This is a genomic window from Sulfurimonas sp., assembly GCF_026196735.1.
Lineage (GTDB): Bacteria > Campylobacterota > Campylobacteria > Campylobacterales > Sulfurimonadaceae > Sulfurimonas.
On record NZ_JAPHUF010000012.1, the window covers coordinates 57,672 to 173,014 of the forward strand.

Annotated in this window: 112 protein-coding genes and 4 tRNA genes (2 of these 116 cut by a window edge); 92 read left to right on the plus strand and 24 right to left on the minus strand. The window is 32.8% G+C overall.

What is annotated here, in order from left to right; all coding sequences use genetic code 11:
* The 15 genes from OQK60_RS06560 to OQK60_RS06630 all read left to right on the plus strand — a co-directional run.
* A protein-coding gene (locus tag OQK60_RS06560) for a MerR family transcriptional regulator (RefSeq protein ID WP_297685328.1) crosses the window boundary here: on the plus strand, positions 1 to 175 show its 3' portion. Its footprint begins 479 nt before the window's first position; 175 of the gene's 654 nt are visible here — the last part of the coding sequence; its start codon lies off the left edge, out of view; its stop codon occupies positions 173 to 175.
* Positions 175 to 3,609, plus strand: a complete 3,435-nt coding sequence (locus OQK60_RS06565) for an acyl-[ACP]--phospholipid O-acyltransferase (RefSeq protein WP_297685329.1) — start codon at positions 175 to 177, stop codon at positions 3,607 to 3,609. Before OQK60_RS06560 ends, OQK60_RS06565 begins: the two co-directional genes overlap by 1 nt.
* 9 nt (positions 3,610 to 3,618) lie before the next feature.
* Positions 3,619 to 4,599 (plus strand): amidohydrolase family protein, encoded by a 981-nt coding sequence (locus tag OQK60_RS06570; RefSeq protein WP_297685330.1) that lies wholly within the window; start codon positions 3,619 to 3,621, stop codon positions 4,597 to 4,599.
* A 12-nt stretch (positions 4,600 to 4,611) separates the two neighbouring features.
* The gene (locus OQK60_RS06575; RefSeq protein WP_297685331.1) at positions 4,612 to 5,595 is read left to right on the plus strand and encodes a 3-oxoacyl-[acyl-carrier-protein] synthase III C-terminal domain-containing protein; all 984 of its coding nucleotides are present in this window, start codon (positions 4,612 to 4,614) and stop codon (positions 5,593 to 5,595) included.
* A complete protein-coding gene (locus OQK60_RS06580; protein WP_297685332.1) occupies positions 5,595 to 6,551 on the plus strand; it encodes an SDR family NAD(P)-dependent oxidoreductase in 957 nt (318 codons plus the stop codon). The genes OQK60_RS06575 and OQK60_RS06580 overlap by 1 nt, the downstream gene beginning before the upstream one ends.
* Positions 6,529 to 7,332: an MBL fold metallo-hydrolase gene (locus tag OQK60_RS06585; RefSeq protein WP_297685333.1), complete on the plus strand. Its 804-nt coding sequence runs from the start codon at positions 6,529 to 6,531 to the stop codon at positions 7,330 to 7,332. Before OQK60_RS06580 ends, OQK60_RS06585 begins: the two co-directional genes overlap by 23 nt.
* A complete protein-coding gene (locus OQK60_RS06590; RefSeq protein ID WP_297685334.1) occupies positions 7,325 to 8,569 on the plus strand; it encodes a F390 synthetase-related protein in 1,245 nt (414 codons plus the stop codon). The genes OQK60_RS06585 and OQK60_RS06590 overlap by 8 nt, the downstream gene beginning before the upstream one ends.
* Entirely contained in the window at positions 8,566 to 9,669 is a 1,104-nt protein-coding gene (locus tag OQK60_RS06595; RefSeq protein ID WP_297685335.1) for an ATP-grasp domain-containing protein, read from the plus strand. Before OQK60_RS06590 ends, OQK60_RS06595 begins: the two co-directional genes overlap by 4 nt.
* A complete protein-coding gene (locus OQK60_RS06600; RefSeq protein ID WP_297685336.1) occupies positions 9,662 to 10,747 on the plus strand; it encodes a hypothetical protein in 1,086 nt (361 codons plus the stop codon). The genes OQK60_RS06595 and OQK60_RS06600 overlap by 8 nt, the downstream gene beginning before the upstream one ends.
* Positions 10,744 to 11,715: a Rieske 2Fe-2S domain-containing protein gene (locus tag OQK60_RS06605; RefSeq protein WP_297685337.1), complete on the plus strand. Its 972-nt coding sequence runs from the start codon at positions 10,744 to 10,746 to the stop codon at positions 11,713 to 11,715. The genes OQK60_RS06600 and OQK60_RS06605 overlap by 4 nt, the downstream gene beginning before the upstream one ends.
* A 497-nt stretch (positions 11,716 to 12,212) precedes the next feature.
* The gene (locus OQK60_RS06610) at positions 12,213 to 12,464 is read left to right on the plus strand and encodes a hypothetical protein (RefSeq protein WP_294933086.1); all 252 of its coding nucleotides are present in this window, start codon (positions 12,213 to 12,215) and stop codon (positions 12,462 to 12,464) included.
* 9 nt (positions 12,465 to 12,473) lie between these two features.
* Entirely contained in the window at positions 12,474 to 12,809 is a 336-nt protein-coding gene (locus tag OQK60_RS06615) for a hypothetical protein (RefSeq protein ID WP_297685338.1), read from the plus strand.
* A gap of 110 nt (positions 12,810 to 12,919) precedes the next feature.
* Entirely contained in the window at positions 12,920 to 13,264 is a 345-nt protein-coding gene (locus tag OQK60_RS06620; protein ID WP_297685339.1) for a hypothetical protein, read from the plus strand.
* Positions 13,261 to 13,869 (plus strand): hypothetical protein, encoded by a 609-nt coding sequence (locus tag OQK60_RS06625; protein ID WP_297685340.1) that lies wholly within the window; start codon positions 13,261 to 13,263, stop codon positions 13,867 to 13,869. Before OQK60_RS06620 ends, OQK60_RS06625 begins: the two co-directional genes overlap by 4 nt.
* A 147-nt stretch (positions 13,870 to 14,016) precedes the next feature.
* Entirely contained in the window at positions 14,017 to 15,363 is a 1,347-nt protein-coding gene (locus OQK60_RS06630) for an ATP-binding protein (protein WP_297685341.1), read from the plus strand.
* A gap of 200 nt (positions 15,364 to 15,563) precedes the next feature.
* Here OQK60_RS06630 and OQK60_RS06635 read toward each other — a convergent pair whose 3' ends face one another.
* Positions 15,564 to 15,812 (minus strand): helix-turn-helix transcriptional regulator, encoded by a 249-nt coding sequence (locus OQK60_RS06635; RefSeq protein ID WP_297685342.1) that lies wholly within the window; start codon positions 15,810 to 15,812, stop codon positions 15,564 to 15,566.
* Positions 15,813 to 15,939: 127 nt separating this feature from the next.
* Between OQK60_RS06635 and OQK60_RS06640 the strand changes: the two genes are divergently transcribed.
* The 16 genes from OQK60_RS06640 to OQK60_RS06715 all read left to right on the plus strand — a co-directional run bounded on the left by OQK60_RS06640 (position 15,940) and on the right by OQK60_RS06715 (position 34,331).
* Complete coding sequence (locus OQK60_RS06640; protein WP_297685343.1) at positions 15,940 to 16,224, plus strand: hypothetical protein; 285 nt, start codon at positions 15,940 to 15,942, stop codon at positions 16,222 to 16,224.
* A complete protein-coding gene (locus OQK60_RS06645) occupies positions 16,224 to 16,625 on the plus strand; it encodes a hypothetical protein (RefSeq protein ID WP_297685345.1) in 402 nt (133 codons plus the stop codon). The genes OQK60_RS06640 and OQK60_RS06645 overlap by 1 nt, the downstream gene beginning before the upstream one ends.
* Positions 16,626 to 16,685: 60 nt before the next feature.
* Positions 16,686 to 16,838, plus strand: coding sequence for a hypothetical protein (locus tag OQK60_RS06650; RefSeq protein ID WP_297685346.1), 153 nt, complete (start codon positions 16,686 to 16,688; stop codon positions 16,836 to 16,838).
* A gap of 125 nt (positions 16,839 to 16,963) precedes the next feature.
* Complete coding sequence (locus OQK60_RS06655) at positions 16,964 to 18,295, plus strand: hypothetical protein (RefSeq protein WP_297685347.1); 1,332 nt, start codon at positions 16,964 to 16,966, stop codon at positions 18,293 to 18,295.
* A 79-nt stretch (positions 18,296 to 18,374) separates the two neighbouring features.
* Complete coding sequence (locus OQK60_RS06660; RefSeq protein ID WP_297685348.1) at positions 18,375 to 18,524, plus strand: hypothetical protein; 150 nt, start codon at positions 18,375 to 18,377, stop codon at positions 18,522 to 18,524.
* A 1-nt stretch (position 18,525) separates the two neighbouring features.
* Complete coding sequence (locus OQK60_RS06665; RefSeq protein ID WP_297685350.1) at positions 18,526 to 18,660, plus strand: hypothetical protein; 135 nt, start codon at positions 18,526 to 18,528, stop codon at positions 18,658 to 18,660.
* A gap of 206 nt (positions 18,661 to 18,866) precedes the next feature.
* The gene (locus tag OQK60_RS06670; RefSeq protein ID WP_297685352.1) at positions 18,867 to 19,490 is read left to right on the plus strand and encodes a recombinase family protein; all 624 of its coding nucleotides are present in this window, start codon (positions 18,867 to 18,869) and stop codon (positions 19,488 to 19,490) included.
* A 2-nt stretch (positions 19,491 to 19,492) separates the two neighbouring features.
* The gene (locus OQK60_RS06675) at positions 19,493 to 19,720 is read left to right on the plus strand and encodes a hypothetical protein (protein WP_297685353.1); all 228 of its coding nucleotides are present in this window, start codon (positions 19,493 to 19,495) and stop codon (positions 19,718 to 19,720) included.
* 4 nt (positions 19,721 to 19,724) lie between these two features.
* Positions 19,725 to 20,843 (plus strand): hypothetical protein, encoded by a 1,119-nt coding sequence (locus OQK60_RS06680; RefSeq protein WP_297685355.1) that lies wholly within the window; start codon positions 19,725 to 19,727, stop codon positions 20,841 to 20,843.
* The gene (locus OQK60_RS06685) at positions 20,840 to 21,796 is read left to right on the plus strand and encodes a hypothetical protein (RefSeq protein WP_297685357.1); all 957 of its coding nucleotides are present in this window, start codon (positions 20,840 to 20,842) and stop codon (positions 21,794 to 21,796) included. The genes OQK60_RS06680 and OQK60_RS06685 overlap by 4 nt, the downstream gene beginning before the upstream one ends.
* Before the next feature lie 68 nt (positions 21,797 to 21,864).
* Positions 21,865 to 24,231: an EcoAI/FtnUII family type I restriction enzme subunit R gene (gene hsdR, locus OQK60_RS06690; RefSeq protein WP_297685359.1), complete on the plus strand. Its 2,367-nt coding sequence runs from the start codon at positions 21,865 to 21,867 to the stop codon at positions 24,229 to 24,231.
* Positions 24,232 to 24,253: 22 nt separating this feature from the next.
* Positions 24,254 to 25,720 (plus strand): class I SAM-dependent DNA methyltransferase, encoded by a 1,467-nt coding sequence (locus tag OQK60_RS06695; RefSeq protein WP_297685361.1) that lies wholly within the window; start codon positions 24,254 to 24,256, stop codon positions 25,718 to 25,720.
* Positions 25,720 to 27,381 carry a restriction endonuclease subunit S gene (locus OQK60_RS06700; protein ID WP_297685363.1) on the plus strand — a complete coding sequence of 554 codons (1,662 nt, stop codon included), beginning with the start codon at positions 25,720 to 25,722 and terminating at the stop codon, positions 27,379 to 27,381. The genes OQK60_RS06695 and OQK60_RS06700 overlap by 1 nt, the downstream gene beginning before the upstream one ends.
* Position 27,382: 1 nt before the next feature.
* The gene (locus tag OQK60_RS06705; protein WP_297685365.1) at positions 27,383 to 29,245 is read left to right on the plus strand and encodes an AAA family ATPase; all 1,863 of its coding nucleotides are present in this window, start codon (positions 27,383 to 27,385) and stop codon (positions 29,243 to 29,245) included.
* An 8-nt stretch (positions 29,246 to 29,253) separates the two neighbouring features.
* The gene (locus OQK60_RS06710; protein ID WP_297685367.1) at positions 29,254 to 30,648 is read left to right on the plus strand and encodes a hypothetical protein; all 1,395 of its coding nucleotides are present in this window, start codon (positions 29,254 to 29,256) and stop codon (positions 30,646 to 30,648) included.
* A gap of 2 nt (positions 30,649 to 30,650) precedes the next feature.
* Positions 30,651 to 34,331: a hypothetical protein gene (locus OQK60_RS06715; protein ID WP_297685369.1), complete on the plus strand. Its 3,681-nt coding sequence runs from the start codon at positions 30,651 to 30,653 to the stop codon at positions 34,329 to 34,331.
* A gap of 230 nt (positions 34,332 to 34,561) precedes the next feature.
* Here the strand turns inward: OQK60_RS06715 and OQK60_RS06720 are convergent, their stop codons facing one another.
* The 5 genes from OQK60_RS06720 to OQK60_RS06740 form a co-directional block, all read right to left on the minus strand.
* On the minus strand, positions 34,562 to 34,843 hold the full coding sequence (locus OQK60_RS06720) for a hypothetical protein (protein ID WP_297685371.1): 282 nt from the start codon (positions 34,841 to 34,843) through the stop codon (positions 34,562 to 34,564).
* A gap of 518 nt (positions 34,844 to 35,361) precedes the next feature.
* A tRNA-Ser gene (locus tag OQK60_RS06725) sits at positions 35,362 to 35,450 on the minus strand.
* Positions 35,451 to 35,487: 37 nt separating this feature from the next.
* Positions 35,488 to 35,561 (minus strand) — tRNA-Cys (locus OQK60_RS06730).
* A gap of 19 nt (positions 35,562 to 35,580) precedes the next feature.
* Positions 35,581 to 35,667 (minus strand) — tRNA-Leu (locus OQK60_RS06735).
* A gap of 33 nt (positions 35,668 to 35,700) precedes the next feature.
* Positions 35,701 to 35,775, minus strand: a tRNA-Gly gene (locus OQK60_RS06740).
* 143 nt (positions 35,776 to 35,918) lie between these two features.
* Here OQK60_RS06740 and ilvD point away from each other — a divergent pair.
* From ilvD to infC, 3 genes are read left to right on the plus strand one after another with little or no spacing between them, the layout of a single operon-like run.
* Positions 35,919 to 37,604: a dihydroxy-acid dehydratase gene (gene ilvD, locus OQK60_RS06745; RefSeq protein WP_297685373.1), complete on the plus strand. Its 1,686-nt coding sequence runs from the start codon at positions 35,919 to 35,921 to the stop codon at positions 37,602 to 37,604.
* Positions 37,605 to 37,634: 30 nt separating this feature from the next.
* Positions 37,635 to 39,428: a threonine--tRNA ligase gene (thrS, locus tag OQK60_RS06750; RefSeq protein ID WP_297686231.1), complete on the plus strand. Its 1,794-nt coding sequence runs from the start codon at positions 37,635 to 37,637 to the stop codon at positions 39,426 to 39,428.
* Positions 39,425 to 39,952 carry a translation initiation factor IF-3 gene (gene infC, locus OQK60_RS06755; protein ID WP_297685375.1) on the plus strand — a complete coding sequence of 176 codons (528 nt, stop codon included), beginning with the start codon at positions 39,425 to 39,427 and terminating at the stop codon, positions 39,950 to 39,952. The genes thrS and infC overlap by 4 nt, the downstream gene beginning before the upstream one ends.
* A gap of 51 nt (positions 39,953 to 40,003) precedes the next feature.
* On the opposite strand, the gene OQK60_RS06760 is transcribed toward infC, so the two are convergent.
* Positions 40,004 to 41,320: an MFS transporter gene (locus OQK60_RS06760; RefSeq protein WP_297685377.1), complete on the minus strand. Its 1,317-nt coding sequence runs from the start codon at positions 41,318 to 41,320 to the stop codon at positions 40,004 to 40,006.
* Positions 41,321 to 41,428: 108 nt separating this feature from the next.
* Between OQK60_RS06760 and rdgB the strand changes: the two genes are divergently transcribed.
* Complete coding sequence (rdgB, locus tag OQK60_RS06765; protein ID WP_297685379.1) at positions 41,429 to 42,034, plus strand: RdgB/HAM1 family non-canonical purine NTP pyrophosphatase; 606 nt, start codon at positions 41,429 to 41,431, stop codon at positions 42,032 to 42,034.
* Between the two features lie 259 nt (positions 42,035 to 42,293).
* Here rdgB and OQK60_RS06770 read toward each other — a convergent pair whose 3' ends face one another.
* A complete protein-coding gene (locus tag OQK60_RS06770; RefSeq protein WP_297685381.1) occupies positions 42,294 to 43,064 on the minus strand; it encodes an undecaprenyl-diphosphate phosphatase in 771 nt (256 codons plus the stop codon).
* 124 nt (positions 43,065 to 43,188) lie between these two features.
* On the opposite strand from OQK60_RS06770, the gene OQK60_RS06775 reads away from it, so the two are divergent.
* The 19 genes from OQK60_RS06775 to OQK60_RS06865 all read left to right on the plus strand — a co-directional run bounded on the left by OQK60_RS06775 (position 43,189) and on the right by OQK60_RS06865 (position 62,861).
* Positions 43,189 to 44,316, plus strand: coding sequence for an aminotransferase class V-fold PLP-dependent enzyme (locus OQK60_RS06775; RefSeq protein WP_297685383.1), 1,128 nt, complete (start codon positions 43,189 to 43,191; stop codon positions 44,314 to 44,316).
* Complete coding sequence (locus tag OQK60_RS06780; protein ID WP_297685385.1) at positions 44,317 to 45,165, plus strand: ATP phosphoribosyltransferase regulatory subunit; 849 nt, start codon at positions 44,317 to 44,319, stop codon at positions 45,163 to 45,165.
* A complete protein-coding gene (locus OQK60_RS06785) occupies positions 45,162 to 46,415 on the plus strand; it encodes an adenylosuccinate synthase (protein ID WP_297686233.1) in 1,254 nt (417 codons plus the stop codon). The genes OQK60_RS06780 and OQK60_RS06785 overlap by 4 nt, the downstream gene beginning before the upstream one ends.
* Positions 46,416 to 46,477: 62 nt before the next feature.
* On the plus strand, positions 46,478 to 46,897 hold the full coding sequence (locus tag OQK60_RS06790; RefSeq protein ID WP_297685388.1) for a flagellar export protein FliJ: 420 nt from the start codon (positions 46,478 to 46,480) through the stop codon (positions 46,895 to 46,897).
* Positions 46,894 to 47,406, plus strand: coding sequence for a PDP protein (locus OQK60_RS06795; protein ID WP_297685390.1), 513 nt, complete (start codon positions 46,894 to 46,896; stop codon positions 47,404 to 47,406). The genes OQK60_RS06790 and OQK60_RS06795 overlap by 4 nt, the downstream gene beginning before the upstream one ends.
* Positions 47,407 to 47,572: 166 nt before the next feature.
* On the plus strand, positions 47,573 to 48,124 hold the full coding sequence (locus OQK60_RS06800; RefSeq protein ID WP_297685392.1) for a DUF507 family protein: 552 nt from the start codon (positions 47,573 to 47,575) through the stop codon (positions 48,122 to 48,124).
* A gap of 6 nt (positions 48,125 to 48,130) precedes the next feature.
* A complete protein-coding gene (carA, locus tag OQK60_RS06805) occupies positions 48,131 to 49,258 on the plus strand; it encodes a glutamine-hydrolyzing carbamoyl-phosphate synthase small subunit (RefSeq protein WP_297685394.1) in 1,128 nt (375 codons plus the stop codon).
* 204 nt (positions 49,259 to 49,462) lie between these two features.
* A complete protein-coding gene (gene ccoN, locus OQK60_RS06810; RefSeq protein WP_297685397.1) occupies positions 49,463 to 50,956 on the plus strand; it encodes a cytochrome-c oxidase, cbb3-type subunit I in 1,494 nt (497 codons plus the stop codon).
* A 16-nt stretch (positions 50,957 to 50,972) separates the two neighbouring features.
* Positions 50,973 to 51,665: a cytochrome-c oxidase, cbb3-type subunit II gene (gene ccoO / locus OQK60_RS06815; RefSeq protein WP_297685399.1), complete on the plus strand. Its 693-nt coding sequence runs from the start codon at positions 50,973 to 50,975 to the stop codon at positions 51,663 to 51,665.
* Between the two features lie 9 nt (positions 51,666 to 51,674).
* Positions 51,675 to 51,911: a CcoQ/FixQ family Cbb3-type cytochrome c oxidase assembly chaperone gene (locus OQK60_RS06820; protein ID WP_297685400.1), complete on the plus strand. Its 237-nt coding sequence runs from the start codon at positions 51,675 to 51,677 to the stop codon at positions 51,909 to 51,911.
* On the plus strand, positions 51,908 to 52,834 hold the full coding sequence (locus OQK60_RS06825; RefSeq protein WP_297685402.1) for a c-type cytochrome: 927 nt from the start codon (positions 51,908 to 51,910) through the stop codon (positions 52,832 to 52,834). Before OQK60_RS06820 ends, OQK60_RS06825 begins: the two co-directional genes overlap by 4 nt.
* A gap of 10 nt (positions 52,835 to 52,844) precedes the next feature.
* Complete coding sequence (locus OQK60_RS06830) at positions 52,845 to 53,060, plus strand: DUF4006 family protein (RefSeq protein WP_297685404.1); 216 nt, start codon at positions 52,845 to 52,847, stop codon at positions 53,058 to 53,060.
* A 98-nt stretch (positions 53,061 to 53,158) separates the two neighbouring features.
* A complete protein-coding gene (locus OQK60_RS06835; protein WP_297685405.1) occupies positions 53,159 to 53,845 on the plus strand; it encodes a 3-dehydroquinate dehydratase in 687 nt (228 codons plus the stop codon).
* Entirely contained in the window at positions 53,832 to 54,338 is a 507-nt protein-coding gene (locus OQK60_RS06840; protein WP_297685407.1) for a FixH family protein, read from the plus strand. Before OQK60_RS06835 ends, OQK60_RS06840 begins: the two co-directional genes overlap by 14 nt.
* Before the next feature lie 26 nt (positions 54,339 to 54,364).
* Positions 54,365 to 56,725, plus strand: coding sequence for a PD-(D/E)XK nuclease family protein (locus OQK60_RS06845; RefSeq protein ID WP_297685409.1), 2,361 nt, complete (start codon positions 54,365 to 54,367; stop codon positions 56,723 to 56,725).
* 5 nt (positions 56,726 to 56,730) lie between these two features.
* On the plus strand, positions 56,731 to 57,864 hold the full coding sequence (locus OQK60_RS06850) for a restriction endonuclease (RefSeq protein ID WP_297685410.1): 1,134 nt from the start codon (positions 56,731 to 56,733) through the stop codon (positions 57,862 to 57,864).
* On the plus strand, positions 57,861 to 59,393 hold the full coding sequence (locus tag OQK60_RS06855) for an AAA family ATPase (RefSeq protein ID WP_297685412.1): 1,533 nt from the start codon (positions 57,861 to 57,863) through the stop codon (positions 59,391 to 59,393). The genes OQK60_RS06850 and OQK60_RS06855 overlap by 4 nt, the downstream gene beginning before the upstream one ends.
* Before the next feature lie 85 nt (positions 59,394 to 59,478).
* Positions 59,479 to 60,123, plus strand: a complete 645-nt coding sequence (locus OQK60_RS06860) for an ORF6N domain-containing protein (RefSeq protein WP_297685414.1) — start codon at positions 59,479 to 59,481, stop codon at positions 60,121 to 60,123.
* A complete protein-coding gene (locus tag OQK60_RS06865) occupies positions 60,117 to 62,861 on the plus strand; it encodes a RecB-like helicase (RefSeq protein WP_297685416.1) in 2,745 nt (914 codons plus the stop codon). Before OQK60_RS06860 ends, OQK60_RS06865 begins: the two co-directional genes overlap by 7 nt.
* On the opposite strand, the gene OQK60_RS06870 is transcribed toward OQK60_RS06865, so the two are convergent.
* A complete protein-coding gene (locus tag OQK60_RS06870) occupies positions 62,858 to 64,390 on the minus strand; it encodes a GGDEF domain-containing protein (RefSeq protein WP_297685418.1) in 1,533 nt (510 codons plus the stop codon). The two genes, OQK60_RS06865 and OQK60_RS06870, sit on opposite strands and share 4 nt — an antisense overlap.
* On the minus strand, positions 64,387 to 65,022 hold the full coding sequence (locus OQK60_RS06875) for a multiheme c-type cytochrome (RefSeq protein ID WP_297685420.1): 636 nt from the start codon (positions 65,020 to 65,022) through the stop codon (positions 64,387 to 64,389). Before OQK60_RS06875 ends, OQK60_RS06870 begins: the two co-directional genes overlap by 4 nt.
* A gap of 237 nt (positions 65,023 to 65,259) precedes the next feature.
* On the opposite strand from OQK60_RS06875, the gene rplM reads away from it, so the two are divergent.
* The 8 genes from rplM to OQK60_RS06915 all read left to right on the plus strand — a co-directional run bounded on the left by rplM (position 65,260) and on the right by OQK60_RS06915 (position 71,614).
* Entirely contained in the window at positions 65,260 to 65,682 is a 423-nt protein-coding gene (rplM, locus tag OQK60_RS06880; RefSeq protein WP_297685421.1) for a 50S ribosomal protein L13, read from the plus strand.
* An 11-nt stretch (positions 65,683 to 65,693) separates the two neighbouring features.
* Positions 65,694 to 66,083, plus strand: a complete 390-nt coding sequence (rpsI, locus tag OQK60_RS06885; protein ID WP_297685423.1) for a 30S ribosomal protein S9 — start codon at positions 65,694 to 65,696, stop codon at positions 66,081 to 66,083.
* Between the two features lie 118 nt (positions 66,084 to 66,201).
* On the plus strand, positions 66,202 to 67,701 hold the full coding sequence (locus OQK60_RS06890; RefSeq protein ID WP_297685425.1) for a peptide-binding protein: 1,500 nt from the start codon (positions 66,202 to 66,204) through the stop codon (positions 67,699 to 67,701).
* Positions 67,698 to 68,354, plus strand: coding sequence for an HAD family hydrolase (locus OQK60_RS06895; RefSeq protein WP_297685427.1), 657 nt, complete (start codon positions 67,698 to 67,700; stop codon positions 68,352 to 68,354). Before OQK60_RS06890 ends, OQK60_RS06895 begins: the two co-directional genes overlap by 4 nt.
* A gap of 103 nt (positions 68,355 to 68,457) precedes the next feature.
* The gene (locus OQK60_RS06900; RefSeq protein WP_297685429.1) at positions 68,458 to 69,015 is read left to right on the plus strand and encodes a pyruvate flavodoxin oxidoreductase subunit gamma; all 558 of its coding nucleotides are present in this window, start codon (positions 68,458 to 68,460) and stop codon (positions 69,013 to 69,015) included.
* A gap of 9 nt (positions 69,016 to 69,024) precedes the next feature.
* Positions 69,025 to 69,423, plus strand: coding sequence for a 4Fe-4S dicluster-binding protein (locus OQK60_RS06905; RefSeq protein WP_297685430.1), 399 nt, complete (start codon positions 69,025 to 69,027; stop codon positions 69,421 to 69,423).
* A complete protein-coding gene (locus OQK60_RS06910; protein ID WP_297685432.1) occupies positions 69,423 to 70,646 on the plus strand; it encodes a 2-oxoacid:ferredoxin oxidoreductase subunit alpha in 1,224 nt (407 codons plus the stop codon). The genes OQK60_RS06905 and OQK60_RS06910 overlap by 1 nt, the downstream gene beginning before the upstream one ends.
* Before the next feature lie 11 nt (positions 70,647 to 70,657).
* A complete protein-coding gene (locus OQK60_RS06915) occupies positions 70,658 to 71,614 on the plus strand; it encodes a thiamine pyrophosphate-dependent enzyme (RefSeq protein ID WP_297685434.1) in 957 nt (318 codons plus the stop codon).
* Between the two features lie 183 nt (positions 71,615 to 71,797).
* Here OQK60_RS06915 and OQK60_RS06920 read toward each other — a convergent pair whose 3' ends face one another.
* The 3 genes from OQK60_RS06920 to OQK60_RS06930 are packed head-to-tail and all read right to left on the minus strand — an operon-like array spanning position 71,798 to position 75,088.
* Positions 71,798 to 72,580: a CheR family methyltransferase gene (locus OQK60_RS06920; protein WP_297685436.1), complete on the minus strand. Its 783-nt coding sequence runs from the start codon at positions 72,578 to 72,580 to the stop codon at positions 71,798 to 71,800.
* A complete protein-coding gene (locus OQK60_RS06925) occupies positions 72,580 to 73,149 on the minus strand; it encodes a chemotaxis protein CheB (RefSeq protein ID WP_297685437.1) in 570 nt (189 codons plus the stop codon). The genes OQK60_RS06920 and OQK60_RS06925 overlap by 1 nt, the downstream gene beginning before the upstream one ends.
* Positions 73,130 to 75,088 (minus strand): methyl-accepting chemotaxis protein, encoded by a 1,959-nt coding sequence (locus tag OQK60_RS06930; protein WP_297685439.1) that lies wholly within the window; start codon positions 75,086 to 75,088, stop codon positions 73,130 to 73,132. The genes OQK60_RS06925 and OQK60_RS06930 overlap by 20 nt, the downstream gene beginning before the upstream one ends.
* A 158-nt stretch (positions 75,089 to 75,246) precedes the next feature.
* Between OQK60_RS06930 and luxS the strand changes: the two genes are divergently transcribed.
* The 7 genes from luxS (at position 75,247) to OQK60_RS06965 (ending at position 80,681) form a co-directional block, all read left to right on the plus strand.
* Positions 75,247 to 75,753 carry an S-ribosylhomocysteine lyase gene (gene luxS / locus OQK60_RS06935; RefSeq protein ID WP_297685441.1) on the plus strand — a complete coding sequence of 169 codons (507 nt, stop codon included), beginning with the start codon at positions 75,247 to 75,249 and terminating at the stop codon, positions 75,751 to 75,753.
* Position 75,754: 1 nt separating this feature from the next.
* Positions 75,755 to 76,057 carry a hypothetical protein gene (locus OQK60_RS06940; RefSeq protein WP_297685443.1) on the plus strand — a complete coding sequence of 101 codons (303 nt, stop codon included), beginning with the start codon at positions 75,755 to 75,757 and terminating at the stop codon, positions 76,055 to 76,057.
* A 12-nt stretch (positions 76,058 to 76,069) separates the two neighbouring features.
* The gene (locus tag OQK60_RS06945; protein ID WP_297685444.1) at positions 76,070 to 76,564 is read left to right on the plus strand and encodes a hypothetical protein; all 495 of its coding nucleotides are present in this window, start codon (positions 76,070 to 76,072) and stop codon (positions 76,562 to 76,564) included.
* 171 nt (positions 76,565 to 76,735) lie between these two features.
* On the plus strand, positions 76,736 to 77,833 hold the full coding sequence (locus tag OQK60_RS06950; protein WP_297685446.1) for a tyrosine-type recombinase/integrase: 1,098 nt from the start codon (positions 76,736 to 76,738) through the stop codon (positions 77,831 to 77,833).
* An 89-nt stretch (positions 77,834 to 77,922) separates the two neighbouring features.
* Positions 77,923 to 78,645, plus strand: a complete 723-nt coding sequence (locus tag OQK60_RS06955; protein WP_297685447.1) for a helix-turn-helix domain-containing protein — start codon at positions 77,923 to 77,925, stop codon at positions 78,643 to 78,645.
* 8 nt (positions 78,646 to 78,653) lie between these two features.
* A complete protein-coding gene (locus tag OQK60_RS06960) occupies positions 78,654 to 79,493 on the plus strand; it encodes a serine/threonine-protein kinase (RefSeq protein WP_297685449.1) in 840 nt (279 codons plus the stop codon).
* Positions 79,494 to 79,499: 6 nt separating this feature from the next.
* Positions 79,500 to 80,681 (plus strand): hypothetical protein, encoded by a 1,182-nt coding sequence (locus OQK60_RS06965; RefSeq protein WP_297685451.1) that lies wholly within the window; start codon positions 79,500 to 79,502, stop codon positions 80,679 to 80,681.
* Positions 80,682 to 80,683: 2 nt separating this feature from the next.
* Here the strand turns inward: OQK60_RS06965 and OQK60_RS06970 are convergent, their stop codons facing one another.
* The 6 genes from OQK60_RS06970 to OQK60_RS06995 all read right to left on the minus strand — a co-directional run bounded on the left by OQK60_RS06970 (position 80,684) and on the right by OQK60_RS06995 (position 84,920).
* Entirely contained in the window at positions 80,684 to 81,415 is a 732-nt protein-coding gene (locus OQK60_RS06970; RefSeq protein ID WP_297685453.1) for a PP2C family serine/threonine-protein phosphatase, read from the minus strand.
* 2 nt (positions 81,416 to 81,417) lie between these two features.
* Complete coding sequence (locus tag OQK60_RS06975) at positions 81,418 to 82,179, minus strand: DUF4145 domain-containing protein (RefSeq protein WP_297685454.1); 762 nt, start codon at positions 82,177 to 82,179, stop codon at positions 81,418 to 81,420.
* A 128-nt stretch (positions 82,180 to 82,307) separates the two neighbouring features.
* Entirely contained in the window at positions 82,308 to 83,078 is a 771-nt protein-coding gene (locus tag OQK60_RS06980) for a hypothetical protein (RefSeq protein WP_297685456.1), read from the minus strand.
* A gap of 48 nt (positions 83,079 to 83,126) precedes the next feature.
* Positions 83,127 to 83,522, minus strand: coding sequence for a hypothetical protein (locus OQK60_RS06985; protein WP_297685458.1), 396 nt, complete (start codon positions 83,520 to 83,522; stop codon positions 83,127 to 83,129).
* Between the two features lie 16 nt (positions 83,523 to 83,538).
* The gene (locus tag OQK60_RS06990) at positions 83,539 to 84,522 is read right to left on the minus strand and encodes a hypothetical protein (protein WP_297685460.1); all 984 of its coding nucleotides are present in this window, start codon (positions 84,520 to 84,522) and stop codon (positions 83,539 to 83,541) included.
* A 128-nt stretch (positions 84,523 to 84,650) separates the two neighbouring features.
* Positions 84,651 to 84,920 carry a hypothetical protein gene (locus OQK60_RS06995; protein ID WP_297685461.1) on the minus strand — a complete coding sequence of 90 codons (270 nt, stop codon included), beginning with the start codon at positions 84,918 to 84,920 and terminating at the stop codon, positions 84,651 to 84,653.
* 192 nt (positions 84,921 to 85,112) lie between these two features.
* On the opposite strand from OQK60_RS06995, the gene OQK60_RS07000 reads away from it, so the two are divergent.
* From OQK60_RS07000 to OQK60_RS07010, 3 genes are all read left to right on the plus strand, one after another.
* A complete protein-coding gene (locus OQK60_RS07000) occupies positions 85,113 to 85,454 on the plus strand; it encodes a helix-turn-helix domain-containing protein (protein ID WP_297685463.1) in 342 nt (113 codons plus the stop codon).
* 284 nt (positions 85,455 to 85,738) lie between these two features.
* On the plus strand, positions 85,739 to 87,091 hold the full coding sequence (gene gdhA / locus OQK60_RS07005; protein ID WP_297685465.1) for an NADP-specific glutamate dehydrogenase: 1,353 nt from the start codon (positions 85,739 to 85,741) through the stop codon (positions 87,089 to 87,091).
* A gap of 11 nt (positions 87,092 to 87,102) precedes the next feature.
* Positions 87,103 to 87,855 (plus strand): MnmC family methyltransferase, encoded by a 753-nt coding sequence (locus tag OQK60_RS07010; RefSeq protein WP_297685466.1) that lies wholly within the window; start codon positions 87,103 to 87,105, stop codon positions 87,853 to 87,855.
* A 6-nt stretch (positions 87,856 to 87,861) separates the two neighbouring features.
* Here OQK60_RS07010 and OQK60_RS07015 read toward each other — a convergent pair whose 3' ends face one another.
* The 3 genes from OQK60_RS07015 to OQK60_RS07025 all read right to left on the minus strand — a co-directional run bounded on the left by OQK60_RS07015 (position 87,862) and on the right by OQK60_RS07025 (position 91,477).
* Positions 87,862 to 90,078: a methyl-accepting chemotaxis protein gene (locus OQK60_RS07015; RefSeq protein ID WP_297685468.1), complete on the minus strand. Its 2,217-nt coding sequence runs from the start codon at positions 90,076 to 90,078 to the stop codon at positions 87,862 to 87,864.
* Between the two features lie 76 nt (positions 90,079 to 90,154).
* A complete protein-coding gene (ribE, locus tag OQK60_RS07020) occupies positions 90,155 to 90,766 on the minus strand; it encodes a riboflavin synthase (RefSeq protein WP_297686235.1) in 612 nt (203 codons plus the stop codon).
* Positions 90,767 to 90,790: 24 nt separating this feature from the next.
* On the minus strand, positions 90,791 to 91,477 hold the full coding sequence (locus tag OQK60_RS07025) for a tetratricopeptide repeat protein (RefSeq protein WP_297685469.1): 687 nt from the start codon (positions 91,475 to 91,477) through the stop codon (positions 90,791 to 90,793).
* A gap of 313 nt (positions 91,478 to 91,790) precedes the next feature.
* On the opposite strand from OQK60_RS07025, the gene mnmG reads away from it, so the two are divergent.
* The 5 genes from mnmG to OQK60_RS07050 are packed head-to-tail and all read left to right on the plus strand — an operon-like array spanning position 91,791 to position 97,239.
* Positions 91,791 to 93,668 (plus strand): tRNA uridine-5-carboxymethylaminomethyl(34) synthesis enzyme MnmG, encoded by a 1,878-nt coding sequence (mnmG, locus tag OQK60_RS07030; RefSeq protein WP_297685471.1) that lies wholly within the window; start codon positions 91,791 to 91,793, stop codon positions 93,666 to 93,668.
* Positions 93,665 to 94,462, plus strand: a complete 798-nt coding sequence (locus OQK60_RS07035) for a hypothetical protein (protein ID WP_297685472.1) — start codon at positions 93,665 to 93,667, stop codon at positions 94,460 to 94,462. The genes mnmG and OQK60_RS07035 overlap by 4 nt, the downstream gene beginning before the upstream one ends.
* Positions 94,463 to 94,522: 60 nt before the next feature.
* Positions 94,523 to 95,047: a ubiquinol-cytochrome c reductase iron-sulfur subunit gene (gene petA, locus OQK60_RS07040; RefSeq protein ID WP_297685474.1), complete on the plus strand. Its 525-nt coding sequence runs from the start codon at positions 94,523 to 94,525 to the stop codon at positions 95,045 to 95,047.
* A 14-nt stretch (positions 95,048 to 95,061) separates the two neighbouring features.
* A complete protein-coding gene (locus OQK60_RS07045) occupies positions 95,062 to 96,276 on the plus strand; it encodes a cytochrome bc complex cytochrome b subunit (RefSeq protein ID WP_297685476.1) in 1,215 nt (404 codons plus the stop codon).
* 9 nt (positions 96,277 to 96,285) lie between these two features.
* Positions 96,286 to 97,239, plus strand: coding sequence for a c-type cytochrome (locus OQK60_RS07050; RefSeq protein WP_297685478.1), 954 nt, complete (start codon positions 96,286 to 96,288; stop codon positions 97,237 to 97,239).
* Between the two features lie 251 nt (positions 97,240 to 97,490).
* Here the strand turns inward: OQK60_RS07050 and OQK60_RS07055 are convergent, their stop codons facing one another.
* Positions 97,491 to 97,958, minus strand: coding sequence for an RDD family protein (locus tag OQK60_RS07055; protein WP_297685480.1), 468 nt, complete (start codon positions 97,956 to 97,958; stop codon positions 97,491 to 97,493).
* Positions 97,959 to 98,224: 266 nt separating this feature from the next.
* On the opposite strand from OQK60_RS07055, the gene OQK60_RS07060 reads away from it, so the two are divergent.
* From OQK60_RS07060 to OQK60_RS07075, 4 genes are all read left to right on the plus strand, one after another.
* On the plus strand, positions 98,225 to 99,475 hold the full coding sequence (locus OQK60_RS07060) for an alginate export family protein (RefSeq protein WP_297685481.1): 1,251 nt from the start codon (positions 98,225 to 98,227) through the stop codon (positions 99,473 to 99,475).
* Positions 99,476 to 99,602: 127 nt separating this feature from the next.
* Positions 99,603 to 100,568, plus strand: coding sequence for a GTP 3',8-cyclase MoaA (moaA, locus tag OQK60_RS07065; RefSeq protein WP_297685483.1), 966 nt, complete (start codon positions 99,603 to 99,605; stop codon positions 100,566 to 100,568).
* Positions 100,569 to 100,571: 3 nt separating this feature from the next.
* On the plus strand, positions 100,572 to 101,330 hold the full coding sequence (locus OQK60_RS07070; protein WP_297685485.1) for a 7-carboxy-7-deazaguanine synthase QueE: 759 nt from the start codon (positions 100,572 to 100,574) through the stop codon (positions 101,328 to 101,330).
* Between the two features lie 2 nt (positions 101,331 to 101,332).
* Positions 101,333 to 101,914 carry a 6-carboxytetrahydropterin synthase gene (locus tag OQK60_RS07075; protein WP_297685486.1) on the plus strand — a complete coding sequence of 194 codons (582 nt, stop codon included), beginning with the start codon at positions 101,333 to 101,335 and terminating at the stop codon, positions 101,912 to 101,914.
* Here OQK60_RS07075 and OQK60_RS07080 read toward each other — a convergent pair.
* On the minus strand, positions 101,911 to 103,173 hold the full coding sequence (locus OQK60_RS07080; RefSeq protein WP_297685487.1) for a molybdopterin molybdotransferase MoeA: 1,263 nt from the start codon (positions 103,171 to 103,173) through the stop codon (positions 101,911 to 101,913). The genes OQK60_RS07075 and OQK60_RS07080 overlap by 4 nt on opposite strands.
* Positions 103,174 to 103,394: 221 nt before the next feature.
* On the opposite strand from OQK60_RS07080, the gene OQK60_RS07085 reads away from it, so the two are divergent.
* The 11 genes from OQK60_RS07085 to OQK60_RS07135 form a co-directional block, all read left to right on the plus strand.
* Positions 103,395 to 107,201: a PAS domain S-box protein gene (locus tag OQK60_RS07085; RefSeq protein WP_297685489.1), complete on the plus strand. Its 3,807-nt coding sequence runs from the start codon at positions 103,395 to 103,397 to the stop codon at positions 107,199 to 107,201.
* Positions 107,198 to 108,712 carry an HD domain-containing phosphohydrolase gene (locus OQK60_RS07090; protein WP_297685491.1) on the plus strand — a complete coding sequence of 505 codons (1,515 nt, stop codon included), beginning with the start codon at positions 107,198 to 107,200 and terminating at the stop codon, positions 108,710 to 108,712. Before OQK60_RS07085 ends, OQK60_RS07090 begins: the two co-directional genes overlap by 4 nt.
* Positions 108,713 to 108,838: 126 nt before the next feature.
* A complete protein-coding gene (locus tag OQK60_RS07095; RefSeq protein WP_297685493.1) occupies positions 108,839 to 109,240 on the plus strand; it encodes a hypothetical protein in 402 nt (133 codons plus the stop codon).
* A complete protein-coding gene (locus OQK60_RS07100; protein ID WP_297686237.1) occupies positions 109,231 to 109,908 on the plus strand; it encodes a 16S rRNA (uracil(1498)-N(3))-methyltransferase in 678 nt (225 codons plus the stop codon). The genes OQK60_RS07095 and OQK60_RS07100 overlap by 10 nt, the downstream gene beginning before the upstream one ends.
* A gap of 157 nt (positions 109,909 to 110,065) precedes the next feature.
* Positions 110,066 to 110,266 (plus strand): 50S ribosomal protein L31, encoded by a 201-nt coding sequence (gene rpmE / locus OQK60_RS07105; RefSeq protein WP_297685495.1) that lies wholly within the window; start codon positions 110,066 to 110,068, stop codon positions 110,264 to 110,266.
* Between the two features lie 11 nt (positions 110,267 to 110,277).
* Complete coding sequence (rsmI, locus tag OQK60_RS07110) at positions 110,278 to 111,093, plus strand: 16S rRNA (cytidine(1402)-2'-O)-methyltransferase (protein WP_297685497.1); 816 nt, start codon at positions 110,278 to 110,280, stop codon at positions 111,091 to 111,093.
* Positions 111,094 to 111,143: 50 nt separating this feature from the next.
* Positions 111,144 to 111,824: a 23S rRNA (guanosine(2251)-2'-O)-methyltransferase RlmB gene (gene rlmB / locus OQK60_RS07115; protein ID WP_297685498.1), complete on the plus strand. Its 681-nt coding sequence runs from the start codon at positions 111,144 to 111,146 to the stop codon at positions 111,822 to 111,824.
* Complete coding sequence (locus OQK60_RS07120; protein WP_297685500.1) at positions 111,821 to 112,639, plus strand: hypothetical protein; 819 nt, start codon at positions 111,821 to 111,823, stop codon at positions 112,637 to 112,639. Before rlmB ends, OQK60_RS07120 begins: the two co-directional genes overlap by 4 nt.
* On the plus strand, positions 112,633 to 113,520 hold the full coding sequence (locus tag OQK60_RS07125; RefSeq protein ID WP_297685502.1) for a hypothetical protein: 888 nt from the start codon (positions 112,633 to 112,635) through the stop codon (positions 113,518 to 113,520). The genes OQK60_RS07120 and OQK60_RS07125 overlap by 7 nt, the downstream gene beginning before the upstream one ends.
* A gap of 63 nt (positions 113,521 to 113,583) precedes the next feature.
* Positions 113,584 to 114,804 carry an LL-diaminopimelate aminotransferase gene (locus OQK60_RS07130; RefSeq protein WP_297685504.1) on the plus strand — a complete coding sequence of 407 codons (1,221 nt, stop codon included), beginning with the start codon at positions 113,584 to 113,586 and terminating at the stop codon, positions 114,802 to 114,804.
* Position 114,805: 1 nt separating this feature from the next.
* Positions 114,806 to 115,343, plus strand: the 5' portion of a protein-coding gene (locus tag OQK60_RS07135; RefSeq protein WP_297685505.1) for a homoserine dehydrogenase. The gene runs 725 nt beyond the window's last position; the window shows 538 of its 1,263 coding nt (coding positions 1-538); its start codon is at positions 114,806 to 114,808; its stop codon lies beyond the right edge, outside the window.

The window sequence follows — 115,343 nt, forward strand, 5'->3', positions numbered from 1 at the left end:
AAAACATGCAAGAGAGTTAGCTAAGTTTGAAGTTGAATTTAGTAAAAAGTTTTTAGAACAAACTCAAAATAAAAATGAAGCTCTTAAAACACTGTTTGATACTACTCTGATTTTAAAACCGTATCTATTTAATATGCATACACTTAAATCTTATCAAGAAAGTGAGAAAATATAATGAAAACATTATTAAATATTAAAGGCTTTATACCTTTTATAATTATCTTATTTATTAATGCGATGTTAGATATAGGTCATAAAATTACGATTCAAAATGTATTACTTAAAAGTTTTGAAGGGGATACTCTAATCATTCTTAGTGCACTTATAAACGCAATGATTCTTTTACCATTTATATTACTATTTTCACCATCAGGTTACATTAGTGATAGATTTTCAAAAACAAAAGTTATTCGCTATGCAGCAATAAGTGCTATATTTTTGACACTGCTGATTACATATAGTTATTATCAAGGGTGGTTTTACACATCATTTGCATTGACTTTTATTTTGGCAATTCAAAGTGCTATATATTCACCTTCAAAATATGGATTAATCAAAGAGTTAACAGGGGTTGAAAATCTAGCAACGGCTAACGGTGTAGTTCAAGCTGTTACTATCGTATCAATCCTTTTAGGTTCAGTTTTATTTTCTATTGTCTTTGAGAATTATTATGCAAATGTTACAGATACAAATGCAATTTTACAAAGTATCGCACCTATTGGATGGGTATTAGTTACTCTCAGTATTGTTGAATTTTTTTATGCTTACAAATTACCAGTTACTAAATCTAAAAAAGCTACAGAAAGTTTTGATATGAGTAACTATTTAGATTTGAGTTACCTAAAGAAAAATATTAAACTTATTAGATTTGATAAAAATATTTGGCTTAGTATAATCGGTCTTAGTATCTTTTGGGGTGTTGGACAAGTTATGGTCGCTGCTTTTCCTGCACACTATAAAGAGATGACTGGTGATGAAAATGCAATTATTATTCAGTCAATTTTAGCTGTTAGTGCGATTGGTCTTGTTATAGGTTCTATCACAGCAGGTCGTTTTTCAAAACTTCATATAGAACTAGGTATTGTTCCAGTTGGAGCAGTTGGAATTTTTGGCTCATTATTGTTATTTGCATTTTCTTCTAATCTTTACACTATGGGTATAGCAAGTTTTCTTTTTGGATTTTTCGGCGGGCTTTTTATTGTCCCTCTCAACGCATCTATCCAGTACTTTGCAAAGGATTCTGAACTAGGGACCATATTAGCTGGAAATAATTTTATTCAGAACATTGTAATGGTGGTTTTTTTAATCCTTACTATCCTTTTTGTAAAGATAGGGCTTACAAGCTCAATGCTTTTGATTTTTAGTGCTATTATCACACTTTTTGGTAGTTTATACAGTATCAAAAGACTACCACATCTTTTTGTTCGTATATTACTATTGCCAATTTTATGGACAAGATATAACTTAGAAGTAAGAGGTTTAAATAACCTACCTCAAAGTGGTGGTGTTTTACTTTTAGGTAATCATATCAGTTGGATTGATTGGATGTTAATTCAGGTAGCTTCTCCACGTGCTGTTAAATTTGTTATGGCAAAAAGTATTTACAGCAAATGGTATATAAAATGGTTTGTGGATTTGTTTAATGTTATTCCTATCTCAGGAACAGCCAGGGGTTCTTTTGAGCAAATAAAAGAGAGACTAGATAATGGTGAAGTTGTAGCATTGTTTCCAGAAGGGCGTATCAGCTATAACGGCCAACTTAACGAATTTAAAAAAGGCTATGAGATGGCATTAAAAGATACAAGCCATCCTATTATTCCTTTTTACATTCATGGATTATGGGGTTCAACATTCTCCCGTGCTGCAAATCATTTTAAGAAAATGACCAAAGAAGGTTCAAAACGTGATATTGGTGTTATATTTGGAGAAATTTTACCTTCAGATACAGATGCAGAGATACTAAAACAAAAAGTTACTGAGCTTTCCAATACAACATGGGAAAATCAAATCTCAGAATCAAAACCTCTTCAGTACAGTTGGTTAAAACGTGCAAAGTCTCAACTATTTAAACGCTCAATAGTTGATGCCTTAGGAACAGACCTGAATAATGCAAAAATGATTACGGCAGTTTTACTTTTTGTTAAATCTTTAACATCATTACAAGAAAAAAATGTAGGTGTATTATTACCATCATCTTCTATTGGTTCTATTATAAATATGGCACTGTTAATTCTTGGAAAACGCCCTGTAAACCTTAACTATACTTTGAGTTCTTTAGCAATGACAAGTGCAATACAAAAAGCAGATATTACTACAGTTATCAGCTCGGAGAAGTTCATAAAAAAACTATCTCTAAAAGGGTTTGATTTTTCACAAGCATTAGGTGAGCATTTAATGATGGTTGAGGATATTGGAAAAAGCTTTACAAAAACAAATAAAATAACAGCTTTACTACAAGCTTACCTAATGCCTGCATGGATGATAGAAAAACTTTATTTTGCAGATGTAAATATTGATGATACAGCTACGATTTTATTTAGTAGTGGTAGCGAGGGCACACCTAAAGGAATAGAGCTTACTCATAAAAACTTGATGGCAAATATTAAACAAGTATCTGCACTTTTAAATTTTCAAGATAGTGATGTTATTCTTAATTCATTGCCGATATTTCACTCTTTTGGTTTAACGGTGACTACTTTACTACCACTTTGTGAGGGAATCACAATGGTTAGTGCACCAGATCCAACAGATGCACCTGCCATAGGCAAACTAGCGGCTCGTTATCAAGCAACAATTATGTTTGGAACTTCAACATTTTTTAGACTATATAACCGTAATAAAAAACTACATCCGCTTATGTTAAAAAGTGTAAGGATGGTTGTAGCTGGTGCTGAAAAACTAAAACCAGAGATTAAGGGTGCATTTAAAGAAAAATTTGGTCTTGATATCTTTGAAGGATATGGAGCAACAGAAACTTCACCTGTTATATCAGTAAATATGCCGGACTCCCTTGATTTAGACTCAATGCGTCCTATAGTTGCAAATAAGATGGGGACAGTAGGTCAAGCTCTGCCAGGAACTATTGTTAAAATTGTTGACCCATCAACGCTTAATGAACTAGAAATTGGTGAAGATGGGCTTATTATTGTAGGAGGCCCGCAAGTTATGAAAGGCTATCTAAATGACACTGAAAAAACTGCTGAAGTTATTGTTGAGATAGATGGGATCCGTTATTATAAAACAGGGGACAAAGGTCATGTAGATGGTGATGGGTTTATTACTATTGTAGATCGTTATAGCAGATTTGCAAAAGTAGCCGGAGAGATGATTAGTTTAGGTAGTGTCGAAGAGCAATTAGAAAATATTTTTGCTGAAAGTGTAGAGTTGATTACCGTGAACCTCAGTGATGACAAAAAGGGTGAGAAAATTGTACTTCTTTATAACAGTGAGCTTACGGAGGATGAGATTCAACAAGCTATTAAGCAAAGTAGTATGATTTCTATTATGCATCCAAGTATTTTACTACATGTAGATGAGCTTCCTAAGTTAGCAAGTGGGAAAAGTGATTTTAAAGGTGCTAAAAGTTTAGCACAAGAACTTTGTAAATAGGAAATAATTATGCAAACAGTAGATATACATTCTCACCTGTTAAATAGTGAGGTTAGCTTCAATCGTTTTTACGACAAGTTAGCAATTAAATTTTTTGGTAAAAAAATGGGGTTTGATGCTAAAGCATTGATAGAAAATCCTTATGAGACATACACTAATTCATTTACAAAAATGATACGAGACTCTAAATATTTAAGTAAGACAGTACTCTTTGGTGTTGATGCAAGGGTTGATGATAAAGGTCATGTAATACATAAAGATATCACAGTGTGCGCAACCAATGAAGAGTTGCTAAAATTATATGAAAAAAACAAGGATATTATTATTCCATTTTTTTCTATAAACCCTATGCAACCAGATGCCCTAGACCTAATAGACAAATATACTGAGTTAGGTTTTAAGGGTGCAAAGTTTTTACAAAACTACTGGGGTGTAAATACAAAAGAAAAACGTTACAGAGCATACTTTGAAAAGTTAAAAGATAAAGATATTCCTCTTATTGTTCATATTGGTAGTGAGAGTAGTGTTCACTCATTTACAGAGTGTGAAACAATTGATATGCTCGATCATCCTTTGGAAATAGGTGTTAATGTTATCGCAGCACATATGGCATTAAGTTATGAACCAATGAAAATATTGAAAGCATTGTCATCAAATCCTAAAAACTTTAATAGTGAATATTTTAAACTATTAGAGATGCTTCAAACTCATGATAATTTATATGCAGATATCTCAGCACTTTTAACTCCAGTAAGAGCAAAAGTACTAAGACATCTAAGTGAACAAGAAAATATACATAATAAATTACTTTTTGGAACAGATTATCCTGTACCATTTAGTACAGTACTTAATAGTTATGATTTAGCATATAAAAAACGTTTTGAATTATCAGATATTGAAAATCCTTTTGATCGCTATACCCAAACTATGCTAGAATATTTTCCAGAAGACAATCCTATCTATAGTAACTATAAAAAAATATTGCTGTGAAAGAATAATAAAATGAGTAATCCTATAAATATTATTGGAATAGGTAAATCTTTACCTAATAATGAAGTAACATCATTAAGTATAGATAAAAAATTAGGTTTAGCTAGTGGTACAGTTTATCAATTAACAGGATTGCAAAAGCGTTATTTTCTAGATGACAAAAGTAATTCTTTAGACTTAGTATTTAATGCTGTAGCAGAAGCACTTAGGCATGCAAAGCTATGTATAGATGATATTGATTGCATTATTAATTCTAGTGCGACAATGGAACAAGCAATACCATATAATGGAGCTAGTACACATAGATTATTAAATCCATCAAGACCTATTCCAAGTTTTGATATTAATATGACATGTTTAAGTACATTAAGAGCATTTGATATTGCATCTAATTTATTTTCAAACTATAACAATATACTGATTGTATCTTGTGACATAGCATCAGTAGGACTTGATTGGAATAATATAAGAACAGCAGGTATATTCGGGGATGGTGCATGTGCAATGATAGTCACATCTAGTAACTCTGGTGGAATAATAGTATCTAATTTTGAAACTCATTCTAAGGGCTATGAATATTGTATGATTAAAGGTGGAGGTTCTAAATATAATCCAAATAATTATAAAGGAGATTATAAAGATATGAGCTACTTTGAAATGAATGGTAAAAATCTTTATAAATTAAGCTCTAAAATTTTACCATCATTCATAGATAAAACTTTAAAATCCAAAGGACTTAAATTAGATGATATAGATTGGATCGTTCCACATCAAGCAAGTCAGTCTTCATTAAATCATATAGTTAAAATGCTAAATATAGATAAAGAAAAATTCATAGATATATTCAAAACCCATGGTAACCAAGTTTCATCTTCAATACCTAGTGCATTACATACTTTAATGCATACAAAAGAACTTATTAGTGGACAAAAAGTAATGTTGGTAGGGACATCGGCAGGAGTTGGTTTAGGTCTTGTAGTTTGGGAAATACCTTAATGAAAGCAATAGTAACTGGAGCTACAGGTGGTCTTGGAAGAAACCTTGTAGAATTTTTATTACAAGAAGGATGGGAAGTAATAGCTTTGGGAAGGAATAAAGAGATTGGTGATAAATTAAAGGTTAAGTTTCATTCCTTTGATTTAAGTAATAAAGAGCTTACAATAAAGTATTTTGAAAATGCGGATATAGTTTTTCATTGTGCTGCATTCTCTTCTCCATGGGGTAATTATGATTTTTTTTATAATGCTAATGTGATTACTACTAAAAATGTTATTGATGTAATGAAATTATATTCTATAAAGAAACTTGTTCATGTATCTACTCCAAGTATTTATTTTGATTTTACCAATCAATATAATGTAAAAGAAAATTACATTTCAAAGAAATTTGTAAATAATTATGCTAAAACAAAGTATGAAGCAGAACAAGTTGTCTTAAATAGTGATATTGAATCTGTAATAATTCGACCACGTGGAATTTTTGGAGAGTATGATCAGGTCTTAGTTCCAAGGTTAGAAAAAATTGCTAATAAAGGTTCGCTGCCTTTAGTAAGAAATAGAAATGTGATTGTAGATGTAACCTATGTTGGGAATGTTGTGCATGCATTATTTTTAGCAGCTACTAAAGATATCCCAAATAAGTCAATTTTTAACATAACCAATGATGAACCAATGAATATAAAAGATATTTTTACACTTGTTATGAAGAGTATAAATATTGATGTAAAATTCAGATATATATCTTATACTTTATTAATTTGTGTAGCTGGATTTTTAGAAGGCATTTCAAAGCTTAAATTAATAAAAGAGCCTATAATAACTAAATATAGTATAGGGGTAATTAGTAATAGCCAAATACTAGATATATCTTCAGCAAAAAAAGTACTTGGGTATAAACCAGTATATACTATAGAGGAGGGATTAAAAAAATATGCAAAATATAGAAATTTATGAAATTGGATACTGTAAGCATCCTGAATTTATGGTACTTAGAGGTGGTAGTTTTAAAAGTGTTAAGTTTCCTGCAATGGTTGCATCTATAGAACATAAAAAAGGAAATCTACTCTTTGACACAGGGTATTCTATCCATTTTTTTGATGCTACAAAAAACTTCCCTGAGAAGTTTTATGCACTTACTACTCCTGTAACATTAGATAAACCATTGTGTGAAATACTAACTAAAAAGATAGATTATATATTTATTTCTCATTTTCATGCGGATCATATAGGAGGATTGAAAGATTTTCCTAATGCCCATATCTTTTGCTCAAAAGAAGCTTATGAGTTATCTCAAAGTAAAAAATTGTCTCGTTTTTCTAAGACTAAACAAGGCATATTACCTACTTTGTTGCCAGAAGATTTTGAGCAAAGAGTTACATTTATAGAAGATTTAAAAGAAATTGATTTGCCCTCATCGCTATATCCATTTATAAAAGGTTATAGCATTTTAGATGATATCTATATTATAGAACTACCTGGTCATGCCCATGGTCAATATGGAATGCTAGTTGATAACTACTTCTTTATTTCAGATGCTATATGGAATATCAGAGCGATTACTGAAAATGCTAAGCCAAATATCTTAACAAGTTTAATTATGAAAGATATGAAAGAATACTATTTAACTATAGAAAAATTGCAAATATTACATAAAAATAATTCAGAAATAGAGATTATTCCTACTCACTGTACAAAAACATTGGATAAGTATATCAAAAAGAGTAATGATGTTTAAAAAATTACAAATAATGAAGTACTATTTAGGTACAAAACTATTTTTCAATAGACGAGATGTAGAAGAGTACCAAAAGAAAAAACTTTCAAGATTACTAAAAAATTTAAAAAGTGATTTCTATCCAAAATCACAAAATTTAAAAGATTTTCCTATCATTAATAAAAAAACATTTATGGAAAACTTTGATAGAATCAATACACTAGACATAAGTCAAAAAGATGCTTTAAGTGTGGCTTTACAAGCGGAAGATAGTAGAGATTTTTCTTCTAAAATTGGAGATATAACAGTAGGTTTGTCATCAGGAACGAGTGGGAGTAGAGGAGTATTCTTAGTATCTGAGGAAGAGAGTGCTAGATGGGCAGGGTATATATTGAGAAGAATGCTTCCAAAACCGTTACTCCAAAAGCATAAAATAGCTTTTTTTTTAAGAGCAAATAGTAATCTTTATGAGAGCGTAGGTAGCTCTATAATCTCATTTACATTCTATGATTTACTGACTCCATTAAAAGAGCATATAGGAATACTAAATAAGACACAACCATCTATTTTAATAGCACCAGCACAAGTACTACGACTTCTTGCTCAAAGCGACACATTAACTATAAAACCAAAAAAGATTATTTCAGTGGCTGAAGTATTAGAAGAAGATGATAGAGAGATAATTGAGATACGATTTTCTCAACCTGTTCATCAAGTGTATCAATGTACAGAAGGCTTTTTAGCACACACATGTAAAGAAGGAAATTTACATTTAAATGAAGATATAGTGCTTGTAGAAAAAGAATGGATTGATAAAAAAAGTTTTCGATTCATACCGATAGTAACAGATTTAAATCGTACAACTCAACCTGTTATTCGATATAGACTTGATGACGTTTTGATTCTGGATGAAGAAGTTTGTTCTTGCGGTAGTGCATTTACTTGTATAAAAAGAATAGAGGGACGATGTGATGATATTTTGAAAATGTGTACAGTTGAAGATGAGGAGTACCTTCTTTTCCCTGATTTTATAAGACGAGCTATTATTTTCAATAATGCTAACATAAATGAGTATAAGGTTATAAAAGAGGGTGATACTTTACATATATACATTGACCCAATAAGTGTGAAAAATGAAGTTGAAGAGGCTCTAAGTAAATTATATATAACCCATAATCTTAAACCATTAAAACATATATTTCATATGCATAAAATAGAAGAATTAAATAAAAAAAGAAGAAGGGTACAACAGTTATGACAATTCTTCTAACCTGTCCAAGAGCACCAGTTACTATAGAATGGATTAAAATAGCTAATCGTGGATTACATCAGGTTATTTTAGTAGATTCTCTTGATTACCCTATTTCTAAATTTTATAAAAATACAACATATATAAAAATCCCTTCACCTAGAATCGATTTAACTGGCTATCAACGGGAAATGGAAAAGCTTTTTTTAGTTATCGATATGGTAATACCAAACTGTGAAGATATCTTTTTTCTCAGTAAATTAAAAGACACCACTTCTGCTGATGTTTTATTTTTTATGCCAGATACTGAACTACTATTTAAATTGCATCATAAACTTGAATTTTTCTCATTACTTAATTCGCATGTAAAAATACCAGAAAGTAAGTTAATAAGGTCAAAAAAAGATATAAAATTAAATGAAAAGACAGTTTTAAAACCTGTATATTCACGTTTTGGAAGAGATATAATCAGAGATGTTAATTTAAAAAGTATAGAAAATATAGTAATAACATTAGAAAATCCATGGGTACAGCAAAAGTATATACATGGAACTGCTATATGTAATTATGCAGTTTGTGAATATGGCAAAGTTATCTCACATGTCGTTTATAAACCTATGTATCTATTAAATCATGCAGCGTCAACATATTTTGAATATTATGAAGATACCCGTTGCGAAGCTTTTATAATTGAATTTGCTAAATTAAATAACTATCATGGACAAGTTGCTTTTGATTATATTGACGATGGAAATGATTTATATGTATTAGAGTGTAATCCACGAGCGACAAGTGGCTTACACCTTATCTCCAATAGTATAGAAATTAAATCTGACGGTAGATTAAATAAAAAATCTAAAATACTTAAGAAATCATATAGAGTTGGTGTAAGTCTCTATGTGCTTTTTGGCTTTAAAGCATTATTAGACGGTGAGTTTATGAAACTTCATCATAACCATAAAGGGGCAAAAGATGCACTTGATGGACTCCCTTTTTATAGTCAATTTCTATCATTATATGAAATAATTAAACGAGCTTTCATCTATAGAAAACATATAACATCTGCAAGTACATTTGATATTGAATATGATGGTGAAAAAGATGAATGATTTTTCTCATAAACTATATGATATATTAAAGAAATACCCATCTTTTAAACTTATGGGTAATGTTGATGCTAAAGTAGTTAAGTATGAGTTAAAAAATAAAAGTATATTAGTATCTATAGTCGATGATATAAAGCCAAACTGCTATACGGTTTCCCCTTATAATATGATGATATCCTATTCAAAAGATGAACTTGTAAAAGTAGACTCGAAAATACAAAAGTACTTTGCATCAGCTCTAATATATGGGTTTGAATTTATTTTAAAGATATTGAAAATAGACACTGTACAGACTTTAAATAATTACATGTTTTCTACTAATTTTTTTGATAAAGGTTTTAAAGATATAGATATAATAGAACTTGAAAAATTGGCACATGAAAATTATCCTAAGCATACTATGCTGGTTCGTTCAGTTAATAAAGTGCAAAATCCTAAACTATATGAAAAATTGCAAAATAGTGGTTGGATAGCTCTTACTTCTCGTCAAGTGTATATATTTAAAGATATTAACATATGTAAAAAGCGCCAGAATTATCTTCGGGATAAAAATCTTTTAAATAGTGACAGATATATATTTATAGAATTAGATATAAATGATTTTAAATTATTTGAAAAAGCTGAGGAGCTTTACAATCAATTATACTTAAAAAAATATTCGCAACATAATATTCATTTCAAAGCTTTGTATCTTAAAGAGTTACAACAACAGAAACTTATACATTTAAGATTACTCTATGATTGTATGGAAGATAAATATGTTGGTGTTGTAGGCTTAGTTGGAGAAGATGGAGTTATTACCGCCCCAATTATAGGATACGATAATAGTTATGATATTAAAGAGGCACTTTATCGTAGGCTAATAGCTTACGCTATGGAGTATGCAATGCAAAGAAAATATTTACTAAATCTTAGTTCTGGTGCTTCTAATTTTAAAGTTATGAGAGGTGCAGAAGCATGTTTAGAGTATATGTTTGTTAATGTAAAGCATCTCTCTTCTTTTAAAAAAATAATTTGGAAAATATTGAGTTTAATTGCAAACTACTTTTATGCTCCACTTCTAAAAAGGTTAAAGTTATGAATATAGAAAAATTAAAAAAAGAGTGGTTTCCATTATTTAATTCAAAGGAATTAAAGGGCAAACCATTAGCTAAAACATTACTTGGATTTAAATTAGTATTTGTAAGAATAGATAATGAAGTGACATGTTTTGAAGATAGGTGTCCGCATAGAAATGTACCATTATCTAAGGGTTCTATTGTAAATAGTCAACTTAGATGTAATTATCATGGATGGAGTTTTGATAAAACAGGAGAATTAAAAAATATTCCTGGATGTAAAAACTGTAATAGTATAAAGATACAAGCTATATCTACTAAAGAGATAGATAGAATTGTATGGGTAAGATTAGAGGGGGATAAGGAATTTTATAATAATTTTTTATTTTCTGAAATTTATAGCAGTACTACTAATTTTAAACATCTTAAAGCTGATTTTGTACATAGTATAGAAAACTTTTTGGATCCAACTCATACACCTTTTATACATAGAGGATTATTGCGAAGTGAAAATGGACAAAGCATGAGTGTGACTCAAGAGAGTGATGAACATGGGTTTAAAACTTATTATAAATTAAACAACATGCAAAACGGACTTATAAATAAACTTTTTGATAGTGGAATAGATGAAAATATTGCTTCATGTAATTTTCCAGGATTTGCTAAAATAGATTACTTAAAAAACAACAAACTTCTATTTAGAGTGTCTGTATTCTTTGTACCTATAAATAAAGGTGAAGTACAGATGGTTGTTAATGTTAGTTTGCTAAAGACCTTTGTGCCATCATTTTTAAAATTTATTCTCTTGCGACCTTTTTTAGAACTAGCATTTTATCAGGATAAAAAGATTTTAGAATCTCAATATAAGGAAAATATTTTCTTCAAAAAATCATATGAAATTGTAGATAGTGATTTAGTAATTAATCATTTACTTCATATGTTTTATGATAAGCCAACAGGGAAAAATAAAGTAATGGATATAGAACTTTAAAAGATAAAAATAAATTTAAGTGAAATGTCCCCTACAGAGTAGATAGTTTTATGCATTCAACAATCTCTAGGTTTTGAAACACGAAACACTCATATTAGTTTTCCGCGTTCCATAAAGCTTAAAGAATTATTGAACAAAATATCAATTCTAATGCCTTGTTTTATGAGTTCAAGTGCCTCGTCCATGTTGAACTATTGTTTCATAAGTCATTCCTTTAAAATTTAGTATTCTATCGGTCTGACACAAAGTTTTGAATAATCCCCTAAAAATATTACTAAAAGTAACACTTTTAGTAATGTATCCAGATTTGCTAAATTCAATGAAAAATTACGCCTAATTGCGTTTATTAGTTTCTAAATTACGTCTAAATCCACTAAATTTTGAATTGTTAATGTTGCTAAATACGCCTAAATACAGCTATTTACTTATTTAGATTTTTGCTATTTTGTAGCTCATTTTCTATACTTTTCTCATGTTAAACAAAAAGGAGAAAAGTTATGCAAAGTGATGAAGATTTACAAAAAGAGCGACTCTATGAGTATCTGTTAAAAAAATATAAAAGAGCTGTAATATCGAAAGTTGAGATGGCAAGTGAGCTAGGTATAAGCAGCTCAACATTAGATCTCTACATCGCTAAAGGTACAGGGTTGCCAAACTACAAAAAGCTTGGCAAGGCTAAAAATGCAAAAGTTGTATTTAATCTTTTAGATGTCGCCGACTTTTTAACAAAAACAATCAAAACATACTGAGAAATTTCGATGAAACAAAGGGAAAAGTTTGATGTGTTGTACACGACTATAATTCATAAATATCGTATAAAACATGGACTCAGTAACAACGATTACTGTATTGCCAATGCCATCTATAATCTTAGTAACAATCCAGAGAGTGAGTTTAGAGGTTGGTATTACGGCAAAATTGAAACGCTTGGCAAGATGTTTGATTTTTCACGAGCGACAGCATATAACAGTGTACAAAAACTGATAGATAGAGGCTTGGTAGAAAAGGATCTCACAAGCGGTTTTTTGCGAACAACGAAATTATGGTGGAGCGATTTTGTAAATAATGCGATTGTAGGCGAGTCTAAAAATTAGATAAGTGTCTAAAAAGTATATTCCAAAATCTAGATTTTAGATTTTTTAGTCTAAAAATTAGACATATATATAAATAATAATAACAATAACTCATAAAGAAGAGGAAGAAGATGAAACAAAAGTATGAAGATTTTGATGAGTTTATAGCATGGCTTAAAAAAGATGGTCTTAAGCCACTCAAGAGTGAAAGGATATGGAAAAAAAAGATTTTTGCTAATCTTTTAAATAATCATGCAAAATCCGTTGAAAATTATAAGGATTTTTTAGAAGATAAAAAAATGAGAGGTATTATAGAAAAAAAAACTACATATAAAGATTTCAATAAATTAGTTTACAGTGTCGATAAATCGCATAATTTTTATAAATTGATATTAGAAGATAGATCCATTTTAAAAGTAAGAATTGAGGATATAGATGAATTTATAAAAAACTACATAAGAGGAGGGGTAAAATGAAAAGTAGTGGTTCTCTGCTTGACATACATAAATATTCAAAAGATGCGTTTAGACATCTTTATTATAAGCTAAGCGATAGTGATTTTAACCGTTCCTACATAACAAAAGATGATCCGATTGCTTCTGTTACTGGAATTATATGGGATATTACACAAGGTGATGAGGAAGTTAAAAAAATTGTTAAAAAAATGGATAACATTGATGGTATAAAAGCTCAAAATAGTAAAAGCCCAAATGAAAAAAGAGTAGAAACTTGGCTCAAAAAAGCCTATTTTGAGCATCTGTATGGTGGGTATTCTATCTCAAGAAGCTATCTATTGTCATTTATGATAAGCATCATAAAGCCAAGTGGTGAAGAGGGGAAGAAAAAGTTAAAATATTCAACAACTCGTTATTTTGAACAATATAATGATAAGTTCAAAAAACGACTCAAGCGTTGTCGAACAAACGAAAGAGTGCTTGAGCTTCAAAAACAGTATCCAAAGCTCAATATTATTGATGCTTATGCCTATGGACTCATAATTGATAAGTTTAATACAACAAATGAAGATTTGGATTGGTTTGAGAAGATTATCAAAATTTTGACAAAGAAAAAAGAGATATAAATATTATATTTACATAAAAACTGCAATATTTACACTATATTGTATATTTGTCAGTTTTTATATTGTTCTTATTTTCTTTTAATAAATTTTAAAAGTTCGTTTTGATATTATTATAATTGAAAAACGATTAAATACTAAGGAATAAAAATGTTTGCAAATAGACATAAAGAATTACAGCTTCTAAATGATGAGTATGCTAGTGAGAAATTCTCTTTTTCTGTTTTATATGGTAGAAGAAGAGTAGGCAAAACAACACTTTTAAAAGAATTTATCAAAGATAAGCCATCTATCTATTTTTTAGTAACATTAGAAAACTTCAATATCGTTTTAAAAAGATTGCAAAATATAGTAGCTGATTTTTTTGGAGATAGTTTTTTAAAAAGTTTAGAAATAAAAGATATTAAACAACTTTTTGAGTATCTTTCACAAAAAGAATATGAAGAAAAACTCATTATCATCATTGATGAGTTCCAGTATTTGACAAAATTAGATAACTCTATTCCTTCGCAGTTTCAGTACATTGTTGATGAGCTACTTAAAAATAAAAATATTCACCTAACCCTTTGTGGTTCAATCATATCAATGATGTATGAGCAAACGCTTTCATATAATTCTCCACTTTATGGAAGAAGAACAAGTGCTATAAAGTTAGAAGCAATAGAGTTTAATTATCTAAAAGAGTTTTTCTCAAGCAAATCAAATGAAGAACTTATAGAATTATATAGCATACTTTACGGTGTACCAAAATATTTAGAGGTGTTCACTGATAGCGGCGACATTTTTAAAAATATAGAAAAAAATATTTTAAATCCTAGTGGCTATTTGTACAATGAACCTCAATTTATACTTCAAAATGAAGTGAATGAACCCATTACATATTTTTCTATTCTAGAGATCATTGCAAACGGTGAACACAAAATTGGAAATATTGCTTCAAAACTTGGTAAAAATGTGCAAAATATAACTTCATTTATCTCAAAACTAATAGAGCTTGATATTATCTATAAAGATGTGCCTGTTACAGAAAGCAATCCTCTAAAGAGTAAAAAAGGACTTTATTTTATTAAAGATAATTTCTTTAGATTTTGGTTTACATATGTGTTGCCTTATAAGAGTCAGCTGGAGATGGGAAATACAAATTTTGTACTTAAAAAAATCAAAGAGAATTTTAACGGTTTTGTATCACCAGTATATGAAAATTTGGCAATTTCATATTTGCTTAAAAACTATGAACTACTTAAATGCGGTAGATGGTGGGATAAAAATGAAGAGATAGATGCTGTTGGAATTAGTGAAGACTTTTTAATAGTTGCGGAATGTAAATACTCTAATAAAAAAGTGGGTATAGATATACTGCAAGATCTACAAGAAAAAGCAAAAAAAATTGTTACTAATCTTCCTGTAAAACAATATGTTCTTTTTAGTAAAAGTGGTTTTACAAACGAGCTAAAAGGGCTTCAAAGTGAAGAAATTATTTTAGTTGAGGCAATTTGATTTTAAGAAACACTTGAGTAACGATTTTTTCCAACACATATTCAGCTACTCCTTAATATAAGGATTATAGAGAGGTGCTTCTGTAAGCTTTTTTTCTAGCAGGGGACAAAATATAGTAATATATAAATACAAATAATTTGTCCCTTTCAGGGGACATAATCAGCCTATATATGAACGACAGTGAATAGTGTCGGACTAAATTATTTTTTTGGGTCTTGTATGTGAGGGATAAGATCAGTTACTTCGATGCCAAATTCGTAAGCAATTTTATACAGGTGGGAAAGGTTATAGCTTACATCATGTTTTCTGGTTTCAATCTTTGCTACATAGTTGGGAGATTTGTGTCCTAAAATTTCAGCAAGTGCCAATTGGCTTATATTTCTTTTTACTCTTTCCTCTTTTACTTTTAGAACAATTTCATCTAAAAATTTATCTATATTTTCTTCCAATAATAAACACCTATAAGTTTTCAAAGATGATAGCTATATGGCCAAAATCAAACAAACACTTATAAGTGTTTAATAAGCATTTTTGAGTTAATATTTATTATATGAATTTGTATCTCAGGAGCGAAAAATGGCAGAGTATGTTGCAAATGTAATAGAAAGACTGATTGTAAGCTATTTGACTTTATTGGTAATATCACTGGTTATTTTGGCAAGCTATTGGATCATCGAAGATTACAATGCAATGGTAGAGTTCATAAAAAGCATAAGTGACAATACTTTTGCACATATAGTTGTCTGGGTACCGTTTGTATTTGCTTGGTTCAAGCCAGATAAAAGAGGCAATGCTGCTGAAATGTTAAATGCTCGTATGTATTATTCTGGTATGTCCTGTTCGATGAGTGGAAAATGGTAGTGTCAAAAAGTAAACTATTTTCGCTATTGTTGATATGTTTTTTTGGAATCGATCAGTTGTCAGCTTACGAGTTAGGCGATACCATCGAGTGTGAAACATCAACTATGAATTTTGAATATGTAAAATGCAAGCCAGCAAATAAGATCTTTGAAGTTAAAGACATTTTACAAGATGGTTTGATAGCAGTTAATAATCATTCTTTTTATGTGACTTTTAAAAAGGTGAAAAAAACCCAAAAAGTAATGAGATGTCTTGAGTCAAATAGATTTCCAAATTATTTAGGAGCTTGCAGGGGTAATAATTTTGATCAGCCAAAAACTTGGTTAAAAGAAGAAGCTATTAAAAACGGTTGGAAATTTACATTGGCTATTGGCGATACTGTTTATTATGTTAAGGAATAGTGTTATAATATTTACTAATTCATATTTTGAGTATTAAATTACTTCGTTTAGGAAATTTGTATGCCATTTTTAGCTTTACTCTTTGCACTGTTTGCTTTTGCTTTGTATAAAGGAGAAAATAGTAGTGCTTTGACAATATTGATTATGATCGTTGCAGCACTTTTTGCAACATACCACAAACCATTTAGAGACTCTTTGAGAGAATTTTTTTAGGAGGTATTTATGTCGGCTTTAGAACTTGCACTCCTTCCCTTAGTACTTTTCACCATTGTAGTGGCCATAGGAAAATTTAGATACGAAAACGGCTATTCAAAATCCAGACCTTTTTATAAAAATAAATGACAGAAATTTTAAAAGAAAAAGATTTTAATTCAATTTTTTGGCGAGTCTTTGGTGTTAATCAAAGAGTTTATAAGCCACTAGATGTATTTAAAATAAAAAAAGATAAGCAAGCAGGTCATAAGGAATATCACAGGTTTATAAATAGCTCGGATGCATTGAGTAATAAAGCCTATTTTGAGTATTTATCTCTTGAAGTTACAAATTTTGACATAGTATTTCTTGATTATCTTTTGGGAAATACTGAACAGAACCTATTTTATATAAATCAACTTCAAAACATCACGCTGAATTACAAGATCTTCACATCTAATAATTTGCAAGGAATAAGGCTCGTAAATTTATTCTCATTTCAAATAGCTTTGATAATTGAAAATATGGCTTTTCAAGAAATTGATACAAAACTCTTTGATCAAGCATTGCAGACAAATTCTATAAAGCCATTTCTTGACAAATGCAAAGAGGTAGAAAAAGTAAAATCTTTTAAAGATTTATCTGTTCAATTTTCATATATTCATGCATCATTTCAAGAAAAAACTCCAGACAATATTATCCTTGATGAAATTCATCCTAATACTTTTCAAAAAGAATTGTCATTATGGAATAAAGGGAAAACACTTACATCTTTAATCAATATGTTTGTTATTGCTAATAGTGCAACAAAAAACGAAACTAAAGAGCAAAAAGCAGGAGTCTTTTTACAACTGTTGATAGTTCGAGGATTACTCCACATTCAAAAAGAGTTTAACCTAGACGCAGATATTAAAACCGACTTTACAGAACAACTTAAGAACTTTAGAACACAAATAAAAGAGTGCTATCTTAAAAATCAAGAAGATGAAATTTTTAAACTCCAAGCAATGTATCTAATAGATTTTTCTGATATTTTTGAAGTTGATGATCCCGAAAAAAAATATCAACTTCTAAAACCAAAAATAGATGAATTTTCAAAATACAATGATGAACAAATTACTATTGGTGAATTGATGCCAGATAGAAAATCGTTGATAAATGAGTTCAATCAGTGTAAGAACAAAGATGAGTATATACGACTCTTAAAAAATATAAGCTCTTCACCAGATAATATGCCTTTTAATAATTATACAAATAATGCGTACAGCTTTATAAAGTTTATTGTTTCAATAAAAACAGAAGATAAAAAGCTATTCAAAGTGCAACTAAAATTTTTAGATAGAAGTTTTGGAGGAGTACTTTCCCTTTATAAGATTGAGCATGATTTGGCTAAATATATAACTCTTCTTGAAAATAGATCTGATTTAGTTGAATGTATAGAGTGCATTGGAAATTATTTTAAAAGTTGTCAACAATAGGGAAATTTTTCTATAAATCTTTAATATAAAATTTTCTCATTCAACAGGAAGTTGGAAAATTTTTTATAAGGAGCCTATTATGGCTAAACAAACACAAATGACAACATCAGCGGCTGCAAGAATACAAGCAGCTACGGCAAAAGCAAATGGTGGGAGTACTCCTAAAGGAAGTTTCGGGGCAAGAGCACAAAGTACAGCTGCAAAAAATTCTTCACAAGGTGGAAAATAAGATGGATACTTCAAGTATGAGCCAAGAGGAGTTGGATCTTTGGTCAGATATCAACAATCCAAACAATGATGCAGATATGGACGATTGGGCAGATACACACAATCCAAATAATGATTCATATATTGATGAAGACTAAGAATTGGCAAGCATTTTATCAATCTTTTGAGGTTGTAAATTATTTTGCAGCCTCGCCACTTCAAATCATTCTATAATAGTGGCTTGTTTTTTACTTCTTAATGTTCATTAGATACTATTTTATTTTTACTAATAAAAGTATATATTAATCGTAAAAATATAAAACTATTTATGCTATAATTACCTTAAGAAGTAAATGAGGTAAAAATGGCAAAAACTATAGGATATATTCGAGTTAGTACAGACCAACAAGATTTACAAAATCAACAACACGCAATTTTAAACTATGTAAACAAAAACGCACTTGGTAAAGTTAAATTTATCGAAGTGAAGATGAGTAGCCGTAAAAAAGATGAAGATAGAAAGATAGATGAGCTTTTTGAGAGTTTACAAGCTGGAGATCATCTTATAGTATCTGAACTTAGTCGTATAGGAAGAAGCGTTGTAAATGTAGTTACTATTGTAAATCAACTCATAGCACTTGGTGTAAATCTTCATATCCTCAAAGAACAGCTTTTTATAAAACCAAACGAACAAAACCCATTTACAGATTTTCAGATAAATATATTCTCTGCTTTTGCACAGCTAGAAAGAGACCTAATCAGCAAAAGAACAAAAGAAGCACTTCAAGCCAGAAAAGCAAAAGGTATTAAACTCGGAAAGCCAGTAGGAACCATCCAAGGAAGCATCTACGATAAAGATAAAGAAAAAATCAAAGAGCTTCATGGACTTGGTGTAAGCCTTACAAATATTTCAAAAAAACACTTAGGCTATGGAACTATCAAAAGTTTAAGTGAATATGTAAAAAATAAACTAAACAAGGAGAAGTAACAATGGAGCAAAAAGTATTTAATGTAATGTCAGAAGAGTTTACAAAAAACTATGACTTTTACAAAGATTATGATGATATGGTTATTCACAAAGAGACAGAGCAAATCTTTAAAACCAATTTTATAAACGGTATGGTTCAGTTAGTGCCAGTAAGTAACCAAACAGCGATGCAAAAGATTGAGCAAGGGCTTAGTGAATTTGCTAAAGAACTCAAAAGACAAGGGTTCTAAATAGATGATGATTGTGAAAAATTTTGATAAATATGTAAGTGATAATCTTAGAGATTTTGGTGAAGTTAGAAAATTATTGGAAGAAGATAATATAAAAAAAATTTCTTTCAAAGATAACTGGAATATAGACAATCATACTAAATTGTTGATTGATTTTTTTAAAATTGACATGAATAATGAAGTTTCAAATTTAGAAGATATTTTTTTTCACACAACTGAAGAATATTCATTTTACACAACATTTTCATTAAGTGAAATCTTAAAAAAGCAAGAGTTAGAAGAAAGTAGTTTTGAAGAAAATGAACAAATTGAAATTTTATTACCATATCTTAAAGAATATAAATACTTCAGGGAAATGATAAAACCTTTGAAGAAAATTATTGGTGCTAAATACTCACCGTATATTCATTTAAATAATGCAAGAAATAAAATGTGCTTAACTATATATAATTATAGTAACAACAATAACAATTTAAAAATTATAAAAGCTGATCAAGTATCTAAAAATCCATTTTATGGACTATTACATTACATTAATTTGGATTCGTATCTATTTAGTGGGAAAGCACTTGCTTTGCAAAGATTAAAAACAGTTTCTTTAGATAAAGAAACTGTTAATATGTATCAAAAATTTTTTGATAGCATAAAAATAAATGGATATAAATTTAAATTAGAGGTTAAAGAGTCTTCTAATATTAATTTAGAGAAAAAAATTTTAGGTCTATTTTTTTATCATGAAGATAAGAACTTAACGGATAGCATTTTATCTTTTGAGAATTTTGATATTGAGTTTCTAATTACATTTTTTGAAAGATTTTATTATTTAGATACTACATTAGAGCAAATAAATCAGAACAATATGCAACTAAGATTTTATTTTGATGAACAAGATGTCATTAAACTTCAAATTCATAATGACCAAATTGAAATAGAAAAAGATGCAACATTATTGTCAAACTTATTAAGGGATGTTTTTCAAGAACAGGATTTAGGTATTATCGGTATTTTCAAGTTCGTCTTAAGTAATCAATATGACACAAGTAAACGGATCAGTAAAGAGAGTTATTATAATTTTGATGTACGAAAACAAATCATATATAAAATAAGAGGGCTTATGAAATGAAAAATAAACTAGCATCATTATTATTAAGTATCTTAATCATCATTCCTACAACAATGGGTTTAGTCGTTATCTCAAGCTTTATATTTATAGGATTTAATCATTATCAAGATTTTATTAATATATCAAGTCTTGGAGAATATGGGCAAGTTGGTGATTTTTTTTCTGGGCATATAAATGGCTTTATATTGTTGACAATAATTGTAAGTTTATATTTTCAAAGAGTTAGTATCAAACAAACTTGGGAAAGTATAAAACAGCAATCAGAAGCAAATCAAACAATTAGTGAAGAGTTAAAAAGAAGTATAGAATCTAATGAACTTCAAACAAGAGAGTTTATTACAACCAACCATAAAAACGATTTTAATGAAGAAATTAAATGTATTCAAAGGATTGAAAAAGATTTAAATTTAGAATATTTGTATGATAATGAATTTAAAAAAAGTCATAAGCTTAATAATCAAAAGCTATTTGAGTTATTTAGAAGAAAAGATTATTTGGCAAAATTGATAGATAATATAAAAGACATAGAATTACAAAGTTCTTTAAGACATAAATTTGAATCAGCAACCATGGGACGATACAATAATAAAAATCAAGAATTATTTGAAAATGTTTTTTCTTTTAATGAAATTTTAAAGATATTTAATGATTTTGTAGATTACATTCATAAAAATAAGATTGAAGAAAATCTATGCTCTTTTGAGTATATCTATGAATTTTTAATAACAAAAAATCAAAATAAAGTATATTCTGAAAATGTTAATAGGTTTGAATTATTTGAAGAAATATCATCAACTTATAACATAATAGAAAATAATATCATTGATGGTAAAAAAGTAGGATTTCAGGTCAACATGGAAGAGTTATGGGAAGTGATATTTAATCGTATTAGTCAATATCGTGTAAAGAATTATTTTAAAATTATTATTAAAGATTATCAATCATCTTTATAGAGCAAAAAATAACACCTTTATGCAAGATATGATAATATAAAAAACAATAATAATTTTAGGTTTGCGGTATGTCAAAGAAAAATTTAACAGAACGAGATATTTGTACCAAATTTATCACTCCAGCATTAGAAAGTGCAGGATGGGATATTCATACTCAAATATATGAAGAATTTCCTCTCACAAAAGGTCGAATCATAGTTCGTGGAAAAGTACACACAAGAGCACAACATAAAAGAGCGGATTATGTACTTTTTTACAAACCGAATATTCCAATAGCAATTATCGAAGCAAAAGACAATACACACACTATGAGCGATGGTATGCAACAAGGTCTTGGTTATGCGGAACTTCTTCAAGTTCCTTTCATATTTAGCTCAAATGGTGATGGATTTATTTTTCACAACAAAATAGCACAAGATGGTATTTTAGAAAAAGAGATAAGTTTAGATGAGTTTCCATCTCCCCAAACACTATGGAATATGTGGACAAACAATCAGGGATTAAACGAAGAGCAAAACACTTTAATCACTCAAGATTACTATAGTGACGGAAGTAAAAAAACACCAAGATATTATCAACTTTTAGCTATCAATAAAACGATAGAAGCTATAGCAAAAGGTCAAAATAGAATTCTTTTAGTAATGGCAACAGGTACAGGAAAAACTTTCACAGCTTTTCAGATTATTTGGAGATTATGGAAGTCAAGAGCCAAAAAGAGGATTTTATTTTTAGCAGATAGAAATATTTTAGTTGATCAAACTATGACTAATGACTTTAAGCCATTTGGCTCAGCGATGACAAAAATCCAAAAAAGACAAGCAAATAAATCTTATGAAGTCTATCTTTCTCTTTATCAAGCAGTAACAGGCAACGAAGAAGAAAAGAATATTTATAAACAATTCAGCCCTGACTTTTTTGATCTTATCGTGGTAGATGAGTGCCATAGAGGAAGTGCCGCAGAAGACTCAGCTTGGCATGAAATTTTGAGTTACTTTTCATCAGCGACACAAATAGGTCTTACAGCTACTCCAAAAGAGACAAAAGAGGTTTCAAATATAGACTATTTTGGTGACCCAATCTACACTTATTCGCTCAAGCAAGGGATTGAAGATGGATTTTTAGCCCCTTATAAAGTAGTCAGAATTGATATAGACAAAGATATCGCAGGTTGGCGACCAGACAAAGGTATGGTTGATAAATACGGAAATGAGATAGAAGATAGAATCTACAACCAAAAAGATTTTGATAAAACTTTAGTTTTAGAAAAAAGAACAGAACTTGTAGCCAAAAAAGTCAGTGATTTTTTAAGACAGACAAATCGTTTTGACAAAACAATCATCTTTTGTGACAATATTGACCATGCAGAGCGAATGAGACAAGCACTTGTAAATGAAAACAGTGACCTTGTAGCTCAAAACCACAAATATGTCATGAGAATCACAGGAGATAATGAAGAAGGAAAAGCAGAGCTTGATAATTTTATTTTTCCAGAGAGTAAATACCCGGTAATTGCTGTTACATCAAAGCTGATGACAACAGGAGTTGATGCTCAAACTTGTAAGCTTATAGTGCTTGACCAGAGAATCCAATCTATGACAGAATTTAAACAAATCATAGGTCGTGGAACTAGGATAAATGAGGATTTTAACAAATACTATTTCACTATCATAGATTTCAAAAAAGCGACAGAGTTGTTTGCAGACCCAGATTTTGATGGTGAACCAGTACAGATTTATACCCCTAAAAATCCTGATGATTCACCAGTACCGCCAGAAGAGTTTAGTGATACTGTAAATGAGCCAAACGAACCGTATGGTCAAACTCCTGATGATTTTACATTTGATGATATTGATAATAACGAAGAAGGCTCAAAGATACGAAAGTATGTAGTTTCAAATGTTGAAGTAAAAGTTGCAGCAGAGAGAGTACAATACTTTGATGCAAATGGAAAACTTATAACCGAATCACTAAAAGACTACACCAAAAAAACACTTTCAAAAGAGTTTGCATCTTTGGATGATTTTTTGACAAAATGGACTTCATCAGAGAAAAAACAAGCCATCATTGAAGAGCTATCAAATCAAGGAATATTTTTCGAAGCACTTGCTGATGAAGTTGGCAAAGATTGTGACCCTTTTGATTTACTTTGTCATGTGGCTTGGGATATGCCTCCACTTACAAGAAAAGAGCGAGCTGAGCAAGTAAAAAAACAAAACTACTTTACAAAGTACGGAGAGAAAGCAAGAATAGTTCTTGAAGCACTTCTTGATAAATATGCCGATGAGGGAATCGTACAAATCGAACAGACTCAGATTTTAACTGTTTCACCTTTTACAAACATAGGAACTCCTATAGAAATCATCAAAGCTTTTGGCGGATTAGAGCAGTACAATCAAGCAATACAAGACTTAGAACAAGCACTTTATTGTGCATAAAATTAAATTATTAGGATATTAAATGGCTATTGGAACTTTGATAAAAATCATACAAGATATTATGAGAAAGGATGTGGGTGTCGATGGAGATGCTCAAAGAATCAGCCAGATAGTATGGCTACTTTTTCTTAAAATATTTGATGACAAAGAGCAAGAGTGGGAGCTAACAGTACCAAACTACAAATCACCTCTTCAAAATCGCTTCCGTTGGTCAAACTGGGCAAAAAATCCAGAGGGTATCACAGGCGATGAGCTTATCGACTTTGTAAACAACGACCTTTTCCCATCTCTTAAAAAACTAGCAAACACCGCTGGAGTATCAGAGTACGGAAGAGTTATAGGTACAGTATTTGAAGATGCTTACAACTATATGAAATCAGGAACACTTCTAAGACAAGTTATAAACACTATCGAAGAGGATGTGGATTTTAACTCATCAACAGATAGACACCTCTTTAATGATATTTACGAAAAGATTTTAGCAGACCTTCAATCAGCAGGAAACGCTGGAGAATACTACACACCAAGAGCCGTAACACAGTTTATCGTAGATATGATAGACCCACAACTTGGTGAGTCGGTAATGGATCCAGCATGTGGTACAGGTGGATTTTTGACATGTGCGATAGATCATCTCAAAAAACAAGTGAAAACACCAGATGATACAAAAATATTGTCAAACTCTATTCATGGGATAGAGAAAAAACCACTTCCTCATATGCTTGCTATGACAAATATGATGCTTCACGGTATAGATGTACCTACAAACATAAGACACACAAACACTCTAGGCGATAGACCGTATAAAGACTATGGACCAAAAGACAGAGTAGATATCATCATCACAAATCCCCCATTTGGTGGTATGGAAGAAAACGGTATAGAGTCAAACTTCCTAAAAAAACACCAAACCAGAGAGACGGCAGACCTCTTTATGGCTCTTATTATGCACTTACTCAAACACGATGGTGGACGAGCGGCAGTGGTACTGCCTGATGGATTTTTATTTGGCGAAGGGGTAAAAACTACTCTAAAAAGAGAGCTGCTTGAAGAGTTTAATCTTCACACGATAGTAAGACTCCCCAAAGGTGTATTTAGCCCATATACAAGCATCAATACAAATATCTTGTTTTTTGAAAAAGGTGGACCGACAAAAGAGGTGTGGTTTTTTGAACATCCATATCCAGATGGGTACAAATCATACTCAAGATCAAATCCACTAACAATAGAAGAGTTTGACCTAGAAAAAGAGTGGTGGGGTGGAAGTAGCCGAAAGGGGAGAAAAGTTACAAAAAATGCTTGGAAAGTAAGTGTAAAAGAACTTGAAGAGAGAAACTATAACTTTGACTGTAAAAATCCTCACTTTGAAGAGATAATCCACCAAGACCCAGTGAAACTGATAAGTGAATATGAAGAGATAAACAAAAAGCTTTTACATGTACAACAAGAGCTAAAATCAGAGCTTTTAAAAGCACTTGGAACTAACTAATGCAAGTTTTAGAAAAATACTTCGATACAGCATTTGATGCACCAGATGGTATCAAAAAGTTAAGAGAACTAATACTCACTCTTGCTATGCAAGGTAAACTTGTACCACAAGACACAAATGACCAACCTGCTAGTGAGTTATTAAAAGAGATTGAAAAAGAGAAAGAAAAGTTAGTTAAAGATGGAAAAATCAAAAAATCAAAGCCATTAGGAGCAGTTCAACCAAATGAAATACCTTTTGAAGTTCCTAGTACTTGGGAATGGATATATCTCAATGAATTAGTATCATTATTGGGCGATGGTTTGCATGGAACTCCACAATATGATGACTATGGAGATTATTTTTTTATTAATGGAAATAACCTCAATGATGGCAGAATACAAATAAAAGAAAATACAAAACGTGTTTCAACAACTGAATATGAAAAATATAAAAAAAATTTAGATGATAGAACAGTATTAGTATCAATCAATGGGACTTTAGGTAATGTAGCATTTTTTAATAATGAAAATGTTGTCTTAGGTAAGAGTGCATGTTATTTTAATTTATTTTCTAGTATAGAAAAAACCTACATAAAAGCCTTGATTAATTCAAAATATTTTTTAGAATATGCTAATACTCAAGCAACTGGTTCAACAATAAAAAATGTTTCATTGAAATCAATGAGAGAACTGAAAATCCCCCTTCCTCCAGTAAATGAGCAAAAAAGAATCGTAGAAAAAATCAATCAGCTTATGGCTTTATGTGATGAGTTGGAAAAACTAAAAGAGCAAAAAGAAGCCAAAAAGCTCACTGTTCACAAATCAGCGATAAATCAACTCCTTGATAGCAAAGATGATAGCAATAGCCAAAATGGTTGGCGCTTTATCTCAAATCATTTCAATGACCTCTACACAGTTAAAAAAAATGTATTAGAACTAAGAAGTGCCATCTTACAACTTGTTATGCAAGGCAAACTTGTACCTCAAGATCCAAATGACCAACCTGCAAGTGAGCTGTTAAAAGAGATTGAAAAAGAGAAAAAAGCTAATAAGGTAAAATCTCTAGAACCTATAAAATTAGAGTCAATTCCTTACGACTTGCCAAATGGGTGGCAATGGGTTTATCTCAATGACTTTGGTATTTGGAAATCTGGCTCTACTCCAAGCCGTACAAATAGTGCTTATTATGGTGGAGATATTCCATGGGTAAAATCTGGAGAAGTAAAACAAGGACTTATCAAAAATACTGAAGAAACAATCACTCAAAAGGCATTAGATGAGTGCTCTCTTGGTCTTAATCCTGTTGGTTCTGTATTGGTGGCTATGTATGGGGCAAATATTGGAGAAGTTGGGATATTGGAAGTTGAAGCTACAACAAATCAAGCGATTTGTGCATGTCAAACATTTAGTAAAATCAATAACCAATTTTTAAAATTTTTAATAGATTCACTCAAAGGGTATTTTATCTCTCAAGGAGCTGGTGCGGCACAGCCAAATATTTCAAGAGTAAAAATTATCAATTCGATAGTACCTTTACCACCATTTAACGAACAACAAAGAATTGTAGAAAAAATAAATCAGCTTATGGCTTTATGTGATGACCTTGAAAAACAGATAGAAAATAGTTCATCAAAACAAACAGAACTATTAAATGCCATTATGTCAAATTTAGGAAAATAAGATGCGATTAAAATATGTCTTTATCAAAGAGTACAAGAATCTAAAAGAGTTTGAAATAACCTTTGATGGAAGCAGTTTTATCGATGTGTTTGTAGGTAAAAATGGCTCTGGAAAATCTAATTTCTTTGAGGCTTTAATAAAGATTTTTCATCATTTGCAAGATGATGAAGGTACTGGTTTTGATTATGAAATAGTTTATGAGATTGACGGAAAAGACATCAAAATAGAATGGAAAGAGGAAAAAAGATTTATCAATGATAAAGAGCAAAAAAGTTTGGGTAAAACTCTATTTCCTGATAATGTGATAGTTTATTATTCTGGACATAACAAGAAGGTGTCTAATCTCATCAAACAATATGAAGCATCTTTTAGTAAAAAAATCAAAGGTGCAAATCTTGAAGATAGTAGATTTTTTATAGGAGTTGGCTCAGAGTATAAAAATATATTATTGACTCTACTTTTGATACAAGATAGTAGTAACAAAGCCTCAAATCATCTAAAAACAAAGATGGAAATTAAAGCTATAAGTCCTAGTTTTAATCTCATACTCAAAAAACCAATTTTTGCAGATAGCAGGCTTAAAGCTCTTGGATTTGAGAATATTGATAATTTTGAAGAAAAGTCACACTATTGGGGTGCTGATGGTATTACTTTTGATTTATTGAAACGACTAGAAAAGTGCATCAAAGGCTCATTTACTCATGGGGATATTTATGATAGAGAAAAAGATGAATACAATTTGTCAATTAATATAGAACTTTTTCAAAAAGAGTTTGAATTATTAAGTATGATAGAAAAATTTAGAATGTTTGACAATCTAAAAACTCTTGATATGCTTAAAGGTATCTCAATCGAATTAGAGCTTGAAGATAAAACACACATAGGAATTGAAGAGTTTAGTGATGGACAATTTCAATCAATCTATATTTATGCAGTTACAGAGATTTTCAAAGAGCTAAATTGTCTTACTCTGCTTGATGAGCCAGATGCATTTTTACATCCTGAGTGGCAGTTCAGATTTTTGGAGCAAGTTTTTGATATAGCAGATAATCAAAATAGCAAAAACCATATTTTGATGAGTAGCCACAGTGCATCCACAATTACAAAAACAAAAGAAAGTATTATCTCTTTGTTTGAATTTGATGGTAGCAAAATCATTTCTACAAAAGCTAACAAATCAGATGTTATTAAATCATTATCAGCTGGGCTTATCTCTTTGACAGAGGGTGAAGCTGGTTTAAATATACAAAATATTCTGAAAAACACTACTGGTGCGGTGCTATTTACAGAAGGTATTACTGATGAGATGATTTTAGAAACAGCTTGGAATAAACTTTATCCTAGTGAAGAAAGAAAATTTGATATACAACAGGCATTTGATAGAATTTTTTTAAGAAATCTTTTTTCTCGTGATGATATACAGAAAAATTTTCCAAATAGAAATATGTTTGCTTTATTTGATTTTGATGAAGCTTTTGATGACTGGAATGGATTAAATCCAAAAGAGTGCACACATGTAGAATTAAATCCATTTAATGGCTTGACTAAACAGTTGAAATACCCATATCATTATGCAAGTCTACTGCCTGTACCTGTTATAGAGAAAATAAAAAAACAAGTTTTAGACCCAAACAACAATCATTGGGGGAAAGGTTCTGAAAGTCATTTATCAATTGAATTGTTATTTTATAAAGATGAATTGTTAGGAAGTTGGTTTACTGAAAAGCCTGTTTCATGCGGAGGAACTTTGCTTGAGTTTACTGGTGATAAAGTAAAATTTGCTGATGAAATAGTACCCAATCTAAACGAAGAAGATTTTTTAATATTAAAACCATTTTTTGAATTTATAAAATCAAAGTGTTAGGATAAAGTATGGCATCAAAAACAATTTTTACAGTCGGATTTCAATTACCTACAAAAGATATTTTTCAGTATCAAAGCTTTCATTCTAATGCTTCACTACTAGATGCAGATATTATTTTGTTTGAGCCGAATCTAGTATATCAAGCAGATTATATTAATCCTACATTTCAAGGCAAACCAAGTTTGTCTGAGTCAAGCTCAACTCAATGCATGGAAGCAATAATGCACTGGAGAGAAGAACTGAAAATGGCTTTTGAGAGTGGTAAAATTATTATTGTATTTATGAAAACTATAGAACAAGTTTTTTACAGTACTGGGCAAAAGCAATATTCAGGAACTGGTAAAAATACAAGAACGACAAATATTGTAGATATTGTCGAAAATTATAAAATGCTACCAATAGATTTCACCAATAAGAAAGTAGCAAATGGAAAAAATATTAAATTTACTCAAAATGCTAGTTTTCTAAAACCTTATTGGGAATTAGTAAAAGATTTCACTGAGTATCAGCTTTATTTTGAACATGAAAAAACAAAACCATTGATTCTTACAAAAAGTGGAGATAAAGTAGTTGGAGGGATGCTACAAAATGATAAAGGCGGAACTATTTTATTATTACCACCTTTAAAACTACCAGATAATTTTATAGAAATAACTAGATGGTCTAAAGAGGCTATACAATTTGGAAAATCACTTTTAGGTCAAATTATAGCGATTGACAAAGCATTAAAAACATCTATAGAGAGCACTCCAGCTCCACAATGGCTTGAGGGAAAAGAGTTTCAACTTGATATAGAGCAGAAATATTTTGATGAGATTAATACATTAAATCAGCAAATAGAAGAAATCAAATCTCAAATTGAGCAAAAACAAACCGAACTTTCTAAACACTCTTTGTCAAAAAAACTGTTGTATGAAAATGGGAAACCTTTAGAATATGCAATCATAGATGCATTACAAACCATAGGTTTCAAAGCAGAGAATTATGATGATGGAAAATCTGAATTTGATATTGTATTTGAATCAGATGAAGGAAGATTTATCGGTGAAGCTGAGGGAAAAGACAACTCAGCAATAAATGTAACTAAGTTTAGACAGTTGGAATCAAATATTCATGAAGATTTTGAAAGAGATGAAGTTACAGTACATGCAAAAGGTGTATTGTTTGGTAATCCATTTAGACTTATACATCCAAATGAGAGAAAAGATTTTTTTACTCAAAAAGCTATTGATTCAGCAAAAAGAACTGGAATCGTCCTTGTAAATACTTATGAATTATTTGAAGTAGTTAAATATATTAAAAATACAAATAATCAAGATTATGCAAAGTTAGTTAGAGAGTGTTTTAAAAATACAAGTGGTGATATTATTAAGTTTCCATTGTGTGAAATTAACAAAGAATAATAATGCTACAACACATCCAATACGAGTTGATACAGGATTTATATAAAAAAGTATCCTTGTACAAAAACGATACTTTTGAAAAAGATTACGTCTATGATTTTAAAAATAATGATGCTCAAATAGCATCGAAAATTTTAATCAAGAGTAAGTTAAATTTTCAATTAGATAAAGAGACAATAAACTCATTTTTGAGTGGCAAGAAAAAAGTAAAAAACTTATCAACAAATGATGAGATTAATATACAAAGTTCAGTAACTCTAGATGAATTAGAAAATTTTTCTTTAATATGGTTTGTTAACGATAAGGCTAGAGTGCCTTATAGCTACAAAAATGAAGACAACCTAACAATTCAAAAAACTGTTAATGATTTATCTTCGCTTATTTATGGGTTAAATGATTATGAGAGAAGCGAATTGCAAATCACCAAAGATGAGCTTTTACAAATTAGTAAAAACTTTGACTCTTTGGATTATTTAGAAAGTAGATATAACAATAAATTTACTTTCAAATTCTTATATGAAGATATTAAACCTATCGGTAGTGAACTATGGAAACTTTTATATCTACAAAATAAATCGAGAAAAGATGCCTTTGAAAAATGGCTTGATTTAATGTCTAATGCTTTTGATTACAGAGATATTATTAATTTAGATTTTGAAAATGAAAAATCAAAAAATGATTTTTTAGACGAAATTGTTGAATATATTCTATCTTCTAAAGAACTTCAAGAACCATGGACTGATACATATAAAAAGCTTTATTTGGAAGCAACGAGACATCACCATTCTGTATATGAACATAATCCAGCATTGCCAAATGAGTTAAAAGAACTCAATCCAAATAAAAATATATTGGATGCTTTTTTATGGTGGAATAGTAGGGCTATTACAGATAGACTTTTTCCAATGGGAATCAGTATATATGAAAATTTGATTTATTTTATAGTAAAAAATGATAGTAATTTACCTGATGAAAATTTCAGTTTTTATAGAACAAAGAAATTATTTGACAACTGTTTAAATAGACCTTTTTTAGCAGGTCAGCTTTTAACAAAATTTTTTAATGATTCTCTGATCCCTTTTTACCTAAATAATCGCAATACTTTAGTTATAGGTATGATGCATATTTTATCAAATAATAATACTCCCAATCTCAGAACAGATGCAAATGATTATATGATCCAATGGAAAAAAATAATTTGGAACCAGTCATTAGATATTTTCTTTTCATTTTTTAAAAACTTATCAAATAGAGAAGAAGCAGCAAGAATAATATCTGAATTGCTAATTTTACTTTCTCAGAATGAGTATAGCCAAAGTAATAGAACTATTTCTTACTTAACAATAACGCTCGAATATCTTGAAAAAGTGCAAACTAGATTAGTGACAAACCAACCCAAAGAATTTTTACTCAAGGTGATTCTTGATGAGCTTATTGATAAAGCTATAGAAAAAGATTTTGGTAATAATTTCAGCTTTAGTCTACCGTATGAAAAAATGAATTTATTATTATGGCTTTTATCAAAAGTTTATCAAGAGTCTTTAGCTGTCAACAATAATTACAAGACAACTGATTTAGCATCGAAGATAATAAACGAAGTATTGAGGCTCTATACAAGTTCTATAAACAGAGCTTTAGAATCTTCTAGTGGATTGCAAGAAGATGAAAGATTATCTGTATTTAATTGGGCTTTAGTTTTAGAGTTATCAACATATACTCAAAAGAAAGCTTTCTTGGATATAGGTAAGCAAATATTGAAAAATATTCAGATAGCAGATGATGAAATATACTCAAAACTTAAAACAATAAGAGTCCATTTAAAATTACTACTAAGTTTATATACAAGTGCTTCTATAGGCGATAAATCTGAAATTGAAAAAGCTATCTTAGAAACTATTAAATGTTTGACTGATACACAAAATTGGAAAAGTGATATTTTTCAAGCTTTTTTAGAACGAGATAAGAATATGATGTTTGAAACACTTACTCAAATTTCAAATCAATTTAGTGATAAAGGGAAAGAGGAATTTGATAGTCATATGTTAAACAATACTAGTATTGCAAATCTATTTAAACTGTTAAAACATACCAGTTCAAAAAAAAGAAAAAAAAAGGTTTTAGATGAACTTACAAAACGACAAATTTCTGAAGAAGATTTCACTTCTATTCCTGAAATAATTGATAGTTTAATACTTTCATTAAATGAAAATGATTTACAAGATTATTCAGAATCTCTTTTATATATTTTTGAAAAAAATCAAAGAGGAAATTATTATACAAAAACACTTCAAGAAATTAAATACAAATCGACTGTTGCAAAAATTTTTAATCAAAAATTTTTAAAAAGAGACGAAAGAATTAAGCAAATTAATCAAGTTGAGAATCCATTTAATGATAAGAAAAATTTTGGCAATCCTAATCAATCTATGCAAGCAGAAATCGATAGATATAGAAGATTTTTGATTGGACTACTTTATTTTGAAGATGAGCCACAAACTACATATAACTATCTCAAAGCTCTGTTAGATGAATCTGTACAGCCGTCATATGCTAGTAATATGCTTAATGCTAGATACAGAATTATTGAAAAAGAGTTTCAAAGTGATGATAAAAAATATTTTGAAGCCTATAAAAATGCTATTGAGGAGTGGGAAAGTTCCTCAAAATTATTTTTAAATCATATTTTAGATAAGTATGAATATTTATTATTGCTTGAGGGATATCAAATTATAAACAATAGTGAAAAGTTTTTGAAATATTGGAATCAAATACCTGAGTATTTGCAAAAAGACTTAGAAGTGGTGCCAATTAGATGTAAATTTTTAAAAAAAGAACATCTATCACATAAAGCACTAGAATACCTTGATGAAGTTATTCAATTACATGGTGAACTTGATATAAAAGAGCAAGAAAAGCTTGAAAATATTCGTAAAGAGTTAAATGAAAATCTTGAAGTACAATATTTGGCAAAGTTTGAGCCAAAAGAGAACTTTGAAAGTATAAGATTGTCTTTGGAGGATGCTCAAAATTATTGGTTAAAAATAAAAAATATGCTAGATGAGGATCATGCAAATATATTTTCACGTTCTCAAGATTCTACTTTAGATGATTTTATTTTAGAAATGATGCGTTTAATATCTTTAGAACTATTAGAGCGTAGAGAAAATATCAAAGAAAAAAATACGAAATTATATATCGAAGATATGATTAATGACTGGGTAACTTCATTAATAAATCAACGAATGGATTTTATTCAATGGAGTGCAAGAGATCAGTCAAGAGGTGGTAAGTCTGCGACTGGCAAAGGTTCAGGAGAAAGAGATATTATAGTATCCAATCAATCAAAAAATGATCTGTTTTTAATAGAAGCTTTTAGGCTATTTGGCCTTAGCAAGACTACAATAAAAAAACATATGGATAAATTAGATGGATACAATGCTAAAGGTTGTAGAGTATTAATTACTTTGGTTTACTGTAAAGTGAGTGATTTTCCAAAATTATGTAATGATTACAAAGGTTATTTAGAAAAACAACAGTATAAAAATTTTGATGTAATGAATTTATCTGGTCATTACTTTTCTGATATTGATTCAGGAAAAGCAAATCTGAAAATTTTTAAAGAAACTAGGAAAAAAAATAAAGATAATATAATTTTATATCATTTCTTATGTGATTTTAATTAAAAATTGTAGCTGTTTTTTTGATAAAAAGGCTAAGATAGCTAGTCCTAACCTTTTTATTAAATTGAAGTGTCTCTATTGTCATATTTTTATTTTTAGAGTTAAATTTTTTTCAGCTATCAAATAATGATCACTTTTTGATACTTATTAAAAATAAATTTTGCTTGTATATGAGCAAAACCTCTCCATTTCCATTCATTTGTTTTTTATCTAGTTCAAATGTAAACTATACTCTATATTAGCCCTTTTACAGATTTGAGGGCAACTTCACTGAAAGTATATTTTCCACTATCAGAAATTCTGTAATGTTTATCTATTTTCAATATGTCCCCTTTGTTTATTCTTTTTGTTAAAGTTTTTGTCGATAGATAACCTAATATTTTAGCGGCTTTTTCCAAGCCTTTAATATTAAACTCATCAAACAAATCAACTTTGCCAGTTCTTCGTAAAAGTAAATCAACTTTTTTGTGTAAGCTGATAATTTTACGATTTTGTTCTTCAAATGGATTATGCATAACCATCATAACCAAATTAAAGATAGTTCGGGTCTAAACTAGATTTTAATCACTAGAAAAACTTTAAAGCTCATAGTGCTTTTAAGCTTACTCAATATACATTTCAGCTCTCGTTTTTCTCTTAAATTCGTAGATAAAGCAAGATACGAATTAGTCTTTTTCCATTTAGAGCATGACGGCTACTTCTTGCATGAGTCGTACTTACTCTTCACTTTTTATTATATAATGCAGAAACAATCTGCTTTTTGTTTTGTGCTCAACTTAGCATCTTAATTTAATTCACTATGTATAATCCGAAAGTGTTAACTATGACTTCACTCTCTCTTTATGTTATACATTTCACATTTTTAAAGTAGAAACTTCAATTTTGTCAAACTACTTTGTTTGAACATAAAAATTTTAACCTAGAAAAGTAAATTTACAAAATATGGGTAGCAATAGGGTAACAATGGGTTTTATTTAAGAAGCTTAAAATGTGTTTTGAAGCCTATTTTATAGGGTTTTAAAGGTGTTTAAAGTGGTGGACCCTCAGAGATTCGAACTCTGGGAGGTGTGACCCTCGCCGGTTTTCAAGACCGGTGCATTCGACCAACTCTGCCAAAGATCCACATTTTGTATTGAAAAGGTTTTATAAATGATAAAACTGGAGGTGCCACCCAGATTTGAACTGGGGATAGCAGCTTTGCAGGCTGCGGCCTTACCACTTGGCGATGGCACCAGTCTATCTTTCATTTCAATGGTGCCCGGAGCCGGACTTGAACCGGCACAGTATTGCTACCGGGGGATTTTAAGTCCCCTGCGTCTACCAATTTCGCCATCCGGGCATAATGAATGAATTCACAGTTTACAATTATAAATGGAGCGGGAAACGAGGTTCGAACTCGCGACCCCAACCTTGGCAAGGTTGTGCTCTACCACTGAGCTATTCCCGCAATTTGTTTACACACTTAATTTTTAAGTGAGCGGAATTATAGCCATTTTATTTTTATTTGTAAAGAGTTTTCATGGGAAATATAAAAAAAAATGGTATAATCGCATTTATAATAAATATAACAATTATAGTATAAGGATTTTTATGAGAAGTGACATAATCAAGAAGGGGTTTGATAAGGCTCCTCACCGTTCACTACTTCGAGCAACCGGACTAAAAGACGAAGATTTTGATAAGCCGTTTATTGGTATAGCAAATAGCTATATTGACATCATTCCAGGACATTTTTTCTTGCACGAGTATGGTGAAATTGTAAAAGAAGCTATCCGTGAAGCTGGTGGTGTTCCGTTTGTTTTTAACACAATAGGTGTTGATGATGGGATTGCTATGGGGCATGAAGGTATGCTTTACTCCCTTCCTTCTCGTGAAATTATTGCTGACTCGATTGAAACTGTTATGAATGCACACCAACTTGATGCGATGATTTGTATTCCTAACTGCGACAAGATTGTACCAGGTATGGTTATGGGGGCACTTCGTGTTAATGTACCGACTGTATTTGTCTCCGGCGGTCCTATGGAAGCCGGTCATAAGGCAGATGGAACACCGATAGATTTATCAACTGCTTTTGAGGCGGTCGGCGAGCATGCTGAGGGTAAAATGACTGATGAAGAATTATATGAGATAGAGTGTAATGCTTGTCCATCTGGCGGTAGTTGTTCTGGTATGTTTACAGCAAACTCTATGAATACTCTTTGTGAAGCTATGGGAATTGCGCTTCCTGGAAATGGAACCGTTTTAGCAATGACCCCTGAGAGAATAGCGATGGTTAAAAAAGCTGCTAAGAGAATCGTTGAGTTAGCACTAGAAGATAATCCTAAAAACAACATGAAAAATATATTAAATGAAAAAGCTGTTCATAATGCATTTGTTGTAGATATGGCTATGGGTGGAAGCTCAAATACAGTTCTTCACATGTTAGCAATTGCCAAAGAAGCAGATGTTGATTTTAACATTCAAAAAATCAATGAAATAGCTGATAAAGTCGCTCATATCGCAAAAATCTCTCCATCATTAACAACTGTTCATATGAAAGATATTGATGATGCCGGTGGAGTTAATGCAGTTATGAAAGAGATAAGTCGCCGTGGTGGACTTTTGCACCTTGATGCTCAAATGATAACCGGTGAGACTCTTGGTGAGAGAATTGCTGATGCTAGAATTTTAAATGAAGATATCATTCATACAAATGAAAATGCATTCTCTCAAGTTGGCGGGCTTTCAATTTTATTTGGAAATTTAGCACTAGAAGGTGCTGTTGTAAAAACTGCCGGAATTGAAGCAGATATGAAACAGTTCAAAGGGACAGCTGTATGTTTTGATTCTCAGCCACAAGCTATTGCCGGGATTATGGGACATAAAGTTAAACCGGGCAATGTTGTAGTTATCCGTTATGAGGGTCCCAAAGGTGGTCCTGGTATGCAAGAGATGTTAGCTCCAACTGCACTTATTCAGGGAATGGGACTAGGTGATAGCGTTGCACTTATTACTGATGGCCGTTTTTCCGGTGCTACAAAAGGCGCATCTATCGGTCATGTTTCTCCTGAAGCAGCTGAGGGCGGACTTATCGCTTTTATAAAAGATGGTGATGAGATAGAACTAGATACCGACAAACATATTTTACAGCTCAATGTAAGCGAAGAAGAGATTGCAAAAAGAAAAGCAAATTGGAAACCTTACAAAAATGAAGTTAAATCTAAATGGCTTAAACGCTATCAACTGCTTGTTTCAAATGCTTCAAATGGTGCAGTTTTAAAAACAGAACTATAAAAAGGAAAATTATAAGTGAATGCAATTGCAATAAAACATAATGATGAGATTATTGACCTCCAAACTGCCAAAGAGCTTGGGTTTGAAGGTGAGCAGATTCACCTTGATAATTCTAAGGATTCTTTAGAGGTACTTCGTCATTCAACAGCCCACCTTATGGCACAAGCCGTAAAATCTCTTTATCCAGATGCAAAGTTTTATGTTGGACCTACTGTTAAAGAGGGTTTTTACTACGACTTTAAAACTGAATCAGAAGTTGGCGAGGGTGATTTAAAGAAAATTGAAAAGCAGATGCTTTCTTTTGCCAAGAAAAAGTATGAGATACAAAAATACGAAATTTCCATGGATGAAGCAAAAGAGAAATTTAAAGACGATCATCTAAAGTTAGCTGTAATGCAACGCATTCCTGGCGACAGTGTTTCTATATATAAGCAGGATGAGTTTGAAGACCTGTGTCGTGGGCCACATTTACCCAATATAGGCCTTATCAGATATTTTAAATTGACAAAAGTGTCCGGTGCTTATTTAGGCGGGGATTCTAAAAATGAGATGTTGACTAGGATTTATGGAATCGCATTCGCAGATAAAGAGTCACTAAAAGCTCACATGGAGATGTTAGCTGAGGCTGAAAAACGAGATCACAGAAAAGTAGGCGGCGAGATGAAGCTTTTTACTTTCCGTGAAGAAGTTGGAGCCGGTTTTCCTATTTGGCTTCCAGCTGGCGGAAGACTTCGTGCGAGGCTTGAAAGTCTTCTTTTTAAAGCACACAGAAAGCGTGGCTATGAGCCTGTTCGTGGACCAGAGATGCTAAAAAGCGAACTTTGGAAAACTTCAGGTCATTATCAAAATTATGGTGAGAACATGTACTTTACTTCGATTGATGAAGTAGAGTTTGGTGTTAAGCCGATGAACTGCGTTGGTCATATTAAAGTATATGAAGATGAACTGCACTCTTACCGTGACCTGCCGATAAAATACTTTGAGTATGGTGTAGTTCATCGCCATGAATTTACAGGCGCACTGCATGGTCTTTTTAGAGTTCGTGAATTTACTCAGGATGATGCACATATTTTTTGTACAGCAGATCAAATCGAAGAGCAAATCATTGAAGTTGTTGATTTTGTAGATAAAATAATGTCAACATTTGAGTTTGACTATAAGATGATGGTCTCAACTAAACCTGAAAAAGCTGTCGGAAGTGATGAAGTGTGGGAAGTTTCTACACAGGCACTAAAAAATGCAATGGATAAAAATAGCCTTCCTTATGAAATTGATGAGGGTGGTGGAGCTTTTTACGGTCCAAAAATTGACATCAAAATAACAGACGCAATTGGGCGTGAGTGGCAATGTGGCACGATACAGCTAGACTTCAATCTGCCTGAGCGTTTTGCGCTCCAATACAATGGTGAAGAAAATGACAAAATTCAGCCAGTAATGATACATAGAGCAATTTTAGGTTCGTTTGAGCGTTTTATTGGTATATTAACAGAACATTATGCTGGAGAGTTCCCGATGTTTATCGCTCCAACGCAAGTTGCGATAGTTCCAATCGCTGACACTCATAATGAGTATGCAAAAGAACTAGCAGATAAACTTATCGATATAAATGCCGATAGTGAGATATATTCTAAAAATGATTCTTTAAACAAAAGAATCAGAACAGCAGAAAAAACAAGAGTTCCTATGCTTGTTATCATAGGAGATGAAGAGGTTGAAGGTAAAACTGTTGCAATTCGCGATAGAAGAACTAGAGAGCAATATAATTTAAGTCAAGAAGATTTCTTGAAGCTTATACAAACTAAAATAAATGAGGTGAATTTTTGAGTAAAAAAGACCGTGTCATAATGAATGACGATATCCGTGTAGCAGAGTTGAGATGTAATGTAGATGGAGCGGAGTCTTTAGGAATTATTTCTACTGATGAAGCAATGGAAAAAGCAAATGAATTAGGTTTGGATTTAGTTCTAATAGCTCCAGATGCAAAACCACCGGTTGCTAAAATCATGGACTACGGTAAATACAGATACCAAGAAGAAAGAAAACAAAAAGAGCAACGAAAAAATCAAGTTAAAATCGTTGTTAAAGAGATTAAATTATCTGTAAAAATTGCTGATAATGACATAGCTTATAAAGTTAAGCATGCAAGAGAGTTCTTAGAAAAAGGTTTTCATGTAAAATTCCGTGTATTTCTAAGAGGTCGCGAAATGGCTAATCCTGAAGCCGGTAAAGAAGTTCTTTTAAGAGTTTGGCCGATGGTTGAGGATATTGCTGTTATGGATAAACCACCTAAGTTTGAAGGTCGTTATTTTAACATGTATGTTATTCCTCAAAAAACGGTAACGAAGTAGATTTTCTTTTTTTTAAAGATGAGATTTTTATAATCTCATCTTTTGGTAAACTTATTTAGAGATTTTACTTCTTAAATCTTCTTCTTCAATAGCATCAGTTACATATTTCACAACTACTATATTTTCACTGTCATTTATATACCACTCAGCTATATGCTCATTTTCAAGATTTCTAAGCTTTGCAGTATCCACATCGTCGTGTGAGATGTACAGGTGAGAGTGTTTTGTCGGGTTTTGAAGTCTTAGTGTCCACAAAAGCCAAATAACTGCTACAACTGCTACAGAGATGCCGATAGTTTCTCTATCGCTCATTCCATACATTAAACCTGCTGCTGTACCACCAACAAATGTAGCAAAATATGCAACTGAGTTAGAGATACCTAAAGCTGCACCTTTTTGATGTACTTTGGCAAATTTTGTAATCATAGACTGAACAAGAGGCTCCATCATATTAAATGCGATAAAAAACATAACAACACCAACTATAAAAACTGTACTAGAAGTTGTTAAGCCCATAATTAAAAATGAACCGACAAATAGAACAATTGAGAGTAAAAATATCTGTTTTGGTTTATTGTATTTTTCACCAAAGACTGCTGCAGGACCCATAGCAACTAAACCAAAAACCATAGCAGGTAAGTAAGCCATATATAAGTCACTTTTTTCCCAGGCAAATTCTGTACTTGTAAGTATGATAGGTATAAGCACAAAAGCGATAGTCATTAGACCTTTTTGCATAGCATTTATGATAATCATATTGAGAAGATTTGGGTCTCTTAAAATATCAGCAGTGCTTGTTGTTGCATGATATGTATGTTTGATTTTTGGAGGTGTTGGTACTTTTGTAAACAGAAGTACTATTGCAAGTACAGCTAAAACAGCTGTAAGAATAAATAGAGACTCTACTCCGTATTTTGCACCGATAACCGGTCCAAGACCCATAGCAAGAGCAAAACTCATAGCAATTGAAGCACCCATGATAGCCATAGCTTTGCCGCGTACTTCTTCAGGAACAAGGTCAGATATCATAGCTGTAATAACGGCACCGATTGCTCCAGCACCTTGAAGAAATCTACCAAGCATAAGGGTGTAAATATCAGTTGAGTATGCACATATTACAGAACCGACTAAAAATATAAGAAGACCGACTAAAAGAGTTGGTTTTCTACCTATTTTATCACTCATGGTTCCAAATGGAACTTGAAAGATTGCTTGAGTTAGTGCGTAACCACCAACAACTATACCAACTAAAAGAGGAGTTGAACCTTCGAGCTCAAGCGCGTAAATCGAAATGACCGGTAAAACTAAGAATAGACCTAAAAATCTAAGTGAAAGAATTGCTGATAGGGGAAAGACTTTTTTAAACATTATGTACCTTAAATATTATATAATAGCGGCATTATATTAAAAAGATTGTTTACTCAAACTTTATGAATCAATAATAGCTATGTTTAAAGTAAATTATAAGGAATACATGTGAAATTAGTTTTAGCTACATCAAACAAGGGAAAGGTCAGAGAAATAAAAGCACTTTGTGAAGATTATGAAGTTATTCCTTATAGTGAACTTATCCAAGAATTTGAAATCATAGAAGATGCCGACACTTTTAAAGAGAATGCACTTATAAAAGCTAGAGCCGTTTTTAAGGCTCTTAAAGAGCAGCTGCCGTCTGAATATGAAGATATTATAGTTTTAGCAGACGACAGCGGAATAAGTGTTGATGTTCTTGATGGAGCACCCGGGATATATAGTGCAAGGTATGGCGGTAAAAATGCAAACGATAAAGATAACCTATATAAGCTGATAGAAGATATTAAAGAAAAAGGTGTAGAATCTTCGCCTGCACACTATACTGCGGCAATAGCAATCGTTACCAAAAAAGGTGAATATAGTGTTCATGGCTGGATGCATGGAACAGCATTGACAAAGGCGATAGGTGATGGCGGTTTTGGATATGACCCTATGTTTATTCCGCTAGGATATGATAAAACTCTAGGTGAATTGGATGATGAGGTTAAAAAGAAACTATCTCATCGCTCTAAGGCACTGAGTTTAGCTAAGGTTATTATAGAAAATTTCTAAATTCCATCCCTTGAATTTATATGGAGTTAAAATCGATTTTACATCCGATGTAATCTTTATGATTTTAAACCATTGTTGATTAGTTACACTAATCTTTTCTATATGTTATAAAAACTTACGACTTAAATCATAAAAAGAGAATTCTAGCTTCTCTAAAATTAAATTTAGTTTCGTATTGTATTTACTAATAGTTCGCATGATTACTCCTTTAAACTATATGCTTTAACAAAAAGCAAGAAGTGTTCCAAAATATAATATATTAGTTAAAGAATGTCAGTAAAATGACTCCAAACAGTATGCGATAGATGCCAAAAGCCACAAAAGTAAAGTTTTCCAAAAATTTTAAAAATAGTTTGATTGTTATGTACGCCACAATGAAAGATACTACAAAACCAACCGCCAAAGTAATGAGATTTGCATCACTGAACTCATGATAGTGTTTTAGTAAATCATAAGCAGTAACCGCGCCCATAACGGGAAAAGCCAGTAAAAAACTAAACTCTGCACTTGCTTTTCTGCTCATTCCTACAAGGAGAGCACCGATAATTGTAGAGCCTGCTCGGCTTGTTCCTGGGATAAGTGCAAAAACCTGCGCAAAACCAATCACTAATGATTGTTTCAGAGTTACTTGTTCAATATCAATTGTAGTCTGTTTGTCCTCATGAATGAAAAACTTCTCGACTATTAAGAATATTATTCCGCCTACTATAAACATTGTTGCAACTATAGTAATACTAAAAAGCTCTTTTATCTGCGAAGAAAAAATAAATCCAATTACAGCAAGCGGAAGAAATGCTAAAAATACTTTAATCCACAAGTTGACATGTTTGATTGTAAATTTATCCTTATAGTTAAAGATAACAGCAAAAATAGCGGCAAATTGAATGATGACCGAATAAGCTTTTGTGACAGATGTTTGCTCAATTCCTAAAAATTGACTGGCTACTATAAGATGTCCGGTTGAAGAAATAGGAAGGAACTCTGTAAACCCCTCAATGACACCTAAAATAATCGAATCAAAAATAGTCATTAAAGCCCTTATATATTACATGTTAAAATCTCTGCTGAAATTCTAGCATAAAAATAAAGAGTCAATTTAAGTTATTTCGATATAATACGAGGTTTTAATTAATAACCTCATTAGGAATTTTTACATGTTACTTTTTACACCTGGTCCAACACCTGTACCTCAAAATGTTCGTAATGCGATGAGTGATGAGACTATGCATCACCGTACACCAGAATTTGAAGCTATTTTTGAACAAACTAGAAAACATCTTTTTAAGCTTTTTAATACAGATGAAGTTGTTATGCTTTCATCTAGCGGGACAGGTGCTATGGAGGCGGCTGTTATCAACCTATGCCACAACACACTTTTGAGTGTCAACTCTGGAAAATTCGGAGAGAGGTTTGGAAAAATTGCTATAGCTCATGGTCTGCAAAATGTAGAGATTAAGAATGAGTGGGATACGCCAGTTTCTGTAGAGGCTGTTGTTGAAGCTGTAAAAGCAAACAGTGATATCGACGCAATTGCTGTTCAGATAAGTGAATCTGCCGGCGGTCTTCGTCATCCTGTTGAAGAGCTTGCAAAGGCTGTAAAAGATATAAATCCAAATATTATGATTATTGCTGATGGTATCACTGCTGTTGGTGTAGAGAGAATCGATGTAACAAATATTGATTGTCTAATTGCAGGTAGTCAAAAAGCACTTATGCTTCCTCCTGGATTATCTATCCTTGGACTATCTAACTCTGCGATAGAAAAAATTGGAGCGGGCAAAGGTTACTACCTAAACTTGGCCTCAGAGATTAAATCTCAAAGAAAAAATACAACGGCTTATACTGCGGCTACTACTCTTATCATCGGTTTGTTAGAAGTTTTAGAGACTATAGAAAAGCAGGGCGGTATTGGAGTGCTTTACTGTAATACAGCTAGGCGTGCCAAAGCTACAAAAGCAGCACTTGAAACTATAGGTTTACATATCTATCCATCTGAGCCTGCAAAGAGCATGACAACTGTTGATGACGCTGATGCGTCAAAAATCCGTTCAGCTTTAAAAGATGAATATGGTGTAAATGTAGCTGGCGGGCAAGACCATTTAAAAGGTAAAATTTTTCGTATAAATCAGATGGGATTGATTGAACCGTATGAGTCTATCTGGGTTGTAAATGCAATAGAACTTATACTACACCGTATGGGGCGATTAGAATATGCAGGAATTGCCTCAAAAGTATATAATGAAACTTATTTTTTAACTGCATTAGAAAAAAAAGAGATATAAATGATATTAGAGCATGAAATTCCCAACGGCTCGAAACTTTACTTTGGCGAGAGTGCAAAAGTAAAAAGAGAGATAGAAAAAGTAGCTTCTGATATTTTAGATGCAAATGGTTTCCTTGAGATAGTTACTCCTGTTTTTTCGTATCATCAGCATCTTAGTATTGCAGATGAAAAAAAATTAGTCAAAGTAAATGATGAAAAAAACAACGCTATCTCTTTAAGAGCAGACTCAACGATTGATGTTGTTAGAATCATTGAAAAAAGACTAGGCAGCAATACTGAACATAAAAAATGGTTCTATGTTCAACCAGTTTTAACTTACCCAACAACAGAACAGTACCAAGTCGGTGTTGAGTATATGGATGAGAAAAGACTCTCATCAGTTTTAAATATTGCTATTAATATTTTTGACAAACTAGAAGTTGCTCCATTGATTCAAATCTCAAATATGAAAATACCTCATATTTTGGCTGATATGTTTGATGAGTTAACTCTAGATGATTTTAGACATGTAAACATAGAAAAGTTTTTAAACTTAAAAGTAGAGTGGTTGGAAAAACTTGTCTACCTTCAACATGCAGAGCAGGTTGAAGAACTTTTAGAGATAGTTCCAGATGAAATAAAGGCAGAACTTATCAAGATGAAAGAGTTGTGCGCAGAAATATCATGTAAGAGAAGTGTTTTGGCACCAATGTACTATGCAAAAATGCTCTATTATGATGAATTGTTCTTTAGAGCTATTTTAGGTAATGAAGTTTTTGCCCGTGGCGGAAGATATAAAAATAACGATGTAAGCTCTGTCGGGTTTGCTATATATACAGATACAATAATTGAAGAGAAAGTGAAATAATGAAAGCAGATTTAATAGTAGGAATCCAGTGGGGCGATGAAGGTAAAGGCAAGATAGTTGACAGATTGGCTAAAGAGTACGACATGGTTTGTAGAAGTCAAGGTGGTCATAATGCCGGCCATACTATCTGGGTTGATGGTGTGAAATATGCACTTCACCTTATCCCTTCAGGAGTATTAAATCCTAAAGCCATAAATGTTGTAGGTAATGGCGTTGTTTTATCTCCAGAGTCTATCATAAAAGAGATGGTTCAGTTTGAAGGCTTAGAGGGTCGTCTTTATATATCAGATAAAGCGCACTTAAATCTTCCATACCATGCATTAATCGATCAAGCCAGAGAGAGACTAAAAGGTGATAAAGCTATCGGTACTACCGGTAAAGGAATTGGACCTGCATACTCTGACAAAATCAATCGTACAGGTTTTAGAGTTGGCGAACTTTTAAATCCTTCAAAACTTTGTGCTGCCATTATAGGATACTTTGAGCAAAACAGAGCTATTTTTGATATTTATGAAATACCAACTCCTACTCAAGCTGAGTTGTTAGCTGAATTAGAAGGTTATAAAGCTAAGCTCGCTCCATTTATCACTGATACTACACAGATGGTATGGAAAGCTCTTGATGAAGAGAATAAAAGAGTTCTTTTAGAAGGTGCTCAAGGAACAATGTTAGATATAGATCACGGGACTTATCCATATGTTACTTCATCTGCAACCGTTAGTGCAGGTGCTTGTACAGGTCTTGGAATCAATGCTAAAGATATCGGTAAGGTTACGGGAATTGTAAAAGCTTACTGTACCCGTGTTGGTAATGGACCATTCCCAAGTGAAGACCACGGTGAAGACGGTAAAAGACTTGGTGAGCAGGGTCACGAGTTTGGAACTACAACGGGAAGAGCAAGAAGATGTGGTTGGTTTGACGCAGTTGCTACAAGATATGCAAGCCGTTTAAACGGTTGTGATGAGTTAGCACTTATGAAACTTGATGTTCTTGATGGATTTGATGAGGTAAAAGTTTGTGTTGCTTACGAACTTGATGGAAAAGAGATAGATTATCTTCCGGCAAACCTAGAAGATGTAAAACCAATTTATAAATCTTTTAAAGGCTGGACTAACTCTGTTGGTGTAAGAAAATTTGAGGATTTGCCAGCTTCTGCTCAAGATTATGTTAAAATAATTGAAGAGATTTCAAAAACAAAAGTAGGAATCATATCTACTTCTCCGGAAAGAGAAGACACTATAATACTTTAATTTGAGCGGTTATGGAAGTAGTTCCGTATCTTGCGCTTAGGATTTTATTGAAGGAGTAAGCTTTGAAGACACGCTTTAGCTCATTGGTAAAACTTAAAAAAAGTACTATGCAAAACAGTGAACGAGTTGTTCAAAAAGCTAATGCCGACTTAAACAGTGCTGCTACGGCACTTAAGCTCTCATATAATTCTTTAGAAGATGTAGAAGCTCCAAAAACTGGAGCTATGAGTGAATTTTTGGCATCAAGAACCCTGCTTGATTCTCAAAGAGGAATAATTCAGCACAATAAAGAGTGGGTTAGTTTTGCTAAAGAGCAAGTCAATAAAGCAAAAGAGGAACTAAAACTTAATATGATTGAACATGAAAAATTTAAATATTTAGAGCTTCAAGAGATAAAAAAAGAGATGAAAAAGAAAAAACTTCAAGAAGCAAAAGATTTAGATGAAGTTGCTTTAATGACTTATAATGGAAAATATAAATGATAAAATTATTTTTACTAACTATTTTTACTTTAGTATCATTAAACGCACTTGAGACTAATGATAAACTTTTTGAGTGTACGGAAATTTTTAAAGCCAGAAAAAGTGAACTTCTTATAGAACTTGAGCGCATTGATGAACAAAAGCAGGCTTTAAGCTCTTTAAAAACTGCAACAGAAGAGCTTCTTAAAAAAAGAGAGATTAAGCTTTCTCAAGAAGAGGAAGTTGTTGAGAGAAAACTTGCAGAAATTTCATCAAAAGAAGAGAATGTTAAAAAAATGCTTCAAAAAAATGAAGAGATTTTAGAAGAAATAAAAAATATAAAAATGAATAAAATCGCTCAAACTTTTGCAAAGATGAAAGCGGCATCTGCAGCAAATATTTTAGCAGAGATGAATCCAACGGAAGCTGCTTCAATACTCGAATCATTAAAACCTAAAACAGTGGGTAAAATTTTAACTAAAATGGATTCCCAAAAAGCATCAGCTCTAACTTTACTTCTAGCTAAATAATTTAACAATAGTTTACTCTTCTTATTTGCCAGAAATACCAATTGATAAAGAGTACTTTGAGCAATATCTAATCACTTCTTTAAAAAAATAGTTTAGCTCTAATCGTAAACTAACATTACTTATTGTAGAATACCAGAATTTATTTTAATACAAGTAAGGTCTATCGATGAAAATATCACTAAAAACAATACCTCACATATCCAATAAAATTGCAATTGACTTAAATAAGAGTGGTGTTGTTACGATGACAAAAGGCTTAGAGGCAGTTGCTAATGAAGCCCAAAAGATATTGATTGAAAATGTACATCAAGAGATGGCGCTTGAAGAAAAAGTTAATGAGATTTGTGAAGACAATGAAGAAGAGATAGAGTTTAATCTTGTTGATGAGAGACAACTTTTCTTTATGATTAAAAAGAAATTAGCACCTGAATTCGGTGTAATCTTAAATTATGAAGAGCGATATTCAGATGTTGCACATAAAATCTTAGATGAACTCTACGAAGAAGATTTAATTCACTTTGATGTGACGGAAAATCGCATAAAAAATATTATTTACAGTGCAATTACATCTTTTATAGCAGAAGCATCCGAGCTTGATGATGCCGTAATGAATAAAATAAGAACATATAAAAAGAGATATATTCCTGGAACTGATGAGTTTGATATTTTATATGAAAAACTCTACCATGAAGAGTTAACAAAAAGAGGTATGGAGTAGATGAGTATGAAAAGGGCTTTTTTATATCTGGAAAACGGAACTTTTTTAGAAGCAAATAGCTTTGGGGCAGAAGATACTGTGGTTGGTGAAATAGTTTTTAATACATCAATGAGCGGATATCAAGAGATAATGTCTGATCCATCTTATGCAGGTCAGTTTGTAACTTTTACAGCACCTGAGATTGGAAATGTTGGAGTTAACTCTCAAGATATGGAGAGCAAAGGTGCTCATGCCAAAGGAATGATAGTAAGAAAGTATCAAAAAAGATACTCCAACTTTAGAGCAGAGGCTTCACTAGAGAGCTTTTTAAAAGAGCATAATGTTATGGGTATTTGCGATATTGACACTAGATATTTGACTAAAATGCTAAGAAGTGAAGGTGCCATGATGATGGTTGCTTCTACTGAAATTAGTGACAAAGAAGAGCTTAAAAAGATTTTAGAGAATTCCCCAAGAATTGAAGATATTAACTATATAGAGCAGGTAAGCACGAAAAAAGCTTATAATCATACTCAGTCAACTTATTCTCAAGCAGGTTTTGAATATGAGCAAGCACCTGAGGCGCAAGCAAATATTGTTGCAATAGATTTTGGGGTTAAAACAAATATTTTAAATGAAATAGTAAGTGCCGGAATTGGTGTTGAAGTTAGTCCAAATGATTTTTCTGCAGATGTATTGATAGAGAAATACAATAAAAAAGAAATTGATGGTGTGTTTTTATCAAATGGTCCCGGTGATCCGCTTGTACTTAAAAAAGAACAAGAGCAGATCAAAAAACTAATAGCTGCAAAAGTTCCAATGTTTGGAATCTGCCTTGGGCATCAACTATTATCAATCTCACATGGATACGACACATATAAACTAAAGTTTGGACATCATGGCGGAAATCATCCCGTAAAAAATGAAAAAACAGGTTTAGTAGAAATAACAGCACAAAACCATAACTATAATGTTCCTGACAATATAGTAGAGATTGCAGAAGTTACACATACAAACTTATTTGACAATACAATCGAGGGTTTAAAATACAATGACTCTCCTATTTTCTCTGTACAACATCATCCAGAATCAAGTCCTGGTCCAAAAGAAAGCAGATATATCTTCAATGAGTTTTTATCTTTAATAAAAAGATAAAAACTACCTTCCCTCTTAACAATTTAGTGTTACTAGATTGTTAAATTAAAGTAAAATTTTAATAAAATATTCAAATTTGTCATAAAATAGTCAATTTTTAAGAAATATTGAACATTTATACTGTTAATATATCATTGTTAATTAGTCCATAAGCATTATAAATTTATTTGGACTTATTTGCTTTGAATTTTAGGGAGGCTATATATGGAAAATCGTCCATTAGAGTACGACTATACGGTTGCAAAGATGTTCATGCTAACAACAATTGTTTTAGGAATTGTTGGTATGCTCGTCGGTGTAATTTTAGCATTTCAACTTGCTTATCCAGAACTCAACTTAGTTCTAGGTGAGGGTTTAGCTGAATACACAAACTTCAGTCGTCTTCGTCCACTGCACACAGATGCAGTAATTTTTGGTTTTACGCTAAGTGGTGTTTTTGCTACTTGGTATTATGTTGGTCAGCGTGTTTTAAAAGTGTCAATGGCAGAATCAAAGCTGTTGATGTTTTTAGGTAAGCTGCACTTTTGGTTGTATCTAGTGGTAGTTGCAGCAGTTGTTGTTTCACTTTTAGCTGGAGTAACTACTTCAAAAGAGTACGCTGAGTTTGAATGGCCAATAGATATCGCAGTTGTAGTGGTGTGGGTAATATTTGGTATAAGCATGTTTGGTCTTATCGGTATTCGCCGTGAAAAATCACTATACATTTCAGTTTGGTATTATATTGCTACATTCTTAGGTATAGCTATGCTTTACCTTTTCAATAACATGGAAATTCCTACTATACTAGGTCAAAGTGCTGCCGGTGAGAGTGGAATCGGTGCTTGGTACCATTCTGTTTCTATGTATGCAGGTACAAATGACGCACTAGTACAGTGGTGGTACGGACATAATGCAGTTGCATTTGGTTTTACTGTTCCTATTGTTGCTATGATTTACTACTTTTTACCAAAAGAGTCAGGTCAAGCGATTTATTCATATAAATTGTCTTTACTTTCATTCTGGGGATTAATGTTTGTTTATTTATGGGCTGGTGGTCACCACCTTTTATATTCAACTGTTCCAGACTGGATGCAGACTATGGGCTCAATTTTCTCAGTAATCTTGATTCTTCCATCTTGGGGTTCTGCTATCAATATGCTTCTTACAATGAAGGGTGAGTGGCAACAAGTTGCAGCTTCACCATTGATCAAGTTTATGGTATTAGGTTCAACTTTCTACATGTTCTCAACTTTAGAAGGTCCGATTCAAGCAATTAAATCAGTTAACGCGATTGCACACTTTACAGACTGGATTGTTGGTCATGTGCATGACGGTGTTCTTGGTTGGGTTGGCTTTATGATTATGGCAGCTCTATACCATATGGCTCCTCGTGTGTTTAAAAGAGAGATTTATTCTAAATCTTTAATGGCTGCACAATTTTGGATCCAAACAGTAGGTGTTGTTTTATACTTCACTTCTATGTGGATTGCAGGTATTACTCAAGGTATGATGTGGCGTGCTCACGATGAATTTGGTAACTTAGCTTACTCTTTCATAGATACGGTAACTGTTCTTCATCCTTACTATGCTATTCGTGGTATTGGTGGATTATTATATTTAGTTGGTTTCTTAATGTTTGCATATAACATTTATAAAACTATGTCTGCTCGTAGAGTTGAAGAGTCCGAGCTACAAAATGCTTCGCCTATGGGCGCATAAAGAAAAGGATAATAATATGTTTCATTGGTTAGAAAAACATCCGTTCTTTTTTGCGGTAGGTGTGTTTTTAGTAATTTCGTTTGCTGGTTTAGTAGAGATTCTTCCGAACTTTGCACAGCAGTCTCGTCCTGTAATCGGTACAGCTCCATACTCAACTTTAGAGTTAGCTGGTCGCCATGTTTACATCAAAAATAGTTGTAATGCTTGTCATTCACAGCTTGTTCGTCCGTTTAAATCAGAAACTGACCGTTACGGTCACTACTCTTTAAGTGGTGAGTATGCTTATGATCGTCCATTCTTATGGGGTTCAAAAAGAACTGGTCCAGATTTAATGCGTGTTGGTAACTATAGAACTACTGACTGGCATGAAAATCATATGAAAGATCCAGCTGGTGTTGTTCCGGGTTCAATTATGCCTGCGTATCGCTGGATGTTCACAAATACTGCTGATATTGATACTGCTTTTGCAGAACAATTAACAGTAGCTCAGTTTTTCTCAGTTCCTTATAACCAACCGGTTCCTATGAAAGATGGGTCGACTAAAGTTGTTAAGATGGGTGGTAGTGTTGCAGAAGCAAACGCTTTAGCATTAGCTGAAGCAGAACTAATTGCAGCAGACATGAAAGATCAAGATGTCAAAGATGCAGTAGCAAACGGTCAGATTCCTGAAATAGTTGCACTTATTGCATATATGAATAGTCTTAAGTAGAGGTTTACAGTGGATATTGCACAGCTTCAGGCTTACGGGTACTTTACATTAATAACTATTTTAGTTATAGGTTTATATAGTTATATATATCACTTATATACAAAAAAGAAAGATGCTGATGGAGTAGACTATGAAAGTTATAGCAATATGGCACTTAAAGATGATATAGATGATACTCCGGTAGCACCTATATCAGAGGACGAGGTACCCGTAGAGGGTGTAAAGAGAAATAGGAGAGATATATGAATAAGCTTTATCTTTGGGGAATTATCATTACAGCAGTTATGCTCGCGGCAACTTACATTTCAGTAAGTATGTCTGAGGGTGGTTTAAATAATGATATCGTCAATATGCTTGCTATTACTGGTGCAGTCGCACTTGTAATAATAACAGTTTTTGTTGTAATCAAGTATGTTCGTCAAATGCAAGTAGACAGTGCAACTGGTGAGCTTACAGAAGACAATTGGGATGGTATCGGGGAATACCTAAACGATGTTCCAACTGGTTGGGCAGTTACATTCCTTTTACTTATGGTGTGGGGAATGTGGTATATGACAGTTGGTTATCCTGTACAGTCATATTCACAAATCGGTGAATACAATGAGGATACAGCAGCTCATAATGCTAAGTTCGCAGCACAGTATAAAGATATTACTGGCGATAGATTAGTAGAGATGGGAGAGTCAGTATTTTTGGCTGAGTGTAAGGTTTGTCACGGAATCAGTGCTGATGGTATTGACGGTAAGGCAGCTAACCTTAATAAAAGAATCGATGCTATAGCTGTTAAGCATGCAATCGAGTATGGTTCAAATAACCAACTTCTTGGTTTTATGATGCCAATGCCTGACCGTAACGGACTAATGAATGCAAATGCAGGTTATGCTCCGATTACTGATGCTGAGATAGATACAGTTTCCGCATATGTTGCTAACGGTATGACAGGTGACGGCGCTGATATATTTGCCGGAACATGTGCAATGTGTCACGGTGCTGATGGTACCGGTGTAGAGAGCATGGGTCCAAATATCAAAAAATTCGATATAGCTTTAGTTACTAATGTTCTTAATTATGGTAAAAAAGGCGGTATCGGTGCTATGCCTAAGTTTGAAAGACTAAATGCTAAGCAAAAAGAAGCTGTTGGTGCTTACATCACTAGCTTAAGCGAATAAGGAGTCAGGTATGAATGAAAATAGAAGCTTATTTGCCCTTGATGGTATAACAGGTATGCTAATAGCAACTGTACTACTTTTAGTAATCCTAGTTGGTTTATCAATTTGGAGTCTAAATGTACAAAATGCTAATATGGCAAACTTTTATGAAGTTAAAGATGAGCAATCAATAAAAATGTTTGGTTCTAAAGCTGAAGATCATATTGTAACAGTAGGGAGTAAGTAATGGAAAAAATAATTTCATGGGGCCTTGTTCTTATGGCTATTTACACTGCATATATGGTTTTAACACCAAATCATCTTTATATAGGTTAGGAAATTTCATTGAAATTTTCACGAGGGCTTGCGGCCCTCATGCTCGCACTGCTTTTTAAGACATCTCTTACAGCACAATATTTATATAAAGATGAAGTAATATTTAATCCGGCTTTTAATGCAGAAGTTGAAAAATTAGGTTCAGAGCTATATCAAAAAACAGGAATATCTTTAAGGCTTGTAATGCTTAAAGAGCTACCTCAAAATATGAGTATAGTTGAATATGAAAAAGAGTTGATGAAAGATTTTAGTGAACCTACAATCTTGCTGACTTTTTCAGAGATGAATTCTAAAGTAGATATTTTGGCTAGTGAGCCATCTTTATATGAATATTTTAACAAAAAACAGGTGCTTAGTCCTATATCATCGCCAGTTCAAGCTTTTGTAGTTGCTCTGCTTAGTTTTGATTTTAGTGACATGACAAGTGGCGGTACTATTTTGCCTCTACTTGCTCAAAAAGCTAAAAAAGGCGAGGTTCTGGGTAAGTATAGCGGTTCTATGTTTAACGGCTATGCTGATATTGCAGAGCAGGTTGCAAAAAGTAAAAATGTTGTACTTGAAAATGCGGTTGGAAGTGCAAACCAAACCAGTATTTTAATTGTAAAAGTATTGTTCTACGGTTTTATAGTTTACGGTATAGTCCTTTATATAAAACGAAAATTATATATAAGAAGGCAAAATTTTGAGCAAAAGTAACGGTAGAATCTGGCCATACGCGATTGGTGCATCAATAATATTTATCTTTGGTGCTTGTGTCGCAACTGTAATAGTTGCTAATACTCTGCCGGTTGAGAAGAGTGATACTTATATGATGGGTTATCATGAAGCAGATGCTAAGGTCAACGATATTATAAAAAAAGCTATAGCCTTTAATAAAAAGTATAAAATACAATATTTAACTGATGGTCTGGATACTCAAAAAAGTGTTATAAAATATAAAATTACAGATGTAAACTCCAATCCGGTAAATAATGCTCAGATAAAAGTTATTATCACAAGACCCAATAACCACAAACATGACCAAGAGCTTATAAATCCAATAGTTGAAAATGGAGTTTATACTTTTGAAGCTATAACACTTCCACAAGAGGGAAGATGGGATATCATGGCAAAAGTCAATGTTGATAGTCAAGAGAGATTTTATAACCTAAAAGCTGACACAAGATCTAAAGAGGCGCATGAGTATTAGACTTACTTTTAAGTTATAATACTATCATGAATGAAACCACAATAGTCCTGCCATCTGCTCGTGCGATAAGACACGAACAGTTGAGTATAGAAAAATCGACTCTTTTTCTCCCAAATCACATAACAATGAGTGATTTTATATCTAAGCTCTGTGTAGTAAAAGATTTTAAAACACTTGATGCTGACAGCAGGGTGCTACTTCTTTTGGAAGCTTCTGACTTTAACGCATTTTCAAAATTACAGATACAAAGAAACTTTTTCACATTCACCAAAAACTCATCATATATATTTAAATTTTTTCAAGAACTGAGTGCAGAGCTTTACGATATAAGCAGGCTTGATACTTCAGATATTTACGGGGAGTACGAAGAGCATATAACAATACTTCAAGAGCTATATAAAAGGTATGAGTTATTGTGCCAAGAGAGAAAAGTCCTTGATAAGATATTTCTGCCAAAACTTTACACTTTTAATGAGATGTACGCAAAAAGTCATAAAAATATACAACTACATGTAGATGGTCATCTGACAAATTTTGAGTTAGAGTTGCTTACTAAATGCTGTGAGTTTTGCAGTGTCAATATTATATTTAACACTACCAAATTCAACACTAAAATGCAGAGTAAATTTTTAGAGTTAGGCGTAGAGCTTGAAGCTGGGTATGAATATAAAATATCTTTTAATGAGAAAGAGATAATAAGTTCTCATAAGTTAGAGCAAAATAAAGAAGTGACATGTGAATCTTTTAGTGAGCCGATTTTGCAAGTGGCATTTGTGCAAAAAAAGATATATGACTTTGTAAACAAAGGTTACAAACCGGAGAATATAGCAGTAATTTTGCCGGATGAGAGTATGGCTGCAACACTAAAAGCATTTGATGAAAAATCAAATTTCAACTTTGCTATGGGCGAGCCGTATAGTAAAACAAAGATATATGAAAAATTAAACGCTTGCATTAAGTTTATCGAACAAGACTCAAAAGAGAATAAAGCGCGCTTAGATAGAGTAGGAGACGAACTCTATATGAATCTTCTTGGTATCTACACCAAGAAAAGCTCAGAGGTGGATATCTTAGAGTTTTTGAAAAATTATAAAGAGAGTTTTCTAAAAGAGAATGCAGGCGATAAAAAAGCTGTTAAAATCTTTGATGAAGAGTTGTATAGTTTCAAAAATATATTGCCGTATATGAAAGATATGACTGTTAAGTCTCTGCTGTCCGTTTTCTTACAAAGATTGTGTGCTAGAACACTTGATGATGTAAGAGGCGGGAAAGTTACTGTTATGGGTGTCTTAGAGACGCGCTCGGTCAGTTTTGATGCGGTTGTTATTGTAGACTTTTCTGATAGCAATGTTCCAAAGAAAAGCGATAAAGACATGTTTTTAAATACTAGCATTAGAGAGATGGCGAAACTTCCTACAATGAGTGACAGAGAGAACCTTCAAAAGCACTATTATGAGATGTTGATAAATAGAAGTAAAGAGGTGGCAATAGGGTTTGTAAAGTCTGGCGAGAGCAGCGGTTCTAGGTTTTTAAAACAGCTGGGTATTAAAGAAAATAATCTACATGTAGAGTCTGAGTACGCAAATATACTTTTTGAGAGAAAAGATATACATGTCAAAGAAGATAAGGATATAGTCTTAGAGTATAGCTTCAAAAACAAAAAGCTCTCTGCTACAAGACTCAAAACATTTCTTACATGTAAAAGACAATACTACTACAAATATATCAAACATATATATGGACATGAGATACCAAAAGATATGCCTAAAGAGCATGAGATAGGAAACCAAGTTCATAAAGCTCTTGAGGAGTTGTACACAAATCAAAGTAGTTTTGATAGTGTTGAGAGTTTAAAAAAAGCTCTACATGTAGAACTTGATAGTGCTTGCGGTAAGAGTGAGCTAGAGAAGTATCTAATAGCTATTCAAAAAAGAAATCTAGACAGGTTTTGTGAGAGAGAAGTTCAAAGATTTGGTGAGGGCTGGCAAGTTCACAGATGTGAAGAGAAGCTTGAGTGCAGTTTTGCAGGAATAACACTAGAAGGTACTATAGACAGAATTGACAAGCGCGCCAATGAGATATTTGTGCTTGATTATAAGACTGGTAAATACCCAATTTATACAGAGAAAAATTTTACTGAGGCAACGGACTTTCAGTTGGAGTTTTACTATCTGCTTGCAAGTGGCTTTGGCAATGTTGTTGGATGTGGATACTATGACCTAAAAGAGTCAAAGATAGTAGAAGAATCGTTTTTAAAAGAGAAGTTGGCTGTGCTTGAGTCAAACATAAAAGACTTGCAACGCATTGAAGATGTGAACTTTGAGAAATGTGAAGATGTAAAAAACTGTTTGTATTGTGACTATAAGATTATGTGTGGTAGAGAGTAGTTTAGATGGATAATGTCATCTATGAATATTGTGAAGTTAAAAATACTGCGCTAAAACAATATATTATAGATACTTCATCCCTTCACAAATATTTTAAATTAGATTGGAGTAAATTAAAATTAAAACACTATTGTGGGGTTTTGAATTTTGAAGATAAAGATTACTATTTGCTTCCTAAAATAAGCAAAAAAGATGAAGAGAGTAACTTAGATATTTTTATATACATGTTGATGAAAGCCTATGATATAAAAGTAGAAAATGAAGATATAGCATCTTGTAAAAACAATAGCCATAATATTTTAGAAGTTTTTATACAAATATTTGCCCATAAGCTATTTCGTGAGTTTCAAAGAGGTATTTATAAAGAGTATATAACCGAACAAGATAATCTTACAACACTAAGAGGAAAGTACCTCATAAACGAAAATCTAAAATACAACTTTACAAAAGAAAAAATCTACTGTGAATATGATGAGTTTAGCGAGGACAATAAACTAAATCAGTTTTTTTTATATGCCGTAAAAACTTTACTTAGCTACACAAAAAACAAAAAACTTTTAAAGCAGTGTGAACTTATACTTAATGATGTAGCGTTTAAAAACTTTGATATAAACAATCTACATGTAGACTTTAACAGACTAAATAACAGATTTAAAGATAGTTATGAATTTGCTATTTTGCTTCTTAGTAGATCCATCCCTCTTTTTGCAAAAGATAAAAAAAGTTTTGCTTTTCTTTTTAACATGAACGATTTGTTTGAAAATTTTATAGGTAAAATATATGAAGATATAGACAACTCAACTAAACTGCAAAATCAAAAAGATTTTGCAAATCTACGCTTAAAACCTGACATAATAACTGATGAGTGTATTATTGATACAAAGTACAAAAAAGTCAAAACAAAAGATGAATTGAGTGTGACAGATAAGTACCAAATGTTTGTGTATGGAACTAACTTTGACAAACGAAACACTATGCTTTTATACCCTCTACATGTAGAGAGAGTAAATGAAGATTTGCAACTAGGAAAAGATGATAAAATGGTGGGATTGAAAATGAGAAGTATTGATTTAGAGTTTAGCGGTAGTTATGGAGAGTTTTTAAGTGAAATTGAGAGTAGATTGGGGAGTATAAGATGACAGCAGGGCAAATAAATGAATATGATAATTTTGTAGCGGCATTATTTGATAAAGAAAATGAAAATTATCATGTTTTATATACTCAAACAGGACAAAAATTTAAAGTTATTAAAAGCGTACATAATAATATTGTAGTTATCCCATTTACTGATATAGCCACGCCAATGACAATATCAAAAGAAGAAATTGATAAAACTTTAAATAATGAAGGTAATTATGAGTCGTATTCAAAAGTTATAATTAAATACTTAAATAAAGAAAATAGAATTAACGATATAAAAATAGAAAATGATAAAGAAATTAAAAGCAATGCTAGTAAAGTTAATATACCTAAAGTTTCAACTATAGGTATAAAAAACATAATCCTATATGGTGCTCCCGGAGTTGGAAAAACTCACAATTATCAAAACCTAATATCTATGATAGAAAACAACACAAGTCAAAATGAGATATTTGACACTATCTCTAATAATATACATGTAGAACTAAATAACGATACATTTCAAAAGATAAAAGATGAAAAAAGAGTTGAGTTTGTGACTTTTCATCAAAGCTACTCTTATGAAGATTTTATAGAGGGTTTTCGTCCAAATGAGAGTGGAAATATTGAGCTAGAAGATGGGATATTTAAACAAATTTCTGATGAAGCAAGAAAAAATTTACAAAATAGTCAAAAGCAAATAGAAACGATACGAGAAGAAAAAAAGTTTGAAGAATTATTTGACTTATTTAAAGATTATATTGAAGATTCAATAGATAAAAATAAAAAATTTGATATTAACGAAACTGCATATATTACAAATATTGAACAAGATGCTTTTAGATATCAAGGCGATAATTGGGGAAATTCTCAAAGAATGAAATTTTCAGATATAGAATTATTGTATAACACAGGTATTTATGAAAGAAAAGAGATTAAAAAAGTTCATAATATAAGTGGATTAGCCAAACAACATGCTACTTATTTTTCATATTTTATGAAGCATTTTTTAGAGTTTAACAAGAAACAAAAAATTGAAATACGCAATATTGATAAAATAGAACAAAAAAACTTCTACATAGTAATAGACGAAATAAATCGCGGAAATATCTCTAAAATATTTGGTGAGTTAATCACACTCATAGAAGAAGACAAAAGAGATGAATACACTGTGACACTTCCTTATTCAAAAGAGCCTTTTAAAGTTCCTTCAAATCTTTACATAATAGCGACTATGAACTCCACAGATAAATCAATAGCGACAATTGACATAGCACTTAGAAGAAGATTTACATTTTTAAGGATGAAACCAAATCTTGCTTTAGTAGAAGATGATAATGCTAGAGAGATGATGGAAAAACTAAATATTTATATAACAAAGAATTTAGGTGAAGATTATCAACTTGGACATAGTTACTTTATGAAAGTTCAAAATGATGAAGAATTAGAGTTTGTTAAAGAGTATAAAATCAAACCATTATTAGAAGAATATTTTTACGCAGATGAAAAAAGTGCTGATAAGATTCTTGATGAAGCTTTTAAAAACTAAATAAAAAGAATTACAAAATGACATATTTTGCAATAAGATTTATTCTAACTGTTATGATATGTAAAAGTACACAAAGGATATGTTTATGAATGAAGTAACAAGCATTAATAAAGAAAATATTCAAAATAAAATTTTTACAGTTAGAGATTTGCAAGTGATGCTTGATGCAGATTTAGCAGAGCTTTATAGTGTTGAGACAAAAAGAATCAATGAAGCAGTAAAAAACAATCTCGATAAATTTCCTAACGATTTTTACTTTGAATTGAGCAAAGAGGAAGATGAAATCTTGAGGTCGAAAATTTCGACTTCAAGTTGGGGTGGTAGAAGAAAATCTACAAAAGTATTTACAGAGCAGGGTGTGTATATGCTTGCAACGGTACTTAAAAGTAAAATTGCAACAGAAGTTACACTCTCAATCATACGAACATTTGCACAAATGAGAAAACTGATAAATGATAATACTCTATTGCTATCACAATTCAAAGATTTAGAAAAACGCCAATTAAGTTATGAGCTAAAAACAGATGAGAAGCTTGATAAAATATTTGAAGCCATAGAAGCAAAGAAGATAAAACCAAAACAGGGTATTTTTTATGATGGGCAGATTTTTGATGCTTATGTGTTTGTGTCTGAACTTATTAAAAGTGCCAAAAAAAGTATTGTGCTTTTTGATAACTATGTAGATGAAAGTGTTTTAATGCTTTTAAGTAAGAGAGTGTCTACATGTTAATTAACAACTTAGCCTACGAAGCGAGTGCAGGAAGTGGTAAGACCTTTATGCTTGTTGTGCGTTACCTCAGCTTACTTTTTAGTGGAGCTGAACCATGTAAAATCTTGGCACTGACATTTACAAATAAAGCAGCTTCGGAAATGCAAGAGAGAATAGTCTCTACGCTTGAAGAGTTAGAGAGTCGTGGTGAGCTTGATGAGATAGTAAAAGTTACAGAGCTGTCTCGCAGTTATCTTTTAGAAAATCGCCAAAGAATTTTAAATGAGTTTTTAAACGCACATACAAAAATTATGACTATTGACAGTTTCTTTACTTCCATACTTAGAAAGTTTTCTCTGTATGCTTCGTTGATGCCGGACTTCTCTACATTTTCTTCTCAGCATGAGCTAAAACTTTTATCACGCTTTTTAAAAGAGGTGAGTGTAGCGGGTAAGAAAGATACACTTGTCACTCTTTCTCTGCAGTCAAAAAAAAGACTTACAGATATATTTTCACTTCTGGATGAGTTTTATATAAAGTTTCAAGAGCTTAAGCATATAGAATTTTCAAAACAGGATTATTTACAGTTTGAAAATGAAGCAATGTCTTACATGTCAGAGTTGCGTGCTATTGTAGAGTCTTGTGAAGCTGCTTCAAGTACGGCTATAAAAGGTGTTCAAGCCGAGAGTTTTGAAGATGTAGCTTCAAAGGTATGGTTATCTAGGCAAACCATGGAATACTCTACTTACAAAAAGTGTTTTACTCCTGCTATGGATGAGTTGTTAGTAAAGATACAAGAGGCTGTTAAAAATCAAAACCGAGCCAAAGAGCAAAACTTTTTCTTTGCTATAAAAGAGTTAGTGGATATCTATGCTAAAAGTAAAAAAGCTCTATACATGGATGACAGCGAACTTAGTTTTTCTGATGTTACGGCTTTAGTCTATGAGATTTTAAACCTGATAGATGATAGTGAATTTCTCTACTTTAGGTTAGATTCTTATATAGAACATATGCTGCTAGATGAGTTTCAAGATACAAGTATCTTACAGTATGAGATTTTAAAACCTCTAATCAATGAGATTACCTCAGGAAATGGTATCTTTGAAAATGGCAGTTTCTTTTTTGTAGGAGATGTAAAACAGTCTATATACAGATTTCGTGGCGGGGTTAGCTCTTTGTTTGGGGTTGTTCAAAAAGAGAACAATACACATGTAGAGAAGCTTCTGACAAACTACCGCTCACAAAAAGAGGTAATAGAGTTCGTGAACAGTGTTTTTATAGATAAGATAAAAGACTATTCGCCTCAATTATCTAGAGATGAAGCCAGTGGCGGATATGTAGAAGTAAAACAAAATGACGAACTTTTACAAGAGGTCACAGCTCAAGTGCAGAGGCTCTTAGCTAATGGTGCAAATATCAATGAGATAGCTATTCTTTGTGCTACAAACGGAGATGGTGAGCAGGTTAAAGGGACTCTTAATCATGAACAAATAGAAGTTGTCACCGAAACGACTACAAAGCTTATAAATCAAAAAAGCGTAAAAGCAATTTTAGAATATTTGAAGTATCAGTATTTTCATGAAGATATCTACATGTACAACTTTTTTGCTCTGATTTCACAAGAGCCAAGGGCTATAAAGAGAGTTGATTTCAATGAGGTAAATATTTTAGATGTTGTTAAAAGAGTTATTCAGGAGTATGGGCTTTTCAGCGATGATTTTCTCAAAGAGAACGGGAATATTATCAGATTTTTAAATACTCTTTCAAAACAGAGTGATATTGAAGCTCTTCTTTTTGAATATGAACGCCTTGATATCAGTGCGGCTGCTTCAGAGCTTAACGGTGTGAGAGTCCTTACAGTCCATAAATCAAAAGGTTTGGAGTATGAACATGTCATAGTTATGGACAGACTTAAAAAAGCCCCGCCCGCTAGAGATGCCATCATCTATGAGTATGACGATATAACTCTGACAAATGTTTATCTTCGCATAAAAGGACGAGATGCAATAGATGCTCAGTATGCGAATGCCTTGGCAAAAGAGAAAGCCTTAGTTAGAGAAGATTCACTCAACGCTTTGTATGTTGCTTTTACAAGAGCTAGAGACAATCTCTTTATAATTAAAAAGAGTAAAGACTCTATGTTTGATATTTTGGATTTGACTTGTGCAAGCAGTGGTAGTTTGAATGTAAATAGTAAAAGTTCACAAACTGACAAAACAATGCAAAAGCAACCACTAGAGTTTAAGCCTCTTTATTATGGAACACAAAGTGATATTTTAGTGCTTGAAAAAGAGCAGCAAGAGGATTTAAAATCTATCAACTTTGGTATTGCAATGCACTACATGTTGGAGATGTTAGGGGAGTTTCAAGAGCAAAATATCATCCATGCTAAAGATATGATGATAAATAAATATGGACATACTTTAGAAGTAGCAGAGATTGATGATATAGAAAGTAGAGTAAAGCTTCTTTTACAAAACAAAGAGTTTAAAGCTCTTATCAGCGGTGAGTGTTACAGAGAAAAAGCCATAAGATACAAAAATAATCTTCGCTATATAGATTTACTTGTTAAGAGTGATAAAGAGAGCCTGTTTGATAGTTGGAATATTATAGATTATAAAAGTGCCATCTCTTACACCGAGCATCATTTAAAGCAAGTTAGGTACTATGAAAAAGCTATAAAAGAGATAACCGGCGATGAGGTTAACGGGTATATCTGCTATCTACTGCAAGATGAGATAAAAATCGTAAAAGTTTAACTCTCTTGCGGGTTAAAGATTTCCACTCTGTTTCGTCCATTTTCTTTAGCTTTATAAAGTGCTTCATCAGCTTCAGCAAAAATCATTGGATAGGAACTATGCTCTTTTCTTAAGCAGCTGATACCAATACTTGTCGTAACAGGAATCGAGTCAGATTCAAATTTGACAGGTTTAGCAGCAATTGTTTTTAATATAGAATCTGCAATTTGTGCGGATGTCTCTAAATCAGTTTCAGGAAGTATAACTACAATCTCTTCCCCGCCGTATCGTCCTATAAAGTCTGTTTCGCGTTGACATTCTTTGATTCTGGTACTAATTTGTCGTAACACTTCATCTCCTGCCATATGACCGTAAGTATCATTAATGTTCTTAAAATGATCAAGATCAATCATCATAATACTCATATCATGGTTGTAGCGTCTAGCTCTTTTAAACTCGATATCAAGACTCTCTTCTAAATGACGCCTATTCCATAAACCTGTTAAGGCATCAGTTTGACTAAGTAGCTCTATCTCTTTTGTGCGAATGCTTACTAAGTGTTCAAGACGCTCTTTTTCTTTGCGAGATTGTTCAATAGCAGTGTAGTAAATCAATCTTGAAGTGAACAGCGCAAACAAAAGAGCGATTATGCTTGTGCTAGCGGCTGTTGTAAGCAATTTATTTTCATGATTGGCATAAGTTGACGCATCGGTCAAAAGCATTAGCTTCATATTTGAGCTGTCTTTATCTATAAAAGAGTCAATAATTGTTAGGTACTTCAACTCTCCATCGATCATATTCATTCCGAGTGACGGAGAATTGGCACCGGTTAATACTCTACCGAGAAATAACTTATCGCTACTGGCAACTACCTTTTGTTTGTTGTCAATAATTGAGATTTGTCTAACATGTCTTGATTTTTTAACATATGAATATAAAAAGTCATTTATATTGGTCTTAGTCAATATTTCAAGTGAGTTTGTTATAGAACCATTCATTGCTTTTAGTAGATTGAGTATATCATCTTGTCTTCTAAGCACGGGAGCATTGTTTTTTGAGTCTTTTTTGATGTTGTATTCAGATATGTCAACAGCCAAATCAATAATCCCTACCAGTTGACTGCCTTTATATATTGGATAGTAGATAGACATCACTTCAACATAATCTCGTACTTCAAAGAAGAATGTTTTTAGTTTGCGATCTTCTCGCATTGTTTCAACAAAACTTTTAGAGTTGAGTATTGTGCCTATCTCATTTTTAAACATAGAGTTTCTTATAGTGCCGTCTGACTCTAAATATCTAAACTCAAAAATCTCAAGACCAAAAGAGACATCATCAACGAGTTTTTGAAGGTTCATTGTTGATTTTATATCATGAAATCGCTCTATAGCCGAAGATATTGAACTTGCTATGTTAAGTGAGTTGTTATGCATCTGTTGAAGCAGAAGGTTTTTTTGTGTCTTATAATTGTAGTAAGACAGATATGAAATACCAAATACTAACGATATTAATATTATAGGTATAGCATGTTTTTTAATAAATGACATCATTTATATCTCGATGATTTTGGATCAGCTTTTTTATAAGTGTCATATGATTTGTCTAAGTCGTGGTATGATTTATTCCAGCGCTTAGTATGACAGCTAGTACACATCTTTTTTAATACCTTCGGAGAATCTTGCCCGGCAAGAAAGCCACCCTCTATAAACTCTTCCCTTTTTCTAGTTTTTGCTTTAGCCATGTCTATGTGAACATTTCCTGGGCCGTGACACCCTTCACATTGAACATTTGAAAGACGAGGAGTCCACTCTTCGTTAACATATCCAGTCTCTGTTCCGTGTCCGGTAGAGTGACAAGTCAAACAGTGCGAGTTTTTTTCGTATCCAGTTCTCACAAGGCTCTCCATTGAGTGATCATGAGGATCGTTTTTTCTTCCTATAAAAAACTTTCTGTGACATAGACGACATTTTGAATTGCCAACATAACGGTATCTGCCGGAATTTATAGCATCATTATATGCTTTTTCACCCATGGCATTTTTTAGAGGTATCTCTGGTTTTGGTGAGGCTAGCTCATCGACAATACGCTGATTGACTTCAGCAGAAAGATTTATAGATAACAATAATGACATAAATATTAGTATTTTAAAAATTGAGTAAATCATATTTTGTTTTTTAACCATATATTCTCTTTAATTATAGAAAAGTAATTTTATTATATCACAGTTATATCACAAATAAAAAATTAATTACTTGCATTTAATCAAGATAACAAGATTAAGTAGTATAATGCTAAATTAATTATCATATTATAACAGATTCCAGCACTCCAAATAAACCTTAACCTTTTTTTAAATTAAGCTTCCTGTAAGTAAATGAGGCTATAATTCCAACACTTAAATTAAACGAAAGGTTCATGAATGAAATTTACTAAAATTGCAACTCCTGAACAAATCGATACTAAATGGGTATTGATTGACGCTGAAGGTAAAACTTTTGGTCGTATGATCACTGAAGTAGCTACTATACTTCGTGGTAAGAACAAAGTTTGCTGGACTCCAAATCTTGACTGTGGTGACTATGTAGTTATCATCAACGCTTCTAAGGCTAAATTTAACGGTCTTGGTAAAGTAGCAAATAAAGAATATTTTTCACACTCTGGTTACTTCGGTTCTACCAAAAGTGTTAAAATGACTGAGCTTTTAGAGAAAAATCCTGAGAAACTATACAAATTAGCTACTCGCGGTATGCTTCCTAAGACTAAGCTTGGTGCTAAAATGCTTAAAAAATTAAAAATTTATGCAGGTGCAGAGCACCCTCACACTGCACAATTAGCTAAGTAAGGATAAGTACTATGGCAAAAATATATGCAACAGGTCGTCGTAAAGCGTCGATAGCAAAAGTATGGTTAACTCCAGGTACTGGTAACATAACAATCAATGGTCTTTCTTTAGACGCATGGTTAGGTGGACTAGAAGCTAAGAAACTTCGTGTTAAGCAACCACTTGCTTTAACTAAACAAAATACATCAGTTGATATCGTTGCTACTACTTTAGGTGGTGGTTTTGGTGGTCAAGCAGATGCGCTTCGTCACGGTATTTCTCGTGCATTAGTAGCATTTGACCCGGCATTAAAAGCGATTCTTAAACCTGAAGGTATGATGACTCGTGATTCACGCGTTGTTGAGCGTAAGAAGCCAGGTCGTCGTAAAGCTCGTCGTTCTCGTCAGTTCTCTAAGCGTTAATATCTCATTATCGTTTTTATCAACGCTGTTTGGCGTTGGTAAAACTTCTTTTTACATTTTTCATTAACAAACTACTACAACTAACTTTGGTATAATCTCTTTAAAAAAAAGAGCAATTTTGAAGTATCTACTATTTTTATTTTTATCAATAAACCTTTTTTCATCAACTCTTCATTTAGCTACATCTACCAATCCATCAAGACTTAACCCTATTTTAGCAACAGATTCTAGTTCATCTGAGATAACGGGATTTTTATTTAACGGACTGGTGAAATATGACAAAGACTCATCAACAATCATAGGCGATTTGGCAAAAGAGTTTTATTATGAAGACGACAAAACACTTATCTTCAAATTGCGTGAAAATATTAAGTGGCATGATGGAGAAAAATTTAGTGCAAAAGATGTTGTTTTTACTTACAATGTCTTAGTCTCACCAAAAATATCTTCACCGTATAGTGCAAGTTTCAGGTTTGTACAGAGTGTTGAAGCTGTTGATGAGCTTACAATAAAAGTAAAATATAAAGAGCCATACTTTAAAGCTTTAGAGACTTGGATGATGGGGATTCTGCCGGAGCATAAGCTCAAAGATGAAGAAAATTTAATGAGTGCATCTTTTAACACAGACCCGGTCGGAACAGGTCCGTATAAACTTTTTCAACTAGAGCACTCCAAAAATATTATCCTTAGTGCATTTGATGATTATTTTGAAGGCAGGGCAAAGATAGATAAAATATCCTTTCATGTTATAGCTGACCCAATGACACGATTTTTGATGTTAAAGTCATCCGCTTTGGATGTTGGAAGCATAGAACCGATGCAGTACGAGAGACAGTTGGATGAGGATTTTTTTAACAAGTTTAACATTCATGAAAACATCTCTCGTTCATATACATATCTTGGGTTTAATCTGCGACTTGATAAGTTTAAAAACCCAAAAGTAAGAGAAGCTATTTCACTGGCTATAGACAGACAAGAGATAGTGGAGATTTTGTTTTTTAATCATGCAAAGGTTTGTACAGGTCCATTTCTTCCTGCTACACAAGCATTCAACAAAGATATAAAAGCACCTATTCAAAACATAGAAAAAGCAAAAGAACTTTTAGCAGAGGCCGGTTATGATGAAAATAATCCATTTACTTTTGAGATAGTTACATCAAACTCAAGTGCCATAAGACCGTATGCTGCACAGATAATGCAGCATCAATTAAAAAAAGCGGGAGTTATTGTAAATTTGCGAGTCATGGAGTGGCAGGCATTTTTAAATATGGTAGTTTTTCCTCACGAATTTGATACAGTGCTACTTGGGTGGGGTCTTTCGCCAACACCTGATCCATATATGTTTTGGCACAGCGACAATGATAAGCAAGGCGGCTTTAATCTAGTTGGATATAAAAATGACAAAATAGACAGGATGATAGAAGAATCTCAAAGCATGATTGATAGAGAAAAATTATCTAAAATATGGAAAGAGATGTTTAAGATAATAACAGAGGATAATCCATATCTTTTCTTGTATATTCCAAACTCTATAGCAACTGTTAATAAAAATATAAAAAATGTAGAGCCGACTGTTAGCGGAATCTGGCACAACTATATAAAATGGGAAAAAGAATGATAATACTTTTTGATTTAGATGGTACACTTATAGACTCAACAGACGCCATCGTAAGTACTTTTCATCATTCATTTAGGGTTCATAACTTTGAACATGTAGAAGATGAAAAGATAAAAGCACTTATTGGCTACCCTCTGGATGTAATGTACAGCGAACTTGGCGTAAGTGATAATATGGTCTGGGATTTTGTTGCGACCTATAAAGAAGAATATAGAAAAATATCAACAATTAAAACATTGTTATTGCCTAATGCGATAGAGAGTATTAAAAAAGCAAGCGAGTTTGCAACACTTGGCATTGTAACTACCAAAACAGGCAAGTACTCTAAAATTTTGATGCAACATTTTGATTTAATGAAGTATTTTGAAGTCTTAATAGGCAGAGAAGATGTCCAAAATCCAAAACCACATGAAGAACCAATACTAAAAGCTTTGGAAGTTTTAGATACAAGCAATAAAGAAATTTGGATGATTGGAGACACAAAACTAGATCTCATTTCAGCCAAAAAAGCACAAGTAAACTCAATAGGCGTTTTATGCGGATATGGAGATAAAGAAACACTTAATGAGTTTTCAAATGTTATATTAAATGATGCTTTTGAAGCTGTGCTATACTTAGAAAATAGGAAGAAATCACACACTTTGATTAGTTAATTATAAACTGTATAAGTTCAAGCTATTTTTAAGAGTAAGTTGTCTAAAATGTGTGGTAATTTAGAGTCAAATGTTGACTATATAAAAAATTGAAGGAGAGTTAATGCTAGAAATTAGATGGCATAGTCGCGCTGGTCAAGGTGCTGTTACAGGTGCAAAAGGTTTAGCAGATGTTATTTCTACAACCGGTAAGCATGTACAGGCGTTTGCATTTTACGGATCAGCTAAGCGTGGAGCTGCAATGACGGCATATAATCGTGTTGATGATAAAGTCATTATGAATCATGAAAAATACATGATACCAGATTATGTTTTTGTTATTGACCCTGCATTAGCTATAACAACGGATGTTACGCTTAATCATAAAGACACAACAAAATATATTATTACTACTCATTTGAGTACCGATGAACTAGTGAAGGCTCAGCCAAAACTAGAAGGCAAGGAAGTTTACACTGTAGATTGTATTAGGATTGCACAAGAAACTATTGGTCGTCCTATACCAAATACGCCAATGCTTGGTGCATTTATGAAAATATCTGGAATGTATGAAATTGATTTCTTTAAAGAGAGTATGAAAAGGGTTCTTGGAAAATTACCACAAAAAATTATCGACGCGAATATGATTGCAATTCAACGCGCTTATGATGAAGTGAAATAGGAGGCTATGATGGCAAACAAAGGATGGGATGAATTTGAAATCGGAGCTATGCTTCGTTCATTTGACGGTGTTGCAGCAACTGAAATAGCTACAACACATGCAGAGGATCGTAAATATTCACCAAGTAACTCTTTTACAGCAAGTGTAGCTGACTGGAGAATCGAAAAACCGATATTTAATAAAGATTTTTGTATTGATTGTCAGTTTTGTTGGATTTACTGTCCAGATATCTCTATCATTTCAAGAGATAAAAAACTGATCGGTGTAGATATGGATCATTGTAAAGGTTGTGGTATCTGTGTAGAGGTTTGTCCTACAAACCCTAAATCACTTTTAATGTTCCCCGAACAAGCAGAAGAAGAAGCAGAGTTAGCAAATTGGCCTGCAAAAGATGAAGAGGAAAAATAATGGCATTTGATAAAATGGAATTAAAAGATATAGAAGTGTGGGATGGTAATCACGCTGCAGCACAAGCACTAAGACAGTGTCAAGTTGATGTTGTTGCTGCTTACCCTATTACTCCCTCAACTCCGATTGTTGAAGGTTATGCAAAATTTCAAGCCGACAATTATATTGAAGGTGAGTATGTAATGGTTGAATCTGAGCATGCTGCAATGTCTGCATGTATCGGTGCTGCTGCTGCCGGTGGGCGTGTTGCGACTGCAACTTCGTCTCAAGGTTTTGCTTTAATGGTAGAGACTCTTTATCAATCATCAGGTATGCGTTTACCAATCGTTTTAAATGTTGTAAACCGTGCACTTGCTGCTCCACTTAATGTTAATGGTGACCATTCAGATATGTATCTTGGTCGTGACAGCGGTTGGATTCAACTTGATTCTTACTGTCCACAAGATGCTTATGATTTAAACTTTATTGCATTTAAAGTTTGTGAAGATCATGATGTAAGACTTCCATGTATGGTTCACCAAGATGGTTTCATGACCTCTCATACTGCTCAAGGTGTGCATACGCTTACTGATGATGAAGGTTATGGTTTTGTTGGTGAATATAAACCGATGAATGACATGTTAGACTTTGATCATCCTGTAACTCATGGTGTTCAAACAGAAGAAGACTGGCATTTTGAGCATAAAGCTCGTCAGCACAATGACCTTATGACTAAAGTTTTACCAAAAATTCAAACAGCGTTTGATGATTTTGAAAAATTAAGCGGTCGTAAATATAATATAGTTGAAAAGTACGATATGGATGATGCTGATGTAGCAGTTGTTTGTATGGGTACATCAGTTGAAACTGCTCGTGAAGTTGCAACTGAGATGAGAGCTAAAGGAATTAAGGCTGGTGTTGTTGGTATTCGTGTTATTCGCCCATTCCCATTCTTCCAAGTTCAAGAAGCTCTTAAAAATGTAAAAGCTATCGCTACTCTTGATCGTTCAGCTCCTGGTGGAACAGTTGGTATGCTATTTAATGAAATGGCAGGCGCAATGTACAATTTAGATACAAGACCTATGATTAGCGGTAAGATTTACGGTCTTGGTGGTCGTGATTTAACTAAAGCACATTTAGTAGATTTATATACTGAGCTTCAAGCTAATGTTGACGCTGGTAAAATAACTACTCCATTACAACAGTTTATTGGTGTTCGCGGACCGAAACTGTCATTTTTATAAGGGAGAAAACTATGAGTGAAATGAAAAAAATAAAAAACTTAAAAGAGTTTTCAACATCGGCTGACCGTTTTGAGGGTGCCAACCTATTATGTCCTGGTTGTGCTCACTCTATTATTGTTCGTGAAGTTTTAAACGCAACTAACGATGATATGGTACTTTCTGCATCTACTGGATGTCTTGAGGTTTGTACTGCTGTATATCCATATACTTCGTGGGATGCTTCTTGGATTCATATCGGTTTTGAAAATGGTTCAACAGCAGTTGCGGGTGCTGAGTCAATGTACAATGCGCTTAAAAGAAAAGGTCGCCTAAAGCAACCTGAGCGTAACCCTAAGTTTGTCTCTTTTGCAGGTGACGGTGCGTCTTATGATATCGGATTCCAATGGATTTCTGGTTGTATGGAACGCGGACACAATATTATGCATGTTGTTTTAGATAATGAAGTATATGCAAATACCGGTGGACAGCGTTCATCTTCTACGCCAATTGGTGGTAGTAATACTACAACTCCAGCTGGTACACATAGTTATGGTGAGAAGAAAAATAAAAAAGATATGATTTCTATCATGGCAGCTCACCATATTCCATATGCTGCACAAGTTGCTCCAAATAAATGGAAAGATATGGTTAAGAAAATCCAACACGGTTTTTCAGTTGATGGACCGGTATTTATTAATGCTGTATCACCATGTACAACTGAGTGGAAATTTGACCCTAAAGATACAATGATGTTAACTGACTTATCAACTGACTCATTAGTATTTCCATTATATGAGGTTATAGATGGCAGAGAGTTAAATATTACTTATCGCCCTAAAAATGTTGTTCCTGTAGAGGAGTATTTAGCTGCACAAGGTCGTTTTAAGCACTTGTTTAAAGATCAATATAAGCATATGATCAAAGAGTGGCAAGATAGAGTAGATGATAATTGGGCATATTTACAACGCCGTGAAGAAGCTCGCGTATAAAAAAAGCTTCTAGCTTCGGCACATCTTGCGTCCAACTCAGTTACGGCAGGCTATTAGCCTAGCCTTTAACTGAGTTAAACTCAATCTATACCAAATCTAAAACTTTTATATACTTTAGTAACTTATTGTTTTTTCCTAAAACCTTTCATCTATTTCATTAAAACTTTTAAATATATATCATTTTTAAAACAAATCTGCATGACCAAAAAATATCTCTTGTTCTTCATTTTTACGCATGCTCTCTAAAATCTCTTTTGCTTTTATTTTAGTCTCTCTATCAAAATAGATAAGCATATTTCTTGAAAATATAAAGTCAAATTTACCGAGTGATTTAAAAGATGGATCAAACAGATTTGCAAGTTTATATGTTACTTGAGATTTTACAATAGGTTTTAAAATATAATGTTTTTCATCTTCAACAAAGTATTTATCTAAAATAGAGTCTGAAAGATTACGAATATTTCGTACTTTATATACAGCTGTTTTTGCATCTAAGATTGCAAGTGCATTGATGTCAATGCCCAATATTTTAAAATTATCAGGTGTAACTCCAGCTTCTAAAAGTGCGATTGCAATGCTATATGGCTCTTCACCAGTTGCAGAAGGTGCACAAAGAATGTCTACTTTTTTATTGGATTTTTTAACTAACTCGACAAGTTTTTGAATTTGACTGAACTCTCTGTAAAAAAATGTCTCATTAGTAGTAAGGTAGTCAATTAATTCTTGTTTTATATCTTTATCTGCTTTTACGGTTTCTAAAAGTTTTGTAAAAGAGTATATGTCTCTATGTCTACAAAATGTTGTTAGTTTACTTTTCAATATACTGGTTTGTTTCTCAAAAGTAACACCTGTTTCATTTTTAAAATAATCAGAAATTATCTCAATATTTGTAAAGTCTTCAACATGAACTTCTTTTTGCTCAGCTTCACTTGTATCTTGTATTTTCTTTTTAAAAAAACTAAACATTAGTCGCAAAATTCCTTTATTTTATTGATTATTGTGTTTATATCAGATATTTCTATATTTGGCACTTCTTTTCTGGCTCGACAAGGCATACCGTCTACAATGGCACTTTCTTCACTCTCCGTGAGTGTTCTTGCTCCGTTTAAGCTTAAGTTCTTGCATCCACTTACTCCATCTTCTCCAATGCCGGTAAGTATTACAGCAAGTATCTCTATCTTATTTGTAAATTGTACAAATGAATTAAATATAATATTTATATCAGGATTATACTGAGTATTTAATGATGATTTTTTATTAAAGTAAAATTGAGAGTTAACAGTGGTCAATCCTTCACAAAGATATATTTGAGCTGCATTAACTGCATATCCGTCTTGTGCCATGCAGAGTGGGTTAATATTGTTTTCTCTTAAACGAGAAGCAAAGCTTGGTACAAAACCCTCAACCATATGTTGCGCAATAATTATAGTTGTATTTGTTAGAATAGGTAGCGACTTTACAATTTTTTCTATTCGTCCAGGGCCTCCGGTGGAGGCGCCAATTAGAACTATTTTCTTAGGTACGGAAAGTTTCAAGTTTAGCGTGCAGGTCATCAGTCATAGAGTTTAAGTGATCAGCTGCAGCAGCAATCTCTTCAACATTACGAGCATTTTGTGAAGATATTTCATTTATCTCAGCAACTTGAGTCACAATAGACTCAACATTAGTTCCGGTTTTTTCAAAGTCAGTAACAGTTCTGTCACTCGCATTAACTGCTTCATCTACAATTGCAACGGTAAGATTGATTTTTGTTTCAACATCAGTTGCAGTTATTGCAAGTGCCTGTATTTCTTCAGAGTTAGAACTCATCTGTCCACTTACATCACCTATTGATTGAACTATGACATTGATAGTTGCATTGATTTCTGTAAGAGATTTCTGAGTTCTCTCTGCCAGTTTTCTTACTTCATCAGCAACAACTGCAAATCCACGGCCATGTTCACCGGCTCTTGCTGCTTCAATGGCTGCATTTAGTGCAAGCAGGTTTGTCTGGTCTGCAATGTCTGAGATAACCTCAAGAACTTGCTTAACTTCATTTGCATCAACTGAGAGTGTGCTCATTCTCTGAGATAGCGCAGTTTCCAATTCGGCGCTATGTTGAATCTTAGATGTAAGGGCTACAACATCATTGCGAGCCTCACCAAGATTTTCATTTGCTTTCATAATATCTTTTTTAGATGTTTGAGCATCAGCAATAGAAGTTGTAATCTCATTTTGAATCTCGTTTGCTTTTGCAGTTGCTGCATCAATAACTAGTACAGAGTCTTCAACATTTTTTCCAACACCAATTGCAGTAGTGGAGAGTTCATGGGATATAGAAGCATTTTCAGAAGAACCTAGTTTAGAAATTTCTATAATATTTTTAAGCTCTTTTATTAAGGAGTTGAAGCTTTTAGCCATCTGAGAGATTTCTAGCGGTGCATTTTCATCAACAGTTAGAGTAAGGTTTTTGTTCTTTTCTATATCTAAAAGTGTTTCTTTAAATCGGTCTATCGGCTTAGAGATAGAATTTTTTATAAAGTAGAGATTAAAAGAAACAATAAAAATTAAAAGAAATACCAGTAAAGAAGAAATTAGCAATATAACACTTCTTGCTTCTTCTGTCTCTTCAATGTTTATGGCGATAACATATTTAAAAACTTCCTTTTCAACTTCTCTAAGCAGATCTATAGAGTCAGTTACATTTTTAAACCATACAGACGGTTCAATATTAAAGTTTCCATCCATTCCTTTGTGCATCGCTACATCTATCATCTCTAAAGTCTTAGTTACAGACTCGCCTTTATATGTGTTTTTATGAAACTTTCTTACCTCACTTGGGGCAAGTGTGATAAATCTTTGCAAGTTGATTTTATATGCCCCTATATTGCCAGCAAAAGAGAAGTAGGTATTCCCTGCAAATGTATTTTTAGTAAAAGCACCGTTTAGATTTGCTCTTATCTGCCCAAGTTGCTCTTTTACGGAAGCTAAGTGAGTATATGCCTGAATAGCGTTTCTTTCGTTTTTTATATCCATATTTGATGGAATTATTGTGGCAGTACTAATTGTTGCTACAATTATTTTTGAGAAGTAAGCTCCTACCTCAGGTCCTTTAAGGGCAAGTGAATCCACGGAAGTTCTTTTTTGGTTTAGTTCGTTAAAGTTTTGCATAACAGAGATGTCTCCATTTGTAGAAGCATAAACTTTTTTTATATCTTCTATTGCACTATCAGCTTTTTGTCTTATTGCTGGAATCTTATCTTTGTTTTTTTCTCCGTCGTTTGCAGCATATCCGACACTTAAGCCTCTTTCTATCTGCAAGTAGTGGATAGCTTTTGCTAAAGCTTGTGTTTCTAAGATACGATTTTTTGTCGTTTCAAGATTATTTAGTTTTTCAAGATGCTCGTTTATCTTGATGATTGAAAGCGCTAGTATTACCATTATCGGGATTAATGATAAAAGGAGCAACCTTGCTTTTATACTTAATTTATTCATTAATTTATACCTTTATTTTTTTTTTAAACTAATACTAACACAATTGTCTTTACTTTATAACAATTAATTATACTTTCACGCCATGGCAATGTGTTTGTTACCTTTTGTAAAATAAAAAGATGCTAAAATACAACAATTTTAAAATATAGGAATTTTATATGCCATTATTAGACAGTTTTACAGTTGACCACACAATTATGCCTGCTCCGGCAGTTCGCCGTGCAAAGGGGATGAAAACTCCAAGTGGAGATGACATTACAGTATTTGATCTAAGATTTGTTAAGCCAAACGAAGAGACTCTTTCATCTGAGGGTATTCATACACTAGAACATCTGTTTGCCGGTTTTATGAGAGATCATTTAAACAGCGATAAGGTAGAGATTATCGACCTCTCTCCGATGGGTTGTCGTACAGGTTTTTACATGTCACTGCTTGGTGCTCCGGATGAGAAAACTGTTGCAGATGCTTGGGAAGCTTCAATGAAAGATGTTTTAGAGGTTAAAGAGCAAAAAGATATTCCAGAACTCAATCTTTACCAGTGCGGAACTTATAAAATGCACTCTCTTGCAGATGCAAAAGATATTGCCAAAGTGGTTTTAAGTAAGCATATAGGCATTATGGACAATGATGCATTAGCACTTGATTTATCTAAAGTGGAGCAGTAAGATGTATGTTTTACTTCCAATGGACAGCGAGGATGTTCAAGAAGCAAGTCTGACTAAAATAGACGATGCAAAAGTTTGGGCACAGTTGCTTATAGAGAGTGGTGAGCTTGTAGAGGTTAACCATAACACAGATAAAGATGCATTTGAGAATTTTTCTGAAGCAGCAGTAGTTATAAATGACAATGAATATGTATGGCCCTTTATGGAAAAATCTATGATGGTGCTTGTTGCTCATACTCAAAGAAGTATAGATGATATTGTTGAGGCATATCTTTTTAAAGAGCTTCACGATTTAGCATACTGACACAATAAAGTTATGGCAAATTTAAATCAATTTTTGGATCTCTTTAATCCACTTCCGGGCAATCACTACCTTCAGGTAACGACCTCTCCTGATGAGACGACTCATGCAATGTGCAAAATGTTGAATGATGTCTCCGGAGAGTTGGCTTTGGTTGTTTACTCCGAAGAAGAAGTTGATTACAGCGATGAATTTCCAGATGCTAAACTTCAATATGTAAAAGACTTTAAAGAGCCATTTCGTGCAATTCCCAGAAATCATGATATTGTAGTGTTTAAAGATATTTTTCATCTACATGAAAACAAAAATATGATACTAAAAATCGCATATACAACCCTTGCAAATACAGCAAATATAATCATAATGCAAAAAAAAGGCACTATGGATATCGAAGCTATAAAAGAGATGTTAGAAGAGTTTGAGTTTCGAGCTCCAAATGAGATTGATGTTTTGCCTGAGTATGATTTGGTAATCGCAAAAAAAATGCACATGTGGGGTAATGGGTTATAGCTATTTTTTAAAAGTCAAACAATTGGCTTTTAATCCCAAAAATATGAGCTTTTTGAATAATTTGTAATTTAATTTTGAACCAATTTAGACCTATTTTATACAAAATAGGTTGTATAAAAAGTTGTATAATTTTTTATATGATGATATACTGCCATTTTTAGGAGTTTAAAAATGGCAGAAAAAGGTATCTCAACTAAGACATTAAAAGATGGTTCTAAACATTACTATGTAAGATTTATGCACCAAGGTAAAAACTACCCTCCAAAAAATTTCACTAAATTGTATGGTTGCAGAACTGAGAAGCAAACTTTCGCTAAGCTTCAAGAGATTAAGTTATTGATTTCTCAAGGTAAAGACCCTTTTTCTTCAAGTGGAAGCACATTAAATGATATTTTTGATACACGATTAAAACAAAAGGTGGAAAACGGAGATTGGACTCATAGTACACCAAAAAATTATTCTTATTTTTACAATGCATATATACGAAAATCTATTGGTCATAAAAAAATAGAAAAAATTACATATGATGATTTACTGAAAATACAAAATGGAATGACGCATGTTGCAAACTCAACAAAAAATACTCTTAAAATGATACTTCGTCCAATTTTTGTTGAGTCAATAAAAAAAGGTGTAATTCATAAGAATGTAGTTGATATGTTAGAGACATACAATATGCCTGTCCGTGAAAGTTTAGAAGTTCGCACAGATGAAAAGCACCTCGATATAGTTAGGAAGTTATATAATGCAATTCCAAAATATAAAGCTCTTCAAAAAACACAGCAAGAAGAGGTCCGAATGTTTCTGTATTTAACTTTGCTTACTGCACATAGATATGGAGAATTGTTGAAGTTACGAATTGAAGATTGTTATATTGACAAGCGAATGATTATTTCGCCTAAGAGTATTACAAAAACAAAAGAAGATTATAAATTTCCTATACCACAAGAGTTATTGGAATATCTGAAAAAAATTGAAAGTGGTCTCATTTTTCCTACAATTAAACGAGGTGGTATATATGCTATTTTTCAAAGGTTGGTTAAATTAGCTGGTATTGAGTTGTACAATAATAAAAGAATATCATTGCATGATACCAGAAGATTTATGCTTACCATCATGATAAGAGACTTAGATATTGACAGTATGCTGGCAGACACTTGTTTGAATCATAAGCAAAGAGGGACTATAAATCACTACCTTTCATTTGTGTATAAAGATATTGAAAAAGCTTATCATCAGTATTGGGAATTAATTAGGAATGATGAATAGTTCTGTTTAATCGCTTAGCTATTTATTTTGATATAATAGTAAAAAATAATTTTTATTCAATATATCAATAAAATTTATAAAGGAATAAAATGCAAGATATGCTTATCATTAAAGATGATTATATTGATATTGGATTAAAAAGCAGAACAGGAAGGGAAGGTCCTGAATTAGAATTAGTTGAAGAATTTATTCATGAGATACCTAAAATTTTTAAGCCTAAAAAAAATAAATTAGCACTTTTTATAGAACCTCTAATTGAGGGAGCATACCCTGATATAGTTGTAACGGAATACAATCCAAAAATAATTGACACATGGCAAAAAGAACGTAATATACTGAATAATATTGATTTTAAAATTTTTGAAAACCTTAGACAACACAGTGGTTTAACATCTACGGAGCTTTTTAAAAATACAAATCATAACTATAAAGTGCTATTGCAATCAATAGAAAAACTATATGATGCAGGCTTAGTGGAGCGAAAACAAGGGAAATGGAAACCTAAACCATTAAGTGAAACTTATAGTGTCAAAAGATTAGTATCCATTGAAGCCAAAATGAAAGAATGGAAAACTCTTTTAAATCAAGCTGATGCAAATCAATGGTTTGCGTCAGAATCGTATGCTTTATCCTCTGTTAAAAATCCGAGAGAAAGCACGATTAATAAATTTAAAGACTATGGTGTTGGTTTATATAGCCTATCAAATCAAAAACTTGTAAAGCTAAACGAAGCAAAAAAACAGTCCCTTCCAAAAAGTTATATGTCTTGGATGTTTAATGAGTGGGTAGGTCGATATGTATCTCAAAGTTAGGTTCAAGAATGATTGATAACAGTTGCTTAGAAGAGATAGGTTTAAGTGAATGCCAAAAGCTTAAAGAAGCAGGGCAGAAAGTAGTTTATAAAGCTAATTCGAAAGAGTTTGGAACTGTTATCGTTAAAGTTATGAAACCAAATCAAGACTTGAGAAGAGTTTTGCGAGAAATTGATATTGTTAAAAATATTGAAGAACTCAATACATCTAAAATATTCAAGAATGATTCTTTAACATGCAATGGTGTTGATTATCTTTATGTAATTGAAGAATTTATATCTGGGGAAAATTTAAAAGATTACATTAGCCGTGTTGGCACTATAGATTTTGATGAAGTATGCAAGTTTTTAAATACTATGTTAGATGAACTTGTTATATTAGAAAAAAACAACTTTGTACACAGAGATATAAAACCAGACAATATTATGAGAGATGAGGAAGGCAACTTTATTCTCATTGATTATGGAATAGCACGAGATTTATCAGGAACCTCTTACACTGATACAGAATCGGCAACTGGTCCTGCGACAATTGCCTATGCTCCAATGGAACAAATAGACAATGAAAAAGAAAATATTAGTAGTCAAGTAGATTTATATTCCTTGTCATTGGTTGCCTATGAAATGATAAGTGGTATAAACCCATTTTCAGATGGATGTAGCACAATATCACAAGTTATTCGAAAAATAGACAAAGGAAATTTTGAGTTTTTAAAAAATGAACACTTTAATGAAATGCTCGAATTTATTCATACCAATATGAATAGATATAGAACAAAAAGAGCAGAGAGTGCAAGTTATGCCAGAGAGTGGTTTGATGATATATATACTAACTTATGTAGGGAGTAATAACTGATGGATTTATATTTACAACTTGGTCATGGAATGATGGGCTATTGCAAGGAACTCATAACTAAATGGGGGGAAGGTACAGTTATACTAAGCCCAAGAGATTTAACAGAAGCACAAACAAAAAAATTTTCCAATGAACTTCTTAAACTTAACGGTAAAACTTTATTTGACCCTCAATACTATAATCCAAGGGCAGACCATCATAAATTAACAGAATGGACTCATTGGTTCGATGATTTTGATACATCATTACTTTCTGATAATGCATTTTTGGAAAGTAAGTTTCAAGAGATTAAGCATATCAATGATTATTGTCATACGTCAGCTTACATAATTCCCTCACGTATTTGTGAAGAACCTGATAAACGATGGAAGCAAGAACAAGAGTCATCTATTGAAAGAGCTATTCATGTTTTTGATGATAAAGAAAAATATTTAACAATAGCATTGTCATTTGATGTTCTTACGAACGAGAAAAGCATTGAAAAAATTATTGACATGTCTTCAAGTTGGGATATTGATGGTTATTATGTAGTGCCTGGAGGCGATTATTTAGAAGAAGATTCTTACTGGTTAATGAATCTTGCCCAACTTGTAGCAGGTTTAAAACTTCAAGATAAAAAAGTTATTGTTGGCTATAGCAATCATCAAATGTTATCATTGGCTTGTGCAAATGTAGATGCTATTGCTTCTGGAACATTTTTAAATATTAGAAGTTTTAGTGCAGGTAAATTTGACAATCCTGATTCTGATGCGGTTAGCAGAAGGTCAGTTTGGTATTATTGCCCTCAAACATTATCTGAGTATGGAAAAAGAGCTTTAGACAGGGCTTATGACTATGATGTATTAGATGATTTAAAGCCATTTGGAAAGATTAATAAATATGTAAAAATATTATTTAGCGGAGCAAAGCCATCTACTGTAGAATTTGGTGACTCATTAGCTTTTAAACATTATCTTTTAACACTAAAAGAACAATGTCTTTTGGCGAAGAGAGACACTTTTGAAAAAACAATAGATTATCATCAAACATTATCGGATAATGCTTCTGACCTAATACGAAAATTAGAAAAAAATGGCGTTAGAGATGCAAAGAGAAGCTTTAGCAATATAGTAGAAGTCTATCAAGATACACTTTTTAAGCTCAAAAAAGAAAGAGGGGCTTTACTTAAAAGAAAATGGTAATATCATTCATTATCAATGATAATAACACTAATATCATCTTTTGAGTTATTTGCCTTTGCCTGTTCTATAAGTTTATCAATATTAGTCTGCATATTTTTAGAATCAATCAAGACTTCTTTTATGTTATTCTCTTTCATATAGTCATGAATACCATCTGATGTAAGCAATAATTTTTCCCCTGACTCAAAGCTATTTTTATACACATCTATACGAATTTCATCATTAGCACCAAGTGACTGCAAAATAATATTCTTTTTAGGATGACTGAACCTCATATCTTCACTTATAACACCATCATCTATAAGTTTTTGAGTATAAGTATGGTCATTAGTAAGTTGAACAAGATTGTTCTGGGATGTAAGTTTGTAAACTCTTGTATCTCCTATATGATATATTGTGATTTTTTCATCTATTGCGAAAACAATAGAGAACACTGTTGAAGCTTTACCATTATATTTTTTTAAAAGTTCTTGATTAGTGTTTTTGATGATATTTAAAATAATTTGATGGGATAAAATATTTGAATTCTTACTTAGATTTTCCAGTAATACTCTTGAGGCAATATCTCCAAACTCACTACTTCCAACACCGTCAGCTATGGCAACAATAAAATGATTTTTTGATAATTGTTGCTTCTTTTCTTCATTTTGAGACACAAAGGAGTTAATTAAAAAACAATCATCATTTTTCGTTTTATATTTTCCATGTTGTGTTTTTCCGTAAAATTTAAACATTATTATACCCCCTTCTTAGTATTGATTTTTTTAGCCAACTTTTTAACATGTACATGCTTATTATCAAATAATTCTTCTAAAACAAAAGAAAGCATATCATAGCCATCAAAAACATCATCAATTTTCATATCTTCATCACAATGACTACCTGCATTACCAAGCCATTTTATGGCTAAACATATATCTTTAATTTTTTTATATTTTACAGGTAATAATTCAATTCTTTGATGAAGATTTAGTCGTTGTCTACGTCTGCCAATTCTAACATTAAATTGTTTAATTTTTAAATGAGTTAGTAGACATTCTACTGCAATCCTAACCTGATTAGCTGAAGCAGATTTATTTATTAAAACTGTGGAAAAAGAATTCTCAATAGCTTTTTTTACACTCTCTGGTGCTTCATTAGGTATTTTAAAAATTTGTAATGTTGGATGAAAAAACAATGGTCTATAGTATGCAACATATTCATAATCATGTTGTCCTTCTTGATTATAAAAGTATTCCTGTTCAAGATATCCATAACCAGAGCTTGCAACAGATTCTTGGCATTTTGAGTTTGTACATGTAAACATCGCTGTATAGGTTAACATAGCCATCTCTGGGTCAAACCATTCTTCATTCCATCCTCTTTTAGTTCCGCCCGTATCCTCTGAAATAAAATGCTTCTCACTACTGTGCAATACACCATTTAAACAACTTGGACATATCCAGTTTGGAATGTTGTCTTTTGTAAATTTTTTTTTATATGGAGTTCTGTCAATCATTATTTTAAGTGCCTTATTCAATACCGCAATCTATCTAAATCTTAATTATTATTTAGTAAATTATAGCTAAAACAATTAACATTAGGTTGTTTCATACTTTAACTCTCTTATTAAAGTAATAGTATTCTTTATTGTGTAGTTATGCACGGTTTTTGAATATTTACATATATAGCCATATTTTTTACAGTTATATATTTGTCTGATGGTCTATCCATATTTCTTACTATTTTTATATTGCCTTCTTTAATTTGTTCTAAGATGTAATCATATCTTTCGTATGTTTCTAAAGCATTCCATATAGAATAGTATCTACTTGATAAATATTGATATAAAAACTTTATTACATAGTTGGGAATAATCTTTCGTGAGCAACTATATAGAGGCTGTTTATAATAGAGCTGTTTTTTGTTTAGTTCATATTTAACATTAAAATTTGCAAGCTTATATTCTTTGACTGCATAATCATAATTTGTGTCTTCTTTTTCAGGAATTGTCACATCACTATTTGTTGTCTTCATCTTTAAATCCATATATTTGACTGCTTCTTCAATTGGTGCAATATCATCGTAAAAGAATTGAATGTGCAGATGAGGGTTAAAAAGCTTAGTTAATGCTCCTTGGTCTCGTCCAAGTTCAATATTTGCAAAATACTGTACTTTTTGATTTGCATATACTTTTCTCCGAAGGATAGAGTTTAGTTTTTTCATCAATCCTTGACGGTACTCTTTTAACGTACTAATACGCTCATCACCTATAGTAACTGTAACAAGTGCTTTTTGTCTATGTCTATTCTCTGCATATAAAGCATAATATGTTGCCAAGATAGTTCTATGCTTCTTTTTAATATCTTTAATATTAATTGAGTTTTGTCTGTTTTTCTTTATAATAGTTGTGTTCATGTAATATTTTGCTCAGAAGGTTAGAAGTCTGAGCAATCTCCCTTTTATCTATTTATCAATTTTTAAATTTCCACTTTTAGATTTTAAATCTTTGATTATTGTTTCATTCTTGTTATTCTGTTCTTGTTTAGCTATTCTCTCCTGTTCAGCAAGAAAATATTTTTTATCTCTATATTCTTCATCTATTTCTTGAAGCTCCTGTTGTCGTTGTTGAATCTGAGCCATAACTTTTATATTGCTGTCTTTTAACTGTTCCTTATGCTCCGTCATATTATAAATTTGATAAGCATTTGAAAGCTGGGTCTTATGATGTTTCATTAAGTTTTTAATCTCTTCTAAAACCTGTTTTGTATTAAACTCAAGATGATTATTTTTAGAAATCCATCCTGCAAAAAATGATGTTATAGCTATAGTTAGTATTATTAATAGTGTTGTTGTTTCCATATTTATGTCTCCAGAATTAAATTAATTTGTTATTTATAAGCGTTTTTTGCTTGTTTTTAGCCCTTTTGGCTACTTGTTCGTCCTGAATGTGCTGTGCAATATTTAAGACTTCTAAAACCTCGTTTTTTAGCATAATTTCAATTTCATCAGCTAATGGGTGATTATTTTCTGTGATACTCTTTATTCGTTCTTTCTCAAGCTCTCTTATAAGTAAGACCTTGTTTTGTGCATTGGAATCAAAGCTATGCCAAATATAGTTGGGGAATTGCAATAAGCTCGTAAATTTTTTCTTGTGTGAATACCTAAAATTATTATCTTTGAGATATGTACCCCATTTATCTTGAAGCTTCTGTACACCATTTTCTCGTATCATCTCATACTTAATTTGCTTATTTCCATGCTCATCAAGTAGATACTTGCTTTTTTGCTTTCCTCGGTTATGTTTTAAAAAAACTGGATTACCATCAGAAGTTAAAAAAGGCTCACCTTTTTTCTTTGGATTAAACTCATCATTAAAATTAAAAGATTGTTCTTCTTGATTCCAGCCTGAAAAAACTAAGTGAAAGTGAGGGTTCTTTTCATCTCCATGATACACATAAGATAAAAGCTCGAACTTCTTTTCAAGAGGCTGCTCTTCTAAAAACTCATCAATGAGTGCTTTATGCTGTAATACATCAAAGCTATTTATTTCATCTTCTGTTAAATCCTGAAAATCAAAAACAAGTTCAAATGCTCCAACACTATTCGAACGATGTGGCTTCTCTTTTATTTTCTTGATTTGCTCAAAACTCATTCTTTTAAAATATACATTCTTATATGAATTCTCTTCGTTGATGTTTGTTCTTTGCTTTGATTTCATCTCATAACGATGATTGATTTCTAATCGCTCATTATGTTTTTTTGTCGCCGCCAAAGAATTATTATCGACACCTCGAACTAAGCCGTTCTTAGTTTTAGTATCAGCAAAATTTCTTTTTTCTATCCGTAAAACTGCTGTCATTTTTATACCTCCAATCATAGATGAGTATAATTGGGATTTAAAAAAAATGCTTTTATTTCACATGTGAAAGTAAAACCAGTTACACCTTTTCGCAAAATGACGAAAGTACTGGCACTTGAGCAGTGGGCTTATTTATTTTGAAGTTGCGACTTATTATCCAACAATTGGCAGGCAATTTTATTCAATACTGATATATCATAAACTCTTGCAGTACGAAGGACATCTTCAAATAGTTCATAATGTTCTGTATCTAATTGGCGAGTAATACCTAAGAGGTTTACATCTTTATAATCTTTATGATTAAAAATGTTTAATATAACAGCTCTAATATAACTAATAGCCGAATAGCCTTGTTTTACATCTAATATAAGTTCTAATCCACCATTATCTAATTTCATAACAATTCCTTTAATCTTAAGTAAATCTTAATAAAATATTAACAGAAACTTAAACTTATGTCAAGCTTAAATAAAGAAAGTTTTGTAGTTATATTTTATGAATCAATTTTAGAGATATGGGAATACTCTTATTAAATATGATAAAATTTGCTTATGGGAAAATGAATAAATTGTGAAATATAGGATTTTTATATGATAGAGTCAAAAGAAGTAAGTTCATTGGACAGTGACAAAATTAAATTAATTAGACAACAGTCAAAAGTATCATCATTGATAAAAGCACTTAACGAGCAAAAAAGCAAAAGTGAGAGTTTAGAAAAAAAATCTCAAGAAGTTAATATGACAAAAATACAATCAAAAAATAATATTACAGTAAAAGAGTTTGCAGAAATATATAATATATCTAAGACTTCGCAACAAAACTATAGAGCAAGATTGCATGACCCTTTACCTTTTCATCAAAAAGTTGAAGGTGGAAAGATTGTATATGTTGTTAAAGAAGTGGAGCAGTGGCTTGAAAATCAACATAAATAATAAAGAAAGGAATTCAATTTTGAACCATTTTGAATTAATAAGTATCATTCTAACTTGTATAAAAAATTGTATAATAAATTTATTAACACTCGAAAAATCCCTAAATAAAGGCATATATTTTAATAAAATACATATGTGGGGTAACGGCTTATAGATATTTCTCTAATGTAGAGTATATATTAACTTAATACTTCCTTATACAATAAGATTATATTAATTAAAATTAAGATATTATTAAAAATAGAGTTTTTACAACACTCAAAATTTATAATTAGGAAGTATATATGCCATATGTAAAAGAAGTTTTTGAATATTTAAAGAGATCTAGCCCATCTCAAAAAGAGTTTTATCAGGCTGCTGAAGAGGTACTTGAATCACTTAGACCTTTAATGATTAAATACCCAAAATATAGAGATCATAAAATTATAGAGAGAATTGTTGAACCTGAGAGACAGATACTGTTTCGTGTAAACTGGGTTGATGACAATGGTGAAATTCAAGTAAATAAAGGTTACAGAATAGAGTTTAATTCTGCGTTAGGACCATATAAAGGTGGTTTAAGATTTCATCCAAGCGTAAATGCAGGTGTTATTAAGTTCTTAGGTTTTGAGCAAATTTTCAAAAATGCCTTATCTGGTCTTCAAATCGGTGGTGGTAAAGGTGGAAGTGACTTTGACCCTAAAGGAAAATCTGACAATGAAGTTATGAGATTTTGTCAAGCATTTATGAGTGAATTATACAGACATATTGGTGCAAATACTGATGTTCCTGCCGGAGATATCGGTGTTGGTGCGAGAGAAATTGGCTATATGTTTGGAATGTATAAAAAACTTGCAAACAGATATGAAGGTGTTTTAACTGGAAAATCACTTAAGTGGGGTGGCTCGCTAGTAAGAACTGAGGCTACAGGTTATGGTGCGGTTTACTTTGCTAAGTACATGCTTGAAGGTAGAGGCGAAACTCTTGAAGGCAAGAAATGTGTAGTTTCTGGAAGTGGAAATGTTTCTATCTATACTATAGAAAAACTTTACCATCTTGGAGCTATACCTGTTACATGTAGTGACTCAAATGGTATGATTTATGACGAAGAGGGAATCGACTTAACACTTCTAAAAGAGTTAAAAGAAGCAAGCAGACAGAGACTTACTGAGTATGTAAAACACAGACCAAATGCAAAATATACTCCTATTGAAGAGTATCCTGAGGGTTGTAACGGTGTTTACACTGTTCCTTGTTATGCAGCATTTCCAAGTGCAACTCAAAATGAGTTAAATCTAAAAGATGCTAAAAACCTTCTTGACAACAATTGTTTTTGTATAAGTGAAGGTGCAAACATGCCTTCAACTCCTGAAGCTGTAGATCTTTTTGTCGAGTCAAAAATCTGTTATGGTCCAGGTAAAGCTGCAAATGCTGGTGGTGTTTCAGTTAGTCAACTTGAGATGGCACAAAACGCTTCAATGGTGAACTGGACTTTTGAAGAAGTAGATGCAAAACTAGACCAAATTATGAAAAACATTTATGATAGTGCTAGTGAGACTGCAGCTGAATTTGGAGAGCCTACAAACTTAGTTTTAGGTGCAAATATAGCAGGTTTCAAAAAAGTAGCAGATGCTATGATAGAGCAAGGTTTAGTTTAAAAACCAAAATAATGAGTAATTTTGATGATGAATTTCACAAGATTACTCTGAGTGGGGATGGTTCGTACACGGCTTATTCAAAAGAGTATGACGAACATTATCACTCAACAAAAGATGGTGCACTTAGTGAGTCTCTTTATAAACATGTGTATCCAGCCTTTAAAATCAAACAAAACAAAGAGAGTATAAACATACTAGACATCTGTTTTGGTCTTGGTTTTAACACCTTGGCAACTGTCTATCATCATAAAAAAAATAATCTTACATGTAAACTAAATATCTTTTCCCCTGAACTTGATGCCTCTTTAGTAAAAGCACTCGTTGACTTCACTTATCCAAAAGAGTTTGATGAGTTTGGGCATATTATTTTAGAGTTAGTAAATCACGGTAGTTACACGGATGAGTATCTACATGTAGAACTCTTTTTGGGTGACGCAAGAGAGTATGTAAAAAAATTTGAAAATAAATTTGACATAGTGTATCAAGACGCATTTTCCCCATCAACAAATCAGACTCTTTGGACAAAAGAGTATTTTAACGATATAAAAAATTCTATGAAGCAAGATGGAGTTTTAACTACATATTCGACGGCACTTGCCACACGGCTCGCTCTTTATGAGAATGGTTTTAATGTTTATGTAAACAGCGGTAAAGATTTTAGGAATGCAACGGTTGCGTCTTTGAAAGAACTCGATGAGTTTGTACATGTAGATATGAAACATAAAATTTCATGCAATCCACATGTTAAACCTTTAATGGACTAAAAAGGACTAAGTATTAAACTTGTCAAGCTGAGTTTTAAGAGTTTGACTGATGCTGTAGAGTTCATTTGAACTTGTTGATATATTCATAGCATTCTCTCTATTTTGATTAACAATTTTATCAATTGACTCAATATTATCTAAAACCTGTTTTGCTTTTTCTTGAACTTCTTGTGTGTTTTGCAGGGATGAAGAAGCCAAATCAGCAGTTGTTGTAATGATATCTTTTGTACTTTGAAGTTTCTCTCTCATCATCTCTGAGTCATCGCTAAGTGCTCTTGTTTTTTCTACATTGTGATTCATCTGATTGCTCGCATCCGTGATAGATTGAATGATGACACTAATATTTGCATGAATCTCACCTATTGCTTTTTGAGTACTCTCTGCTAGTTTTCTAACTTCATCAGCAACAACTGCGAAGCCTCTTCCATGTTCACCGGCTCTTGCTGCTTCGATTGCGGCATTTAAGGCGAGTAAGTTCGTTTTATCTGCAATGTCTTCTATGATTCCAAGAACATCACTAATCTTTTGGGCATCGTTTGTCAGCTGGTTCAGATGAGAAGCAATATCCTCTTCAATTTGAGCATTAAGTTGAATCTTGTCGACTATATCTAAAACATTTTCTTGTAGGTTTTGTAAATTATCTTCTGCTTGAGTTGTAACTTCTTGAGTTTTGTGAACATTTTGTGCAGTAGTTGAGAGTTGAGTTTCCATCTCATCGCTCATCCCTTTTGTTGCATGTACAAGGTCAAATTCTTTTTGAGCTCCATCACTAATAGAGGCTGCGCTGTTTTTCATATTTTCTGTATGTTCATTGTTCTTTTTGGATGAAGCCTTAGCTTCATTTAGCACCTCTTGCACCTCTTGCAATAGCCTTGTGAAGGCTGTAGCTACCTCACCAAGTTCGTCTCTGTGTTTATGCTGTAAATTTGCATGTGATAAGTCAAGAGAGTTTAATGTTTGCACCATATTGTCTTTGATAGTGTTGATAGATTCTTTTATAAATGCATATAGACGAAGATTTAACTGTGTTGATACAAGTATGAAAAATACAATCAAAATAAGTATATCGTAGAAGCTTTTTAGTAAGTCGTATGAAGTTTCATTGTAGATAAATTTGATTTTAGCATTTACTTTTTGCTTAATCATGTTAAATTCTCTATTTATTATGCCACTAGTAAGAGCCCAGTCATTTGAGGCTAAAGTATGCAATGTGTTTATATTTTCATTCATATAGGCTTGTTCTAGTTTATTTAAAAGAGGTTTTGCATTTTGGTATTCAGCTATTATTTTTTCAAAAGAGGTTTTGATGTCTTCATCAGTGTAAAAAGAGCTTTTTCGTATATCTGCAATAACCCTTTGCAAATTTTTCTTAGTCTCCACTAAAGATAATCTAGCTCCTTCAAAAGCAACTAATCCTGTTATAGAGTTTGAGAGATTATTTTGGATGGAATTAAAATCATTTATAGCAAGAAGCAGCTCGTTTTGCGGCTGAAAATAATCTTCATAAATTGTTTTTATAGAATTATTGGCATTGTTAGAAGCGTTTAGGGAGAAGTAGCCAATTACAACCATACTTATAGACACGACAAATATGTTGCTCAGTAATTTTTTAGCAATAAGTAAGTTTTCTCTGTTTATTAAAAATTTAAATATAAAATACAGGAGAACAAACATAACAAGAGCAAGTGCTACTCTAATGCTAATATGAGTGTAAATATCAGTTTGAAACTCTTCTACTTTTTTTTCTGAAATACTGTTAATACTGTCAACAAAAAAACCATCTTTTTTCCATTGCGATATGCCGTCTTGCATCCAGTAGACATTTGTGTAACCATCTTTAACGCTTGTAACAGCTGCTTTATACGATTTCCAGCATTTTTTACCGTTGCAGTAGAAAATAAGTTGAGATGATTTGTCACTAGGCAGTCTTGAAGTGTTATAAAGATCATTTGAAGTATCAAAATTTACAATTTTATTGTCATCTCCGCCTTTTTCATCATAGTAAGCAGAGATAGCTCCAAGAATATGCTCAGCAGCATATTCCGGTACTTTTCGAGTATCGACAAAGATTGCACCGCTTTTTTGCATTTGTAAGGCTTTTTGTGGTGATACTACGGTTACGCCATATTGTTTTGCAATTTCAGCATCAGGAGTAAGAGGTTTGGCATAAGCGCCAATATACAAGATAGTCAATAGGAGAAAAATATTTTTAATAGTCTTCATAAAGTGTTACCTATTTGATTGAATTTAATAGTAGTATATCAAAAAATAATCACATTTTATAAATTGTTTTTAAATTTTAATATCTTGCTGTTATTGATTCAACTTCATCCCAAGACAGAGCCTGTTTTTGATGAGAAATAATATGTGAGACATACCTGGCAAACATGTCTGTTTCAATATTTACCTTAGAGCCTTTGCGGTAGTTTTTAAAGAGTGTCTCTTTCATGGTGTGCGGGATGATAGTCAGTCTAAAGCTGTCAGGGTTTACATCATTTACAGTCAAGCTGACACCATCTACGGTAATAGAGCCTTTTGGAATAATAAAAGGAATAAATTTTTTCTCTACACTGATAAAAACATCAAAAGAGTTGCCGTTGTTTTTTATCTCTTTTATAGTCCCTATACAATCTACATGTCCTTGAACTACATGCCCCTCAAATCTGTCACCCATCATCATAGCAGGCTCAATATGAACTTCGTTTTTGTAGTTCTCCATTGCCAAGAGTTTTTGACTCTCAGGGGATAGTTCAACACTAAAGCCATCGTTTAAAACTTTTATAACAGTAAGACAGGCTCCGTTTATGGCAATAGAATCACCAAGTTTTGCCTTGTGTTTTGCTTTTATACTCAAAGTGCTGCCGGACAGGCTTTTAACATGGGCGATTTCTCTAATTAGTCCTGTAAAAATGTTGTCCCCTTTAAAAAACTTTTGTTAAAATACAATTTTGCCTTCATCTTGAAGACCTTTGATAATCTCTTTAGCTTTGGCATGCCCTTTATAAGCAGCTTGTCTACATAAGTCGAGCGCTTTTTCATGGTCTTGTTCGCAACCGTAACCTTGATCGTAAAGTTGACCAAGGTTGTAAAGTCCTTGGGCTAAACCACCCTCGGCAGCCTTGCTAAAACATAAAAAACATCTTGCTCTGTCTTGCTGTACACCATGACCATCTTTATATAAAACACCAAGGTTGTTAAAAGATTCCAAGTGTCCGCGTTTTGCTCCCTCTTCATACCAAAAAGCAGCTTCTGAATAGTTTTGAATACAGCCTAGACCACGCTCTAACATAAGTGCGACTTCATACATTGCAGGCGGCACTTCTCTGATGGCTGCTTCCATATGTAAGTCATGCGCTTTAAACTGGTCATGCTCTACACCGCCGATACCATTCATATAAAGGATTGCTAAGTTAAAGAGAGCGTAGGGTTGTTTAGCCTCAGCTGCTTTTTCGTATAACTCAAGTGCTTTTTTTTCATCTTTTTGGCAGCCCTGAGCATTTTGATACATAAACCCAAGTGAAGTTTGAGCATCTGCGTTGCCATCTTCGGCTAGTTTTGTGTACATGTCAAACGCAGTTTTAAAATCGCCGCTGTTATAAGCTTCATGTGCTTTTTCTATCATAATTATTAAAAACCTTGTTTAATTTTTCTATTCTCTGTCAAATTATACTTAAAAATGATAAAATTCGATTTAATAAAAAAGTTGCTATGACTAAATAGCTCTTTAAGCTCATTCTCATAATCACATCCTGTGATTCTTCCGAGGATAAAAATCAAAATTCATCCTTGAATTTTTGATGATTTTTATAACCGCTGAAAGAGCTATATAGTCTTCATAAATATATAAATATTTTCTCGCCAAAGGCGAAGCTTTAGTGACTGAATAAAAACTGGACGAGTTCAGTTTTTATGAGATTTGATAGTAGGAATTATATATGAACTATGATGTAATTATTGTTGGTGGTGGTCACGCCGGAGTTGAAGCTGCCCTCTCAAGTGCTAGAATGGGTAACAAAACTTTGATGATTTCAATGCTTGCAGAAAATGTTGGAGCAACTTCTTGTAACCCTGCAATAGGCGGTTTGGCAAAGGGACATTTAGTTCGTGAAATTGATGCACTTGGCGGAGAGATGGGGCTTATAACTGACGCGGCAGGGATTCAGTTTCGCATCCTTAATCAGACAAAAGGTCCGGCTGTTCGTGGAAGTCGTGCGCAAATTGACATGGACAAGTATCGTATAATTGCTAGAAATACTATATTAAACACACCAAATTTAAATCTTGCTCAAGAAACAGTTGAGTCTTTGATTATTGAAAATGATGTAGTTTTGGGTGTAAAAACCGACCTTTTAAATGAATATTTTGCATCTAAAGTTATCGTGACTTCTGGTACTTTTTTAAATGGTATTATTCATGTAGGCGAAGTGCAAAAAAAAGGTGGCAGGTACGGTGAAGAACGAAGTGAAGGCTTAAGTGCTTCACTAAAAAATGATGCAAAACTCAATATTGCTAGATTAAAAACAGGTACTTGTGCTCGTCTTGACAGCTCAACTATTGATTTTTCAGTGATGGAAGAACAAGGTGGAGATGAACTGCCAAGCCCTTTTTCTTTTAGAACTGACCGCGAAATTTTTCGCCAAACTAAAAAACAACTTCCATGTTACATAGCTTACACGAATGAGCAAACTCATGAGATAATCTCTTCAAATTTTTACCGTGCACCACTTTTTACGGGTCAAATAGAGGGGAAATCTCCAAGATATTGTCCATCTATTGAAGATAAGGTAAGTAAATTTGCAGATAAAGATCGACATCATCTTTTCATAGAACCACAAACTATGGATAATACAGAGTGTTATATAAATGGACTCTCAACTTCATTGCCGCCAGAAGTTCAACGAGAGATGATTAAGTCGGTAAAAGGCTTAGAAAATGCAAAAATTGTTCGTTATGGATATGCGATTGAGTATGATTTTGTAGACCCTCGTGAGCTTAAGCACTCGCTTGAGACTAAAAAAATCAGCGGACTTTATTGTGCCGGTCAAATTAACGGAACCACAGGTTATGAAGAAGCGGCAGCTCAAGGACTTATGGCTGGGATAAACGCAAGTTTATCTTTGCAAGGTAAAGAGCCGCTTGTGCTTCGTCGTGATGAAGCTTATATAGGTGTTTTGATAGATGATCTTGTTACTAAAGGAACTAACGAGCCTTACCGTATGTTTACAAGTAGGGCTGAGTATAGACTTTTACTTCGTGAAGAGAGTGCTGATACCAGACTTTCTCATTATGGTTATGAGCTTGGACTTCTGAGTGATGACATGTATGAAAAGGTAAAATTAAAAAATCAGCAGATTCAAGATGGTGCAAAACTTCTTTTAGATACCGTATATACGCCAAATAAAGAGTTTAATTCATTTTTACAAAGTATCGGTGAAGAGAAGATAAAAGATATTATCACAGCTCAGCAGCTAGTAGCTAGAAAAACTTTTGATGTTGCTAAGATGGTGGCACTTCTTCCTGAGTTAAACAAGTATGATGATTATATTAAAGAAGAGATTCTTGTAGAGGGAAAATATCATCGATATATCATTATGCAAAGCCAAGAGATACAGAAGATGAAAAAATATCTCAAAATTCAAATTCCCCAAAATTTTGACTTTGTATCTGTAAGTGGATTATCAAAAGAAATTGTTGAGAAGTTAGAGACTTTTAATCCGCCAACACTTCAAGCAGCGTCAATGATAAGCGGAATAACTCCGGCTGCAATAGAGATACTACATATATACATAAAAATAGCAGGAAGAAATAAATGAAAAATTACTACTATGTTCATACAGGTCACAGAATAGGACTGGATAGATTTAGAAGAGCTTGCACAACTATTCGAGCACTCGGTGATGCAGACATAACGCTTTTGTGTTCAGATTTTCGTATAGCACAGGTTGCAAGAGATTTTGGAGTGGAGAAAAGTGTTGGGATTGATGTCGTTAGAAACATTCCCCATATTGCTAATCATGGAGATAAGCTTATATTTGACTCAGATGAAGCAAACCCTGTAATGTTAGAAGATATGAAACAATTTTTCTCTACATTTATACATGTAAAGAGTAATGAAGTAGTTGTAGATGATAAATATTGTGAGCAAAAAGACAAAACTATAAAAATCGCTTATTTTTTCGGTGATGATGATTATGAAAAAGATTTAGAAAAAAATCTTTCATTTGTTGAAGATTTAAATCCAGACTTACTTTTAGGTTTTTACTATTTTTTAGATTATGAAGACATGCTAAAAGAAAAGTTTAAAAATTATCATGAGTTTGAAGATTATGATGAAGTGATACAAAAATCAGAAATTCTTATTACTGCATCTCCTCAAGCTGTTTTGGAAAATCTTGCATCTGGCGGGAAGCCGATATATATCCAAAGAGATGACTATATAACGGAGTTTCAGGAGATTTTTGAGAATCTAAACATCCCAATTATAAAAAAATACAATAAAGCTGAGTTTATTGAAGTTATAAGTTCAATAAATAGTCATAATTATGTAAAATTGAAACAGAATAATTATAATTTAGTAGATTTGATAAAAGAAAACTTAACTTTATAGTTAATTAAAACATATTTGGTATATAATCAGTCTTTAAAAAATATGTGAAAGAGGGCAAACATGCATAACAGTAGCCGTAGAGGGTTTATGGGTAAAGCATTTGGCGCCGTAGCAGGTGTTGGTGCAGTCGGTTCATTGGTAGCAATGAAAAAAACTTGGGATCCGCTTCCAAGTGTTAAGGCAGCTGGTTTTACTACACTTGATATGTCAATATATAAAGAAAATCAGTTAGTAACAGAAAAATGGAGAGGTAAGCCAATCTTTGTTTTGAAAAAAACTGCAGCAATGGTTGCTTCGCAGACAGATGAACAAAAAGAGCGTGATATTGTTGTTGACGGCTCTCACTTTATGCTAGCAATCGGTTTATGTACACACTTAGGTTGTATTCCTGCATATAAAGGTGAAGCAGAAGGTTTCTTATGTGCATGTCATGGTGGAAAGTTTGATTGGGCTGGTGTTGTAACACAAGTACCGCCACCGCGTGGTTTTGATATACCTCCGTTTAAGATTGATGGAAACAAAGTTATACTCGGTGAAGTTGGACCAGAATATAAACAGATGAAAGAAACTGGCATTACGCTATAGAAAGGGGAAAGTAAATGGCACATTTTACAAAAGCAACTAGTGTTAAAGATTGGTTAAACCAGCGATTAGCAGTTGAGAAAATAGAAAAAGTAATGGCATCTGAGTACTGGATTCCAAAAAATATTAACTTCTTATGGGCAATGGGTATGGTTCTTGTAATCACTTTTGCACTACTTGTAGTTTCAGGTATATTTTTATTAATGTACTATGTACCTACTGTTGATGAAGCATTTTATAGTGTAAACTATACTATTATGAGAGAAGTTGACTTTGGTTGGCTCTGGAGACATATACACGGTGTCGCGGCATCAGTAGTTTTCTTGGTTATCTATATTCACATGTTTACAGGTATATATTATGGTTCTTACAAAAAGGGCCGTGAGTTAATTTGGGTTTCGGGTATGCTTCTTTTTGTAGCATTTTCAGCTGAAGCATTCTCTGGTTATATGTTACCATGGGGACAAATGTCTTATTGGGCTGGTATGGTTATTACTAACCTATTTGCCGGTGGTTCACTACATGCTGATGGTTTAGTTGAGTGGATTCGTGGGGATTATGTTCCTGCTCAAGCATTCTTAGGCCGTTTCTTTATGCTACATGTTTTCTTATTACCATTAGCAATTATGGCACTAATAGGTCTTCATTTTGCTGCTCTTCGTATACCGCATGTTAACAACCAAGATGGTGAAGAGATTGATTTTGATGCAGAATCTAAAAAATATTTAGATGGCGACAAAGCTGGTTCAAAAGTTATGAGATTTGCTAATGACTTTATGTCTAAAGATATGATGGTTGTTGGAATTTTCTTAATCTTCTTTTTCTATCTAGTATTTTGGAATTATAGTTTTGCAATGGATCCGGTAAACTTTGACCCTGCAGATGGTCTTAAGACTCCTGCACACATCTACCCTGAGTGGTATTTTTTATGGTCTTATGAGATTCTTCGTCCATTTAATATTGACTTAGGTCTTATACTATTTGGCTTTGCTCAAGTTATTTTTGTTCTTTTACCATGGTTAGACAGAAGTCCAAATGCTGTTCCTGCAAACCGTCGTGGATTATTTGCAATCTGGTTCTGGGTAATGCTCTCTAATATGATAATTTTAACAGCTATGGGTAAGTTACCGCCGGAAGGTGTATTTAGTCAAATTGGTCTTGTTTCGGCAGTTCTGTTTGTCGTTCAATGGATAGCACTTCCATTTATAACAGCACGCGAAAAAAAAGTATAGGGAGATAGGATGAAAAATAAAGAACCAATTATATTAGCAGTTGTAGTATTCTTCTCGCTAGCAACTTATTATCTTGTTGAGCCTTTTGCTCACCATGTATTACATAAGAAAGTAATAGAAGCAAAAAATGAAGGTTTTGCATATAACGATTTACCGGCGATAACAAAAACCGGAAATGCTGCAAGCGGTAAAGATTTAGTTGTAAATGGCGGTTGTACCGGCTGTCACTCAATAGAAGTAGCTGGTATGCCTGCCCCAATGGACGCAGTTACAGCTGCTGGCGCTTACGGTGTTAATCCACCGGACTTAAGTAATGCTGGAGCTATTTATGATGCTAAATTCTTAGCAGACTTGATTAAAAACCCTGCACATGCTCTAAAAGTTGAGCATAAATTTGATGCTGCAAAAGGTGAAATGCACCCGATGGTTTCATATTATGGAATGGGCGGCGATATAGATCAAGAAGTTGCTGACATGGTTGCATATATGCAATCTATTGCTGTAAAACCTGAAGATGTTACACCTGCAATGGCGTATGAAGACGCTTGTGGTAGATGTCATTCAGTTGAGTATGAAAAATGGACTCAAATCGGTGAAAAACCAAAATTCAAGCATGAGAAAGACTCTTTAGCGTTTGATATTAAAGTTATAGAGTATCAAGAATCTCTTATTAAATATATGGGTAAATTACCACCGGATTTAAGTATGTATATCCGTTCTCGTGGAGATGACTTCCTTAGTAAACTGATTGAAAATCCTCAAAATATTCTTGAAGGAACTGCTATGCCTCGTGTAGGTGTAACCGCAGATGCTGCTGAGAAAATTATTGAGCACATGAAAGATGCCGGTGATACTAAGCGTCATGAAAGAGAAGAAATAGGTAGAAATGTAATGATTTACATTATTATCTTCGCTATCTTTGCTTTCTTGTGGAAAAAACAAGTGTGGAGAGACTTACACTAATTTAAAATATCTAAGGAAGTATACCCGCAAGGGGGCACGCTGATTCCTTAGATTTCGCTGGCGCCGCTATGGCAACTCAGCGTGGAGAATCCCATGTGTTAGCATTCCTAAAAGCTTGCCTCTTTCGAGGCAGATTTTACTCTTACTTCAACAATTCGTTAACACAATTCTAAAACTATCTTAATTGTTCAATTTCGGCAATTATATTAAAGTATTAATTTATTACATGTAAAGTTTTTTTCGCTCTCATGCTATGCTTTCTTCTCAACCACAACAAGTGTTTTACATATAAGATCATGAAGAGCTTTGTTATCTTTTCTATAAAATGGAAGAAAAAGTCCCAAAAGAGTTGTTGCAGTAAATAAAAATGCTAAAAATCTCAATAAAGCTCTAAAGAAACTGATAGTCTCTCCGGTTCTGTCATCAACTACTTTCATGTCATATGCTCTTTTACCTGGGGTATGTCCAAAGTTACTAAGTAGCAGCGCATAGATGAGCCCGTAGATACTCACCGCTATCAACGGTGCAAGCTCTGATGATTGAAAATCATCTTTTCCACTCATAACTACATAAGCGATTATGTATAGTATCGGAGCATAAATCATAAACATGTCAGTTATAAATGCTTTTATTCTATAGCTGTATCTAGCATGCATATATTTAGGTTTATTTATTGTTGGAGTTGTTTTATTTTGTTTTTTTAGTTTTCTAAATCTCATAGCGCCATTATAACAGATAAACAGGGTATTATCAAAGTTGATTTATCACATAAAAAAGTGCTTAATATATACAGTTAATGGTAAAAAGTAAATAAATTGACAATTTTACTATAATTTAAACTTAATTTAAAAATTAGAGATGTAGAATGTGTCAAGTCGTAATAAATCACATAATTAGAAGTGATACTTGAATGACACCTTTTTTGCTAGGGGTTGAGGTATCACTTCTTTAATTAAGTGACAAACAGACAAAACAGGAGATATAAATGAGAAAAATGTTAAAAATGTCAATAGCTGCAGCTATGGTAATGGGGATTGGTTCAGTTTCAGCACAGGCAGATGGAATTGATATCGTTAGTAATGTTAAAGTGAAAGGTGAAATCAGAGCTCGCTTTGAGAATGTTGAAGATTCTGGAACAGTTGCGACAGATGCTACTGGGGATGCGAATGCATTCACAAATCGTTTAACTATCGGTGCTAGTGGTGATTTATTTGGTACTGATTGGTTATCTGCTTATGTAGAGATGACTAATGTATCTGCTTTAAACAATAATTATAACGATGGTGTTACTAATCCAAATAATAAGAGTACAGTAGTTGATCCAAAGCAAACTCGCCTTACTCAAGCATACATAGATGCTAAGTATGGTAAGACTAATGTAAGAATTGGTCGTCAAATGATTAATCTTGACAATCAAAGATTTGTTGGAGCTGTTGGCTGGAGACAAATGTTTCAAACATTTAATGCTGTTACTGTTACAAACAGCGATGTTGAAAACTTAAATCTATTTGCTTCATATATAACTGATAGAAATACAGTTGCATACGAGGGAACTGCAGACTCAAGAGATTTACTTTTAAATGCAAAATATAAAGTAATGCCAGAGTTAACTGCTACTGCTTATGCTTATATGATAGGTACTCAACATGATACTTATGGTATCGCACTTACTGGTGATGTTGCTGTTTCTGATGGTGTTAAAGTAAGTTACCGTGCAGAGTATGCTACACAAACTGACCCTTCTATGGAGAAATCAGGTACTGATAATAGTGCTGTAGATGTTGATGCTGATTACTACAGACTTGGTCTTGGTGTGAATGCAAACGGTATTTTAGCTGGTGTTTGTTATGAGTCATTAAGTGGTGAAGATGGTGTTGCCGGTGGTGATACTGCATTTAAAACACCGTATGCTACACTACATGGTCAAAATGGATGGGCTGATGTATTCTTAGGTAATGGTGGTTCACCAACTGCTGGTTTAGAAGATATGAGCGCTTATGTTGGATATAAAGCTAAAGATTTTGGTACTTTAAAAGTTGTTTACCATGATTTCCAAAGCGAATATGGAAGTACTGATTACGGTACAGAAATCGATGCTGTTTATTCAAACAAAATTCCTGGTGTTAATAACTTAACAGGTTCAATCAAAGTTGCTGACTTTGACAGTGACAATGTTAATTATGCTGATGTTACAAAATTCTGGGCAATGCTAACTTACAAATTCGCTAGCAACTAGAACTTTCTTATTTTCAAGTCACATTTGTGGCTTGAAAACACTTCTTTAAAATAACTTCAAAAAATTTAACTTCACTTTTACTTCCAAAAGATATAATACCTGCATATAAAATAGTTTAGGAATTATTATGCTAATTGATAGCTATGATAGAGTAGTTGATTATCTTCGTGTCTCTGTAACTGAGCGCTGTAACTTTAGATGTCAATACTGTATGCCGGAAAAACCTTTTTCATGGGTTCCAAAAGAGAATCTGCTTAGCTTTGAAGAACTGTTTTTGTTTATGAAAATAGCTATAGATGAGGGCGTAAACAAAATCCGAATAACCGGTGGAGAACCGCTACTTCGAGAAGATTTAGATAAATTCATCAAGATGATTTATGACTATAAACCGTCTGTAGATTTAGCAATGACTACAAATGCATATTTGCTTAAAGGTACGGCGCAAAGGCTTAAAGATGCAGGACTTAAACGCATCAATGTAAGCATAGATACACTCAAGCCTGAAGTCGCTCAAGCTATTGCCGGAAAAGATGTTTTAAAAAATGTTTTAGAGGGTGTTGAAGAAGCACGCAAAGTCGGCCTTAAAGTAAAAGTAAACATGGTGCCTATGAAGAACATGAACGCCAATGAGATTGTAGATGTTTTAGAGTACTGCAAAGAGCGTGACATGTCAATAAGATTTATAGAGTATATGGAAAATCAATTTGCAGCTAAAGAGATAAGCGGGCTAAAATCTGATGAACTTTTAAGTCTTTTACGAGAGCATTATGAGTTTGAAGATGAGGGCTTTGACGGCTCATCTCCTTCACACTACTTTCGTATGAAAGACGGGTACAGATTTGGTTTGATTGAGCCCTATGAAGATGACTTTTGTAAAAAATGCAACCGCATCAGGCTAACTGCTGAGGGCAACCTCATACCGTGTCTGTATTTTGATGAGGCACTAAGTATCGGCAAGGCCATCAAGGCTGGCGACATCCAAGCTGCTGCTGAAGTTTTAAGAGAAGTGGTAAGGACTAAGCCTGAAAAAAACAGATGGGGCGGCGAGGACTCGGAGACTTCATCTCGTGCTTTTTATGAGACTGGTGGATGACAAATGCTCTATCTAGTTGAGCATTTTTATAGCATCCAAGGTGAAGGCAGATATACAGGTGTGCCTTCACTTTTCTTTCGTTTTGGCGGATGCAATATGAAATGTGAAGGTTTCGGTTGTGAAGAACTCTCTCCTGATGGTGTTAAAGTCTTAGGATGTGACACTGCATATGCAGTGAACAAAGAACACTTCTCAAAAAACTGGATACCTATAAACAGTGCTAAAGAGCTTTTACTTGTTTTAAAGCAGTATGACTTACCTCGACATGTAGATATAGTTTTAACCGGTGGAGAGCCTCTGATATATGCTAATGACCCTGTATTTGTTGAGTTTTTAGAGGCTCTTCACGCAAGCGGGCACAAGATTACATTTGAGACAAACGCTTCTTTACATGTAGACTTTGAAAAATACCCTGTATACAAAGAGTGTATATTTGCTCTGTCGGTAAAACTATCAAACTCTGATGAGCCTTTAAACAAAAGAGTCAGAGGTGATGTTATCTACTCTATAGCTTCAAATGCTAAAGAGGCATTTTTTAAGTTTTCTATTGATGCGGAGTCTATTACTTTGGGATTAGAAGAGGAAATAGAGAGTATAATAGTGCACTCACCAAAGACTTTGGTTTACTGTATGCCTCTTGGCGGAAGCAAAGAAGAAGTTGAAGCAAACACAGAGCCTTTGATAGAGTTTTGTAAGGTAAAAGGCTATAATTTTAGCGATAGACTTCATATTCGAATATGGGATCAAAACAAGGGTGTTTAAAGATGATAATACGAAAACTTTTTAAATTTGAAAACGCTCATATAGTCAGAGGCTGTTCTAGTGTTAAATGCAGAAGTTCAATCCATGGACACTCATACAAGGTTGAACTTCTGTTTGAATCTAACTTTTTAGATAATGGACAGATGATATATGACTTTGGACTTATGAAGCAAAATATGAAAGCTTTGATTGACTCATTTGACCACGCTATTACACTTTGGAGCGGTGATGATGAAGAGTATATAAAAGATATGAAAAAACACTCTGACAGATGGCTGCAGCTGCCGGTATCTCCATCGGCTGAACAGTTTTGCCGTGTTATATTTTTGATGATAGACAGACTTTTAAAACTTACATCAAGTATAAATGGCGAAAAAGAAGTAAAACTTCACAGTGTTATAGTTCATGAGACGGCTACAGGTTATGCACAAGCTTTTAATGAAGATGCTTATTCAAAAAATATGGGAATTATTGATTTAAATGAGATAGTTTTTTCTGATGAAGTAAAAAACGGTTGGAATGACAGTGAACTTTGGGAAAAGATAAAGCGCGGCGAGAGTTTTATAAACCCTCAAAGTGTTTAAACTCCAGCTTCACAACTGATTAAACTAGTAACTTCTTTGGATGTAAAACTAAATCTTGTAGAGATTACCTTTACTTTGGAACCCTCTGGCAACAGTCCACAATTTTCATCAATTATAATATAAGAGTTTGAGACTGCAAGAGGCGATATCATACCCGGAGAGAATCTTTTATATGGAGTAAACGACTTGCCGTCAAAAAATCCCGGCACTAAAGTTCTTCTACCAAATTTTAGTCTGTAATCACTAGCTATTTCTGATTCAATATAGTTGATATACTTAGATTCTTCACCGCTGAGAGCCAAGATGATACTTTGTCCAAAGAGTTCAAAGTTTAATGCAGCAGCTAAAGGGTTCCCTGGAAGATTTAACACTAAAGTCTTTTCAATTTTTCCAAAAGTTGTGGGTTTTCCGGGTTTTATCTCTATCTTATCAAAAATTATTTGATACCCAAAAGTTCCAAATGCCTCTTTTGTAAAGTCTGCATCTCCAACACTAACACCGCCCGAAGTAATGATAAGGTCACTATCAAGCGCACTCTGTATGTGCATACGGATATCTTCAATAGAATCATTTGCCGTGCCTATAAAGTTGACTTCACAGCCAAGTTCTAGCGCTCTAGAGTAAAAAGTCGGAGTATTGGTGTTGTATAGTTGGTGTGACTCAACATTTTCAAAGTGCATTTTTAGTTCGTTTCCAGAGGCAAAAATAGCAATCTTTGGTTTTTTAAAAACTTTTACATGGCTGATACCCTGAGATGCCAAAAGTGTAATATGATGAGCATGAAGTCTTTGCCCTTTTGTTAAAAGTAGAGTCTCTTTTTGAATATCCTCTCCGCAAAAACGGATATGTCTGTTTTGTTTCAAATTTTGAGGTAAAACAATGCAGTCTTTTATTTCTAGAGTTTCTTCGGAGGTTGCACAACTGATTAGATTTACTTCTTCAATAGGAACTATACATTCACATCCAGCAGGTATCTTAGCCCCCGTCATTATTTTGATTGCATGGCCTGAGTGCAACTCTGCGCTTGAGTCGTCTCCGGCAAAAATAGTATGCAGCACTTCTACGGATTTGCCCGCGTCGCTACATTTTACCGCATAACCATCCATCGCAGAGTTGTCAAAGGGAGGAAGATTATGCTTTGCTATGACATCTTGAGCCAAGACATAGCCCAAAGTTGACTCAATTGGCAGAATTTTTAAAGATTTTATCGCTGCATTTTCATAAATATGTCTGAGTGCCTGTTCTATTGTAATAGCCATGTCTCTTCTTTTAATAAGTTTATTGTGAAATTTCACTATAAATGAAATTTATAATGAAAGTATTGTAACATATTTTACTTTTTTAACTCTCTAAATGAAGCTTAAAATCCTTTGTATAAAAGTATCGGTATTTGGACATGATTACCCTTAAATTAGCTATATTTATGTCATTTTATGTTATCCTTTGTTTTTAGAAATTAAGAGATATCTAGGAATGATTTATGAATAAATTTAGCCAAAGTAAAAAAGACATAAATATTATCATACTTGTCTCAAGCTTGAGCGCTCTTTTTATCATTGGTCTAAATGTTATTAATTTCTATCAATTACACTCTATGCATGTGGTCACTGAAGAGATTTACGAACACCCTCTAAAAGTTTCAAATACAGCATTAAAGCTCAATGCAAAAGTATATAAAATGCATAGAGATATGAAAAGTATCGTGTTGTTATTATCGCATGATGATTTAGATAATCTCATTGAAAATATCAATCATAATGAACAAAGAGTCTATAAGTTTTTTAAAATTATTGAACAAAACATACTTGAAGACGAAGGACAAAAGCTTGAGGCTGAGGCTAAACAGCTCTTTAAAGATTGGAAGCCGATTCGTGATGAAGTAATCTCATTGACAAAAAACCACAAGTTTGAAGAAGCGGAAATGATTGTTCGAGAAGAAGGTGCCCGTCATGTTGAAGCAATGGAATCTTCTATTTTAAAATTATATATACACGCTCAAAGTAAAGCTGACGAATTCAAAGCTAAATCTAACCAAATGTTTGAGAAGTATGAAACAATAAACTTAATTTTAACACTCTTATTTCTTCTTGTATTCACAATTTTTTCATTTTTTGTTATCAGAAAAATTACAAGACATATTAAAAAAAATGAGTACCTAAATAATGTCTTGTTGGTTATAAGAGCTGTTAACCAACTTATTGTCCGTCAAAAAGAGCCTCAAAAGTTAATCCAAGAGTGCTGCGACATCTTAATATCGACGCATATTTATAAGGATGCATGGATTGTTATATATGATGAAGATATGGATATAAAGCATATCGCAAGTACATATGATGCTGAAGATTTTATGCAGTTGCAAGAGAAACTAAAACAGGGCTGGGTACCGTATTGCATAAGCAAAACACGAGAGAAATCTAAAGGGCACTCTTTTATAGAAGATACACAAAAAAGCTGTCCTGAGTGTTCGCTAAGCGGTAAATATAATAATGAGAGCGCTCTTAATATAGTTTTAAAGCACAATGAAAAACTCTATGGCTACTTAACTATCTCGATTGATAAAAAACCTATTAGAGACAAAGAAGAGTTGATGCTTTTAGAAGAAGTTGCAGGAGATATCGCTTATGCGCTTTATAACATTACAATACAAAAGCAGTTAATTGAACAAGAAGAGCGTTATCGTTACATCGTAGAGGGAACAACAGACGGCTTATGGGATAGGGATTTATCAAACAATGAGGTATATATCTCTCCTCGATGGAAAGAGATACTCGGTTATCGTGATGATGAGCTGGAAAATAGCTTTCAAACCTGGAAAAGCCTTTTACATCCTGATGATTTTGCTCAGGCACATTTAGATGTTAAAACAGCTATAAACAGCAAAGATGGACGATACAGAAATACTTACAGGCTTAAGCACAAAGACGGACACTGGGTGTGGGTTGATTCACGGGCTAAAACAATCTTTGACAAGGAAAACAAACCTATTCGCATGATAGGCTCACACACTGATGTCAGCAGAGAAAAAGAGGCACAAAATGAGATTGTGCGATTAAAAGAGTTGTATGACAATGTTGTAGACAGTGTGGATAACCTCATATTTGTAAAAGATGTCAACTCTGTTTATATTACATGTAATAAAGCATTTGAAAAAACTTTAGGAAAATCAAAAGAGCAAATCATAGGAAAAATCGATTATGAGTTATTTAGTAAAGATACTGCTGATGCTTTTCGTAAACATGACCAGATAATATTTTCACACAACAAAATAATATCAAGTCATGAATGGGTTATTTACCCTGATGGACAAAAAGTCTATTTTTTAACCGTAAAATCGCCTCTGATAAATACAGAAGGTAAAACCATAGGGCTAGTTGGAAATTCAGTAGATATAACTGAACAAAAAATGATGCAAGAGGCTTTAGAACTTGAAAAAAGACGCTATGAAGCAGTGGAGAAAATCGGCAAGGTCGGGGGATGGGAATACATAATAAAGACGCAAAAGTTTTTGGCTTCATCAGAATCTAAACGCATTTATGGATTTTCCGGTGAGAGTGGTTCTTTTACAACAGAGCTTGTTGAGAGCTGTATCCCTGAGAGAGAGCGTGTTCATCAGGCATTGATTGATTTGTTAGAGAATGGTTTGGAGTACAACCTTGAGTTTGAGATACATCCATTTGATGGCAGTGCGCCTAAAATCATCTCATCTATTGCTGAAGTTAAATATGATGAAAACGGACAAGCAGAGAAAGTTGTCGGGTTTATTCAAGATATCAGTGCGAGAAAACATGTAGAAGAGAAACTTAGGTTTTCAAGAGAAAAATTTGAAAAAGCATTTCATAACACTCCCAATGTTCTTCTTATTACAAAGATGCAAACGGGAGAAATTATTGAAGTCAACCAGACCGGCGAAAAAGTTTTGGGCTATAAAAAAGAAGAACTTATCGGTAAGAAAACAATAGATGTAAATCTATGGGATGATATTGCTGATAGACAAAAGTATGTCGATGCTTTAAACAAAGACGGGTTCGTTGAGAACTTTATCCACTCTTTAAACAAAAAAAACGGTGAGAAAATAATTCTCAATATTTATGCAAGCGTGGCGAGTATTGATGGTGAAAGGTATATTTTAACAGTCGCAAATGATATTACAGAGCAAGAAAAAGCACTCAAGCAGCTAAAAGATAAAAAAGAAGAGCTAGAGACCATTTTCAATGAAGCTCCGGCACCGATGTCAATAGGCAGAGAAGATGGCAAAATATTGATGATAAACAAAGTTTGGCAAGATTTGGCAGGTTACTCTCATAGTGAGATTGATACTATTGGTAAAATGGTAAAAAAAATGACTCCAGAGTACTCTAAACAGGCACAAGAGGATATAGAAAATCTCTTTGATACCCAACAGAGAGTCGATGAAGGTGACTTTGAAATTACTGCCAAAAATGGCAAGAAGATGATTTGGACATTTACCTCTGCTCCGCTTGGCATCATCGATGGCAAAAAAGTACGAATTACAACAGCCATGGATGTAACAGAGCTAAAGAGAAAAGACGAGCTGATGATTCTTCAATCCCGTCATGCGGCAATGGGAGAGATGATAGGAATGATAGCACACCAATGGAGACAGCCCATTACCGGGATTGCTATGGATGCAAATAACATACTTTTGGATATAGCAACAGAGCAGCTCGATGATACTAAGTCAGAAAAATATGCAAGAGATATTCTTAATCAAACCGGGCATCTCTCCAAAACTATTGATGATTTTAGAAACTTTTTTAAACCCGATAAGTCAATTTCCAAAGTGAAACTTGAAGATGTGCTAAGAGAAACTTATACGATAGTTAAAGACAGCCTTGTCAATAATAATATTGAGTTTAAAACATCATATCTAAGCGAATCTGAAGTAGATGCATACCCAAGAGAGTTGATGCAGGTGTTTGTCAATATAATCAACAATGCTAAAGATGCACTTCTGGCAGGGCATACACAAAACCCGCTCATAGAGGTAAGCATAGAGGATAATGGTGCATATGTAGATGTTACGGTGTGTGATAATGGTACCGGAATTGACGAGGCTATTCTTGCAAAGATTTTTGATCCATATTTTACTACAAAAGAAGATATCACCGGTACAGGCTTGGGTCTGTATATGAGTAAAATGATTGTTGAAGATCATCTTCATGGCAAGATTGAAGCATATAACCAAGATATAGGAGCTTGTTTTAGGGTAAAACTGCTAAAGCAAAACAGTAGTCTAGGCAAAGAAAATAACGAGGAGAGAAGATGAATGATGATTTAAAAGGAAAAGTAAATTCGCTACAAAAAAAAGCTAAAAAATTTTCTGTTTTATATGTTGAAGATGAGCCAGATTTACGCGAAAAAATCGCACTTTTTTTAAGAAAAATTTTCCCTCATGTTGATACAGCCGCTGATGGTAAAGAGGGTCTTGAAAAATATCTTCAAAACAGCTATGACATTGTTATAACAGATATTCTCATGCCAAAAATGAATGGCTTGGAGCTAATCCGCAACATACGGCAAAAAAATGAAAAACAAGAAGTTATAGTCATATCTGCTTATACCGACTCTGAGTATTTAACACAATCTATTCAACTTGAAGTGACCGGCTATATTATCAAACCTGTTAATTTTGACCAAGCATTAAAAGTTCTTGAGCAGTCTATAGATAAGTTAAGTGCTTTTCGTGAAAATGAGATGTATAAAACAAAACTCGAAACAATGGTGCAAGAACGCACAAGAGAGGTGCTGCAGCTTCAAGAAATACAAGTTGAAAATTACGAACAGGCTATACATTCATTTGTGAAGATGATAGAGGGAAGAGATACATACACCGGCGGGCATAGTGAGCGGGTTGCAAGCTACTCAAGGGATATTGCCAAGGATATGGGACTAAAAGAAGAAGATTGCGAGCTGATTTATGAAGCTGGAATTTTACATGATATCGGAAAGATAATGACTCCTGATGCAATTTTGCTAAAACCGGGAGCATTGACTGATGGCGAGTATGGATTGATCAAAGAGCATGCAACTGCCGGTTATGAAATCCTTGTTGAGGTTCCGATGTATAAACATTTGGCTGAAATAGTTTATGCGCATCATGAGCGTTATGACGGGGGCGGTTATCCCCGTGGTTTAAAAGCCGAGGAGATTCCACTGCTCTCAAGGATTATGTCTGTAGCCGATACATTTGACGCAATGACGACCAGTCGAATATACAAAAGCAGAAAAACAACTTCTGAGGCAATACAAGAACTCAAAAATTTGAGCGGAGTATGGTATGACCCTCTAGTCATTAAAAGTGCTGTTAAGGTTTTAGCATCAGTTGAAATAGAGCAAAGTATAAATCAAGAACCGTGTTCGCACATGGATGATGAACGCTTTGCTTACTTCTTTAAAGACCCTCTAACACATGCTTATAACCATTTTTATCTTGATTTTATCTTGCAAAAAAGCAAAGATGAGAGTAAAGATATATGTCTAAATATTATTTATATAAAAAAATTCACGCTCTATAATCAACAATTTGGATGGAGTCAAGGTGATGAGTTTTTAATAAACTTTGTTTTTTATCTGCAAAATGAATTTAATGCTTGTAAAGTTTTTCGTATTTTTGGTGATGATTTTGTTCTTTTAAAAGAGACACATCAAGATGTTGATATAGATAAAATCAATGCTTTGCCTCAGTTTAAAGACAATAATCTTTATTGTGAAAAAAAACATTTTGATTTGAGAGAAACTAAGATTAGCAGTTATAAAGAGTTACAAGAAGAGATTTAATAAACCTTTTTTATATTTGAAAGATTGTAAATATCTTTTGCTATAATAATTTTCATAAAATAAAAAGATTTTAGCGCTATATTTGGGCTTGAAACTATACTTTTTAAACTGAAAAACGGGGTTATAATGAATGAAATGTATGACATGAGTATTGTAACTCATAGCTACAGTGTGTTGGCTGTCTTGGGTGTTATCTTAGTGAATTTTCTAATGATAAAAAAAGCTACTAATTTACAAAAGTATAAAAGAACTCATACTCTTTTTAATCCTATTGGAAGTACATTTTTGGGTGCCTTGATTTTTACGGGTGTCATTATGATGGCTGCAAAACATTTGGATTTTACTATTGAAAATATAATTATGATAGTTTTTTCAATAGTGCTGATTATTTTAGAAGTTAAACGCTCTTTAAAATTAAAATATTTAAATAAACAAAATGAATTTACGGAGTATAAGCTGTTTGCATATAAGCTTTTAGCCTTGGAAACTTTTCTAACTATAAGTATCTCAATTTGGATGTGGCTTTGATTTATACTTTTCATGATGAAGCCGGTGAGAAAACCATACATGTCAAAGGTGAATTATACAAATATCTTGTCAAAGTGAGACGACATGTACAAGGCGATGAACTCTGTTTTCGCTCTAGAAAAGATATAAAAAATCTGCATAAATACAGAGTCCAGAGTGTAGAATCAAGAAGCTTGGAACTACTCTTAACCTCTTCACATGTCAAAGAGGTCAAAAGCAAAAAGTCTCTACATGTAGCTTGGTGCATAATAGACTCAAAGTCAATAGAAAAAGTTCTTCCCTCACTTTGTGAGATAGGAGTTGAGCGAATCTCGTTTATCTCTTGTGACAGAAGCCAGAGAAACTTTAAACTTGATTTTAAAAGATTTGAAAGAATTTTAGAAGCTTCTATGCAGCAAAGCGGAAGAAGTTCATATATTGAGTTTAACACATATAAAAATATAAAAGAGTTTATAACAGAATTCCCAGATACCAAGGTCTTTGATTTTTGCGACAATACATTAGATGATAGCTCTGATTTTAAGAGAGTATTGGTTGGTTGTGAGGGCGGTTTTTCACGCAATGAGAAAGAGTTCTTGTCAAAATTAGAAGTATTTAGACTAGATACACCTATGGTTCTGCGTTCTGAGAGTGCTGTGATGGCAGTGGCAAGCAAAATATTACTATAAAACACTAATCGATCTAAGCTCTTTGAAGCAGATATAGTTTTTTATTTGAAACATAAGAAAAGTTTAGATATAATTCGACTCGATAAAAATCCGCACCCATACGGATTAAAAAAATATATAGATATTCGCAAATTACCGAGTATCAAAAGGCAAAAAAATGAAAAAAGATCTTCACCCTAACTTTGTAACTTGTACTGTAACATGTGCATGTGGAAACAGCTTTGAAAACAAATCTGAAAAAGCAACATTAAACATTGACATCTGTAATGAGTGTCACCCATTCTTCACTGGTAGTGAGCGTATGGTAGATACAGCTGGTAGAATCGAGAAATTTAACGCTCGTTACGCTAAAAAGTAATTTTTTAGAACTTGTTAAAATTAATTCCAACACCGATTGGAAACATAGGCGATATATCGCTTAGAGCTATCGAAGCTTTAAGTGATGCCGATATACTTCTTTGCGAAGATACTCGCGTTACAAAAAAACTTATCCACATTTTAAAAGAGCGCTACAATACTTCTTTTAAAGAAAATCAAGAGTTTATTTCACTTCACTCACATAACGAAAAAGATTTTATTGAAAAACTAGAGCCATCCTTTTTTGAACAAAATATTATTTATGCCAGTGATGCAGGAATGCCTGGTATTAGTGACCCTGGACAGGCTTTGGTCCGATATGCCCAAGACAATGAAATAGAGTATGATATTTTACCTGGTGCAAATGCAGTTCTTACGGCATTTGTAGCTAGCGGATTTGTTGATACGAAGATGCTGTTTTGGGGATTTTTACCACACAAGGGCAAAGATAGAGCTGCTTCACTTCAAGGCGCGCTAAACAGTGGCTATACGACAATCCTTTATGAATCACCACATAGATTAGAAAAATTTCTCAATGAACTTTCACATGAAGATGGCGAGAGAAAGATATTTTTGGCTAAAGAGCTTACTAAAAAGTTTCAAAAGTATGTTTTTGGGACAGCAAAAGAGTGTCTTGCTAAATTAGACAATAATTTTAGAGGCGAATGGGTTGTTGTAATAGAAGCTGGAGATTTTCATAACTACAGTGCAGTAAGTCAAAATGATATTTTAGAGCTTGATTTACCAAAAAAGACGCAGGCAAAGCTTATCAGCAAAATAACTGGTGAAAACACAAAAGCTTGTTATGAACGACTACTAAATATATAAGAAAATCAATCAAAAACCATTTCTTTATCTTTTTTAGGTAGAATGTCTTTATGTTAATTTATGCAAAACAACCAATCAATTATATTATTAAAAACCATCCTGAGAGAATCAAGACTCTTTATCTCGCAAAAGAGATAGACAAAAAAGAGTATTCTCGTCTAATGAAGATGAATTTTGAGATTAAAAGAATTCCATCAGATGCCGCAGGAAAAATGTGTAAAAATGCTTCTCATCAAGGTATTTTAGCAGAGGTTGACGACTTTAAACTATATGATTACCAGTCATTTTTAAATCGAGAATTTGTACTCGTTTTATCAGGACTAACAGATATTGGAAATATCGGTGCCATTGTTAGAACTGCTTACGCTTTAGGCGTTGATGCCATCATTGCATGCGGGGTTAAACAACTGCCATTTGAAGGCATCTTGCGTACAAGTACCGGCGCTCTTTATGATATGCCCTTTGCATTAGAGAGTAATATTCATAATGTTATGAACGATTTGAAAACATCAGGTTTTACTACTTATGGAGCCGATATGGGCGGCACAGATATACGAGATGTAAAAGTCAAACAAAAAAGAGCTCTATTTCTCGGAAGTGAAGGCGAAGGTCTGACTTCTAGAGTAAGTTCAAAATTGGATGAAGTTGTCAGCATAAAGATGTCACATGAATTTGACTCTTTAAATGTAAGTGTCGCTGGAGCTATTTTAATGGATAGGATGAGAATATGAGTGAAGATTTTAACAAATTAAAAGATATCGGTATTCAAAAGATTCATGAGACAACCCACATATCGAGACTACATGTACAATCTTTTTTAGATGAGAATTTTGATGATATGACAAAAATCCAGTTTTTAGGTTTTGTCTCGATACTTGAGAGAGAGTACGGAGTAGATTTGAGTGATTTAAAAGCAAAATTTTTAGAAAATTTTGCTGCAGAGACAAAAAAAATTGAAGCAGAAGAAGAGGAAGGTGAAGCTAAATTATTTTTAACAAAGAAAAAAAGAAATTTTACAGTAGTGTATATAGCAATAGCTCTAATTATATTTGTACTTGTTGCAACATCTACTCTTATGGATTCAAATAATACTTCCTCAGAAATTGAGACAATAGATAACAGCATGATTGAAAATGCTAAAAACAATATGGCAGTGACTTCTGAAGATATAAACAGTTCTGCAATTGAAGAAAACGAAGAAAACAATGAAAGCATCTCCGAAGTAAAAGAGCAAGAGCCATTAAAACAAGCAGATAAAAGTGAAGTTTTATCTTTTAAAATTATCCCAAAACATAAATTGTGGTTAGGTTATATTGACTTGTCAACACATAAAAGAGATCAAAAACTATTTTCAGATGAATTATCGCTTGATCCAGACAAAAACTGGCTTTTGACGCTTGGTCACGGCTATATAAGCATAGAGATAAATGGTGAAACTAAAGAGTTCACAAATCCTAAAACAGTAAGATTTTCATACATAAACAAAGAGTTAAAAGAGTTGAGTTTTCAAGAATTTAAGAAATTAAACAGAGATAGTGAATGGTAAAAATATTTTTAGTTTTGTTGCTGTTTTTCTCTTTATCTTTCGCAGATGAGATGCAAGAGATAGAAGATGAAGATCTTTTAATTAAAAAAATTGAGAGTTTGATAGAGCCAGAAGTATTTGCTAAAGATAAGGCCTATATTGATATTATTTTTTCTCCAAAAGAAGATTATTACACCGATGATGGTAGAGTAGATTCTGTAAAAGTAATAGAGACTCTTAAAGCACATGGTGTGCTAAATCTGTTTTTTAAAAAACCTCGCGAGATAAATATTAGTTTTAAAACTGAGGGAACACCGCTGTTTTTTGTGAAAATTATGAGCGATACTCTTAGAAATATAGGCTACTATAGATATGTAACAGAAAAATCAAACCTAATAAATTCTGAGTTTACATGGAATATCAGTTTAACTTCTGAATATGCTGCAGACCCTCTTATACTTAGTAAAGAGTTAAACAAAAGCGGTTGTAAAATAGTTGATGTGATTAGAGAGTCAGCAACTGACTGGGTATATATTATTGATATGAAAAATTCAAGACTTAATACAAAGGTTATTGAAGAGGGACAGGAAATAAAGCTAAAAAGATCACTCTACTCATACTGGCTGGATGTATCGAAGATAAAACAACTACGCATTACAAGCTCATTTAGAAATAACTGGTATCCATATATTGCCTATTATGATAAATCTTTAAATTTATTAAGAGTTGTAAAAAGAGATGTTAAAAGAAGAAGCATAACTCTTAACATGAAAGAAAATACTCATTATTTGAAAATTTCAGATATTTATACTCTTAAAAATATAAAAGATGCTTTGGTCTTAACGCCAATAGGCTCAAGAGCAGAACAAACAAAAGAAACAAATACAGTAGAAGAAAACTAAAAAAGTAGTTTTTTATCAAAATTTTTCGCTAAAATGTCATTAATTATTTAATCAGGAATTTTGATGTTTGACGAAATACAATTTGACAAGATGAAAAGACTACCAAAGTATGTATTTGCTGAGGTAAATGACCTTAAGATGGCAGAGCGTAGAGCTGGTGCTGATGTTATTGATTTTTCTATGGGTAATCCAGATGGCGATACCCCTGAACATATTAGAGAGAAGCTTATCGAGTCTGCCCAAAAGACAAAGACACACGGGTACTCAACTTCTAAAGGTATTCCTAAACTTCTGATGGCTATTTCTGATTGGTACAAAAGAAGATACGACTGTGATTTAGACCCGATGACAGAGTGTGTTGCTACTATGGGTTCTAAAGAGGGTTATGCTCATCTTACTTACGCAGTAACCAATCCAGGCGATACAGCCGTTGTTCCAGACCCTACTTACCCTATACACGAGTACTCTTTTATATTGGCTGGCGGAAATGTTGTAAAGTTTGGGATAGAGTTTGACGAGCATTTTAGACTTGATGAGGATAAATTTTTTGTAGACTTAGACAGAGTCCTCAAAGAGAGTTCACCTAAGCCAAAATATGTTTTAGTTAACTTTCCTCACAACCCTACAACTGTTACGGTAACTCAAGAATTTTATGTAAAACTCGTACACATGGCAAAAGAGAGAAGGTTTTATGTAATAAGCGATATCGCTTATGGAGATATAACTTTTGATGGATATGTTACTCCTTCGATTATGAGTGTTCCGGGTGCAAAAGATGTGGCAGTTGAGTCTTTTACACTCTCAAAAAGTTACAATATGGCTGGTTGGCGTGTTGGTTTCTTTGTAGGAAACAAAAAACTTATAGGCGCTCTTCAAAAGATAAAGTCTTGGTTGGATTATGGAATGTTCACTCCTATCCAAGTTGCAGCTACTGTTGCACTAAATGGAGACCAGCAGTGTGTTAGAGACATCACAGCAAAATATGACCATCGTCAAAAAGTTTTGCTAGAGGCATTTGAGAGAGCCGGCTGGAAAATAAATAAAAATGAAGCTAGTATGTTTGTTTGGGCAAAACTTCCGGAGTGTGTAGAGCATTTAGGCTCTTTGGAGTTCTCAAAAAGACTTTTAACACAAGCTGGCGTTGCAGTTGCTCCGGGTATTGGTTTTGGTGCTTACGGTGAAGGTTATGTCCGTATCGCTCTTATTGAAAATGACAATCGTATCCGCCAAGCGGCAAGAAATATCAAAGAGTTTTTAAAACAGTTTAAGAAGGAAGAAAAATAATATGATAAAAGTAGGAATAATCGGCGTTGGAACTGTTGGAACAAGCGTAGTAAATATTTTAAAAGACAACGCTGATGTTATTTCTGCTCGTGCAGGTGTTGATATAGTAGTAAAAAGCGGAGTTGTTAAAAATCTCTCTAAAGATAGAGGCTTAGACATAATTCTGACAGACAATGTTGATGATATTTTAAATGATGATGAGATTGATATTGTTGTAGAACTTATGGGTGGAGTTGAAGAGCCGTTAGAAGTTGTAAAGCGCGCACTTAAAGGCGGCAAGGCAGTTGTCACTGCAAATAAAGCACTTCTGGCATATCACCGTTATGAACTAGCAGAACTAGCAAAAGATATTGCTTTTGAATATGAAGCAGCTGTTGCCGGCGGAATTCCTATTATCAATGCTCTTCGTGATGGTTTATCTGCAAATCACATAGAGTCAATTATGGGTATTATGAACGGTACATGTAACTATATGATGACAAAGATGACTAACGAGGGTGTAGCTTATGATGACATTTTAAAGGAGTCTCAAGAGCTAG

Coding starts and splice junctions, on each gene's coding strand:
- OQK60_RS06565 (WP_297685329.1), top strand. CDS start 175: ATGAAAACATTATTAAATATTAAAGGCTTTATACCTTTTATAATTATC.
- OQK60_RS06570 (WP_297685330.1), top strand. CDS start 3,619: ATGCAAACAGTAGATATACATTCTCACCTGTTAAATAGTGAGGTTAGC.
- OQK60_RS06575 (WP_297685331.1), top strand. CDS start 4,612: ATGAGTAATCCTATAAATATTATTGGAATAGGTAAATCTTTACCTAAT.
- OQK60_RS06580 (WP_297685332.1), top strand. CDS start 5,595: ATGAAAGCAATAGTAACTGGAGCTACAGGTGGTCTTGGAAGAAACCTT.
- OQK60_RS06585 (WP_297685333.1), top strand. CDS start 6,529: ATGCAAAATATAGAAATTTATGAAATTGGATACTGTAAGCATCCTGAA.
- OQK60_RS06590 (WP_297685334.1), top strand. CDS start 7,325: ATGTTTAAAAAATTACAAATAATGAAGTACTATTTAGGTACAAAACTA.
- OQK60_RS06595 (WP_297685335.1), top strand. CDS start 8,566: ATGACAATTCTTCTAACCTGTCCAAGAGCACCAGTTACTATAGAATGG.
- OQK60_RS06600 (WP_297685336.1), top strand. CDS start 9,662: ATGAATGATTTTTCTCATAAACTATATGATATATTAAAGAAATACCCA.
- OQK60_RS06605 (WP_297685337.1), top strand. CDS start 10,744: ATGAATATAGAAAAATTAAAAAAAGAGTGGTTTCCATTATTTAATTCA.
- OQK60_RS06610 (WP_294933086.1), top strand. CDS start 12,213: ATGCAAAGTGATGAAGATTTACAAAAAGAGCGACTCTATGAGTATCTG.
- OQK60_RS06615 (WP_297685338.1), top strand. CDS start 12,474: ATGAAACAAAGGGAAAAGTTTGATGTGTTGTACACGACTATAATTCAT.
- OQK60_RS06620 (WP_297685339.1), top strand. CDS start 12,920: ATGAAACAAAAGTATGAAGATTTTGATGAGTTTATAGCATGGCTTAAA.
- OQK60_RS06625 (WP_297685340.1), top strand. CDS start 13,261: ATGAAAAGTAGTGGTTCTCTGCTTGACATACATAAATATTCAAAAGAT.
- OQK60_RS06630 (WP_297685341.1), top strand. CDS start 14,017: ATGTTTGCAAATAGACATAAAGAATTACAGCTTCTAAATGATGAGTAT.
- OQK60_RS06640 (WP_297685343.1), top strand. CDS start 15,940: ATGGCAGAGTATGTTGCAAATGTAATAGAAAGACTGATTGTAAGCTAT.
- OQK60_RS06650 (WP_297685346.1), top strand. CDS start 16,686: ATGCCATTTTTAGCTTTACTCTTTGCACTGTTTGCTTTTGCTTTGTAT.
- OQK60_RS06655 (WP_297685347.1), top strand. CDS start 16,964: ATGACAGAAATTTTAAAAGAAAAAGATTTTAATTCAATTTTTTGGCGA.
- OQK60_RS06660 (WP_297685348.1), top strand. CDS start 18,375: ATGGCTAAACAAACACAAATGACAACATCAGCGGCTGCAAGAATACAA.
- OQK60_RS06665 (WP_297685350.1), top strand. CDS start 18,526: ATGGATACTTCAAGTATGAGCCAAGAGGAGTTGGATCTTTGGTCAGAT.
- OQK60_RS06670 (WP_297685352.1), top strand. CDS start 18,867: ATGGCAAAAACTATAGGATATATTCGAGTTAGTACAGACCAACAAGAT.
- OQK60_RS06675 (WP_297685353.1), top strand. CDS start 19,493: ATGGAGCAAAAAGTATTTAATGTAATGTCAGAAGAGTTTACAAAAAAC.
- OQK60_RS06680 (WP_297685355.1), top strand. CDS start 19,725: ATGATGATTGTGAAAAATTTTGATAAATATGTAAGTGATAATCTTAGA.
- OQK60_RS06685 (WP_297685357.1), top strand. CDS start 20,840: ATGAAAAATAAACTAGCATCATTATTATTAAGTATCTTAATCATCATT.
- hsdR (WP_297685359.1), top strand. CDS start 21,865: ATGTCAAAGAAAAATTTAACAGAACGAGATATTTGTACCAAATTTATC.
- OQK60_RS06695 (WP_297685361.1), top strand. CDS start 24,254: ATGGCTATTGGAACTTTGATAAAAATCATACAAGATATTATGAGAAAG.
- OQK60_RS06700 (WP_297685363.1), top strand. CDS start 25,720: ATGCAAGTTTTAGAAAAATACTTCGATACAGCATTTGATGCACCAGAT.
- OQK60_RS06705 (WP_297685365.1), top strand. CDS start 27,383: ATGCGATTAAAATATGTCTTTATCAAAGAGTACAAGAATCTAAAAGAG.
- OQK60_RS06710 (WP_297685367.1), top strand. CDS start 29,254: ATGGCATCAAAAACAATTTTTACAGTCGGATTTCAATTACCTACAAAA.
- OQK60_RS06715 (WP_297685369.1), top strand. CDS start 30,651: ATGCTACAACACATCCAATACGAGTTGATACAGGATTTATATAAAAAA.
- OQK60_RS06720 (WP_297685371.1), bottom strand. CDS start 34,843: ATGCATAATCCATTTGAAGAACAAAATCGTAAAATTATCAGCTTACAC.
- ilvD (WP_297685373.1), top strand. CDS start 35,919: ATGAGAAGTGACATAATCAAGAAGGGGTTTGATAAGGCTCCTCACCGT.
- OQK60_RS06760 (WP_297685377.1), bottom strand. CDS start 41,320: ATGTTTAAAAAAGTCTTTCCCCTATCAGCAATTCTTTCACTTAGATTT.
- OQK60_RS06770 (WP_297685381.1), bottom strand. CDS start 43,064: ATGACTATTTTTGATTCGATTATTTTAGGTGTCATTGAGGGGTTTACA.
- OQK60_RS06775 (WP_297685383.1), top strand. CDS start 43,189: ATGTTACTTTTTACACCTGGTCCAACACCTGTACCTCAAAATGTTCGT.
- OQK60_RS06780 (WP_297685385.1), top strand. CDS start 44,317: ATGATATTAGAGCATGAAATTCCCAACGGCTCGAAACTTTACTTTGGC.
- OQK60_RS06795 (WP_297685390.1), top strand. CDS start 46,894: ATGATAAAATTATTTTTACTAACTATTTTTACTTTAGTATCATTAAAC.
- OQK60_RS06800 (WP_297685392.1), top strand. CDS start 47,573: ATGAAAATATCACTAAAAACAATACCTCACATATCCAATAAAATTGCA.
- carA (WP_297685394.1), top strand. CDS start 48,131: ATGAAAAGGGCTTTTTTATATCTGGAAAACGGAACTTTTTTAGAAGCA.
- ccoN (WP_297685397.1), top strand. CDS start 49,463: ATGGAAAATCGTCCATTAGAGTACGACTATACGGTTGCAAAGATGTTC.
- ccoO (WP_297685399.1), top strand. CDS start 50,973: ATGTTTCATTGGTTAGAAAAACATCCGTTCTTTTTTGCGGTAGGTGTG.
- OQK60_RS06825 (WP_297685402.1), top strand. CDS start 51,908: ATGAATAAGCTTTATCTTTGGGGAATTATCATTACAGCAGTTATGCTC.
- OQK60_RS06830 (WP_297685404.1), top strand. CDS start 52,845: ATGAATGAAAATAGAAGCTTATTTGCCCTTGATGGTATAACAGGTATG.
- OQK60_RS06845 (WP_297685409.1), top strand. CDS start 54,365: ATGAATGAAACCACAATAGTCCTGCCATCTGCTCGTGCGATAAGACAC.
- OQK60_RS06850 (WP_297685410.1), top strand. CDS start 56,731: ATGGATAATGTCATCTATGAATATTGTGAAGTTAAAAATACTGCGCTA.
- OQK60_RS06855 (WP_297685412.1), top strand. CDS start 57,861: ATGACAGCAGGGCAAATAAATGAATATGATAATTTTGTAGCGGCATTA.
- OQK60_RS06860 (WP_297685414.1), top strand. CDS start 59,479: ATGAATGAAGTAACAAGCATTAATAAAGAAAATATTCAAAATAAAATT.
- OQK60_RS06865 (WP_297685416.1), top strand. CDS start 60,117: ATGTTAATTAACAACTTAGCCTACGAAGCGAGTGCAGGAAGTGGTAAG.
- OQK60_RS06870 (WP_297685418.1), bottom strand. CDS start 64,390: ATGATGTCATTTATTAAAAAACATGCTATACCTATAATATTAATATCG.
- OQK60_RS06875 (WP_297685420.1), bottom strand. CDS start 65,022: ATGGTTAAAAAACAAAATATGATTTACTCAATTTTTAAAATACTAATA.
- rplM (WP_297685421.1), top strand. CDS start 65,260: ATGAAATTTACTAAAATTGCAACTCCTGAACAAATCGATACTAAATGG.
- rpsI (WP_297685423.1), top strand. CDS start 65,694: ATGGCAAAAATATATGCAACAGGTCGTCGTAAAGCGTCGATAGCAAAA.
- OQK60_RS06895 (WP_297685427.1), top strand. CDS start 67,698: ATGATAATACTTTTTGATTTAGATGGTACACTTATAGACTCAACAGAC.
- OQK60_RS06900 (WP_297685429.1), top strand. CDS start 68,458: ATGCTAGAAATTAGATGGCATAGTCGCGCTGGTCAAGGTGCTGTTACA.
- OQK60_RS06905 (WP_297685430.1), top strand. CDS start 69,025: ATGGCAAACAAAGGATGGGATGAATTTGAAATCGGAGCTATGCTTCGT.
- OQK60_RS06910 (WP_297685432.1), top strand. CDS start 69,423: ATGGCATTTGATAAAATGGAATTAAAAGATATAGAAGTGTGGGATGGT.
- OQK60_RS06915 (WP_297685434.1), top strand. CDS start 70,658: ATGAGTGAAATGAAAAAAATAAAAAACTTAAAAGAGTTTTCAACATCG.
- OQK60_RS06920 (WP_297685436.1), bottom strand. CDS start 72,580: ATGTTTAGTTTTTTTAAAAAGAAAATACAAGATACAAGTGAAGCTGAG.
- OQK60_RS06930 (WP_297685439.1), bottom strand. CDS start 75,088: ATGAATAAATTAAGTATAAAAGCAAGGTTGCTCCTTTTATCATTAATC.
- luxS (WP_297685441.1), top strand. CDS start 75,247: ATGCCATTATTAGACAGTTTTACAGTTGACCACACAATTATGCCTGCT.
- OQK60_RS06940 (WP_297685443.1), top strand. CDS start 75,755: ATGTATGTTTTACTTCCAATGGACAGCGAGGATGTTCAAGAAGCAAGT.
- OQK60_RS06945 (WP_297685444.1), top strand. CDS start 76,070: ATGGCAAATTTAAATCAATTTTTGGATCTCTTTAATCCACTTCCGGGC.
- OQK60_RS06950 (WP_297685446.1), top strand. CDS start 76,736: ATGGCAGAAAAAGGTATCTCAACTAAGACATTAAAAGATGGTTCTAAA.
- OQK60_RS06955 (WP_297685447.1), top strand. CDS start 77,923: ATGCAAGATATGCTTATCATTAAAGATGATTATATTGATATTGGATTA.
- OQK60_RS06960 (WP_297685449.1), top strand. CDS start 78,654: ATGATTGATAACAGTTGCTTAGAAGAGATAGGTTTAAGTGAATGCCAA.
- OQK60_RS06965 (WP_297685451.1), top strand. CDS start 79,500: ATGGATTTATATTTACAACTTGGTCATGGAATGATGGGCTATTGCAAG.
- OQK60_RS06970 (WP_297685453.1), bottom strand. CDS start 81,415: ATGTTTAAATTTTACGGAAAAACACAACATGGAAAATATAAAACGAAA.
- OQK60_RS06975 (WP_297685454.1), bottom strand. CDS start 82,179: ATGATTGACAGAACTCCATATAAAAAAAAATTTACAAAAGACAACATT.
- OQK60_RS06980 (WP_297685456.1), bottom strand. CDS start 83,078: ATGAACACAACTATTATAAAGAAAAACAGACAAAACTCAATTAATATT.
- OQK60_RS06985 (WP_297685458.1), bottom strand. CDS start 83,522: ATGGAAACAACAACACTATTAATAATACTAACTATAGCTATAACATCA.
- OQK60_RS06990 (WP_297685460.1), bottom strand. CDS start 84,522: ATGACAGCAGTTTTACGGATAGAAAAAAGAAATTTTGCTGATACTAAA.
- OQK60_RS06995 (WP_297685461.1), bottom strand. CDS start 84,920: ATGAAATTAGATAATGGTGGATTAGAACTTATATTAGATGTAAAACAA.
- OQK60_RS07000 (WP_297685463.1), top strand. CDS start 85,113: ATGATAGAGTCAAAAGAAGTAAGTTCATTGGACAGTGACAAAATTAAA.
- gdhA (WP_297685465.1), top strand. CDS start 85,739: ATGCCATATGTAAAAGAAGTTTTTGAATATTTAAAGAGATCTAGCCCA.
- OQK60_RS07010 (WP_297685466.1), top strand. CDS start 87,103: ATGAGTAATTTTGATGATGAATTTCACAAGATTACTCTGAGTGGGGAT.
- OQK60_RS07015 (WP_297685468.1), bottom strand. CDS start 90,078: ATGAAGACTATTAAAAATATTTTTCTCCTATTGACTATCTTGTATATT.
- OQK60_RS07025 (WP_297685469.1), bottom strand. CDS start 91,477: ATGATAGAAAAAGCACATGAAGCTTATAACAGCGGCGATTTTAAAACT.
- mnmG (WP_297685471.1), top strand. CDS start 91,791: ATGAACTATGATGTAATTATTGTTGGTGGTGGTCACGCCGGAGTTGAA.
- OQK60_RS07035 (WP_297685472.1), top strand. CDS start 93,665: ATGAAAAATTACTACTATGTTCATACAGGTCACAGAATAGGACTGGAT.
- petA (WP_297685474.1), top strand. CDS start 94,523: ATGCATAACAGTAGCCGTAGAGGGTTTATGGGTAAAGCATTTGGCGCC.
- OQK60_RS07045 (WP_297685476.1), top strand. CDS start 95,062: ATGGCACATTTTACAAAAGCAACTAGTGTTAAAGATTGGTTAAACCAG.
- OQK60_RS07050 (WP_297685478.1), top strand. CDS start 96,286: ATGAAAAATAAAGAACCAATTATATTAGCAGTTGTAGTATTCTTCTCG.
- OQK60_RS07055 (WP_297685480.1), bottom strand. CDS start 97,958: ATGAGATTTAGAAAACTAAAAAAACAAAATAAAACAACTCCAACAATA.
- OQK60_RS07060 (WP_297685481.1), top strand. CDS start 98,225: ATGAGAAAAATGTTAAAAATGTCAATAGCTGCAGCTATGGTAATGGGG.
- moaA (WP_297685483.1), top strand. CDS start 99,603: ATGCTAATTGATAGCTATGATAGAGTAGTTGATTATCTTCGTGTCTCT.
- OQK60_RS07070 (WP_297685485.1), top strand. CDS start 100,572: ATGCTCTATCTAGTTGAGCATTTTTATAGCATCCAAGGTGAAGGCAGA.
- OQK60_RS07075 (WP_297685486.1), top strand. CDS start 101,333: ATGATAATACGAAAACTTTTTAAATTTGAAAACGCTCATATAGTCAGA.
- OQK60_RS07080 (WP_297685487.1), bottom strand. CDS start 103,173: ATGGCTATTACAATAGAACAGGCACTCAGACATATTTATGAAAATGCA.
- OQK60_RS07085 (WP_297685489.1), top strand. CDS start 103,395: ATGAATAAATTTAGCCAAAGTAAAAAAGACATAAATATTATCATACTT.
- OQK60_RS07090 (WP_297685491.1), top strand. CDS start 107,198: ATGAATGATGATTTAAAAGGAAAAGTAAATTCGCTACAAAAAAAAGCT.
- OQK60_RS07095 (WP_297685493.1), top strand. CDS start 108,839: ATGAATGAAATGTATGACATGAGTATTGTAACTCATAGCTACAGTGTG.
- rpmE (WP_297685495.1), top strand. CDS start 110,066: ATGAAAAAAGATCTTCACCCTAACTTTGTAACTTGTACTGTAACATGT.
- rlmB (WP_297685498.1), top strand. CDS start 111,144: ATGTTAATTTATGCAAAACAACCAATCAATTATATTATTAAAAACCAT.
- OQK60_RS07120 (WP_297685500.1), top strand. CDS start 111,821: ATGAGTGAAGATTTTAACAAATTAAAAGATATCGGTATTCAAAAGATT.
- OQK60_RS07125 (WP_297685502.1), top strand. CDS start 112,633: ATGGTAAAAATATTTTTAGTTTTGTTGCTGTTTTTCTCTTTATCTTTC.
- OQK60_RS07130 (WP_297685504.1), top strand. CDS start 113,584: ATGTTTGACGAAATACAATTTGACAAGATGAAAAGACTACCAAAGTAT.